Here is a 115,343-nt window from a genome sequence, read left to right on the forward strand (position 1 = left end):
CCAAGAAGGACGATACCAAGTGAGCGACGCCCAACACGACCAGGCGGGGGATCCGCCCCTGTTCTATGACCGCCACGTTTTTTTCTGCACCAACGAACGCCCGGCGGGTCACCCCCGGGGAAGCTGCGCCGCCAAGGGGTCGGTGAAGCTGCGCGATTATATGAAGGCGCGGGCCAAGGAACTGGGCATCAAGGGGGTGCGGGTGAATTCGGCGGGCTGCCTCGACCGCTGCGAATTGGGCCCGACCCTGGTCATCTATCCGGAAGGCGTGTGGTACCGCTGCGCCACGCGGGAAGACGTTGACCGGGTCTTGGAAGCCCATGTGCGGGACGGTGGCCGGGTGCCTGATCTGATGCTGCGGCCCGGCGACGATCCGGAAAAAGCCAAGTAGGGGGCCCCGGCGAAGCCGCCGAGGGGGGCCGGTGAGCGACCACAGCATTTTCGCATTGGCAAGCGGCGGCGCCCGGGCGGGCGTCGCGGTCGTGCGCCTGTCCGGCCCTGGGGTGGCGGATGCCCTGGCGGCGCTGACGCCGGGCAAGGCGGTGCCCGCGGCGCGGCGGGCGGCGCTGCGCGACCTTCACGACCCGGCGGGCGGCGAAATCCTCGACCGGGCCCTGGTTCTGTTGTTTCCCGGCCCCGGCAGTTTCACCGGCGAGGATGTCGTGGAATTGCACCTGCACGGCGGCCCGGCCGTGGTCGAGGGGGTGCTGGGCGCGCTCGGCCGTCTGCCCGGCCTGCGCCCGGCGGAGGCGGGGGAGTTCACCCGCCGCGCCTTCCTCAACGGCAAATTGGACCTGACCCAGGCGGAAGCCGTCGCCGACCTGGTCGCGGCGGAAACGTCCGAACAGCGGCGCCAGGCCCTGGACCAGGCGGCGGGGGCGCTCGGACAAATCTACGAAGGCTGGCGGGCGCGGCTGATCGCGGCCATCGCCCATGTCGAGGCGGGCATCGATTTCGCGGACGAGGACCTGCCGGCGGACATCGACCGCGCGGCCCGGGATGCCCTGGCCGCGCTGGCGGACGAGATCGTGGCTCATCTCGACGACGGCCGGCGGGGCGAGCGGCTTCGCGCCGGGGTGCATCTGGCCCTGCTGGGGCGGCCCAACGCGGGCAAATCGACGCTGCTGAACCTGCTGGCCGGGCGTGACGCGGCCATCGTGTCGGAGACGGCCGGCACGACCCGGGACGTGATCGAGGTGCATCTGGACCTGGGCGGCGTGCCGGTCATCGTCGCCGACACGGCGGGCCTGCGCGACAGCATGGACGCGGTCGAACAGGAGGGCGTGCGCCGGGCCGCGGCGCGGGCCGATTGGGCGGACCTGAAACTGATCGTGCTCGACCGCGCCGACTGGCCGGACGTGCCGGATGACCTGCGCGCCCTGGCGGCGGACGGCCGGGCCTTGGTGTTGGTGAACAAGTCGGACCTGGGCGCCGTCGACGGCCCCGGGGAGTTGGATTTGCACGGCGTGCCCGTATTGGCGCTCTCGGCCCGGACCGGGGCGGGGGTGGATGGGTTCCTTGCCCGGTTGACGGAGAGGGTCCGGGGCCTCGCCCTGGCCGGGGCGGGGGCGGCGCCGGGCCCGACGCGGGCGCGGCATCGCCACGCGCTGGAAGAAGCACGGGCGGCTCTGGCCCAGGCCCTCGACGGCTGGTCGACCCGGGGGCCGGAACTGGTCGCCGAGGACCTGCGCCTCGCCGCGCGGGCCATCGGGCGCATCACCGGGCGGGTCGATGTGGAGGATTTGCTCGATGTCATCTTCGCCGACTTCTGCATCGGTAAGTGATCATTCTTTCCAGCCTATTTAAATCCATACAACATGTAGTGGGTTTATTTTGATTAGGCATACCTTCAATGCTGATTGGTGATTTTTAAATCTGTTAAATGATTTCTGAATTTTCTTTCAGGCGGCGATCACGGGTTGGTGGGCTAACGGACGGGGTCGTGGCGGGACAGAATGTTTCACGTGAAACATTTCTCTCCCTGAGTGTTTTTCAGGGGTGGCGGCGAAAGCTCCCGGCGGGGCCGCGAGGGTGCAAATTCCGGCCCGGGCGGCGGCGGGCCGCGCGAACGGCGATCTGCGAAGGCATTTGACTCGGATCGGCGGGGTTCCTACATTCCGGCCTGTGTTTCCGCGCCATCGGCGGGGCGGAGGCGGGATTCCCGAGGCAGAATCAGGTGGGCGGTCCATGGACCGGACTTTCGACGTCATTGTGGTGGGCGGCGGGCACGCCGGAACCGAGGCGGCCGCGGCGGCGGCGCGCCAGGGGGCCGCGACGCTGCTGCTGACCCATAAGGCCGCGACCATCGGCGAGATGTCCTGCAATCCGGCCATCGGCGGCCTGGCCAAGGGTCAGCTGGTGCGCGAGATCGACGCCCTTGACGGTGTCATGGGCCGGGCCATCGACCGCGGCGGTATTCAATTCCGCATGCTCAACAGGTCCAAGGGGCCGGCGGTCTGGGGGCCGCGGGCCCAGGCCGACCGCAAGCTGTACCGCCAGGCGGTGCAGGACATCCTGACCGAAACCGAGAATTTGACCATTATCGAGGCCGGGGCCGATGACCTGATGTTCGGCGCCGACGGTCGTCTGACCGGGGTGCGGGCCATGGATGGCCGGGAATTCCGGGCCGCCGCCGTGGTCATCACCACGGGCACCTTCCTGCGCGGGCTGATCCATATCGGCGAAACCCGGATTCCCGCCGGGCGGGTGGGGGACAAGCCGGCGATCGGCCTCAGCTATACCTTCCGGCGCCTGGGCTTCGACCTGGGCCGCCTCAAGACCGGCACGCCCGCCCGCCTGGACGGCCGCACCATCGACTGGGCCGGGCTCGACGAACAGCTGGGCGATACGCCGCCGGTGCCCTTTTCCTATCTGACGGACAGCATCACCACGCGGCAGATCGCCTGCGGCATCACCGAAACCACCCCGGCGACTCATGATCTGATTCGCGCCAACATCCACCGCTCGCCCATGTATTCCGGGCAGATCGAAAGCAAGGGCCCGCGTTATTGTCCGTCCATCGAGGACAAGGTGGTGCGCTTCGCCGAGCGCGAGCGCCATCAGATCTTCCTCGAGCCAGAGGGCCTGGACGACCCCACGGTCTATCCCAACGGCATCTCGACCTCGCTGCCGAAGGACGTGCAGCTGGCGATGCTGAAAACCATCCCGGGTCTGGAAAAGGCCGTGATGATCCGCCCCGGTTATGCCATCGAATACGATTTCGTCGACCCCCGCCAATTGACGCCGACCCTGGAGACCCACCGGGTGCCGGGCCTGTTTCTGGCCGGGCAGATCAATGGCACCACCGGATACGAGGAGGCGGGCGCCCAGGGCCTGATCGCCGGGATCAACGCGGCGATCCGCGCGGGTGCCGGTGGTGGGGCAGGGGCCGTCCGGGATTTCGTGCTCGACCGTGCCGACGCCTACATCGGCGTGATGATCGACGATCTAGTGACCCTCGGCACCCGCGAGCCTTACCGCATGTTCACCTCGCGCGCCGAATACCGCCTCAAGCTGCGCGCCGACAACGCGGACCAGCGGTTGACGCCGCTCGGCATGGGTGTCGGCTGCGTCGGCGCCGACCGGGCCCGCGCCTTCGCCCGCAAGCAGACGGCTCTGACCCTGGGCCGCCGCCTGCTGGAGCGCCTGGAGGCCAGCCCCAACACGCTGGCCAAGGCCGGCTTCGCCGTGAACCAGGATGGGGCGCGGCGCAGCGCCTGGACCCTGTTGTCCTATCCGGGAGTGACGGCGGAGGTCATCGCGGCCCATTGGCCGGAGATTGCCGAGCTGCGGCCGGAGATTCTCGGCCAACTGACCATCGAGGCGGGGTACAGCCAGTATCTGGTGCGTCAGGACGCCGACATCCGCGCCTTCCGCCGGGACGAGGGCCTGACCCTGCCGGGCGCGCTCGATTACGACGCCGTGTCCGGTCTGTCCAACGAGGTCCGGGAAAAACTCAAGCAGGCCCGTCCGGCGACCCTGGGCGCGGCGGCCCGCCTGCCCGGCGTGACCCCGGCGGCGCTGACCATCCTGCTCGCCCATGTCAAGCGCCGGGACGCCCGTCTCAGCGCCTGACCCAACCGTCCAATGGGCCAAACAGGCCCCCAACCGAACAGAGACTGTTTCACGTGAAACAATCGAGCCCCGACCCCACGCCTCAGATGCCCGTGGACGTCGCCCGTGCCCTCGGGCTCGACGGCGCGGACGGGGCCGTGCCGCGAGCGCGCCTGGAAACCTATGTCGCGGCCTTGGTCAAATGGCAGCGCCGCATCAACCTGATCGGCCCGGCCACGGTGGCCGATCTGTGGCGCCGCCATATCCTCGATTGCGGCCAGCTCGCGGCCCTGATCCCGGCGGGACCGCAGCGGGTCTGCGATCTCGGCTCGGGGGCGGGCCTGCCGGGCCTGGTGCTCGCGGCGCTCGGGATCGGCGCCGGGGAGGGGGCGTGTCTCGACCTGGTCGAGAGCGACAGCCGCAAGGCCGCCTTCCTGCGCGAGGCCAACCGGCTGATGGGCACCCACGCGCGGATCGAGAACCGGCGCATCGAAGAAATGGCGGAAACCGGGGCCGCCGGCTACGACATCGTCACCGCGCGGGCCCTGGCCCCTTTGCCCAAATTGTTGGAAATGTCGAACAACCTGTTGAAAACCAGTGGAAAACTTTTGTTTTTAAAAGGCAAAGCCACGGATGCGGAATTGACCGAATCGGAAAAAGCCTGGAAGATGCGCGTCACGAAAATGCCCAGCGCGAGTGATTCCGAGGGCGTTATTCTCCTGATCGAGGACCTTGAACGACGCCATGGCTGAGCCCCTTTACGACGGCCTGAACGGCCCCGTGGTGCCGGATATCCCGGCCCCGCCGCGCATCATCGCCGTCGCCAATCAAAAGGGCGGGGTCGGCAAGACGACGACCGCCATCAACCTGGGCACGGCGCTGGCCGCCGTCGGCAACCGGGTGCTGATCATCGATCTCGATCCTCAGGGCAACGCCTCGACGGGTCTCGGCATTCCCCGGGCGCAGCGGGCGGTGAATTCCTATCATCTGCTGATCCATGCCGAGCCCCTGGCGGCGGCGGCCCAGGCGACGGAAATCCCCAATCTGGACATCGTGCCCTCGGGCATCGACCTGTCGGGGATCGAGGTCGAGCTGGTTGACGAGGACGGCCGCGAATATTTCCTGAAGCAAAGCCTGGAGGCGGCGATCTCCGCGGCCGGCCCGGCCTACGATTTCGTGCTCATCGACTGCCCGCCGGCGCTCGGCCTGCTGACCGTCAACTCCCTGGTCGCGGCCCAGGCGGTTCTGGTGCCTTTGCAGTGCGAATTCTTCGCCCTCGAGGGCGTCAGCCAGTTGATGCAGACCATCGAGCGCGTGCGCGCCGCCTTCAACGCGGGCCTGGAAATCCAGGGCATCGTCCTGACCATGTTCGATCAGCGCAACAATCTGTCGGGCATGGTCGAAACGGATGTCCGCGACCATTTCGGCGACAAGGTCTACGAGACCGTGATTCCCCGCAACGTGCGGATTTCCGAGGCGCCGTCCCACGGCCGCCCGGTGCTGATCTACGACACCGCCTGCGCCGGGTCGCGGGCTTATCTCAACCTGGCCAGCGAGGTCATCAGCCGCGAACGCCAGACGCAACATCGCCAGGCCCTGGCGCGCCAGGGCGGCGGCCAGCCGATGGGGGCATCATGATGGCGGAAAAACGCAGAAACCTGGGGCGCGGCCTGTCGGCTCTTCTGGGTGAGGACACGTCGCCGGCGCAGGCCGGCGGGGCGCGCCAGATCGCCATCGAAAAGCTCCATCCCGGCCGCTATCAGCCGCGCCGCACCATGGGCGAGGCGGAATTGCAGGACCTGGCCCAGTCGATCCGCGAACTGGGCGTGTTGCAGCCGATCCTGGTGCGTGAGGATCCCGACCGTCCCGGCAATTACGAGATCATCGCCGGCGAACGGCGTTGGCGGGCCGCGCAATTGGCCCAGCTCCATGAAGTGCCCGTGCTGGTCAAGGTGCTGTCGAACAAGGAAACGCTCGAAGTTGCGTTGGTCGAAAACCTGCAACGGGAAGACCTGTCGCCCCTGGAAGAGGCCGTCGGTCTGCAACGCCTGATGGACGAATTCGGCCATACCCAAGAGGCGCTCGCCAAGGCTGTCGGCAAAAGCCGCTCCCACGTCGCCAACATGCTGCGCCTGTTGGGCCTGCCCGACGCGGTCAAGGCCATGGTCGACAAGGGCGACTTGAGCGCCGGGCACGCCCGGGCGCTGTTGTCGGCGGCGGCGCCGGAAGCCCTGGCCCGTCAGGTCGTCGACCAGGGGCTCAGCGTGCGCCAGACGGAACAGCTCGTGCAGCGCGCCGCGACGGCGAAAAGCAGCGGCACCAGACGCGGGCCCAAGGAAAAGGATGCGGATACCCGCGCCCTGGAAACGGACCTGTCCGATCTGCTCGGCCTGCGTGTCGCCATCGCGGCCAAGGGCCGGGAGGGCTCGGTCACGCTCTATTACAAATCCCTCGACCAGCTCGACGGCCTGCTGCAACGCCTGAGCGGCCAAGCCGCGGGCGAATAACGGCCCGGTTCTTGGGTCAGCCTGATGAGCCTAAATATCGGTTGAGAATGAACCCGGCGAGTCGTTCGTAGGGTTTGGGCCTAGCGCGCGAGGCGGGCCAAGCGGATGAAGGCCCGCTCGCAAATCACCTCGTCGGGCCCCAGGCCGCTTTTGCAGGCCCGCTCGGCCTCGGTCAGGACGTCCAGGGCGGTTCCCAGGCGGCTCGGCGTCCATGACCGTAATGCGCTGATAAATAAGGGTTTTTCTTTGAAAAAGACAGGCGGGCGCAGGTTGTCGACGGCCTGCTCGGGGCGCGTGCCGCGGGCCACGTCGCCGGCCGCCAGATGCAGGCGCTGGAACATCCTTTGCGCCGCGCGCAGCATGCCGACGGCGGTCTCGCCCAGGTCCTGGGCGCTGGCATAGGCGCTGAGCAGGCCCGCGACGTCGCCGCCGGCCAGGGCCTGGGTCACGGCCTCGGTGCCGCGCCCGGCGTTGTCGCCGACGCAGGCCTGGGCGTCGGCCAGGGTTACCTCGGGTCCGGCGCCCTGCATGTAGAGCACCAGCTTTTCCAACTCACGCCGGGAAATCAGCCGATCGTTGCCCAGATTGGCGGCCAGATGGGCCTGGGCCTCCCGTCCGATGGTCAGACCGGCGGCAGACAGGGTGTCGCGGATGACCTGTTCCATGGCGCGGGCGTCGTCGGCATAGCAGGGGATGGCGGCGGCATTAGGCGCGGTCTCGCAGATTTTGCGCAGCTTCGCCCGGGGGGTGAGGTCGCCGGCGACGATGATGACCAGCCCGTCGCCTTCAGCCGTGAGGGCGCGCTCGACCGCCGGCGCCAGACGGTCGCCGCCATCGGCGCGGACCGCGCGCCGGCCGCCGCCGAAGGCCATGGCGGACCGTTCGGCGGCCAGCCGCTCGGTGTCGTCGGCCACGTCCTGTTCGGTGACGGAGGCGGTTCGGAAGGGGTCGTCGGTCGATCCGGCGACGGCGCGCATGACGCGGTCGGCGCGCTCACGCACCAAGCCCTGGTCGGGACCATAGATCAGCACCGCCGCGACCGCATTCCCGGGATCGTCGAGGAAGCTGTCGATCTGGCGGCCGGAGAGTTTCATGACGGGACCTTGGATGTCCGGGGTCGTGCCGGCGCCGGGCTCACGGCTTGTCGGGGTTGGTTTTCAGGAAAATCGCGATCTTGAGCCGAATATCGTCGCCCAACTGGCGGACGGCCCGGTCACGGGCGCCTTTTTCGGCCATCAGCGTGGCGAATTCCGAATTGAGGATGTTGAAGCTCGACACGGCCCGGCTGTTGCCCGAGTAAAGATGCTGCCCGGTGCGCAGATCCAACAGGACGAACGAACTGGTCAGGGACAGATCGGCGCGGGTGGCATCGGCGCTTTTCTGCACGGCCAGCGAGGAAATGCCTTCATTCAACGTAACGTCCAGACGATAGATCTGTTCGCCGCGCGGCCCCCGGGGGGACAGTCCATCCAGCAGCGCGTTGTGCAGTTGCTGGCCGACGCGGGCAACGTCGCGTCCGTCCGTGGTCGTGTTGCGAACCGGGCCGATCTCGACCAGGGACAAGGTCTCGCTTAGGTCGGCGCCGGCCCCCGACCGGCCGTAGAGTGGGCGGAAACCGCAGCCGCCGAGGCCGCCAACCGCCAACGCGCCGGCGATCCCGGCTAGGATATTCCTACGCGACCACATTGACGATCCTGTTCGGCACGACGATGACCTTCCGGGGCGGTTTGCCTTCCAGCACGGATTGTACCTTATCCAGGGCCAGGGCCGCATCCTCCGCGGCATCCTTCGCGCAATCCTTGGGCAGTTCGATGGTGCCGCGCAGCTTGCCGTTGACCTGCACCGCGATGGTCACCAGGTCGTCGACCAGATAGGCGGGGTCGGCCACGGGCCAGGGCGTATCGGCGACCAGGGTATCGCCATGGCCCAGTTCAAGCCACAGGGCTTCGGCGAGGTGGGGTGTCATGGGGGCGATGAGAAGGCTCAAGGTTTCCAGCGCGAAGCGGCGCACCCAATCCGCGTCCGGTGCCGTGTCCTTCAGGCTCTCGACGGCGTTGGTCAGTTCGCGGATGCGCGCCACGGCCTTGTTGAAGTGGAACTTTTCCAGGTCCGCGGACACGCCGTCGATGGTCTTGTGCGTGGCCTTCAGAACCTCTTCCGCGGCCGGTCCCATTGTTGCGGGCCGGGCGGCATCGGCGGCGGCGAGGGGGGCGGGATTTTCCGTGACCAGGCGCCACAGCCGGTTGAGGTAGCGCCAGGCCCCGTCGACGCCGGCGTCGGTCCATTCCAGGTCGCGGTCGGGCGGGCTGTCCGACAGCATGAACAGCCGCGCCGTATCGGCACCGTAGGCGCCGATGATGGCTTCCGGGTCGACCACGTTTTTCTTGGACTTGCTCATCTTCTCGGACCGTCCAAGGGTCACCGGCTGGCCCGTCTCGGCATGTTTGGCGGCGTCGCCGTCAAACACCACCTGGGACGGCAGCAGCCATTTGCCGGCCGCGTCCTTGAAGGTCTGATGACATACCATGCCCTGGGTCAGCAGCCCGGCGAAAGGTTCCTCGACAGACAGATAACCGCATTTCTTCAAGGCCCGCGTGAAGAAGCGGCTGTACAGCAGGTGAAGGACGGCATGCTCGATGCCGCCGATATACTGATCCACGGGCAGCCAGTAATCCACGGCGGCGCGGTCGAGGGGGGCGTCGGACGCCGGATTGCAGAACCGGGCGAAATACCAGGACGATTCGAAGAACGTGTCGAAGGTGTCCGTCTCGCGCTCCGCCGGCTTGCCGCAGGTCGGGCAGGCGACCTGCTTCCACGTGGGGTGGCGGGCCAGGGGATTGCCGGTGCCGGTAAAGTCGACTTCGGCGGGTAGTTCGACCGGCAGGTCCCGTTCCGGGACCGGAACGGCACCGCAATCACCGCAATGGATGATCGGGATCGGGCAGCCCCAGTAGCGCTGGCGCGACACGCCCCAGTCACGCAGCCGGTAGTTCACGGCCCGGGTGCCGATGCCCATGTTTTCCAGGCGGTCGATGACCTTGGATTTGGCGTCGGGCACGGCAAGGCCGTCGAGGAAATCGGAATTGATCAGCAGGCCGTCGTCCGTGAAGGCCTCGTCGCCGATCGTGAACGTCGCGGCGTCCGCACCCTTGGGCGCCACCACGGGCAGCACCGGCAGGCCGTACTTGCGGGCGAAATCCAAATCGCGCTGGTCATGCGCGGGGCAGCCGAAGATCGCCCCCGTGCCGTAATCCATGAGCACGAAATTGGCGACATAAACGGGCAGGGTATGGCCTTCGATGAACGGATGCAGCACTTTAACGCCCGTGTCGAAGCCCATCTTCTCGGCCGTTTCGATGGCTGCTTCGCTGGTGCCCATGCGGTTGCACTCGGCGATGAAGGCGGCCAGGTTCGGGTTGCCCTGGGCCAATTCCTGAGCCAAGGGGTGGTTGGCGGCGACGGCGCAGAAGGATGCGCCGAACAGGGTGTCGGGGCGCGTGGTGTAGATGTCGAGCCGGTCGTCGCGGCCGTCGAACCGGAAACGCACATGCGCCCCTTCGGACCGGCCGATCCAGTTTTCCTGCATCAGGCGAACCCGGTCGGGCCAGCGGTCCAGGGTCTCGAGGCCTTTGAGAAGCTCCTCGGCGTAGTCGGTGATCTTGAGGAACCATTGGCTCAGCTGGCGCTTTTCGACCAGGGCGCCGGAGCGCCAGCCGCAGCCGTCGATGACCTGTTCGTTGGCCAGCACGGTGTTCTCCACGGGATCCCAGTTGACCCAGGATTCCTTGCGATAGACCAGGCCGGCCGCCAGAAAGTCGAGAAACATCTTTTGTTCGTGACGATAGTAGCCGGGTTCGCAGGTCGCCAGTTCCCGGTCCCAGTCATAGGACAGGCCCATGGTTTTCAGCTGGCGGCGCATGGTCGCGATGTTTTCGCGGGTCCATTGTGCCGGCGGCACCTTGTTCTCGATCGCGGCGTTTTCCGCCGGCAGGCCGAAGGCGTCCCAACCCATCGGATGCAACACGTTGAACCCGCGCGCCTTCTTGTAGCGCGCGACGACGTCGCCCAGGGTGTAGTTGCGGACGTGTCCCATGTGGATGCGCCCTGACGGATAGGGAAACATCTCAAGCACGTAATACTTCGGCCGGCCGCTGTCCTCACGGACCTGGAAACAACCCTTGGCGTCCCAGGCGGCCTGCCATTTCTGTTCGTTTTCCTTGACGTTGTAGCGCGCCATTCAAGTCCCCAGAAGGTTCGGGCGGGAAGGTGTCGCCGGGCGAAGGGGGCCGGGCGAGGGTGGATGGAATGCCGATGCCGGGGCGGGGCCCGGCGCGGCGAAGCGGTCTATGAGGCTCCGGTCTGTTGCGCCGCGCCGTCTACTTGGTGCTGATGGTCTGCCGGCGGAGCTGGCGGGCGCGGGTCAGGATCGCGTCCTCGATCTTGGTGCCGGTCTGTTCCGGCACCGCCGTGTCGCGCCACTGGCCGCCCTGGTCCTTGGTCTGGCTGAATACGGCGACCCGGATTCCGTCGGCGCGCAGCGTGCGGCCCAGGATGTAGACGTTCAACTTGAAGCGCTCGTTGGGCGCTTCCTCGGTCGAATGCCAGTCGGTCAGGATCACGCCGCCGAACGGGTCCGCCGTGGACACGGGCATGAAGGCGATGGTGTCCAGGGTCGCGCGCCACAGAAAGCTGTTGACGCCCAGCGCGCCGCCGCCGCTGTCGCTGTTGTCGCTGTCGCCCCACAGGCTGACGCCGCCGGCCCCCCAGATGGTGTCGCGGTTGGCCCCGTCATCCGTCTGGTCGGCCGTTGTCGCTTGGATATCGGCCGGCGAAAAATCGGCGCAGGCCGCCATGCCGGCGATCAGGACCGCCGCGCCCATCAGCGTCAGTATCCGTTTTCCGCTGCCAAGACTCATTGCTGCCGCTTCCTTCTTTCCGCCGTCGCCGGTGAATGACGCCCCTTCTTAAACCATATCGCGGCCATGCGCCAAGCGCCGTGACCGCACCGTGCGCGGGCGTGCCGCCCGCAGACCGAAGGGGTCCCGGGAAAGATGGGGCAGGGCGCCGATTCCCGCAACCCCCGCGGCCCCCGCGGCCAGCACCCGGCCGAGCGTCGCCGGCGCAACCCCGCCGAGCGCCAGGACGGGGACGCCGGTCCCATGACACAGCGCCGCCAGCCGGCGCACGCCCAGGGCCGGGCGTCCGGGGTGGCTGGCCGTGGGAAACACGGGCGACAGCAGGATCAGGTCGACGCCGGCCCGCACGGCCCGCCTGAGGCCCGGTCCGTCATGGGCGGCGGCGGAGACGGGCCAGGGGTCGCCCTGCGGCGCGAACCGGCCGCGCCGCCGCACCATGCCGTCCGGCAGGTGCAGGCCGTCGGCGCGCAGGCGATGGGCCAGCCGCCGGTCTCCGGCCACGACGAAGATCAACCCAAGCCGGCGGGCCAGGGCGGCCAGGCGGCGGCCCAGGACCGCGCGGTCGGGGGCGTCGTAATGGCGAAAAATCACCATCGTGCCGGGGGACAGCAGGCCCAGGGCCCTGGCCGGATCGGGCGTGCGGCCGGCATCGGTCATGAAGGCAAACAGCGGCGGGCCGTGCCGGCGCGGCTTTTTCCCGCGCCCGCCCCATGCTAGGGTTGCCCCCCCTCGTTTCCTCATTCCTGGCCCCGATCCACCCATGATGCCATCCGACACCGCCCCTCATAGCGCGGACCCTGATATTGCCGCAAACCTTGCCGAGGTCCAGGCCAGGGTTGCCGAGGCCGCCCGGGCCGCCGGCCGCGACCCTGCCGCCGTCACCCTGGTCGCCGTCGGCAAGACCTTTCCCGCCGGCCGCATGCTGCCGGCGCTCGCCGCCGGGCAACGCGCCTTCGGGGAAAACCGGGTGCAGGAGGCGGAAGAAAAATGGCCCGCCTTGCGCGCCCGCTTCCCCGACATCCGCCTGCACCTGATCGGCCCGCTGCAATCGAACAAGGTGCGCAAGGCCGTCGAGGTCTTCGACGTCATCGAAACCGTCGACCGGCCCAAGCTGGCCCGCGCGCTGTCGGGCGTCATGGCCGAAACGGGGAAACGCCCGGACTGCTTCATCCAGGTCAACACGGGGGCCGAGGATCAGAAGGCCGGTGTCTTGCCGCAAGACGCCGACGCCTTCATCGCCCAATGCCGCGACGATTTCGCCCTGCCGGTCACGGGCCTGATGTGCATCCCGCCCGTGGACGAGGAGCCGTCCCTGCATTTCCAGCTGCTGGCGGACATCGCCCGGCGGAACGGCCTGGCCCAGCTGAGCATGGGGATGAGCGCCGATTACGAGATCGCCGTCGCGTTCGGCGCGACCCACGTGCGGGTCGGGTCGGCCATTTTCGGGACGCGCCCGAAACCCGCCTGAAGCTGGGGGCTCAACCCCTGACGGTCATCACGTCGCCGGGCGAGGCGGCCCGCAGCAGGTCGACCAGATCCGCATCGGCCAGGGCGACGCAGCCCTCGGTCGGGGCGAAGTCCGATGTCGCCAGATGCAGGAAGATGGCGCTGCCGGCGCCCGGGTGCGGCGGCGCGTCGTTATGGCCCAGAACCACGATCAGATCATAGACGCCGTCCGCGCGGGCCAGTTCCTCGTGGCGCCAGGGACAGGGCAGGCGGACCAGCCGGTTGTAGGCGGGGCTCAGGGGGTCGTCGCACCAGCCCAGGTTGGGCGTGATGGGGGTTGCCGGCAGGGCCGTTTCCGGCCGGGTCCGCCGGTCGGCGCGGTAGAACAGGCGGCGCAGGGCGAACCGGCCCATCGGCGTGGCGCCGTCGCCTTCCTTTTTGACGGGGGCGATGCCCGCGCGGCCGAGCGCGCAGGGGACGCGCGTTCGCTTCCAGCTCAGACGCCCGCGGGCAAGGTCGTCCGTCGGCTCAACCAGAATCTCCATGACCGCCAGTCTAACCCTTTCGTGGCGCTAGATCATGCCGGGCGATGGGGGTCAGCGCCCGCCCGCCGCCACGTTCAGGTCCGGGCGGAAGCCGGGTTCGGCCAGGCGCTGGGCGGCCTGATAGCGGGTCCAACCGTCGACCATGTTGTCGCGGAACCAGCCGCCGCCCTCGGCGATGGCGCCGGACGGATCCTGATCGTCGCGGCCGTTGTCCTCGCGGCGCGGGGCCGCGCGGTCACGTGGCGCGGCCTCGGGCAGGGCGGCGACCTCCTTGGCGCGGTCGCCCATGACCCAAGCCAGCTGGTCGCGGGCCCAGGTCGAAACGTCGCCGTCGATGCCCGCGGGGTCGATCCCGGCGCGACTGGTCCCGGCGCGATTGGTCCCGGCGGGGGCCGCCTGCGCGGTCTGGACGGCCTGTGCCCGTGGTGCGGCCGGGCGGGCGGGGCCCGTTTCGGCGCCGGCGCGGTAATAGGCGGTTTGCCGCTGGGCCCAGGCGGCGACGGGATCGGTCGCGGCCGTGGGTTGGGCGCCGCCGTCCTGATAATAGGCGACCTGCCGGGCTGCCCAGGCGGTCACGTCCGCGCCGTCGGCGGCGGCGGCCGGGGCCGGGGCTGCCGTGCCTTTATAATAAGCGGTCTGTTGGGCGGCCCAGGCGGTGACGTCGACGCCGTCCGTGCCGGCGGCCACGGGGGCGGCCTCCGGGGTCATCGCGGCCATCTGGGCGTCGCCGCTCGGCGCGGCGTTCCGGTAGAAGGCATGCTGTTCGGATGCCCATTGGCCGACCGGATCGGCGGCGTCCGCGCCGCTTTGGTAGAACGCCGTCTGCTCGGCGGCCCATTGGGTGACCGGATCGGTGCCGTCCGTGCCCGCGGCGGCGGGGGGCGCCGCGGCGGTCGTGGTCGACAGCGGCTGCGCGTCATCGCGGAAATAGGCCAGCACGTGGCCGCCCACGTCCCTGCCCGTGTTGTGCTCGACCATCACGTTGGCGACCGAGGCGACCAGGCCGATCGGACCCATGAACAGGGTGCCGCCCATGACGCGCGGGGCCGGGTCCAGGGTGTCGTCGGTCAGGTCGCGGTAGAGGGTCGAGACGACGGGGATGTGCTGCAACGGATTGACCACGTCGACCAGGTCCCAGAAGGTGAGACCGTCGTCGCCGAAAGCCTTGAATTCCTTGCCGCCGTCGGCGGTCTTCCCGCTCGCGTCGAGGGCATCGCCCTTGCCGAGCTTGAGGTCCGGCAAGTTGGCGGGGGTGTGTTTGGCTGGAAGGGCGCCGGTCCCGCCAGGGGCGGGGGCCACGCGCCAGGGATTGATCCCTTCGGAGGGCAGTGTCATCGATTTTTTCCCGTTCTCTTCGCGCCCTGTTTTCGGGCGTTAATTTTATGGAACGGGTGTCGCAAGACTCGGGCCAGAATCAAGCCGTTGTTTTTAAACGATTTTGACTCGTCTGCTCTGGGTACAAAATGCCCGGGGCGGCAAATGCTGCCGGGCGGCGCGGGACTCCGGCGGGCGGGCGTTTCAATGGTTAACAGGGACGGTGCTTGGCGCAGCGGGGAGTTTAAAAAAGATGCCCGGCGCGGCTCGCCTTGGTGCGCAGATAGCTTTCGTTGTGTTCGTTGGACGGGAACGCATGGGGGACGCGCTCGGCCACGGTGATGCCGCCGCGTTCCAGGGCCGCGACCTTTTCCGGATTGTTGGTCAGCAGCCGCACCGCGTCGAAGCCCAGCAGGCGCAGCATCTGCGCCGCCGGCAGATACACCCGCTCGTCCGCATCGAAGCCGAGCTGTTCGTTGGCGTCGATGGTGTCGAATCCGCGGTCCTGCAACTCGTAGGCGCGCAGCTTGTTGACCAGGCCGATGCCGCGGCCTTCCTGCGCCAGATACAGCAGAATGCCGCCGCCGGCGGCGGCGATCTCGGCAATGGCGCCCTTCAGCTGGTCGCCGCAATCGCAGCGCAGGCTGCCCAGCAGGTCCCCGGTGAAGCATTCGGAATGCACCCGGGTCAGCACGGGGGCCCCGGGTTTCGGCGCGCCGATGACGATGGCGAGATGTTCCAGCGCCCCGTCGGCGGGGCGGAAGGCGTGAACCTTGGCCTCGACGCCCGGTTCCTGGGCGACGGCAAGCGGGATGCGCGCGGCGCCGACCTCGGTCAGCGTGCGGGCCTCGTCCAGGCGTTGACGGAACACGTCGCCGGCGTCGACGAACATCAGATCATGGCGCTTGGCCCAGTTTTCCAGGTCGCCGTCGAACTGGATGACCCCGGTCAGGGCGGCCGGCAGCAGGCGGGCGATCTTGGTCAGGGTGACCGCCGCCGACCAGGCGTCGAAGCGCTGCGCCGCGCGGGGGGCGAGATCGGGCAGGGGGCCGCCCGCGCCGCCGTCGAACAAGGGATCGGCCAGGCGCGTCACCAGGTCCGGGTCCAGGCCGCCGGGGCGGGACAGCACGACGACGTTACTTGGCGGTGCCGGCAGGCCGAGCACGGCGGCGCGCCGGGCGGTGACCGCCAGTTCCGCATCGCCGCCGGTCAGGCTTTTCAGTTCGGCGAGACGGCGGGCGTCCGCATGTTCCGCGCCCAGCAGGACCAGCCGGCGGCCGTCACCGTCGCCGGTGACCACCGGGCGGCCCCGGCGCAGTTCGCCGGCCGCCCGGTCGACGGCCTTCTGGGCGCGCGGCTCCCGCGTCGCTGGGGCGGCGCGGCGGTCCAGGTCCAGGGTGCGCGAAGGCGCGGAGGGTGAATTTCGCTCGGTCATGTCATAAGCGGCCGTCGTTACATGAGATCGTGCCATAATTACGCCGCGGTTGCCGGGCACTCAGGCGCACAATATTGTGGACCCAATATGGTGAATTTTCCGTTCCTTGTCATTGACCGGATGACGCAGGCACGGAAAATCGCCGGAAATTCCCGAATTTCAAGGGGGGATCGATCACCGTCATGACCAACGGCAAACAAATCCTGATCGTCGATGACGACAGCGAGTTCCTGGAAACGCTGTGCGAACAATTGCAGCTTCACGAGGAATTCAAAAGCGTGACCTGCACCAGCGGAGCCGAGGCGTTGAAAACGGCCAAGGAAGACCGTTTCGACGTCATCATTCTGGACGTCGGGCTGCCCGACATGGACGGCCGCGAGGTCTGCCGCCTGATGCGGCGCAACGGCGTGACGTCGCCGATCATCATGCTGACCGGCGCCGACACGGACGCCGACACCATCCTGGGCCTTGACGCCGGCGCCAACGATTATGTTACCAAGCCGTTCCGGCTGGGGGTTTTGCTGGCCCGGCTGCGCGCCCATATCCGCCAGCACGAACGGTCGGACGACGCCGTGTTCGTGATCGGACAGTATTCGTTCCAGCCCGCGAACAAAATGCTGGTGGAGACGGCCACGGACAAGAAGGTGCGTCTGACCGACAAGGAAACGGCGATTCTCAAATACCTCTATCGCGCCGGCGACAAGGTCGTGGGCCGGGATATTCTGCTTGGCGAGGTCTGGGGCTATAACGCCGGGGTCACCACCCACACCCTGGAAACCCACGTCTACCGCCTGCGTCAGAAGATCGAAAGCGATCCGTCGAACGCCCGCCTTCTGGTCACCGAGCCGGGGGGTTACCGGCTCGTTCCATAACCGCAATAAAACCGAAGCCTATCAGCCCTGGGCGGCCTCGGTGCGTTCCTCGAAGAACCGGCGCCATTCGTGGGCATCGATGTCGAAATCCGTGTAACACACGATCTTGTCCACGGTTTCACCGTCCGACGACAGGGGCAGGCGGATGCTGGGCGCGTGCAGGCTGCGCCGATCCAGGCCGCCCTGGGCCCGATAGACGAGGGCAAGGCAGGTCTTTTGCGACACGACGCGCTGGAATTCTTCAAGCGCCGTCAGGGTGCGCGGGCTGTCGATCTCGGACAGACGCACGCCCGTGCGGTCGAGGGCATGCACCGCGCCCAGACCCGTGCCCCAGAACCGATATTTGAAGTCGCGGCCGCCGTCGATGACGTCGGCGACGCGCATGTAGGGAATGATATGGGCCGCCAGGTCGATCAGGCGGAAGTCGCCCCAGGCCGGTGCGAAGCGGGCCCCGCGCCGGCCATCCCAGTAACGGTGAACCAGACCGCAGCCTGTCTCCTGCACGTCGTTGATCGGCACTTCGCGGCTTGTAAAATCCTGAGCCATGTCCCTGCCTTTGCCAGTTAACAGGCCCCACCATCGGCGATCATCCCAGAGATCGGGAAGGCGACCAAGGGCTAGTTTTCCGGCGGCTCCGGGGGCGGTGGGAACCGCACGGTCACGGCCGTTCCTTCACCCAGGACGCTGTCGATGTCGAGATCGCCGTCGTGGGCGTCGATCAGGGACTTGACGATGGCCAGGCCCAGGCCCTTGCCGTCACGCGCGAGATGGGGGTTGGCGATGACCTGGGAAAACGGCTCGGCGATCGTCGGCAGCTTTTCCGGGGGGATGCCGATGCCGTTGTCGCGCACGGTCACGGCCGTGCCGCCGCCGGGCGCCGGTGCCGCGGCAAGCGCGACCGTTCCGCCCCGCCCCGTGTACTTGATGGCGTTGGCCACCAGGTTGGACATGATCTGGATGGCGCAGACCTGATCGGCGTAAAGCGGCAAGGCGTCGTCGGCGATGTCGAGGGCGAGCGTGATGCTTTTTTCTTCCGCCTGCGGCCGGAACGATTTCAGGCAGACGTCGACCAATGGTTTCAGGGCGATTTCGGCGCGGTGGATCGGCCGCTTGCCGGCCTCGATCTCGGCGATGTCGAGGATATCGTTGACCAGGGCGAGCATGATGGCGCCGCTTTGATGGATGTCGTCGATGTATTCCGCGTACTTGGGCACGCCCAGCGGGCCCAGATACTGGGCCCGCAGAATATCGGAAAACCCGAGGATGGCGTTCAGGGGCGTGCGGAACTCGTGGCTCATGGTCGCCAGGAACTCGGTTTTCGCCTGGCTTGCCTGCTCGGCCCCCTCCAGGGCTTTCCGTAATTCCGCCTCGGCCCGCCGGCGTTCCCGGTTTTCCGCGTCCAGCGACGCGGACAGGACGCGGGTCAGCCAGAACACCAGCGCCCCGGTCACCAGGACATAGAACCAGCCCTTCACCGTCTGCAGGCGGTTTTCCACTTCCGGGTCGTTGACCAGGGCGTGCAGGGTGGCGTCGGAAAACAGGATCCACAAGGATCCGAACAGGATGTAGATGATGGTTATGCGGGCAGGGGTCAGCAGCGTCGCCTCCAGAGACAGGGCCACCGGACCCTTGGCGACGCTGCCCGGCCCGACGGCCATTCCCCGCCGCCCCCCCCTTTGGGGGCGGGTCGGTTTTCCATCCGTGAATGATTAAAGGCACGACGGGACCGCCTGTCCATAGTCTCGTGCCATGATCTCGTGATGGTCGTGCCGCGGCGGCGCCGGTCAGGGAATTTCGAATACCGCGCGCAGGGGGGCGTGGTCCGACGGCTCATCCCAGTCGCGGGCCGCGTCGTGGACGGCGGCGAAGCTGAGCGCCGGCGCCAGGGCCGCGTTGACCCAGATATGGTCGAGGCGGCGGCCCCGGTCGGCGGCGCGCCAGTCGGCGGCGCGGTAGCTCCACCAGGTGAAGACCTTTTCGTCCGGCGGCACGAACCGGCGCAATGCGTCGGTCCAGCCGCCGTCGGCCAACATGTCCTTCAGTTTATCGCGCTCCACCGGGGTGTGGGTGATGACCCGCTTCAGCCGTTCGTGGGACCACACGTCCGTTTCCAGGGGGGCGACGTTGAGGTCGCCGGTCAGCACCACGGGCAGGCCGTCCGCCGCCCGGTCCGCGAGAAAGGGGGCGAGGGCGTCGAGGAACGCCAGCTTGTGGGCGAATTTGGGGTTGGCTTCCGGGTCCGGGTCGTCGCCGCCGGCGGGCACGTAGAGGCTATGGACCTCGACCGGCCCGATGCCGGTCTCGACCTTGGCGTGGATATGGCGGCAGTCGTCGCGGCCCAGCCAGGATTCGATGCCGACGTCGCTCAAGGGCCGGCGCGACAGGATGGCGACGCCGTTATAGCCCTTCATGCCGGCGATGGCCTGATGGGGAAAGCCCATGTCGGCGATCGCTTCGACCGGAAACAGGTCGTTGACCACCTTGGTTTCCTGCAGGCACAGCACGTCGATCGCCGTGTCGGCGGCCAGGCGCGCGATCTGGTCCAGGCGCTTGCGCACGGAATTCACGTTCCAGGTGGCGACGGTGAGGGGCATGGACCCTGTTAACGGGGAAGGCGCTGGGGCTCAAGCGGCGTTAACGTCCTGCGCAAAAAAGAGGCGCCCGGCGGGGGATCGCAAATCCCGAGGGACCCGAAGGGGACCGACGACGATTTGCGTCGACAAGGCCCCTCCCTTTCATTGGCCCGGATAAAAAAACCGGATAAAAAAAGAAGCGCCCGGCGGGGGAGGGGCCGGGCGCTTCAACTCCATCTTAGGGAGCAGCCGGGCTGGCGAGGGGGGCGCGCCGCCCGGCGGCGCGGCATCATTGGCCGCGCTATGTAATTCCATATGGGATCGATTCGCGGGCCGTACCAGGATCAATTTTTGCCATCAGACATGCATTTTACGCATATCTGGCGCGGACCCCTTGCTAATCGCCGCTGCGGGTCTGCTCGAACGTGGGCACCGTGAACAGCTTGGGGTCGATCTGGCCGCCGTAGAAGGGGTCGGTCAACACGATGTCGGTGATCGTGCCCTGGGCATCGACCACGGACCATTTGCGTAAGGAAAGCGGATTGGTGCGGAAGATCAGGGTCAGGCGCCCGGCGAAGGGGTCGGCGCGTTCGCCCACGGTCAGGAACACGGCGCCGTCTTCCTCGACCGCCTCGTAAAAGGCGACGCGCTTGGGATCGAAGCGGATGTGTTTGTTCAACAGGAAAGCCGCCGGCGTGTCCTCGACCGGGATATGGGTGACGTTCTTCAGCTCCTTGTCGATGTAGCTGAGGAAATCGCCGGTGGCGACGATGAGGATCGGGTTGGGCGCCTTGTACTCGATGCGCATCTTGCCAGGCCGCGAGAGAAAGATCTGACCCTCGGCGAATTCATTGGTCGAGGCCTGCTGAAAGAACGTGGATTGCAGGGTGGTGATGCCGTTGAGGTAGGTCTCGACCCGGCGCACCAGGGCGTCCTGCTTGGCCGACAGGGTGATCTCGCGCGCGTCGCCCTCGGCCTTGGCCGTGGCGGGACCGGCGGAAAAACACAGAACCAGGGCAAACGCGGCGGCCAGCGCGGCGCGGGTGAAATGGATGACCATGGGGGTTATGTAGGCGTGCCGGCGGGCCGGGTAAAGCGCCATGACGACGATTTAATGATTGCCGACCAGAACCTCGCGGCGGCCGACGCGGTCGGCGGGGCTGACGACGCCCTGTTCTTCCATGCGTTCGATCAGGCGCGCGGCGCGGTTGTAGCCGATCTGTAGGTGGCGCTGCACGAAGCTGGTCGACGCCTTGCCTTCGCGGGCGACCAGCGCGACCGCCTGATCGTACAGCGCGTCGCCGGAATCGTTGCCGCCGCTGTCGCCGAAGGTGCCGGTCTCGTCGTCGCGGGTCACGTCCTCGATGTATTCGGGGGTGCCCTGGGATTTCAGGTGGCTGACGACCTGCTCGACTTCCTCGTCGGACACGAAGGGTCCGTGCACGCGGGTGATGCGCCCGCCGCCGGCCATGTACAGCATGTCGCCGCGGCCCAGAAGCTGTTCCGCCCCCTGTTCGCCCAGGATGGTGCGGCTGTCGATCTTCGACGTGACCTGGAAGGAAATGCGGGTCGGGAAGTTGGCCTTGATGGTGCCGGTGATGACGTCGACGGACGGCCGCTGGGTCGCCATCATGATATGGATGCCGGCGGCCCGCGCCATCTGCGCCAGACGCTGGATCGAGGCCTCGACGTCCTTGCCGGCGACCAGCATGAGGTCGGCCATTTCGTCGACCACGACGACGATGAAGGGCAGGGGATCGGTGCCCAGCGCCTGATCCTCGAACACGGGCCGGCCCTCGGCGTCGAACCCGGTCTGCACCCGGCGCGACAGCACCTCGCCCTTTTTCTTGGCCTCGGCGATGCGGGCGTTGTAGCCCTCGATGTTGCGCACGCCCAACTGCGACATGGCGCGGTAGCGTTCTTCCATCTCGCGCACGGTCCACTTCAGGGCCACGACCGCTTTTTTCGGGTCCGTAACGACCGGCGTCAACAGGTGCGGAATGCCTTCGTAGACCGACAGTTCCAGCATCTTGGGGTCGATCATGATGAAGCGGCATTGTTCGGGCGACAGGCGATAGAGCAGCGACAGCACCATGGCGTTCATGCCGACGGACTTGCCCGATCCGGTGGTGCCCGCGATCAGAAGGTGCGGCATGGTCGCCAGGTCGGCGATGATCGGCCCGCCGCCGATGTCCTTGCCGAGCGTCAGCGGCAGTTTGGCCTTGGTGCGCTCGAAGGTCTGGGAGGCCAGCAGTTCGCGCAGGTAGACCGATTCCCGGTCGGCGTTGGGCAGCTCGATCCCGATCACGCTGCGCCCCGGGACCACGGCGATGCGCACGCTGATCGCCGACATGGAGCGCGCGATGTCGTCGGACAGGCCGACCACGCGCGACGTCTTGGTGCCCGGCGCCGGTTCCAGTTCGTACAGGGTGACCACGGGGCCCGGGCGGACCTTGACGATCTCGCCCTTGACGCCGAAATCCTCAAGCACCGAGGCCAGATACTGCGCGTTCTGGGCCAGCTTGTCGGGGTCGTGGGCCGGGCCCTGGATGACGTCGGGGCCGCCCAGCAGGTCGAGGGTCGGCGCCCGGTAGGTGCCGTCGCCGCCCAGGTCGAGCGAGCGCTGGCGGTTGGCGGTCTTGGATTCCTTGGGTTTGGCGGCAGGCGGTTCGATCAGCGCCTTTTTCGATTTCGCGGCCTTGCGGTCGCGGGCGCGGGCGATCAGGCCCTTCTTGCCGTCCTTGGCCGTGCTATCGACCGCGGCGCGTTCGCGCCGGACGGGCATTTCGGCCGGCGCGACGGTCTCGGCGTCGTCCAGGACGTCGGCGGCGATCGGACCGTCGAGGTCGAGGGGGTCGGCGCTGCGCACGCGGCGGGCGGTGTCGAGGGTCCAGGCCGCGCCGGCGCGCAGTCCGGTGAAGGTGCCGGTAACGGCGCCGGCCAGAGCGCCGAGGCCGGTCAGCCAGTCGCGCCGGGAAAACCCGAGGGCGCAGATGAAGGCGAGGGTGCCGATGACGGCGGCGGCGCTGCCCAGCCATTCGCTGTGGAGGGTCACGGGCACCTGGGCGAGCAGCCGGGCCAGGCCGTCGAAGGCGAGGCCGCCGACGATCCCGCCGAGCCCCGTGGCGAGCGGCCAGGTATCCGGCCGGTCGAGCGGCGCCATGGCCAGGGTCAGGGTGACCAGGGCGATGAGAAGAAACAGCAGGCGCAGCGCCAGGCCCGAAAGCGCGCGCTGACGCAGCAGGGTCCAGCCCCAGGCCAGGGCGACCAGCGGCAACAGCACGGCGACCACGCCGAAGATCTGCAAGCCCAGGTCGGCGGTGACGGCGCCGGGGCGGCCCAACATGTTCTGGACCGGGGCCGCCGTGGCCGTGTTCAGCGACGGATCGCCCGCGTGAAAGGTGAACAGCGCAACCCCCGCGGCCGCGCCGGCGGCGATCAGGGCCATGCCGGCGGCCTCGGCCAAGCGGCGGCGCACGAACGCCCCGGTCCCTTGCGGGAACAGGTTGACCAGGCCGGAGGTTTGCTGTGACGCTGCCATACGCGCCTTCTAGGTTATTAAGGTTTACAAGACCTTAACAAGACGTCTTAAGGCAGTCTCTATGGTTTTCGCGTCATGCACCAGGGCGACCCGGATATGGGCGTCGCCGGGGGTCCCGCCGCCGGGCAGCGGCGTGCTCATATAGGCTCCGGGCAGGACCCTTATTGCCGCGTCTTTCCAAAGAGTTAGCGCCGCTTCTTCACCGTTTCCCACATCCAGCCAGAGGAAAAATCCCCCGGCCGGACGGCGGAATCCGAAGCGTCCGCCGAGGATCTCTTCGGCCGTGTTGATCAGGCCCTGATAGGCGCTGCGGTAACGAAAAGCGTCCGAATCGTCGGCCCACAACCGGGCCGAGGCATAGAGCGCGGGATGCGGCATCTGCGCGCCCAGATAATTGCGCAGCATGCGGTAACGCTTGATCAGCTCCGGGTCGCCGGCGACGAAGCCCGACCGCATGCCGGGGGCGCTTGAGCGTTTGGACAGGGAATGGAACACCAGCACGTTGGTGAATTTGCCGTCGAGCCCGGCCGAGGCCTCCAGCGCCCCCGCCGGCGGGAAGGCGTCATAGATTTCCGCGTAGCATTCGTCGACGACCAGCACGAAGTTATGACGCCGGGCCAGGATGATGGCGTCCATCAGCAGGCTCATGGAGGCGACGCCGCCCTGGGGATTGCCCGGCGAGCACAGATAGAACAGCGCCGTGCGCGCCCAATCGGCCTCGGTCATCCGGGTCAGGTCGGGCATGAAGCCGGTTTCCGCCGTCGCGGGCAGGTGGCGGGGCTCGGCGCCGGAAAACACGGCGGCCGCCATGTAGGTATGGAAACAGGGGTTGGGCATGACCACCAGCGGCGTCTGGCCGGCCTTTTGCGGCGGCACCACCAGATTGGCGACCAGGGCCAGGCCCTCGCGGGTGCCGACCACGGGCAGGACATGGCGTTCGGGGTCGAGCACGTCGGGGCCCAGACCGTAGCGGCGTTCCAGGAACCCGGCGACGGCCTTGCGGAAATCCGGGTTGCCGTCGGTCTGCGGATAGCGGCCCCAAAGGCCGGCCCTGTCGGCCATGGTCTCGGCGATGGCGGCCGGCGGCTCGAAGGTCGGATCGCCCACGGCGAGAGAGATCGGATCCAGCCCCGCCGCCGGGGCGTGGGGGTCCAGGAGATTGCGCAGACGGTCGAAGGGATAGACCGGCAGGGTGTCGTATCGCGGGTTCAGCATGGCCGGAGTCTATATCCCGCCCCCCTGCGAACAAAGGCCGGTGATGCGGGAGCGGATAAAAAAAGAGGGCCGGAAGACGTGAGTCTTCCGGCCCCATAGGGAGTTGTGGAGGAGGAGTTAGATGGTTTGCGATCCGCGGAACTCGGGATAGGCCTCCAGGCCGCATTCGGCCATGTCGAGACCCTGTTCCTCTTCTTCCGGCGACACCCGGACCCCACCCATGACCATCTTCAGGACGAACCAGATGATGGCGGAGGTGACGATCACGAAGATGCCGATGGAACCGACGCCCACGGCCTGCTTGTAGAAGGACGCGTCGGCGTTGGACAGCGGCACCGCCATGGTGCCCCAGATGCCGGCCACGAGGTGGACCGGAATGGCGCCGACCACGTCGTCGATCTTCAGCTTGTCGAGCAGCGGCACGACCACCACCACGATCACGCCACCAACGGCGCCGATGATCGCGGCCAGACCCAGGGAGGGCGTGTCCGGACCGGCGGTGATCGACACCAGGCCGGCCAGGGCGCCGTTCAGCGCCATGGTCAGGTCGACCTTCTTGTAGATCAGCTGGGTCAGGACGATGGCGGCCAGGACCCCGCCGGCGGCGGCGATGTTGGTGTTGATGTAGATGTTGGAGATCGCGATGGCGTCAGCCGCCGAGCCCATGGCGAGCTGCGAGCCGCCGTTGAACCCGAACCAGCCGAGCCACAGGATGAAGGTGCCCAGCGTGGCGAGCGGCAGGTTGGCGCCCGGCATCGGCCGCACGGTGCCGTCGGCGCCGTACTTGCCCTTGCGGGCCCCGATGATGATGGCGCCGGTCAAGGCCGCCCAGCCGCCCACGGAGTGGACCAGGGTGGAGCCGGCGAAATCGGCGAAGCCCATTTCGGACAGCCAGCCGCCGCCCCACTGCCAGGACCCCTGGATCGGGTAGATGATGCCCGTCAGGATGACCGTGAAGATGAGGAAGGCCCACAGCTTGACGCGCTCGGCCACGGTCCCGGAAACGATCGAGGCCGCGGTCGCGACGAACACCAACTGGAAGAAGAAGTCGGAGGCCGCGGAATAACCGACGGCGCCGTCACCGACGAACTTGCCGGCCGCCGCCGCGCTGTCGTCCTGGCCCCACAGGGAGAAAGAGCCCATGAAGCCGCCGTCCACACCCGAATACATCAGGTTGTAGCCGATCAGGTAGTACATGACCGAGGCGATGGAGAACAAGGCGACGTTCTTCAGGCACTGCATGGCGGTGTTCTTGGTCCGCACCAGGCCTGCTTCGAGCATGGCGAAGCCCGCGGCCATCCACATGACCAGGAAACCGTGCACCAGGAACGAAAAGGTGTTGAAGACAAACTGGGATTCGCCGGGAACTTCGGCATGGGCCGCGCCGGACATAACCAGCAGCAGCATCGCCGCTCCGACCACGCCGGCCAACCGCGCGACGCCTTTCGAAAGCGTGTGTTTCAGATTTTCAATAAGCATTTGGAAAACCTCCTAAAGGGCGTCCGCGCCGGATTCGCCCGTGCGGATGCGCACGGCCTGTTCAAGCGAGTAGACGAAAACCTTGCCGTCGCCGATCTTGCCGGTTTGGGCGGTTTTCTGAATGGTTTCGACGATGGAAGCGACGAGGTCGTCCTTCACGGCGATCTCGAGCTTCACTTTCGGCAGGAAGTTCACCATGTACTCGGCGCCGCGGTAGATTTCCGCCTGCCCCTTCTGGCGTCCGAAGCCCTTGACCTCGCTGACGGTCATACCTTCGACGCCTAAGGGCGTCAGGGCCTCTCGAACCTCCTCCAACTTAAACGGCTTGATAACGGCCATGATCAGCTTCATTTCGGTAATCCTTTCCGCTTTTTGGCCACGTCCCGGACGGGCGACCGAAAACCCCAGCGCCCGTCGATGGTAATGTGCCGGACCCCATGGCCCGATTTCGCAGCGCACAATTTCAAGAACCGTGCCGGAATCCATACAAGTTATTTTTGTGTTTTATATCAGTGACTTAAGGGATCGCGCCCGGCCGGCGGGACAAATTTAGGTGCGCATTTTTTGTTCAAAAAACCTAATTTGCTCATTTATTAAACAATTATGGCGTCTGGACATTCCGCGCCGGCGGAGTGATTCTTGGCCGCAAGGCAGGCGGACGCTTTCCGGCTTTCAGCGGCAGCGGCAAAGGCGCATTTCATGATCCGAAAAGAGCAGGCAACGGGCGGCGGGGCGACGGACGGCGGAACGGCCGACCTGTCGGCCGATGTGGCGGTTGTCGGCGGGGGCCTGGTCGGCGGCACCCTCGCCGTGCTGCTGGCGAACGCCGGGTTTTCCGTCATCCTGGTCGACCGCGCCGATCCGGCGGCCGGACTCGACGCCGGGTTCGACGGCCGCGCCTCGGCCATCGCGCTGGCGACTCACCGGGTGCTGGCGGCGGCGGGTCTGTGGGAGTATCTGGGGCCCCGGTCGTCGCCGATCCGGGACATCCGGGTCGCCGACGCGGGCTCGTTGCTGTTCCTGCATTACGACCACAGCCTGGTCGGCGACGCCCCCTTCGGCCACATGATCGAAAACCGCCATCTGCGCCGCGCGCTGCATGACGCGCAGCGGGCGGCCCGTAACCTGACCGTCCTGGCCCCCGCCGGGATTACCGGCATGGACCTGGATTCCGCCGGCGCCCGGCTGACCCTCGCCGACGGGCGGACCCTGGGGGCCGGCCTGATCGTCGGCGCCGACGGCCGCGCGTCGCGCACCCGCGCCTGGGCCGGCATCCGCGCCACGGGCTGGAATTACGGCCAGACGGGCATCGTCTGCACGGTCGACCACGAACGGCCCCACGGCTTCGTCGCGCATGAGCATTTCCTTGCCGCCGGGCCTTTCGCGATCCTGCCGATCAAGGGGGGGCCGGACCGCGAACAGCACCAGTCGTCCCTGGTGTGGACGGAACGGGACGCCCTGGCCCCGGCCCTCATGGCGCTCGATGACGACGATTTCCTGGCCGAACTGGCGCTGCGTTTCGGCGACTTTCTGGGCTCGCTCGCCCTGGTCGGCCCGCGCTGGAGCTATCCGCTCTCCCTGCTGGTCGCCGAACGGGCGACGGCGCCGCGCTTCGTGCTGGCGGGCGACGCGCTGCACGGCATGCATCCGATTGCCGGCCAGGGCCTGAACATGGGCCTGCGCGACGTCGCGGTCCTGGCCGAGGTCCTGGCCGACGCCAAGGCGCTCGGTCTCGACCTGGGATCGTCCGCCGTGCTCGAAGATTACGAACGCGGCCGCCGCTTCGACAATTCCCTGATGCTGGGCATGACCGACGCCCTCAACCGTCTGTTCTCCAACGCCGTGCCGCCGCTGCGCCTGGCCCGGGACCTGGGCCTGGGCGCGGTCAACGCCCTGCCCGAACTGAAAAAGCTGTTCATGCGTCACGCCATGGGCGAGGTCGGTGAGCTGCCCCGCCTGATGCGCGGCGGAACCCTGTCGCCGCCCTCTTGATCCAGATCACCGCGCCCCGGCGGCGCATGGCCTATGAAGGCTGTGGATTTGGGCCCGGACGCAACGTTTGACGGGCCCCGCGGAAGCATTTAACAGGAGAGCCCGGCCCGACGCGGGACCGGCAACGACGATGATGGACGGCACCATGACCACTCCCTCCGCCAATACGGCGCGGCTTCAGGCCAGCCTGGACAATTGCGAGACGCGGACCACGCCGTTCGCCCATTGGCTGCTCGACGACGTGTTCACGGATGAGGCGGTCGACGCCCTGCGCGCCCTGCCGTTCGACGCGCCCCGGGTCGAGTACACTAAGGGGGCGCGCGCCGCCAACAACGACAGCCGCAGCTATTTCGATCCGGGCCGGCGCGCCGAATTCGCCGTTTGCGAGGACATCGCTCAGGGTTTTCAGGACCCGGCCACGGTCAAGCGCATCGAAAAGATGTGCGGCATCGACCTCGCCGGCAGTTTCCTGCGCCTGGAATACGCCCAGGACCGCGACGGCTTCTGGCTGCATCCGCACAAGGACATCTCGGTCAAGAAGCTGAGCCTCCTGGTCTATCTGTCCCAAGCGCCCGAGGGCGAGGACTGGGGCACCGACATCTTTTCCGGACCCAAGGAAGAGGATTATTTCGGCCCGACCCCGCATCGCCAGAACCGCGCCCTGGTGTTCGTGCCGGGATCGGATACCTGGCACGGTTTCCGCCGCAAGCCGATCACCGGCGTGCGCCAGACCCTGATCGTCAATTTCGTCGGCGACGACTGGAACAACACCCACGAACTGGCCTTTCCGGGCCAGCCGGTCTAGGGACCGGCGGGCGCCCCTCCCCCGATTAAATTCGCCGTCGTCAGGCAGACGTCAGGTTCATTCTCCATAAGACAGGCGAACTCGGATTAAGGGTGTTCGTCTGTTGTCTGCCCGAAAGAATATCATTGTATTTTCACGGACCCGCCGTTGCCGGTGGCGTTCCCGGCTGGCCCCGGCGGGGCTTGGCGCGGCGCTGCTTGCCGCCGCGGCCGGACCGGCCGCCGCGGCCGCGTGCGACCCCTTCCCCAGCGACCCCTACGTCGGCGCCGTCAGCCATGAACGGGTCATCAATTATGTCGACCGGCAATTCGCCGGGGACTGGTCGCTCTACATCCAGTTGCAGGCCGAACGCATCCGCCGGATCGACGCCCTGGCCCAGGCGGGCAAGGCGCTGCCGGTGCGGCACGGTGGCGGCCGGGTCGATCTCACGGGAAGCGATCTGGACCGTTACGTCGCCCTGGCGCGCAAACGCCTGCGGGTGCTGCGTTGTCTCAGCCATCGGTCCGATGCGGTGATCGAAGCCTCGGCGGCGCATCTCAACGACTTCGCGACGGCGGCCGGCGGGACCCAGGTCGCGGTGGTGCCGAAAACCGCGCCCGCCGCCGCGCCCACACCCAAGGCCCCGGAAACACCGCCGGCGCCGCAGCAGGCCCGCCTGCAACTTCGCAGCCTGGTCGCCAATCCGCCGGCGCCGCCGCACGATCTGATCATCACGGCGTCCTGCGACGGGACCGGGGCGCTGATCAAGGTCGCCAACCTGGGCGCGGCGTTCCCGGCGCCCGGGAACATCACCGTGTTTCGCCTGGATGCGGACAATCAGGTCGTGAAGACCCGGCGCGTGCAGCTTAGCGCCAGGCAGGTCTCGTCCTTCAAGGTCAAGGGGCAGCCCGGCGTGACGGAACGCTATGGCGTGTTCGTCGACCCGTCCTGGTATTTCCGCGGCCGAACGGTCGACGCCGCCCTGACCTGCGGCTGAGCATCCAGCCGACGCCCAACGGCCCATTCCCCGCGCCGCGCGCGGGGAATTTCCTTGCCATCACCACCCCCGATCGCGTTGAAATGAATCCGGGGGGCGACGGACGGCTGGGAGGCAAAGCCCGTGACGATCGATGTTGAATGGCGCGACTACGACGTGGTCGTGGTCGGCTCGGGCGGCGCCGGCAGTGCCGCGGCGGACGCGGCGGCGGCCGAGGGTGCCCGTGTGCTGGTCGTGTCCAAGGACCCCATCGCCTGTTCCGACACCAAAATTTCCGAAGGCAACGCGACCGTGCGCGGGTCGGTCAGCGACGCGGATACGGAGCGCGCATTGTCCGACAACCTGCGCGTATCGGGCGCGGACCTGCCGCTGCCGGCCCTGACCGACGCCTATGCCAGGGATAGCCGTCCCGCCTATGACTGGTACCGGACCCACGGCCTGCGGCCCAAGATCAACCCGACGCGCCAGGGTCCCTTTGCCCGGCCCCTGGCCAAGGGCGGGCATACGGTGGCGCGTTCCGTCGGGCATAAGAACGCCGGCGTCGCCTTCAGCCACGCGGCCTGGGACGCGGTGATCGACAGCGCGCGGATCGATTATCTGGAAGACGCCTGGTTCCTCGACCTCGCCGTCGCGGGGGCCGAAGACGGCGCCGCCGGCCGTGTCGTGGGCGGTCTGGTCTATCATGCCGCGGCGGGCACCCTGGTCGCCGTGCGCGCCCCCGCCGTGGTGATGGCGTCCGGCGGGCTCAACACGCTCTATTTTCCCAAGACCGACACCATGCGCGGCAACACGGGCGACGGTTACGCCGCCGCCGCCCGCGCCGGCGCGGATCTGGTCGATATGGAACAAGTGCAGTTCCTGCCGTTCTGCCTGACCGCACCCGCGTCCTACGAAGGATTGCTGGTGGGCGAGCCGTCGACGGCGAGTTTCCTGGGCGTGCTGCGCGACCGCCACGGCACGGTCATCCTGGACGGCGTCTATCTGCGCACCCGCGCGGAATGTTCCGCCGCCATCATGCGCGCCGTCGCCGACGGCCGCGGCACGGACGGCGGCGGGGCTTATCTGGACCTCACGGCGAACGCCCGCCTGCCCCGTTCGGGCAAGGGCTTCATGCGCTATCTGGAAACCTCCATGCCCTCGGCCTACCGCACGGCCCGTCAGGCCCTCAGCAAGCCGGCGGTGCGCTGCGAGGAACCCTGGGAAGTGCGCCCCGCCGCCCATTACACCATGGGCGGCATCCGCGTCGACGCCACGGGGGCGTCCGCCGGCGGCCCCGGCGACGGCACCGCCGCCGCCGGGTTGGCCGGGCTGTTCGCCGCCGGTCAGGCCATGGGCGGCGTGTTCGGCGCCAACCGCCTGGGCTCCACCGCCTTGACGGAAAACGCCGTGTTCGGCCTGCGCGCCGGGCGCGCGGCGGCGGGTCATGCGCGGACTGGCCCCCGCCCCGCCGGCGATGAGGCCTTCCGCCCGTTGATCGCCGCCGCCGTGGCCCGGTTCGGGTACGGCGGCGACCAGGCGCCGGCGCATCTCAAGCTCGAATTGCAGCGCGCGGCCTGGGACTGCATCGGCCCGGCGCGCACGGCCGACAGCCTGGACCGCATGGACGCCGTGATCGACGACCTGGCCGCCCGCGCCGGGCGCGCGGCGATCCCTGATTACGGCCTGTGGAACCAGGCCTTCATCGAATGGGCGGAATTGCGCAACCTGCTCGACGTCGCCCGCGCGGTGACGGCGGCCGCCCGCGAACGGGACGCCAGCGTCGGCGGCCACGTGCGCCTGGACCGGCCCCAGGTGTCGATCCTGGCCCAGCCCTATTCGACCGTGGTGCGGGGCCGGGCCGGGAACGGCGGCGTGTTGCGCTTTCATGCGGTCCGCGCCCACCGGCCGCGCACGCCGGCGGGGCGTCTTCTCGTCATGCGGCTGAAGGATGCCTGGCGCAAGGCCCAGGCCAAGGCGCTCTGCCTGCTGCCGCCGGGCCTGCTCGACCCCATTCTCGACCGCCGCTATCGGGCCATCCTGGGCCCGGCGGACGCCGCACCCGCTGTCTCACCCGGCGGACCCCGCGCCGCCGTCGCCGACGCCGCCGACTAGAAAGCCCAGCCCATGAAGATTGATATCGTCACCACCCGCAACGGCGTCCGTAAGGTCGTCGCCTATGACTACCGCCCGCGCCAGGAAGGCGAGCGGCCGATGATCCTGGATGTTTTGCTACAGGCCCAGGCGACGGTAATGCCGGATCTCGCCTTCCGCTACGGCTGCCGGGCACGCAATTGCGGGGTCTGCACGGTCGACGTCAACGGCCGCCCGCGCATCGCCTGCCGTGCGCGCGTGCGCGACGGCGACCGCATCGAGCCCATGGCGACCCTGCCCGTGCTGGCCGACCTGGTGGTGCGCCGCGACGGCATCGCCCGCCAGTTGCAGGGCCGCGCGGCGGCGGATCACCGCGACCCGGATATCAACGCCGAGGCGCCCGAGGCCTACCATGACCTGACCGCCTGCATCGAATGCTATGCCTGCCTGGACGGCTGTCCCATGCATGCCCGCAATTTCGCGGACGGCGCCGACGATGCGGCCGCGCCCGACCCGGCGGCGGGATACCGTTGGGGCAATCCCTTTTCCCTGCTGAAGCTGCAACGCCTGCGCCTTGACCCCTGCGTGACCGAGGACGGCCGCCGGGCGGCGCTGGATGCGGCGATCGATCTGGGCCTCGACGCCTGCGTCGGCTGCAAGGGCTGCAAATGCGGCGTCGGCATCGACCTCAAGGGCGGGGTCGTCGGCGAACTGCTGGCCGCCGCCGGCGACCGGCTGCCGGCCCAGACGGCCCCCGCCGACTGATTGTCCCCCGCTCGCTCAGGCGGCGTCGCGGCAGGCGTGACCGATGCAGGCGACGTGGCGATGGTCCGTGCCGCAGCAGCCGCCCAGCACCGTGAAATGCGGAAACGCGGCCCGCAGGGCGCGGTATTGGCCGCCCAGTTCCTGGGGGTTGCCTTCGTCCAGGTCCACCGCGTTGTCAAGCTCCGCATGGCTTTTGGTCGAGGCGTTGGCGCGCAGGCCCCTGATCCGCCGGGCCCAGTCCGCGCCCGCGTCCAGGGCGTCCTCGAAATGGGTCGGATGGGCGCAGTTGATCATGTAATAGGCGACGGCGCCGCCGGTCGCGTCATCGACGGCCGCGATGGCGTCGGCCAGGGGCCGCCCCTCGGGCAGGCGGCCGTCGGTTTCCGTGGTGAAGGCAATGACCACGGGCATGGCGGCCTTCGCGGCGGCGCGGGCGATGCCGACGGCCTCGCCCACATGGGTGATGGTCATGGCCGTCACCAGGTCGGCATCGGTTTCGGCAAAGACCGCGACCTGCGCCATGTGATAGGCCTCGGCCGCATCGGGGGTCAGCAGGTCCGCCGGGTTGTAGCCGTCGCCGCGCGGGCCGATGTTGCCGCTGATGACCATGGGGTTTTGCGGGGTTTCATGACGCGTGCGGATGTCGGCCATCAGGGCCACGGCCTCGACGTTGATGCGCGCCAGGTCGGCGGGGCCGTAGCCCAGTTTGGCGCCCCAGTCCGCATTGGCCCGCCAGGTCGGGGTCTCCAGGACGAAGCCCGCCCCCTGGGCCAGCGCGGCCAGGATGTAGGGCGTCATATAGGCCGTGATCTCGGCCCGACCCGTGGCGTCGTCGAGCAAGGGGAACGATGCGAATTCCGGCAGGCCGATGCCCCGCTGAAAACAGAGATAGGTCTCCATTCCGCCGTCGGTGAGAAAAAGTCCGCCGTCCAGTTGCGGCAGTCGGGTGCGGTATGTCGCCATGGTTTGTCTCCTTTTCAATGATGGGCGGTCGGATTAAAGAAGGGCGGCATGGATAGCGGCTGGACCCGGCCCGCGACAGGCGACCCGTGGTCCTGCCGGGGCATTTTCTTTTTTGATTTAATATCAATCGGTTGAGAGAGGCTTTCGAGGGGCCGCGAGAAGGCCTTGGCAATCCTCGCGAAAAAACTGTACCTACGGTGCAGCTTCGGAGGGCACGGCGGATGGTTTCAGGCATGAACGCGCCCGCATCACGCAAAGGCGCCGCGACCCGGAATCAGATTCTCGACGCCGCGGAAACGGCGGTTCTGGCGAAGGGCTTCGCCGGCACGTCGATCGACGAGCTGATCGCCGCCGTCGGCATCACCAAAAGCGGCTTCTTCTATCATTTCAAGGACAAGGGGGCCTTGGCCAAGGCGTTGCTTGAACGCTACATCGCGCGGGAGGACGCCCTGTTCGATGACCTGTTCCGCCGCGCGGACGAGTTGAACGAGGACCCTCTTCACGGCTTCCTGGTCGGCCTCAAGATGCTGTCGGAACTGTTGGCGGACCTGCCCGGCGGGCACCCCGGCTGCCTGATCGCGGCCTATTGCTATCAGGACCGCCTGTTCGACCGCGAGGTCCGTGACCTCAACACCCGGGCGATCCTCGGCTGGCGCAAGCGGTTCCGCGCCCGGCTCGACCGGATCGCCGCGCGTTATCCGCCCCGCGCCGACGTTAACCTGGACGACGTGGCCGACATGCTGTCGGTGGTCGCCGACGGCGGCATCATCCTGTCGAAGGCGGTCGGCGACACATCGGTCCTGGCCCGTCAGATCCTGTTGTACCGGGATTATCTGCGCCACTTGTTCCAGGCGTGACCCGCCCGGCGGCGGCTCAGGGGTCGCGCTTCAGGCCCTTGGCCTCGAGGGCCTCGAGATAGCGGGCCCACAGTTCATCCTGCCGCATGCCCATGTCGTAGAGGAACTCCCACGAAAAGATGCCGGTGTCGTGCAGGTCGTCGAATTTCAGGCGCACGGCGTAATTGCCCACGGGCTCGACGCCGATGATGTTCACATGGCGGCGGCCGGCGATCACGGTCTTCTGCCCGGGGCCGTGGCCCTGGACCTCGGCCGAGGGGCTTTCCACGCGCAGCAGTTCCGCCGGGATTCGGAAACTCGTTCCGTTATCGAAATCGACCTCCAGGACCTTGTCGTCCTTCTTGACGCGCAGTTCGACGGGCGTGTGGCGGCTGCCGTGGTTGCCGGTCGCGGTCTGCGATTGAAACGTCTTTCCGGTCGTCATGGTTGGGCGCTCCCGCCGTCGGCTTTGATCTGACGCGCCTCGTCCGGCAGCATGATGGGGATGCCGTCGCGGATGGGATAGGCCAGGCCCGCCTGGCGGCTGATCAATTCGCCCTTGGCCGGGTCGTAATCCAGCGGCCCCTTGGTCACGGGACAGACCAGAATCTCCAGCAGTTTCGGATCCACTTGGGCGTTGTTCATCAATGCCGTCTCCTTGGGTTGTCCCGGTGCTTTCCCCCCGGGCGGGCGTTCCGTCAGTGGGACGCGGCGCCCGGGTCGGGCGTCATGCCCCGGGCCGACATCTCAAGCAAATCGATCAACAGCGCCGCCCGCGCCGTCAGGCCGTCACATTCCAAAAGCGCCTGTTTTTCGCGCAGGTCGAACGGACAGACCATGGCCAGCGACGTCACCAGCAGGGTGTCGGGCGCGTCCTCGATGGACGACCAGTCGGCATCGAGCCCGCGGGCGTCGAAAAACCCGGCCGCCGCCGTGATCAGGCGGTCCCGGTCATAGGCGATGGCGGCGTCCGCGTCCAGATCGCCCGTGAAGTCGCCGAAGTCCGGGCGCACCCGGCGGTAGCCGTTGCGGGGCGTCAGTTCCTCGGCCACGCGGAATCGGGTTTGGCCCAACAGGGTGATCCGAAACCGCCCGTCGCCGGTTTCGGAAAAGCTGACGATGCGCCCCAGGCAGCCGACGGGATAGATCGCGGCGTCATCGCGCAGGTCCGGGTCGCGGGGGGCTTCGCCCTGAACCGGGATCGGCTGGATCATGCCGATCACGCGGCCGGCCGCCATGGCGTCCAGGATCATGTTCAGATAACGCGGCTCGAAAATGTTCAACGGCAACTGCCCGCCCGGCAGCAACAGGGCCCCCGGCAGCGGGAAGATGGGCAGCACGTCCGGCAGTTTGTCCGTGTCCGGATAATGCGCGCCGTAGGCCATGACGATTCCCGATCTCCGGGGTTGTTAGGAAAACAGAACCGACGACAGGCGCCGGCGGCCTGAAACCGTCAGTTCATGGGCCCCGCCCAGGGTGTCGAAGATCTTCACCAGCTGCTTGCGCGCGGCCTCGTCGTTCCACGCCCGGTCGCGGCGCACCAGTTCCAGCAATTCGTCGATGGCGCCTTCGGCGTCGTTGCGCGCGAACAGCGCCAGCGCCAGGTCGAAGCGCGCCTGATGGTCCTTCGGATTGGCGTCAAGGCGGGCGCGCAGCTCCGCCGGGTCGCCGGTCTGGCCGATCTCCTTGGCCAGTTCCAGGGCCGAGGCGGCGGCCTCGATATCGGCCTTCACGCGCAGATTGGCGGGCAGGGAGGTCAGGATTTCCTCGGCCTCGGTCAGCATGCCGAGGGCGACCTGGGCGCGCAGAATGCCGGACAGGGCGGCCTCGTTGGCCGGATCCTGGGCCTGAATTTCCTTGAAGATCTCAAGCGCCAGGTCGTTTTCGCCGGCGGCCAGCGCCGCCTGGCCCTGTTCCAGCGCCAGATCGAGCGGCGCCTTGGCGCCGTCCGTCAGCTTTTCGATGAAGGCCTTGACCTGGCTTTCCGGCAGCGCCCCCATGAAGGCGTCGACGGGCTGGCCGCCCTTGAAGGCATAGACCGTGGGCAGGGACTGCACGCGCAGTTGCTGGCACAGGTCCTGGTTTTCGTCGGCGTTGACCTTGACCAGCTTGACCAGGCCGCCGGCTTGCAGGACCAGTTTCTCCAGCACGGGGGTCAATTGCTTGCAGGGTCCGCACCAGGAGGCCCAGAAATCGACCAGGACGGGGACGTCTTTGGAGGCTTCGATCACATCCTGCATGAAGGTGCGGATGTCCGAATCCTTGATCAGGGCGCCGTCGGCGCCCGCGGGCGGCGTGGCGCCGCCGTCGGGGGCCTGGCCGTCGGGTTTCGGGGTGGTCGTGCCGTCGGGATTGAGAATGAAAGCCATGCCAGTGTTCCGTCGTGTTTCCGTTAAAGGTGCCCGCCCGCCTGCCGGGGCCGCGATCTGCCCCAAAGATGGCTGTTTGTCCCGCCCGCTGCAAGGCTTGCGGGTGGATTAGGCGGCCGGATGCGGTTTCCCGCGCCGGGCCGCCGCCGCCGGGGGGTGCCGAGGGGCGGCCCGAATGGACATTAGTTTATTTTAGGGCCTTGCATTCGCCCCGCCTTCCCGTATATATCCCTCCCTCGCTTACAGCGACGCGGGCGTAGCTCAGGGGTAGAGCGCAACCTTGCCAAGGTTGAAGTCGTGAGTTCGAATCTCATCGCCCGCTCCAATTTCTCTCCCCATTCCTCCATGTTGATCGGCCCCTCCGGGGCTTTCACTCCGCACGCGCGGCAATACGTGTGCGCAGCCATGTTGCGGCGCGCTCGACCCAGGGCGTGATAAGGGCCAGACCGATCACCGTGACGAAGGGCGTCGCCGTGGCGAGATAGCGATCTTCGAGATAGACCAGGGCATAGACCGCGGGCCAGGCCAGCGCGAACAGCCAGAGGGCGCCGAGCGCCAGCGGGCGTGCGTCCAGGGCCGACGGCCGCCAGGCGCCGCGGGCAAGGGAGCGGATCACCACGACCGGCACGCCGATCAGGAAGGCCGCCGTCAACACGGTGGAAATCAGGCGCGCCAGGGTTCTGGTGGCAAGCAGCAAGGCCTGATCGATGCGACCGTGCTCAAGCAGGTTACGCCGGATTTCACCCGGCCCGGGAAAGGGGGTGGTCCCGCCTGCCCATAGGCTGAGCCGCTCCGGGCCGCTCAGCGGCATGAACGCGAGATAGGCGTAACGGGGATCCATGCGTCCCAGGTAGATGGAAGCGCGGTCCAGGGGGTGGCGCCGCCAATGGTCGTAGAACAAGGTTTCGGCATGGCGGGCGACGGCCAGGGCGCTCATGCCGTGCGCCGCCTTCAGGTGCCGGTTGATCGCCGTGAAGGTAACCCCGGGGATCGGGTGGAGCGGCAACAGGCCATGGGCATCGGCCAGCAAGGGGTCTTCGGCGAACACCGGCAGGCCGCGCCGGGCCAGGTCGAGTGCCGGATGGTACATGGCCGTCTGGGCGACCGTGGTGATGAATCGCTCCCCACTGCGCATCTGGTTCCATGACTTGTAGGCCTGGATGCCGAGTGCTAGCGGCAACAGGAAAACGACGAGCACGATGCCCGCGCGGCGCAGGCCGCTACCCGTCTTCAGGCACCAGGCCAGGATCAGCGGCCAAAGCGCCAGATGCATGACCGCCCCCGCCTCACGCAGCAGGAAGGCGGCAAGCAGAATCAGACCGAGGCCCAAGGCCTCAACCATACCTGGCGCCCGCTTGTCGAGCAGGCCGAGCGCCATATGCGCCGCCAGCAGGGTCAGCAGGGCGGCGTGCAGGCTGTCGGTGAGAACGCATTGGTCGAGCACGAAGGCGAGGCCCAGGCCCTGGGCCGCCGCCGCCACGGCGGCGGGCCATATTCGCCCCGTCAGGCGCAGTGTCAGGCGCCAGATCATGGCCGTCGCGCCGAGCGACAGGACCATCTGCAGGGCGATCAGCAGCCAATCCCAGGCGCCGCCGAACAGCACCTTGAACAGGGCGATCAAGGCCGGATAACCGATGACCCGAAATGCCGTCAGGGGAAACAGCTCGGCATGCAGGTCAAGCGACCGGGTCCAGCCGCCCCCGTCCAGGATGGCGTTGGCGAACAACACGTAGTCGCCGCTGTCGGGCAGGAAGACCGGGCCCAGGACGGCGAGGAGGCCCGCCTTTACGGCGGCCAGCACGGCAAGCGTCGCCCATAGGGCCCTGGTTTGCGTTGCGGCGATCATTGGCCCCCCTCTCGGTCCGTCGGCCTTGGCGATCTTATGGGCGATTTTCGCCCACCCGAAAAGGCCAAGCGACGGCGGGTGTCCGCTAAACCGGCCATCAAACTTTAGCTTTTCATAACAAGCCTTTGTTTATAGGCTGTTATCCGTTGACCCGACGGGCCCGGCGGAATTGTGGCCGCGGGCGGGTCGGCCACCACGGCGGGTCGCCGCGCCGCCCCTGATAAAAACCGAGGGGCCGTGCTTTCTGGGAGGGGTCTATGCCAGTCAAACGGGATTTGAAGACCGACGCGTTGCTGAAGCAGGTGTCGAAGCTGATGCGGGCGGGCGCCAAGGGCGCCAAGGCGACGGCCCTGGTCCATTACGCCGACCAGTATTTCGCGCATATGCCGCCCATGGATATTCACGCCCGCGACGCGGCGACCCTGGCCGGCATCGCCAAAAGCCATTGGAAGACCGCCGCCCTGCACAAGCCGGGCAAGCCTTCGGTGCGCGCCTATAAGCCCGACGCCAAGAAGGACGGCTGGACCGCCAACCGCACCGTCGTTGAGATCGTCACCGAGGACATGCCCTTCCTGGTCGATTCCGTGTCGTCGGAAATGAACCGGCGGGGTCTGACCGTGCATCTGGTGGTGCACCCGATCCTCAAGATCAAGCGCGACACCCAGGGCCGCCTGCAACGCGTGCTCGATCCCGGCGAGCCCGAGGACGGCGCGCGCCTGGAATCCTGGATGCATATCGAGGTCGACGAGGAAACGCCCGACGGCCAGCGTGAGATCGAAAAGGGTGTGCTCAAGGTTCTCGAGGACGTGCGCCTGGCGGTTCAGGACTGGCGGCCCATGCGCGAACGCATGGCGCGGATCATCGACGACTTCCGCCATACCTCGGGCCCGGCGCCGCAGGAGGAAGCCAACGAGGTGCGCGAGTTCCTGCGCTGGATCCACGACAACAACTTCACCTTCCTGGGTTCCCGCGACTACAAGATTTCCGGCTCTGGCCCCAAGACCTCGGTCACCATCGACAAGAAATCGGCGCTCGGCATCCTGCGCGACTTCGACATGTCGGTGCTGACCTATGCGGCGGACATGTCCAAAATTCCGCCCGAAGTGCGCGCCTTCATCTCCGACCCCGGGTTGATCGTGGTCACCAAGTCGAACCAGCGCTCCACCGTGCACCGGCCCGTGCACATGGACGCCATCGGCATCAAAAGCTTCGACAAGACGGGCAAGGTCACGGGGCTGCGCATCTTCGTCGGCCTGTTCACCTCCGCCGCCTACAACCGCAGCCCGCGTGATATCCCGCTGCTGCGCCGCCGCCTGCAACAGGTGCTCGACCGCGCCGGCCTGCAGCCCGGCAGCCACGACGGCAAGGCGATGACCAACATCCTGGAAACCTATCCGCGCGACGAGCTGTTCCAGATTTCCGAGGAACAATTGCTGGACACCGCCATGGGCATCCTGCACTTGCAGGACCGCCAGCGCGTCGCCCTGTTCATGCGCCAGGACAATTTCGGGCGCTTCGTGTCCTGCATGATCTACGTGCCGCGCGACCGCTACACCATGAACATGCGCGAACGCATGCAGGACATCCTGTGCGAGGCGCTCAATGGCCGGGTCTCCAACTTCTCGACCGCCCTGGGCGACGCGCCCTTGGCGCGGGTCTATCTGATCATCGCGACGGAGCCGGGCAAGCTTCCGGCCTATTACGCCAAGGGTCTGGAAAGCAAGCTGACCCGCGCCGCCCGGACCTGGGCCGACGATCTCGCCGAGGCATTGGCCAAGGCCTATGGGGAGAAGGAAGGCCTGCGCCTGACCCGCCGCTTCCAGAACGCCTTCGGCCCCGGCTACACCGCCCAGTACTCGGCCGAGGACGCGGTCAACGACATCGAGGTGATCGAGGAATCCCTGACCGCCGACCGTATCGGCCTGCACCTCTATCGGCCCGAAGGGGCGCCCGGCAACCAGGTGCGCTTCAAGGTCTATCATCCCGATTCCGCCGTGCCCCTGTCGGACGCCCTGCCCGTGTTCGAACACATGGGCTTCCGGGTGATCGACGAGAACCCCCACGACGTGTCCTGCGACGATGGCAACGGCGGCGGCGTCAAGATGCTGATGATCCACGACTTCGGTCTGGAAACCCGCGACGGCGGCGACGTCGACATCCCCGCCATCAAGGAAAAGTTCGAAGACGCCTTTGGCCGGGTGTGGCGCGGCGAGATCGAAAGCGACGGCTTCAACGCCCTGGTTGCGCGCGGCGGCCTGGGCTGGCGCGAGGTTCTGATCCTGCGCGCCTACTGCCGCTGCCTGCGCCAGATGGGCATCCCCTATTCCCAGGCCTACATGGAACAGACGATGGCCAAGCACCTGGGCCTGGCCAACATGATCGTGCAGCTGTTCATGGTCCGCATGGCGATATCGAAACAGACGGCGGCGGAACGGGACAAGAAGGCCGCGGCCCTGCACGCCAAGATGCGCGACGCGCTCGAGGCCGTGACAAGCGCCGACGAGGACCGCATCCTGACCCGCTTCATCAATCTGGTCGACGCGACGCTGCGCACCAATTTCTTCCAGCCCGCCGCCGACGGCGGCCACAAGGCTTATGTCTCGTTCAAGTTCAATTCGCGGCTGATCGACGACCTGCCCAAGCCCCGGCCGCTGCGCGAAATTTTCGTCTACAGCCCGCGCGTCGAGGGCGTGCACCTGCGGTTCGGCTTCGTCGCCCGGGGTGGGCTGCGCTGGTCCGACCGGCCCGAGGACTTCCGCACGGAAATCCTGGGATTGGTCAAGGCGCAGCAGGTCAAGAACGCGGTCATCGTGCCGGTCGGCTCCAAGGGCGGCTTCGTGGTCAAGCGCCCGCCCACCGAAGGGGGGCGCGACGCCTTCATGGCCGAAGGCATCGAATGCTACAAGACGCTGATCCGGGGGCTGTTGGACATTACCGACAACCTGAAGGGCCCCCGCGTGGTGCCGCCGAAAAGCGTGTTCCGTTGGGACGACGACGACCCCTACCTGGTGGTCGCGGCGGACAAGGGCACGGCGACGTTTTCCGACATCGCCAACGGCGTGTCGATGGATTACGGCCATTGGCTGGGCGACGCCTTCGCCTCCGGCGGTTCGGTCGGCTACGACCACAAGGGCATGGGCATCACCGCCAAGGGGGCCTGGGAATCGGTCAAGCGTCATTTCCGCGAAATGGGCACGGACATCCAGAACGAGGACTTCACCGTGGTCGGCGTCGGCGACATGTCGGGCGACGTGTTCGGCAACGGCATGATGCTGTCCAAGCACATCAAATTGCAGGGTGCGTTCAACCACATGCACATCTTCGTCGACCCCAACCCGGACCCGGCCAAGAGCTTCGCCGAGCGCGTGCGCCTGTTCAACCTGGGGCGCTCGAGCTGGTCCGACTACGACGTCAAGACGATCTCCAAGGGCGGCGGCATTTACGAGCGCAGCGCCAAGGCCATCAAACTCTCGCCGGAGGCGCGCGCCTGTTTCGGCCTGACCAAGGACGCGGTGTCGCCCAACGAACTGATCCAGGCGATGTTGCGGGCCCCCGTCGATCTGCTGTGGTTCGGCGGCATCGGCACCTACATCAAGGCGCAGACGGAATCCAGCGCCGACGTGGGCGACCGCGCCAACGACGCCATCCGCATCAACGGCCAGGAGATTCAGGCCAAGGTCGTCGGCGAGGGCGCCAACCTGGGGGCGACGCAAAAGGGCCGCATCGAATACGCCATGAAGGGGGGGCGGCTGAACACGGATTCCATCGATAACTCGGCCGGCGTCGACTGTTCGGACCACGAGGTCAACATCAAGATCCTCTTGGGCGCCGTGATGGCCAAGGGTGGGCTGACCGAGCCCCAGCGCAACAAGCTGCTGGCCAAGATGACCGACGAGGTCGGAAGCCTGGTCCTGCGGCACAACTACAACCAGACCCAGGCGATCTCCTCGATCCAGGCCAAGGGGGCGCATACCCTGGACAACCAGATCCGCCTCATGCGCCTGTTGGAAAAGCGCGGGCTGTTGGAGCGCGCCGTCGAATTCCTGCCTGACGACGAACAGTTGTCTGAGCGCGCGGCCCAGCACAAGGGCCTGTTCCGCCCCGAACTCTCGGTGCTGATCGCCTATGCCAAGAACTGGCTCTATGACGAGCTGTTGAAAAGCGACCTGCCGGACGACCCCTTCCTGCTCGACGAGATCGTGCAGTATTTCCCCTCGGACCTGCGCCAGAAATACCTGCCGGAAATGAAGACCCACCGCCTGAAGCGCGAAATCATCGCCACCCGGGTCACCAACTCCATGGTCAACCGGGTCGGCGATACCTTCGTCACCGAGTTCATGGAAAAGACCGGCCGCCAGCCGGCGGAAATCGCCCGCGCCTATACCATCGCCCGCGAGGTTCTGCGCGCGCGCCTGATCTGGGCCGAGATCGAGGCCCTCGACAACAAGGTGCCGACCCGCGCCCAGACCTCCATGCTGGCCGATCTCAACCGGCTTCTGGAATGGGTGACCCTGTGGTTCCTCAGAAACGGCAAGAAGGGGCTCGACATCGGCGCCCATGCCGGCGAATTCGCCGCCGGCATGGCGGACCTGGCCGACCATATCTCGGCCGTGGTGCCCAAGCATTACATCGAGGACATGAAAAACCGCGCCAAGCCCTATCTGGACGATGGCGTGCCGCCGGCACTGGCGCACAAGGTCGCGCATCTGGTGAACCTGTATTCGGCGCCGGACATCGTCGGCCTCGCCAACCGGCGCAAGATGGACGTGCGCGAGGTCGCCAAGGTCTATTTCGCGCTGGGCACCCGGTTCCGCCTGGGCCGTCTGCGCGCCGCCGCCTCCAACCTGGAATCGGAGGACCACTGGCAGCAATTGGCCGTCGCCGCCCTGGTCGAGGAGGTCTACTCCCACCAACTGGCGCTGGCGTCCAACGCCCTCGACCATCTCGGCAAGGTCGGCAAGGACACGGACAAGGCGATCGCCGCCTGGGTCGTGCGCAATCAGGCCGCCGTCGACCAGACCGAGGTGCTGTTGAACGAGCTGTGGACGACCGAGGTCAACGACCTGTCCATGGTCGCCGTCGCCTCGCGGCAACTGCGCGCCCTGGCGGACGCCCAGGCGTAGAAGAAACGCCCGGGATTTAAGGGATAATCAGATCAAGACGTGTTTCTTGATCTTATATCCCTGGCGCGTCGTGGCATTTTCGCCGTTGAAATTCCGCCCTTATTAGGGGACAGTCCCGCATGACTTTCCCCGACGAAAAATTCACCGACATGGGCGCCTTCGCCGAGGCCTATTTCCAGGCCTCCCAGGTTGCCCAGGCCTCCGTCGATCGCGTGGCGCTGGCCAAGGCCGGGGCCCTGCTGGCCGGCGCCTATGCGGCGCGCAAGACCATCTATGTCTGCGGCAACGGCGGCTCGGCGGCGATCTCCAACCATCTGGTCTGCGACCATCTGAAATGCATCCAGACGGACACCGACCTGCGCCCCCGGGTTGTGTCCCTGGCGGCGACCATTGAGACCATCACCGCCATCGCCAACGACATTTCCTATGACGAAGTCTTCGTCTATCAGCTGCGCACCCTGGCCGATCCGGGCGACGTGCTGATCTCGGTCTCGTCGTCGGGCGATTCGGAAAACGTGGTGCGGGCCTGCGCATGGGCCAAGGACAACGACCTCGCGGTGATCGCCATGACCGGCTTCGCGGGCGGGCGCACACAAGGGCTGGCGGACGTCAACTTGCATGTGACGGGCGACAACTACGGCGTCGTCGAGGACACCCATCAGGCGCTCATGCATATCCTGGCCCAGTTCATCCGCCAGGACCACATGACAGCCGACCTCATCAAAGACCGCAAGTTCTGACCCCAAGCCCTTGGGGCAAAAGAAAAGGGCCGCTTTCGCGGCCCTAATTGTTTTGCGCAAAACAACTTTCGCGGACCCATGGTCCGCTCTGGTTTTGCGACAGGCTGTCCCTGGATGGATTAGTGGCGGAAGTGGCGCATGCCTGTGAACACCATGGCCAGGCCGCGTTCGTCGGCGGCGGCGATGACCTCGTCGTCGCGCACGCTGCCGCCGGGTTGGATGATCGCCGTGGCCCCCGCGTCCGCCGCCGCCATCAGGCCGTCGGCGAAGGGGAAGAAGGCGTCCGACGCAACGACGGAGCCAATCGCCCAGCTGTCGGCGTCGCCCGCCACCCGGGCCGCGTCCTGGGCCTTCCAGGCGGCGATGCGCGATGAATTGACGCGGCTCATCTGCCCCGCACCGACGCCCACGGTCGCCCCGCCCTTGGCGTAGACGATGGCGTTGGACTTCACATGCTTGGCGACGGTGAAGGCGAAGGTCAGATCGGCCATCTCGGCGGTGGTCGGCGCGCGTTTGGTGACGACCTTGAGATCGCCGACCAATCCCGCGTCGCGGCCTTGCAGCAGATAGCCGCCGGCCAGCGAGCGCACGGTCATGCCGGGGGCCTGCGGGTCCGGCAGGGCGCCGGTGACCAGCACGCGCAGGTTCTTCTTGGCCGCCAGCACGGCCCGGGCAGCGTCGTCGATGGCCGGCGCGATGACGACCTCGGCGAACAGTTCGGCCACGGCCTCGGCGGTTTTGGCGTCGAGCGCGCGGTTGACGGCGATGATGCCGCCGAAGGCACTTTCCGTGTCGCAGGCGAGGGCCCGCTGATAGGCGGCGAACAGGTCGTCACCCAAGGCCACGCCGCAGGGGTTGGCGTGCTTGACGATGACGCAGGCGGGTTTGTCGGAAAATTCGGCGACCAGCTCGAACGCCGCGTCCGTGTCGTTCAGATTGTTGAAGCTGAGCTCCTTGCCTTGCAGCTGTTCCGCCGTGGCGATGCCGGGCCGGGCCGGGCCGCCGGCATAGAACGCCGCCGTCTGGTGCGGGTTCTCGCCATAGCGCAGAACCTGGCGCCGTTCCCCGGCGAAGGTCAGGCGGGTCGGGAAGGTGTCGCCCAGTTGGCCCGCGAACCAGCTGGAAATGGCCGCGTCATAGGCCGCCGTGCGGGCGTAGGCCGTGGCCGCGAGGTGCTTGCGGAAGCCGGGCGTGGTGGCGCCCGCGTTGGCGGTCATCTCGTCCATCAGCTTGCCGTAGTCGGCGGTGTCGACCACCACGGTGACGTCGCCGTGGTTCTTGGCGGCGGCGCGGATCAGGGCCGGGCCGCCGATGTCGATGTTTTCGATGCAGTCGTCGAATTCAGCACCCTTGGCCACCGTCGCCTCGAACGGATACAGGTTCACGACCAGAAGGTCGATGGGCTGGATGCCGTGATCGGCCATGGCCTTCTGGTGGTCCGCATTGGCGCGCACGGCCAGCAGGCCGCCGTGGATCATGGGTTGCAGGGTCTTGACCCGGCCGTCCATGATTTCGGGAAAGCCGGTGAAGTCGGACACCTCGATGACCGGCACGCCGGCGTCCTGCAACAATTTGGCGGAGCCGCCCGTGGACAGAATTTCGACTCCCTGGGCGGCCAGGAAGGCGCCCAGATCGGCTAGGCCGGTTTTGTCGGAAACGGATATCAGGGCGCGGCGGATCGGCTCGGTCATGCTTGTTCGGCCTTCTTTTCCTGGGGGGGAGGGGTGGCGATGGTGCCGGTGAACTCGGGCACCAGGGCGGCGACGATCGCGGCGGCGGCGGCAAGGTCGCCCCGGCGGCAGGCGTCGGCGAGGCGGCGGAAGGCGGCCTCGACCTCGTCCAGGGTGACCAGGCGCGGGGTCGCCAGCAGCACACCCGGCTGCATCGTCGGCACCGGCGCCTCGTCGCCGTGAAAGATTTCCTCGTACAGTTTCTCGCCCGGGCGGATGCCGGTGAATTCGATCTTCACGTCCTGGTCGGGGATCAGCCCGGCCAGACGGATCATCTGGCGCGCCAGATCGACGATCTTCACCGGCTTGCCCATGTCGAGCACGAAAATGCGGCCGTCGGCGTCGCTTTTGACACCCAGCGCCGAGGCGGACAGGACCAGTTCCACCGCCTCGCGGATGGTCATGAAGTAGCGCGTCATCTCGGGGTCGGTGACGGTCAGGGGGCCGCCCTCGGCCAGTTGTTTCTGGAACAGCGGCACGACCGACCCGGTGGAGCCCAGCACGTTGCCGAACCGCACGGTGACGAAGCGGGTGCCGCGGCCCGAGGCCTTTTGGCGGCTTTCCACATCCATGGCCTGACAGACGATTTCCGCCAGCCGCTTGCTGGCGCCCATGACGCTGGTCGGGTTGACGGCCTTGTCCGTGGAAATCATGACCATGGCCTTCGCCCCGGCGTCGCGCGCGGCGCGGGCGACGCAGAACGTGCCGATGGCGTTGGTGTCCAGGCCCTCGGCCATGTTGTCCTCGACCAGGGGCACGTGCTTGCGCGCCGCCGCGTGGAACACCAGTTCCGGGGCGACGTCGGCGAACACGCGGGCCATCTGGTCCGTATTGCGCACGTCGGCCATCACGGCGCGGCGCGGGATGGCGGGAAAGCTGCGCGCAAGCTCCATGTCGATCTCGTACAGCGCGAACTCAGACAGATCCAACAGCACGATGCCTTGTGGCGAAAACTGGCAGATCTGGCGCGCCAGTTCGGCCCCGATGGAGCCCCCGGCGCCGGTGATCAGGACCTCGCGGCCGCCGATCAGGGCGGCCATGGCGGCGCGGTCCAAAGGCGTCTGCGGCCGGCCCAAAAGGTCTTCGATGGCGACCGGGCGCAGGTCCAGCTTGTCGGTAATGCCGTCCTTGAAATCGGTCATCTTGGGCAGGCGGGCGAGGCTCAAACCCAGCCGGTCGGCTTCGGACAGCAGGTCACGCACGACCGAGCCGTCCATGGACGGCCGGGTCAGCACGACCCGGCGCGGCTGGTCCGGCGTGCCGGCGAAGCGGGCCGTGGCGGCGGCCAGATCATGCACCGTGCCGACGACCTCGATCCCCCGGATGTATTGGCCGACGCGGCCCGGCCGCTCGGACAGCAGGCCGACGACCCGATATTCTGGATGATCCGTCGCGGCCAGCGCGCGGATGAACAACTCGGCCTCGTCGCCGGCGCCCGCCAGAAGCACGGGGATCCGCCCTTCGTTGGCGCCCTCGGACGGAACCGACGCGGCCCTGTCCTTGAGGATGCGGTGGACGAAGCGGGGACCGCCCAGCATGCCGATCAGCAAAATCCATTGGATGGCGAACACCGAGCGGGGAAAATCTTCCAGCCGAACCCAGATGAACATGGCGAGCAGGAAGATCAGAACCGCGAGGCTGACCGCCTTGGTGATCGTCAACAGGTCGTTGATGGAGGCATAGCGCCAGACCCCGCGGTAGAGGCCCGCGACATAGAAAACAACGGCCGCCGCAAGGGTGAAGAAGCCACCGGCGATCATCATCACGTCCACCGGCAATGTCCAGACGGCGTCGCCCAGACGCAGGTAAAGGGCGAGCGGAAAGGACAGTCCGGCCATGAAGATGTCATGGCCGTAGACGATCCACCCTCTCGGCGGAATGCGGCGGTTGGGCAATTTGAACAAGGCTAAATCCGTTGCCTGTGGTGATGCCGGCGCCGGGCGCGGTCCGGCATGACGTCTTTCGCCCCTGCTTTTACCATCACTGCCCGGAACCTCAAGGGTTCGCGGCACCACCCGGATATCGGAACAGGGCCAGCAGGCCGCCCGTCGCCCCCGCGGCGAGGGCCAGGGCGGGCCACGGGCCGGCCCAGGAAACCAGGGCCGCCGCCGCGATCAGCAGGGCGTTGAGGCCTAAAATCAGCAACGACACCCGGGCATGGCTGCGCCCGCCCTTGGTGGCCTGCTGGTAGAAATGGTCGCGATGGGCCCGCCAGGGCGCCTCGCCCCGCAAGATTCGCCGCGCCAGGGTCAACGTCGCGTCGGCCAGATAATAGGCCGGCAGGATGACCGCCGCCGCCCAGGCGCCGGCGGCGGCCATTTCCAACAACAGCCAGCCGATGAGAAAGCCGAGCGGCACGCTGCCGACATCGCCCATGAAAACCTTGGCCGGATGCCAGTTCCAGATCAGAAATGCCCCGGCGGCGGCGGCCAGGCAAAGCCCGAAGGGCGCGAGGGCGGTCGCGGCACCGCCCAGGGCGGTGACCGCAACGACGCCGAGCCCGATCCCCAGGCATTCGACGCCGGTGATGCCGTCGATGCCGTCCATGAAATTGAACAGATTGATGAACCAGACCCAGCCCAGGCCGACGCCGATCAGCGCCACGGGTCCCGGAACGGCGTCCGGCAGCCAGCCTGCCAGGGCGGGGTTCAGGGACAGGACCCAGGCGACGGCGGCGACATGGCCGGCGAACCGCAGCCCCGTCGGCACGCGGCGGAAATCGTCGACCAGGGAAATCGCGGCCAGGCCCAGGCCCGCCAGGGCAAGGGGAAACAGCGCAGCACCGCCCAGCCACAGCCAGGCCGGGACCAGGGCGGCCACGATCAACAGGCCGCCGCCCACGGGGGTCGGCCGGTGATGGCTGCTGCGTTCGTTGGGATGGTCGAGCAGCTGAAACCGGCGCAGCAGGGAGATCAGCGGCCCCGTGCCCAAGGCGACGCCGCCGAACACCAGGGCGGCCGTCAAAAGTGTGTCGGTTGTCCAGGTCATGGCGGGCCTTATGCTCCCGTGTCGTTCATGAGACGCCGGTAAAGCGTCCGCACCGCATCGGCGATCCGCTCCTGCGACAGCCGCGCCTCGACATCCGCCCGCGCCGCCGCCCCGAAGGCGCGGCGCAGGGCGCCGTCGGCGGCCAGGCGGTCGATGGCGTCGGCCAGGGCGGCCGGGTCCCGGGGCGGCACCAGCAGGCCGTTTTCGCCGTCGCGGACCAGGGCGCGGCAGCCCGGCACGTCGGCCGCGACCAGGGGGCGGGCGCAGGCGGCGGCTTCCAGCAGGCTTTTCGGCAGGCCTTCGCGGTAGGACGGCAGCACGGCGATATGGGCCGAGGCCCAGACGGCGGCGATGTCGTCCCGCTCGCCGGTCCACTCGACCAGACCTTCCGCCACCCAAGCGTCGATTTGTTCCCGGGTCACGGTCGTCGGGTTGCCGGGGTCGGGGGCGCCGATCAGGACCATGCGGATGTCGCGTCCGCGATCCTTCAATATCCTGGCGGCCTGGACGAAGTCCTCGACCCCCTTGGTTTTCAGCAGCCGGCCCACCAGGACGGCGCGCAGGGGCGTTGATCGGGGTTCGGGCGTCACCGGAAACTGGGCCAGGTCGACCCCGGAACCCGGAATAAGGTGCATATGGCCGTCCCGGCCGATGCCCCGCGCCGTCAGGAAATCGCGGTCGTCCGCGTTCTGCACCAGCATGTGAACCTGTGTGTGCCCGCACAGGCGGCGAAGCATTGCCATCAGCACCCCGCCCAGGACGCGGCTTTTCAAGGACCGCCCGCCGTCGCCGTCGGTGAACAGGATGCCGAGCCCGGTAAAGGCATTGAGGACAGCGGCTCCCCGGGCGGCGATGCGGGCCGCCAAGGTGCCGTACAGGATCGGCTTGGCGGCGACGTTGTGAATCAGGTGGGGGCGGAAGCGGCGCAAGGTGCAGATCAGCGCGGCGAGGTAGCGCAGATCGCCGATGGGCGACAGGCCGGCGCGCTCGACCGGCGTGTGGAACACCGTGATCCCGAGGGCGCGGATGGCGTCCGCATGGCCGGAAACCCGCGTCGCCACGGCGACCTCGAAACCCATGTCCATCGCGGCCCGCGCCATGGGCAGGCGGTGGCGCAGAAACGCCCAGTCCTCGGTCACGATGAACAGCAGCCGCGGGCGCTGGGGCCGCATGTCCGGCATGGCGATCAGCCGGCCCCGCCCGCCGTCACAGCCGCCACAGTTCGATCGTGGACGGACCGCCGTCCCGCGCCAGCCGTGCGCGGACATCGACGACCAGACCGTCATCGTCGGCGAGAAGTCCGGCGATCCAATCCCAGCCCCGCGCCAGGTAGGCCTCATGCGGGACGGCCAGAATCACCGCGTCGGCCCGGCCAAGGGCATCATCCGCCGCCAATTCCACGCCGAACTCGTGTTTGACTTCGGCCCGGTCGGCCATCGGATCGTGCAGCGTCACCTCGGCGCCGAAGCGTTCCAATTCGTGCGCGATGTCGATCACCTTGGTGTTGCGCACGTCGGGCACGTTCTCTTTGAACGTCAGGCCCAGGATGGTCACGCGAAACGACTTGATGCCGCCCCTCTTGGACAGGCGGCGCATGGTTTCGCGGGCGATGAAGGGGCCCATCTCGTCGTTGATGCGGCGCCCGGCCAGGATGACCTCGGGCCGGTAGCCGGCCATTTCGGCGCGGTGGGTCAGGTAGTAGGGGTCGACCCCGATGCAATGCCCGCCGACCAGGCCCGGCGTGAACGGCAGGAAATTCCATTTCGTGCCGGCGGCGGCAAGAACATCGGACGTGTCGATGCCCAGGCGGTCGAAGATCAGGGCCAGCTCGTTCATCAGCGCGATGTTCAGGTCGCGCTGGGTGTTCTCGATCACCTTGGCGGCCTCGGCGGTCTTGATGGTTGGCGCCATATGGACGCCCGCCGTGACGACGGCGCCGTAGGTGTCGGCGACGATGCGGGCGGTCTGGGCGTCGCACCCGGACACCACCTTCTTGATGGTCTCGAACCGGTGTTCGCGGTCACCCGGGTTGATGCGTTCCGGAGAATAGCCGACGAAGAAATCGCGGCCGTAGGCAAGGCCCGAACGGTCCGCCAGGATCGGCACGCATTCCTCTTCCGTCGCCCCGGGGTAGACGGTCGATTCATAGACGACGATGTCGCCTTTTTTAAGCACGGCGCCGAGCGTTTCCGTCGCGGCCGTCAGCGGCCCCAGGTCCGGCCGCCGAAGGCCGTCGATCGGCGTCGGCACGGTGACGATGTGAAAATCCGCCTTGGCCAGATCCGCCGGATTGTCGGTGAAAGTCAGGTTGGCGGCGGCCAGGTCCGCGGCCTCGACCTCGTGGGTGCGGTCGTGGCCGGCGCGGAGCTCATCCAGCCGCGGGGCCGAGATGTCGAAGGCGACGACGGAAAAGCCGGCGCGCCCGAAGGCGACGGCGACGGGCAGGCCGACGTAGCCCAGGCCGATCACGGAAATGCTGCGTTGAACTGTCATATCTTGGCTCTTAGCCTAATCCGGGCGGTTATAACAACTAGGTTCCGCATTGCGCGGCTAGCGCATAAGATCGCCGCGCACCGCCGACCGCCCACCACGAACGACCGGACCTTGAATATGCCCAACGGTTCCAAGACCGCGATTGTCATTTCTTCGGACGCCAATTACTTCGATCTGCTCATGGGAACGGTGCGTTCCCTGTGCGACCGGGCGCCGGAATTGGATGCCGATCTGTGCATTCTCGACGTCGGGCTGGCGGCGGATCAGGTCGCGGCTCTGAAGGACGTGGCGGCCTCGGTGGTGACCGTCGGCTGGGATTTCGATTTTCCCGGCCGCGACCGCACGCCGGGATATTTCAAGGCGATGGTGTCCAGGCCTTATCTGCCGGCCCATTTCCCCGGCTACGATACCTATATGTGGATCGATTCCGACGCCTGGGTGCAGGATGCGTCGGTCATATCGCTGTTTCTGGATGCCGCCGCCGATGGTTCACTCGCCATCGTGCCGGAAATCGACCGCGGATATGTCGCCCATTACAAGCGGCCCCGGCCCTATTGGCGGCGGCCCAGCCACCGCATGTACCGCTGGGCCTATGGCTGGGCGGTGGCCGACCGTCTGGGCCGCAATCCGATCCTTAATTCCGGGGCCTTCGCGCTGCGCGGCGACGCGCCCCATTGGCGGTTGTGGCAGACGGCGCTGAAGGCCGCCCTGTGCCGCTGGCGTCTGCGGCCCGGTATCCGCGATCTCTATGGCCGGATTTCCGAGCAGACGGCGCTCAACTACGTGGTATTCGGCGACAAGGCGCCGGCGACCTTCCTGCCGGCCTACTGCAACTGGCTGTGCGGCCATGGCGCGCTGAAGTTCGATCCCGTCCGCCGCCTGTTCGTGGAACCGCACGCGCCGCACCAGCCGCTCGGCATTGTTCATCTGGCGGGCGATGGCGTGCAGAATCGGACGTTCGAGATCGCCAAGCTGGGTGGTGGGACCGTTTCCACGGGCCTGAAGTATTCGGACGCCGCGCCGCTGATCGCACCGGCCGGTTAGACTCCCCGCCGCCGCCAGGCGGTCCACAAGACCAGCGTGGCGACAAGGGTCGTCCCGGTAATCAGCCCGAAGCCTGATTGCAGGACGGCATAAGGGTCCGCGTAGAGCAGCCGGAACGGCAGATAGAACAGCCAAGCCGCCCGCAGGGCCTGACCCAGCCATCCGGTGCTCTCCGTCAACCATCCGTCGAACAGCGCCAGCAGCGCGCCGAAGGCGGCGAAGGTAATCAGGACCCCCAGGGTTCCCAGGCTGTAATACCCGAATGAAAAGAGATCGACCGGAATCCACGGCAGCAGCTTCACATGCAGGCTCAGGATCATCGGCGGCAGGGTTTCGACGCCTGAGAAGTTGGGCAGCATGTAGGCCAGGCCCAGGGGAACGTCGATGAAATGGCGGAAGGCGATGGGGTCGGGCACCACGGTCAGGGTATGGGCGGCGGCGATATGGGGAAAACCGAAATCCGCGATGATGAACAGGATATGGTTGATGAGATCCGTGCCCATCTGATGGATCATCGCCGCGCCGATGCCAAAGGGGTCGCGCGAGAAGGTGTGGGGCAGGTTGGCGATGAAAACGCCGACCACCGCGACGCATAGCATGATCAGGATCGCAGCGGTCTTCGAGCGCATGAGGAACACCGCCGCGAGCAACGGCGTGATCAGAAAAGCGCAGAGTTCAAGCCGCCCCCCGACATGGATCACGCGGAGAAAGCCCGCATACCAAACGGCGGCGGCCAGCAACAGAACGACAAGACGCATGCGGCCCGGCATCCGAATGGCCGCGCCGATCAAAATTAGGAATGCAGGAAAGGCAACCTGCGACAGGACCTGCAGGTATCCCCATTTCGCGGGAAAATTGCCCGTCCGCACGTGAATGCCCATGTCGATGAGTTCACGAATTCCAGTGTACTGGGACGTATAAACCGTCATGGCCACAAGGGCGATTGCCCCCAGTGCGGCGCCGGAGAACGCCAAAAGGCCGGTTGGTATGCCCTCGCTGGAAAAGGCCCGAACCGGCAGGGCGCGCGTCGCGCTGTAGCCGGCAAGAAGGGCTCCGTAAGCGCCAATCAGGATAATCCCCGTGGTGATATAGGCGCCTTCGGGGAGTCCCAGGTGATCGGCAAGATCAAGAAGGTACAGGCGGATACCCCATGGGTTGGGGTCCACCGCGCCGCGCGGACCCGTCGCCCAGGAGGTGTCGGGCAGAAGCGCAATCAGGAACGGCGGCAGGCAATAGCCGACCGCGATCAGCGCATGCACTGCGGTCAGGAAAGTGATGCGCCGCGTCCGCCGAAAATTCAGGCCCTCGACAACCGTTATCAGGACGATCAGGCCCCCGCTCAAGATCAGGATCGGTGTCATTGTCGTGCTGCATCCATGTCGGCGGCGCGTGCCCAGGGAAGCAGCCCCGTGCGCCGGTAAATAATGGCGCTCGATATGCCCGCGCGGATGACCATCGCGACGCCGGTCGCCGCCGCGGCGCCCTCAATCCCGAAGCGCGGGATCAGGATCAGGTTGAGGATCAGATTGACCCCCAATGTCAGCGCGGACACAACGGCGTTCATGCGCTCGAAAGGACCGACCAGAAAGAACATCTCGACGGCGCCCATCAGGGAATAGGCAAGGTATGCCAAGGCGAGGATGGCAACGACGTCGCCGCCTGGTAGGAAATCCGGACCGAACAGGCCAAGAATCAGAGAGCGTCCGGGCAGGATCGCCGCCAGCATCGCGGTACAGGCCGCGATCGACAGCAACGTCGCCACGTTCATGCGGTTTTGAAGTTCGGCGGTCTTGCCCTCGGCGAACAGTTTGGCGGCCATAGGGCCGAACCGGGCGCGCACGGCGACCACCGGAAAGATCGCGAGCAGTGCGACCTTGGCGGCGGGGGCATACAGTCCCGCCTGTTCCGTGCCCAGGATATGGCCGATCATCAGGATGTCCATTTGCGTCAGCAGGATGGTCAGGCCGGTGATCGCGACATATGGAAGGCTGATCCTTAACCAGTTCCGCCAAGATGGCACGGGGCGGTCATCGGCTGCCGGCTCGGCCAATATGCTGGACCGCGCATAGGCCATGAGCACGATCAGCACACCCAGACTGACGCCCAGGTTCACGATCATCACTACGGCCGCGTCGAGCGCGGTGATCTGTGCAAAGGCAAAAACGGCGGCCAGTAAAGCGAGAGGACGGGCAATCTCGAACACCAGTGTCGATTGAACCACGCGCTCAAGCCCCTGCAACACGGCCGCCCGTTGCTGGATCAAGGCCATCACCACGGTCAACGCCAGGGCGCCGTATAGGGTGCCGCGCATTTCTTCGGCCGATTGCGGCAGCGTCCAGGTAACGGCGGCCCATCCGACGACCACGATGAATGCCCCTAAAATGAGGACGACCCGGTTGGAGAATCCGACGACCGCCATCATGGCCGCGCGATTGCCTTGGGCGCGGTATTCGGCGATGAAGCGGACCATGGACAGGTTCAATCCGGCCTGCATGACGATGAACAGGATGCTCAGCCAGGACAGGGCGAAGACGTAGGTGCCGTAGGATGCGACGCCGAGCCAACGGGCGAACAGCACGTGCGACACAAAGGCCAAGCCGGCGCCGGCCACATTGACGGCGAGGATTTTCGCGCCGTCGATGAACAGAAGGTCGTTCGTCACGGCGCGGATTGCCGAGGCCAGACGCATTAGATTCCGGATGTCCGGTCGGTCAGGCGCATCAAAACGTCCTGGGTGGCGCCCGCGCGGATGTCCCAGGAATGGGCGGCGGCGATGGCGTCGCGGCCTCGCGCCCCCATGGCCTTGACGCGCGCCGGGTCGACGGCCAGTTCGGCGACGGCGCGGGCCAGTGCCTCGGGATCTTCGGCCGGCACGGCCAGGCCGCAATCGTTGTCGCGCACCAGATCGGCCTGGCCTGGAAAGTCGGACACCACGGCGGGCACGCCGCAGGCGAGCGTTTCGAACACCTTGAGCGGATAAAGCCCGGTGCCCGTGCGGTCGCCCAGGTTGTTCTTCGGCACCAGGCCGCAGATGCTTTTGGCGACGATGCCCGGCAGCACGCGATAGGGCTGGCGGCCCAGATCGATGATGCCGGGGTCGGCGGCGGCCGCCGCCTCGACCGCCGGGCGTTCGGGCCCGTCGCCGACGATCACCAGATCGACGCCGCGCGGCCAGTCCGTCGATGCCTTGGCGGCCAGCAGCGTCGGGATGCCCTGCCAGCGGGCCAGCCCGCCGAAGAACACGGCGTAGCGTGCCGGCAGGTCGACGTCGCAGGTCGCGTTCGGATGGAACAGCTCCGTATTGGCGCCGTTGGGCACCACGTCGACCGGCGTGGCCACGCCCTGGCCGCGCACCCAGTCGGCGAGCTGCGGCGTCACGGTGATCAGCCGTCCGGCCCATTGGAACTGTTTGCGCCACATCCATTTGATGATGCCGGCGAGCGGCCGCGCCCAGGCATAGGCGATGGCGACGTCTTCATAAGGGCCGTTGATTTCGTGCACGATGGGCGCCCCCCTGAGCCGCGCCCAGAGCGATGCCGGAAAGGCCAGGAAGTGGGAGCGCACGTAAACCGCCTGGCCGTCCTCGAACGCCCGCATCACCCGCCATTGCAGGCACAGGTATTCCATCATTCGACGAGCAAGGCCGGGCCGCTTCCAGTTGCCCGAATAGGACGGCACGAACAGATCGACGGTCCAGCCTCGACGTTGCAGCCCGCCCACGATCTCGTGGATATGGGCATAGGACGCCTGCCCCTCGCGGGGCGCTTCCAGCGCGAGATAGAGAAGGTGCCTGCGCGCACTCACGCCGCGCCGCCGTCCTGGGTGAGGTAGGCCGCGACCGCCTGGGCGATGCGCCCGGCCGCGTTGCCGTCGCCATAGGCGTCGATGTCGCGGCGCGGGGCCGCGGTCTCCGGCGACTGCCACAGGCGGTTCCATCCGGCGTCGACCGTCTCGGTCCATTCCGTCTCGTCGCGCAGCGTGATGCAGGGCACGCGGTGGAAATAGGCTTCCTTCTGCAGGCCGCCGGAATCGGTCAGCACCCCGGCGCTCGCCTTCACCAGATGGGTCATCTCCAGATAGCCGAGCGGGTCCGTCACGGTGAGGCCGTCAAGCGTGAGCCCGGCCCGCGCCAACGCCGCCTTGGTCCGGGGATGCAACGGCAGGACGACCGCGCCCGGCCGCGCCTTCAGGAAATCGACGACCTTGGCCAACTGGGCGTCGTCGTCCGTGTTCTCGGCCCGATGCACGGTCGCGACCTCGTATTGGCCGGGGGTCAGGTCCAGGCGCGCAACGACGTCCGATCCCTCGGGCCGTTCGGCGGCGGCGAGCGCCGCATCGAACATCACGTCGCCGACCAGCATGACGCCGGCGGAGATGCCTTCCTTGGCCAGATGCGAGACCGCCTGCGGCGTCGGGCAGAACAGCAGCGCCGACAGGTGATCCGCGACGCGGCGGTTGATCTCCTCCGGCTGGGCGCGGCGGAACGAGCGCAGCCCGGCCTCGACATGGAACACGGGAATGTCGAGCTTGGCCGCGACAAGGGCGGCCGCCAGGGTCGAATTGGTGTCGCCGTAGATCAGCAGCCCGTCGGGCCGGTCCTGAAGCAGCACCGGCTCCAGCGCGATCAGCATGCGCCCGGTCATGTCGCCATGACCGCCGCCGCTGATGCCCAGGTTGTGATCGGGCGCGGCGAGACCCAGTTCGCGGAAGAACACGTCCGACATGCCGTCGTCGAAATGCTGGCCCGTGTGGATCAGCACCTCGTCGATGCCCGCGTCCCTGAACGCGCGGCTGACGGGCCCGGCCTTGATGAACTGGGGGCGCGCGCCGACGACGGTTGCGATGCGGGTCACGCCGCGACCGCTTCCTTCAACGCGGCCAGGATGCGGTCCTGGGTTGCGGCGTCGAGATAGGGATGCATGGGCAGGCTCAGGACGTCATGGGCCAGGGCCTGCGATACCGGCGTGCCGTTGCCGGCGCGGGGATAATGGGCATAGGCGGGCTGATCCGACAGGGCGACGGGGTAATAGACCGCCGTCGGCACGCCCTTCTCCTTCAGCGCCGCCGCGACGGCGTCGCGGTCGGCCACGCGGATCGTGTACTGGGCCCAGGCGCTGATCGCGCCGTCCACCACCGCGGGCGGCGTGGCGATGCCGGCAAGGCCTTCGGCGTAGCGGGCGGCCACGTCCTGGCGCAGATTGATTTCGTCTTCGAAGATGTCGAGCTTGGCGAGCAGAATTGCGGCCTGGAGGGTGTCGAGCCGCGCGTTCAGGCCGACCGCCACGTTGTCGTACTTGTTGGTGCCCTGGCCGTGCACGCGCAGGCTCCGCATGCGCGCCGCCAGATCGCCGTCGTCGGTCAGCACGGCCCCGCCGTCACCGTAACAGCCCAAGGGCTTGGCCGGGAAGAAGCTGACCGAGGTCGCGTCGCCCCAGGACCCGACCGGCTTGCCGCCGAGCGCCCCGCCGTAGCTTTGCGCCGAATCCGCCATCACCTTCAGGCCGTGGGCGTCGGCGATCTTCTGAATCGCCGGATAGTCGGCGGGCTGGCCGAACAAATCGACCGGGATGATCGCCTTCAGGGTCAGGCCGTTGTCCTTGGCGACGGCGATGGCGCCTTCGACGCTCGCCGGGTCCATGTTGAAGGTGTCGGGCAGGACGTCGCAGAACACGGGCGTGGCGCCGGTCAGCGCCACCACTTCGGCGGTCGAGGCGAAGGTCATGGCCGGCACGATGACCGCGTCGCCCGGCCCGATGTCCCAGGCCATGAGGACCAGCAGCAGCGAATCCGTGCCGCTCGAACAGCTTACGCAATGCTTGGCGCCGCCCATCTCGGCCAGGCGGGTTTCCAGTTCGGCGACCTCGGGCCCCATGATGAAACGGCCGTGGTCGAGAACCTTGGCGATGGCCCGGTCGACGGTATCGCCCAGACGGGCGCGCTGGGCCTGAAGGTCGATGAAGGCGATGGGAGAGGCGCTCATGAGGTGATTTCTTTCAATGTGCCGGTATCGGTGACTTTATATTTACGGCCTTCGCGCGGACAGGTCAGGTCGTCGCCCAAACGCTCGCCCGCGTGGCTGACCCAGCCGATACGCCGGGCCGGCACGCCGGCCATCAGGGCGTGGGCGGGCACGTCGGAGGTCACGACGGCGCCCGCCGCGATCATGCAGTAATCGCCGAGCGCATGGCCGCAGACGATGGTCGCGTTGGCGCCGATGGTCGCCCCCTCGCCGACCGGGGTTTCCCGGAAGTCGTCCTTGCGGTCGACCTCGGCGCGCGGCGTCAGGACGTTGGTGAACACGCAGCTCGGCCCGCAGAACACGCCCCGCCCCAGGGTCACGCCCTTGTAGACGCTGACGTTGTTCTGGATCTTGCAGTTGTCGCCGATGGTCACGTCGGGCCCGATCGAGGCGTTCTGTCCGACCACCACGCCGGTGCCGATCTTCGTTCCCGGCAGCACATGCGAGAAATGCCAGATCTTGGTGCCGCTGCCGATGGCCACGCCGTCGTCGACGACCGCCGTCTGGTGAATCTTGGCGCCGGGAAACCGGCCCGTGCCGATTGCGTCGCGTGTCGCGCTCATGTCCGTCTCCGCCCGTTCCAATATGCTCAATACCCGCATGCCTTCGGCGCCGTCCGTGCGGGGTGTTTCGCCCGTGGCGATGCATTCCAGGAAATGGCCGCACTCCATCGCCAAGGGTTCGCCCTCGTCCAGGGCGACGGGCATGGCCTCGGCCTTTTCCGGCGTCGGCACGCCGTCGCGCCAGTCGATGCGGTGGGGGTAGAGCAGCAGCTTGCGTTCCCACGGCTCGCCGTCGTTGAACACGGCCATGGCCTTGTCGCTGACGACGACAAGCTTCTGTTCCTTGAAGGGATGCAGCCAGGACACGAAGACATGAGCCTGCACGCCGCCGGGGAAGGTCAGATGCGTGGTCGTCACGTCGGCGATGACATCATGCAGGTAGCTGCCGCCTTCGGCGCGCACGGCCGTCGGCTCATCGCCGACCAGGGCCAGGATCATGGAAATGTCGTGCGGCGCGAAGGACCACAGGGCGTTTTCCTCGCGCCGAATCTTTCCCAGGTTCAGGCGGTTGGAATAGAGGTATTGCAGATTGCCCAGATCGCCCGCGCGGACCATCTCGGTCAATTTCATGAACGCCGGATGGTATTGCAGCAGGTGGCCGACCATGAGGATGCGACCGGCCGTCTCGGCGGCGGCCAGTACGCCCTCGGCCTCGGCGACGGTCAGCGCCAGGGGTTTCTCGACGAACACGTGCTTGCCGGCTTCCAGGGCCTGGATGGCGAGCGCCGCATGGGCCTCGGCCGGGGCGGCGATGACGACGCCCGCGATGCCGGGGTCGGCCAGGATGGCGGCATAATCGCGGGCCGGAACATCGTAGGTTTCCGACATCGCGGCGGCCAAATCCGGATTGGCGTCGGCCACGGCGGCCAGCGCCCCCAGCGCATGGAAGTTGCGTACGTGGTTCTTGCCCCAATGGCCGCAGCCGATGACGGCGACGGAAGGTGTTTTTGTGATCATTTAAATCGGTTCGTTGGCTGATAAGGGGTCAAACGGACTTATTTTCGTCGCCATCTTCGGAAGCCCCGACGGTAAGGGAAATAAAGACGCTATTGGTGCCGGGACAAATGGAAAACTCGTTGATTTGACCAGTGCTCAACAATAAATCCTTGAGATCCGTTTCGGTGAAATAGTTGAAGTGCAGCTTGTCTAGCGAAACGCCCTTTTCCAGATTACGTTCCCGGATCGCAAGATCGCGGGATACTCGAGGCCAAGTGAACAGGGAATAGAACAGAAACGATAAGGTTCGCGAAATCGCGTTGTGATTCTCGCGGCACAGACGGTCGGTCATATCGGCGACGCCGATACGCGCGATCAGGGGCGAATCGTGCAGGCCTGACCAAATCAGGACATGCCCGCCCCTGGTGATCTGACCGGCCAGCTCGATCGCTTTCTTGGCGTCCTCGAAATGGTCGAGAGATGTCGCGAATACGGCCATATCGAACTTGCGGTCAAGGTTCGCTTCTTTCAGGTCTTCCAGGCGACCGCACACGAAGGCGTAGTCACGGTCCAGATTTTCCGCGATGGGGTCGAGCCCGGCATAGTGAAGACGGCTTTCCAGAATACGGGCATAAGGCGGTACGTGATCGCCGATCCCGCATCCAAGGTCGATCAGGTTTTTCGCATCCCAGATCAGGGACCATTTGGCGATGAAGCCCCCGAACATGGCCATGATCGCCTTGGTTGAATCGGGGTAACCATCGAAGAGATGATGAACCCGGTATTCTTCAAGCGAGGCTTCGGTGATGTTGCGCCATGCGACGCTGCCGCCTTCTCCAAGGCGAAGGGTCTGCCGGTTGTTCAGAAATTCTTCTAGATTGATCATCTTCTTCATGTCCCGTTCGATGCGGGATCCTGTTTACTGGGAGAGTTGCAACTTTTTGATGATGTCGCAGGAACAATCTGTGGAGCGAACGAATGACCGCAGGAAAATACTCTCTGCCTACCTGATATACTTATTACAATCGCGGGGTGAAGATAATTATCCACCGTCGAAAGAGACGTCGAAAATCTCACTCCACCGGGTGAGGTTCGCCACCCGCCATATGTGCTGGGGCATGGGGCCGTCGCCGTCAACCAGGTCCGCCACACTGCGTGACAGGACGGCGTGGTTAAGGGCCGGGATGGATCGGGCGGCGTCCTTGTTGACGAGGGACGACAGCCTCCCTTCTGCTTCTCTCAACCAATCATCTTGCGGCGTGATGAAGCCGATCTTGTCACGCCTGTCCAGGATCGCGTTGGGGACAAGGCCGCGCATGGCCGCGCGGAATACGGATTTGGTTTCGCCCCGGTCGGAGATCAGAAAACGTTCGGGCAGGGAAAAGGCGAAATCGACAATCTCGGGGATCAGAAAAGGTACGCGGCTTTCGACGGCGTAGGACATGGAATTGCGATCCTGATAGCGCAACAGGGCGGGCAGGACTCGACTTTCCAGACTTTCCGCCAATTCATCCATGAGCACGCGGCCTTGGCGCGGCTGTTGGGGGGCATCCGGAATAACATTATTGTCGGCAAGCCAGCGTGCGTTCATCCAGCCGGGGACGAGATCTTCGCCGACCAGTTTGCGGGTGAGGCCTTGAAGGCTCGTCGGCAGTATGAACCGGGCGGCGCGGGCCAACATGCCGGCGGGGCCGGCCTGATCCCGGGCGCGACAGAGAAACCGCGCGGCCGATGCAAATTCGCCTTGCCGCAACATGCCCGCCAGTCGGGCGGCGAGAAAGGGAACATACCCCCCCAGAATTTCGTCCGCGCCCTGGCCGTCGAGCGTGACCTTAATCCCGGCGTCGCGAACCAGGGCGTAGACTTGGTTCTGAGCGAAAATGCTGGTCGATCCAAAGGGCTCGCCCTGGAGGCGGATGAGATTGTCGAGCTCCGCGGCCAGGGCGGAGCCGGTCGATGCCGTCTTGTGCATTGTCGCACGGGTCGCCTGTCCGGCGATATCGGCCCAATGTTCCTCGTCGTGGCGGCTGCCGGGTGCCGTGAAGGAAAAGGTGTGAAGGTCAAGCGCATCGCCCGCCTGCTTTCGCATGGCGCAGACGACGGCGGATGAATCGATGCCGCCGGACAGCGCCGCGCCGACCGGAACGTCGGCGCGCAGGTGAAGGGCCACGGACTTTTTGAACAGTCGACCGAGCTCGCTTGCCGCTTCATCGAATGAAAGATCGCAGGAGCCGATTGTTTTCGCCCGCCAGTAAGTGATCGGTTCGGGTGCGGCGGGCCGAGTCAAATCGACTACGGCAAAGGTCGCCGGCGGCAGGTGGTGTATGTCACGGAACAGGGTGCGGTCGCCGCGATCGGTCAGGCCGAAGCGAAGGTAGTCGAACAGCGCCTGCGGATCGACGGCGCGGTTCAGGCCGTCGAGTTCAAGAAGGGCTCCGGGCTCCGACGCGAAGGCCAGGTCGCCGCCGCGCATGGTCCACAACAGCGGCTTGATGCCGAAGGGGTCGCGGGCCAGCGTGACCCGGCGGTTGTCGATGTCCAAGAAGGCGAAGGCGAACATCCCGACCAGTCGGGGCAGAGTCCGCTCGACCCCCCATCGGATGATCGCGCTCAGAAGGACTTCGGTATCCGATTGACTTGTGAAGACGGCGCCTTCGGATTCCAGTTCGCGGCGAAGTTCAAGGTAGTTGTAGATTTCGCCGTTGGTGATCAGGGCATGACGGCCATCGGGCGCGACCATCGGCTGATGGCCGCCCGGCCCCGTGTCGATGATCGACAGGCGACGGTGGGCGAAGCCGACCCGCGCCCCTTTCGGCAGGCTGGCGCATTCCGCCGTCACGGTCAGGCCGCGGTCCGGCGACCAGCCGGCCGCACCCTGGTCGTCGGGACCGCGATGGGCGATGGCCTGACTGACGCGCGCAAGCTCCTGAGGGTCGACGCTGCGCCCAGGTCCGGCAAGGATGCCCGCAATCCCGCACATGGCTCAGTCGGCCTTCATCAATTGCATGAAACGGCCTTCGACGCGGTCGACGTTCTCGCGAAAGTTCGCGCCGGTGGTGACCTTGCGGTGCGCTGCTTCGGCGCGGCGTGCGGATGTGGTGGGATCGGACAGGGCCGCGACGATGGTCCGGGCGATCGCAGAAATGCTGAGCTCGGTGTAGAGAACGTCCACGTCCGGTGCGAAGAACGAATGCAGGCGCGCAAGATTGGACAGAACCATCGGCCGGCCACAGGCGGCGGCTTCGAGAACCGCTTGCGGAAAGCCGTCCGACGGCGGAATGCTGACGATCAGCTCGGACCCCGAGTACGCGCCGGCCATGGCCGCCGTCGGGCGCGCGGAGGCAAAGACGACGGCATGTGCCACGCCCAGAGCCTCGGCGCGCCGTTGCAAGTGCTCCCGGTAGGCCGTGGCGCCGCCGAACGTGCTGATCACCAAAACCGCCTGCGGGACCAGGCAAAGGACCTCGGGCCAGGCATCGACGAGCAGATCGATGTTGTAGAACGGATGCATGATGCGCGGGCTGAACACGATCGCCCGATCAGGGCCGATGCCGATCTCCCGCCGGAAAGCTTGTCCCGCGGTTTCGTCGAACCGATGGATGTCGAGGTCGACCCCCCAGATCACGATCTCGATGTTCGCGCGAGGCACCCCGAAACCGGCAACGACGTCGGCTAGGTCCGGCGTCTTGACCGTGATCAGGTCGGCACCGAGAAGGGCGCGCCGGGTCAACCAGCGGCCCAGCGGACCCAACGATCCCTGCTCGTCGAACAACACGTCACCGCCCATCACCGAGATCACCAGCGGCCGGCGGCCGAGCAGCCAGGCTAACCAGGTTCCAACCTCGGCGGCATAATGGGCGTGAAAAACATCGGCCCGCTGTCGCAGCAGGCTGGTCGCCGTCCACCACAGCAGGCGCAGCTTGCCGAGAAGCCCGCGGGTGCCGGATCGGGGAAAGTCGACAGGAATAACGTCGGAATGCCCCGAAACGGGGCTGAGCAGGCGCACGTCATATCCGCGCGCCGCGAAGGCCTCCGCGCGGGTCAGGACGTGGGGGCTACTTGCGGCGCCGAGCACGCAGATCGTTTTTGTTTGCGTTGTCACGCCCGAGGCTGCCAGGTTCGTCGCCAGGCCTGAAACATTAGCACGCTCCACAGTTCGGTCGTCCGGTTGCGCGTGCCGGCCAGGTGTTCGTCCCAGGCATGGCGGACCGGCGCCGGGTCAAGCAGGCCGCCCTCGGCCAACGCCGCCGGCGACAACAGATCCTCGGCCCAGTCGCGCAGCGGGCCCTTGATCCAACGGTCGACGGGAATGCCGAACCCCATCTTCGGCCGCTCGGTGAGCGCCGGCGGAACGTAGCGGTCGAGCACCCGGCGCAATATCCATTTTCCCTGGCCGTCGCGCACGCGCAGGCGGCGCGGCAGGGACCAGGCGAATTCGACGACCCGGTGATCGAGCAGCGGCACGCGGGCTTCCAGGCTGACGGCCATGGAGGCGCGGTCGACCTTGGTCAGGATGTCGTCGGGCAAATACATCAGGCTGTCCAGCAACTGCATGCGTTCCATGAACCGGGGCACGTCTTCCCGCACGCCGTCGTCCCAGGCGACGGTCGGTGTTTCAGTGGCCCCCGGGACCACGGCCGCCGGATCGCGCCAGGCCGTGATCAGGCGGCGGAAAAGCGCCATGTCGTCCGGCAGGGCCAGAACGTCGGCCAGCTTGTGCGCCTTCTGTCCGGGATGGCTGAGGTGCTTGGCGACGGGCAGGTGTTTCAGCAGCCGGTCCCAACTGTCTTCGCTCAGGCAATGCAGCATCCGCGCCGCACCCGCGCGCAGGGGGCGGGGAATGCGGCCCGTGCGACGGCGCAGCAGGTCGCCCCAGGCATAGCGGGTATATCCCGCGAACACCTCGTCGCCGCCGTCGCCGGAAAGCGCGACGGTGACGTGTCGGCGGGTCAGGGCCGCTACGAGGTAGGTCGGAATCTGGGACGAGTCGGCGAAGGGTTCGTCATAGAATTCAGGCAGTCGCGGAATGACGTCGAGCGCCTGGCCGGGGTCGACGTAAAGTTCCGTATGGTCGGTGCCCAAGTGCTTGGCGACGGCGGCGGCGTGCGGTGCTTCGTCATATCCATCCGCGTCGAAACCGATGGAAAAGGTCTTCACGGGCACGTCGCTTTGCGCCTGCATCAGAGCCGCGACGGTCGAGGAATCGATGCCGCCCGACAGGAACGCGCCCAACGGCACATCCGCCACCATGCGCCGTTTGACCGCGTCGCCGATCAGGGCGTCGGCTTCGTCGATGGCATCACGGTCGCTCAGGTCGCGGGGCGCGGACTGGCCGTCGTGGGCGATGCGCCGCAGGTCCCAATAACGCTCGACGCGGGCGGGCTCGTCGGCGCGCTTGAACAGCAGGCAGCCCGGCTCCAGCTTGAAGACGTCTTTGTATATGGACGCGGGCGCCGGCACGTAGTTGTAGCGCATGTAGGCGGCGAGGGCGGCCCGGTCGATCTCGGGCCGGAACCTTGGGTGGGCGTGGAACGATTTCAGCTCCGACGCGAACAGGAACAGGCCGTCGGCCTCGCCCCAATACAGCGGCTTGATGCCCAGGCGGTCGCGGGCCAGCACCAGGCATCGTTCCCGGCGGTCCCACAGCGCGAAGGCGAACATGCCGATCAGCTTGTCCATGGTGGCGCGCACGCCCCAATGGGTGAAGGCGGCGAGCATCACTTCCGTGTCCGAATGCCCGCGGTAGTCCGGCGTGGCCCCCGCCGCGGCCAAATCGCGGCGCAGATCCTCGGCGTTATAGACCTCGCCGTTGTAGACGATGACGTAGCGCCCGCAGGCCGAATTCATCGGTTGCGCGCCGGCGGGGCTCAGGTCGATGATCGACAGGCGGCGATGGCCGAGGGCGATGCCGGTGTCGTCATCGGTCCACACGCCGTCCGCGTCGGGACCGCGATGGACGAGGCGGTCGGTCATCGCCTGCACCGCGCTCGCCATCGGAACGCGGCCGCGCGGGTCGAGAATGCCGGTCAGTCCGCACATGTTGCGGCTAGGGGGCCTTGGAGAGGGGGCGCCGGGCGGTTCCGGCGACACCGTTTGAGCCCAGGCGGATGACGATGTCCTCCAACCCGGCTTTCTGATGCCAGCGCCGGAAAGTCGACGGCGTTTGCGGTGCGTCGAACCGCGGAGAGAGCATATCGAAGGTATCGAGATAGGCCCATTCGCGCAGCGTCTGGTCGGTGGCATTGGGCATTTTGCCTGAATAGTCGGCGATCAGAAGGCGCCAGATGATGGCTTGGCCGAAGGGGATGCGGCGCAACAGGCGGACCAGTGGCCACATGAAATCGATGTAGGCCTTGCACCAGCGATAAAGGCGTTCCGGATCCATGTTGCGCGTGAACGGGCGCACAAGGTAGCGGGTATTCAGAAGCCAGAATTTGATCGACTTCAGATAGATGTCGGTCGCCAGATGGCCGCCGGGTTTGAGCGCCGGCACCAGAGAGAGAAATGTCTTTTCCGGATCGGGTGTGTGCTGGAGCACGCCGAAGCACAGGATGCGGTCGAACGCAGCGCGGTTGAACGGCATGTGATAGGCATCGCCCTGGACAAGCAGCAGATTCGGATGCTCGCCGTTGGATTTGTAATTGGCGTCGACGGCATCCGAGAAGTCGAACGAGATGACGGTCGCTCCGGTGCCCAGCATCTGTTCGGTAAACCGGCCTGATCCCGATCCAGCCTCGAGAATCACCTCGCCTTCGAGGTTCCGTGGCCAGCCTGTAAATTCGAAGAATCGATCCTCGGTCATGGTGTGGCCGGACACGTGGTCGTACTGGGTCCGCGCGTGCAGGTTCCATTCAAACCCGAAATTCGTGGCGTAGTTTTCCGACGATACGAAACGGGGAATGAATTCGATGATGGGATACTCGGTGATCGCTCCGTCCGCTTTGGAATACAGGCGTCCTGTGCGCACCCGGCCATCGACCATCTCTTCAATTTTCAAATCAAGAGGGGCGTAGGTGCTTGGGCAGCGAAGGTGTTTTAGATGCTCAGGGCGCATATGCTCACTCGGTAATGGGGGGCAAATTTTTTAGCGGGTGCGAAACAGCATGTTTCGCAGAGCCAGTCCACAGACGGGAAACAACTGATCGGGCGTTTTAATCATGGCTAGCCCCAGCCACACAAGGGCATCGATGGGATGGAATTGGCGGATTGACAGTACGGTCAGCCGCAATGCCGTCAGCGCCAAATAGCGGCGCAGGTTACGGCGGGCGGGATCGGAAAGCTCGGGATAGGACAGGATTTCCTGGAACGCCGCCGCGGCCTCCTGCTCGCGGCGCAGACGCCAAGCCGGTAATGATGTGATCTGCGCTGGGTGGGCGCGGATCGCGACCAACGGTTCGGGCAGCGCCGCAAGCCGATGACGGCGCGCAAGCCGAAAATACAGAAGATAGTCCATGCAATAGGTGTAGTCCGCCGGATAGCCACCGATATCCTGCGCCTCGCGGCGTCGGAACATGATCGATGAATGGGCGAGAACGCTGGTGCGCGCCAACTCGGTCATCAGTTGGTCGTGGTCCTTGGGCGGAATGGGGCTCGGGACGCCCGGCAGCGGCGTGCCGTTGCCGAAATCGGTGGCCGCACTGGCGACCAGGGCGACATCGGGATGGCCGTCGAGGTGCCGCACCTGCTTGTCCAGGCGATCCGCAAAGGCGACGTCATCGGCGTCCAGGCGGGCGACGTACGTACCTTGCGCGATCTCCAATCCCTTGTTGAGGGATTGCGTCAACGTCAGGACGCTGTCGTTTCGGATGCAGCGGATTCGCGCGTCGTCATAGGACGCGATGATGGCCGTGGTGCCGTCGGTCGAGGCGTTGTCGATGATCAGAAACTCGAAGTCCGTGAAGGTCTGCGCGAGGATGCTGTCGATAGCCTCGCGGAGATAATCCTCTCCGTTGAGGACCGACATCAGAACGGTCACTTTTGGCTGGGTCATGACGGAGCGCCGCTCATCGAGGGCTGGATAAGGTCTTCACGGAGCGCCCTGTCGAGGGCGCGCGGCGTCCAGCTGAGCATGCGCCGCGCCTTCGTGTTGTCGCCGAACGAGATCGGGGGTTCGCCCGGCCGCATGGGCCGCGCCCCGAACCGGAGCAAGCGATCGTCCGCCCTCAGGGCATCGGCGACGGCAAGCAGCAGGGCGCGCAGTTCGGTCGCCTCGCCAGAACATATGTTGAAGATGTCAAAGCCGCCGCGTCCAAGATCATGGGCCATTGCGAGCCAGCCGTCACAAACGTCCGCCACGCCGATGAAGTCACGGCGTTGGGTGCAGGGCGAAAGGTCGACCGGCGTGCCGGCCCGAAGCCCGGCGATCACCTGGGCCAATAGCTTGGCCGGGTGATCGAGCATACCGAAAGGGATGTAGAGCCGGCCGATTCGTGTCGGCACGCCGGTCCGTGCGGCAAGGGTGCGGGCCCGTTCCGTCTCGGCCCGTTTGGACAGGCCATAAGGTGTTTCCGGTTCGCCGCTGTCGTCCTCGTGGTTGGCGTCGCCGCTGGGCGGGTACTCGGCCGATGACCCGGTGATGATCACGCCGCCGCCTGTTTCCGCCATTGCGGCGAAGATCGCCTCCAGCGGCTGCACGTTCACGGTCCGGCCCATCGCCGCATCATAATCGGGTGAGGCGTAATCGGCGGCATGCCCCGCATGGTGGACCCAGACCGTCGGACGCACCCGGCCCGTGAGCGCCCTGACGGCGGTTCCGTCGGTCACGTCAAGTTGCGCCAGGCCGGCACTTTGCGCGGCGAAATCCAGGCGTTGGGCGCGGATGCCGTCGTAGGCGTCGCGCGGCCTGCTATGGGTTGCCGTCACGGCGTAACCCGCGTCGGCGAAGGCGCGCGCCAGATGCGCGCCGACGAAGCTGGACGTGCCGGTGATGATGGCGGTTTGGGTCATTGCGCGGGCAGGGCCCAGGAATAGGGAATGCGGTCCGTGTCGGCGGGCAGGGTGTCGGCTTCCGCCGGGTCGTGCGGGATGCTGGCGCAGTTGGCCAGGATCGCCGGCGCCGCGCCCATGCAGGTGAACCCGGTCCACAATCCCGGCGGCACGGTGACCAGGGCATAGGTTTCGGGCCGATCGGGGCCGATCGTGATCTCGCGGATCATCCCGGCATCCACGTCCGCGACGACCAATCGGATCGCCCCCGACACGCAGCACAAGCTCAAGGTCATCTCGCGGTGCCGCTTCCAGGCTTTCACGGCGCCCGGATTGACGATGGAAAAATAGATCTCGCCGAAACCGGCAAACTGAGGCGCGTCGGCGCGCAGCATGTGCATCACCGCGCCCCGTGCATCGGCGATGATCCTCAGCGGCGTCACGATGACGCCGCCGCTCATCCGTCGGCCTTTTCGTACTCGGCGGTCTGTGCCCGGGTGACCTCGATCGGGTCGGCGCCGCCGTCCACGGCCTTGTACCATTCCACCGTGCGCGTGATGCCGGTCGCAAAATCCCAGCGCGGATACCAGCCAAGCCCGTCCTTTGCCTTGGTGCTGTCGAGCATCAGAAGTGTCGCTTCGTGCGGTGCGTTCGGGTCCTGCTCGACGCGGACGTCACCAGATCCCCAGACATCGACGGCGGTCTCGGCGAGATCCTGGACGGGACGCACGTTCTCGGCGTCGGGGCCGAAGTTCCATGCTCCTGCCGCCGCATCGTCGCCGGTGAACTGGCGGGCAGCGAGGGCGAGATATCCGGAAAGGGGCTCCAGCACATGCTGCCATGGCCGGGTCGCCATGGGATTGCGCAGGATCACCGGATCGCCGGCGCGAAGGGCGCGGATGCAGTCGGGAACGATGCGGTCCATCGACATGTCGCCGCCACCGATCACATTGCCGGCGCGTGCCGTTGCGGCGACCAGACCGGCCCGCGCGCGGAAGAATGATTCCTGATAACCGCTGAAGACCAGTTCGACCGCCCCCTTGGAGGCGGAGTAAGGGTCGGGGCCGCCCAGAAGGTCGTCCTCGTGATAGCCGCGCTCCCACTCCATGTTGCGGTAGCATTTGTCGGACGTGATGAAGACAAGAGAGCGCACGGAAGGTGTGTGGCGCACGGCCTCCAGCAGGTTGATGCCGCCCGTGACGTTGGTATGGAACGTCTCGAGCGGTTCCGCATAGCTCCGCCGCACCAGCGCCTGGGCCGCGAGATGGATGATGATCTCCGGCTTGGATTGATCCAACAGTTCGGCGACGGGATCAAAATGCCGGATGTCGATGAAATGCTGGTCAATACGTTCGGCCAGGCGGAGTTGGTCGAACAGCGGCGCATCCGGTGCCGGCGGCAAGGCCAGGCCCGTGACGCTGGCGCCCAGGTCGGCCAACCAGGCGGACAGCCAGCTACCCTTGAACCCGGTCGAGCCGGTGATCAGAATCCGGCGATTCTTGAAAACGGAGAAATCTGTCATCGGATCAGGTACCGCTCAGCCATGGCGCTTTTCCTGTTTCATACAGCTCATTGAGCAGCGCGTAGTCGCGGAAGGTGTCCATGCACTGCCAGAAACCGTCATGCCGGTACATCATCATCTCTCCGGCGGCGGCGAGCCGGCGCATGGGCTCGGTTTCCAGCACCACGTCGTCACGTCCGCCGTCCAAATAATCGAACAGGCGGCGGTCGCACACGAAAAACCCGCCGGAAATCCGCCCGCCCGTGGCTTGCGGCTTTTCGTTGAATTCGATGACGGCGCCCGTCTCGTCGTGTTCCATCTCGCCGAAGCGGCCCGGCGGGCGCACACCGCATACGGTCATCACCTTGCCATGGGATTTATGGAAGGCGGCCAATTCGGCGATGTCGACATCCGAGACCCCGTCGCCGTAGGTCAGCATGAAGGTCTCGTCGTCGCCGATATAGCGCTCGATGCGCTTGACCCGTGATCCGGTCAAGGTTTCCTCGCCGGTCTCCGCCATGGTCACGCGCCAATCGATGGCGTTCTCGGCACCATGAAATTCCAAGGCCCGCTCGCGCGCGAAGTCGATGGTGAAGTCGGCGACGCGGGTCCGGTAATTGAGGAAGAAATCCTTGATCGCACCGCTTTTGTGGCCGAGGCAGAGGACGAAGTCCTTGTGCCCGGCGGCGGCGTACCCCCGCATGATATGCCACAGAATCGGGTAAGGACCGATGGGGATCATGGGTTTGGGCAGATCGTCGGCCACGCCGCGGATGCGCGTACCCTTGCCACCGCAGAGAACTACCACTTTCATCGTTCCATCACCTTGTCTGTTGCGGGAGGTGCGAGAGAGCCGCGCGCGGCGCCCAGATCCAAAGCCGACAGAACCTCGGATACGTCGGCTGAGCTAAAGCAGTCAGCCAACGCGGCGTCGATCGCATCCGTCGAGGGCCACGCGGCCTCGTCCGCGAGGTCGTCCAGCGCGGCGCGAATTTCCGTGACGGTATAGAGCCGCCGGGACAGCCCATCGGGCAGTTTGTCGAAGGACAAGGCATGGTCGCGCTCGACATTGATCGCCCGTGCCCCGCTGGATACCGCTTCGAAGGCTGCGTTGGTATCGGTGTAGAGGATCGCGTCGGCCCCGCTCTTGAGAAGGTCTGCGATGGACTGTTCCGTGAACGTGACATGCGCTCCGGCCAGGCCCCGCATGTCGAGGAATCGGCGGATGTCGTCACGGAACGGCGGTTGGGTCGCAGGATGGAAGTTGACCAGCAAGGACCATTCGCCGCCGGCCGCCGCGGCCGCCGCCTTGGCGACCAGTTCGCAGCATTCCTGAAAATCCACGCCGGTGGCGGCGATCAGTCTGCCGTGCGTGCCCGTGCCCGGCACGCGCTGAAGGATGAACGAGCCCTCGCGCCACAGTCCCGCATCGATGACGCGCGTCTGTGGCGCACCTGTCGATGCCAGTTGTCGGCGGCTGCGCGCACCATGGGTGAAAACGACGTCGGGCCAGCGGCCATCCGCAATTTCCGTCCGCGACGGCAGCATGTTGAGATACATCTTGGAAAACGGCGATTGGTGGAACCCGGCGATCCGCGTCTGCGGCAGGGCGTGGCGCAATCCGGACCGCAGTCCTTTTTCCCAGGTTTGATTCTCGTATACATGGCAGACCGCTTTCGGGCGGCAGCCGTGTCGGGCGAGGAAGGGGCCGACCTCGACCAGCAGGCGCGCATTCACGGCGCGCCAATCGAATCGTTCGCGGTTCAGCACCATGTCGGCGACCGCGGCAAGCCGATGTCCGGCGACGGCCATGTCCGGTTTGGCGCGGGCGCGGCCCCGCATCCCCGTCACGGCGGCGCGCCACAGCGCGCCCAAGGTCACGGCATCGTCGGCCAGCATCACGGCCTCGTTGTTGGCGGCCGCATCATTTTGAATCGTGTCCCCGTCGTAAACCCAATCGAGCGGCAGGGCGACATAGCCGACCTTCAGGCCTGCGTCGCGAAGCCGGCGGGGGAGTGCGCCCATGTAATGGGCGGTGTCGCGCGTGCCCTGGCGCGGGAAATCGCCGGGCGCGGTCCATGCGGCCAACAGCACGTCGCAGGCGGCCAGTCTTTTCAGGTCGAGCGGATGACGCCGCCTGAGGGCCTGCAGCCGACGCAGCCGCCCGGCCCGGCGCAAGGCGGTCCGGGCAAACCGAAGGGCGGCGATGCCCTGGCGGCCGATATGCCCGATGCCGCGCGACAGGGCCCTCGGGCCGACCCAGGAAACGGCCGCACCCCGGCGCGTACCCTCGTCAACCAGCAGGCGGGCGAGGTCGCATGCCTCGACCATGAATAGATGAATGCCGCCGTCTTCCAGGCATTCGCCGAACAGCACCATGCGGCAGCATTCGACCGTGAAGGTAGATGACAGGGGACCCCGTTCCGCCATGTTGCGGCTTTCCCACCACTCCCAATCGTCGATGCGGAACTGGTCGGCAAGATTGACGAAGGCATCGGTGTTGCGTTCGGCGATCTCGTTCAGGCGCTGGCCGGTGTTTCCCCAGACGACCGTCGTGGGCAGCCGGTCACGCAGTGCGCAGTAGCGTGCGTGATCGTCGCCGAAGTACCACGCGGTTGCCGCCGAGATATCGCCCGCCGCGGACGGGTTGTCGGCAAGCCGTCGGGCGTCGGCAATGATAATCTTTGCGCTTATGGCGTTTGTCCCCGGGCCACGGCGATCGGATCGCCCGCGTTGTCCAGCCCGTCGATGGCGGCCATGCCCATGGCCAGGATGGCTTCTTCCGTGCTGCCGCCGATGTGCGGCGTGGCGAGGAAGTTGTCGAGGCCGATCAGCGGATTGTCGGTCGGCGGTTCGGCGGCGAACACGTCGAAGGCGCCGGCGCCCAGGCGGCCGGACCGAAGCTCCGACGCCAGCGCCGCTTCGTCGACGATGGACCCGCGCGCGGTGTTGATCAGGATCGCACCCGCCGGCATGCGGGCCAGTTCGGCAGCGCCGATCAAGCCGCGTGTGCTGTCATCGAGGGGCAGGTGGATGGAGACGACGGCGCTTCTTTCCAAAAGATCTTCGAGGCTTGTCATTTCGACACCGACCTGCGCGCAGAAACCCTTATCGGTGACGATGTCGTGGGCCAGGACGCGGCAGTCGAACGCGCGCAGTAGGGTCGCCAGATCTTTGCCGACATGGCCGAGCCCGATGATGCCGACCGTGCGCCCGCTCAGCTGGCGCCCGGACACCTGCCGCCATCCGCCGCCGGTCACCAGGGCGAGGGATTCCGGCACGCGGCGGATCAGGGAAAGGGCGAAACCGAGCGCCAGTTCAGCGACGGCGCGGCGGTTGACTCCGGCGGTCCAGCCCAGTTTCACGCCGTGCGCCTGCATGGCGGAAAGGTCGATCATGTCGAGCCCGACGCCGTACTTGCCGATGACGCGCAGTTCCGGCACGGCGTCGAACACGGCGGCATCGAGCGGCTCCAGCGCGGTGATCGCTTTTTCATGACCCTTCAGGAACCGGATCAGGGCGTCGCCGCGCAGGCTCGCGCCCGTGTCGTTGAAGGTCGTGTTCGGATAGCGCGCCAGGAGTGCCTGGCGCAGCTCCGGGTGCTTGGAAAACGACCGGGAGGTGACGGCGACGGGGATGCTGTTGGGGGTCATGCGGCGCGGACGTCTTCCAGAAATGTCCGGCAGGCCGTTTTGAATTCATCGTCCGCCGCGTGAGTCACCTTGGCGACGCGGCCGTCGGGGCCCGGCAGGATCATGGTGACGGACCCCGATCCGGTGTTCTTCTTATCCTTCAAGATTGCGTCGAGGAACGGATCGAAGGGCACCCGGTGGGATTGGAAGCCGTCGTAATTCGCCGCCAGGGTCGGGTGCAGGCGGCGGAAGTGATCTTCCGTGCCGTCGCCGATGCGCGACGACACGAAATTCGCCATGTCCATACCGATGGTCACGGCGATGCCGTGGGGGATGGCGAAATCCGTCGCCGCCTCGATGGCGTGACCGAAGGTGTGGCCGTAATTGAAGATGTTGCGGGGACCGCGGTCGAATTCGTCGTCTTCGATGTAGGCTTTCTTGATTTCCAACGCCCGGCGGACGTAGCGCAACATCAGGTCCGGCTCGCTGAACAGGCGGTCGTAATCGGTGGCCAGGGCGGCGAAACTGTCGGGCCCGTCGATGGCGTGCACCTTCAATATCTCGCCGATGCCGGAGCGCACGTCGCGCGGGTCGAGCGTGTCCTGAAACGCCACGTCGAGATAGATCGTCCGAGGCGGGGTGAATGTGCCGAGGATGTTCTTGGCCGACGCCGAATTGATCGAGCTTTTCGAGCCGATGCAACTGTCCGCCTGGGCCAGCAGTGTCGTCGGGCAGAACGCCCAGTCGACGCCGCGCAGCATGGTCGCGGCGAGAAAGCAGGTGGTGTCCTGAATGATCCCGCCGCCGATGGCGACCAGCAGATGGTCGCGCCGGATGCCCTTGCCGACCAGATGGTCGACGTAGGCGGGAAATTTTTCCAGCGACTTGTTGGTCTCGGTGGCTTCCAGGCGCAGGACCGACGGCCCGGCCAGGAGCGGCGCCAGCCGGTCTGTGTGCAGCGCCGCGACCCGTTCGTCGACGATCACATGCAGCGGCCGGCCGCCGGCCGCAAGGGCGGTCAATCCGCTGCGGGCATCATCCCCGAACAGAACGTCGTAAGGGCCCTTGTGGGATTGGATCGTGAGCGTGTCAGACATTGGTGAAGCCGCCGTCGATGATGATGGATTGACCACTTATATAGGTGTTGTCCGGCCCGGCCAGCCAGGCGACCAGGGCGGCGATTTCCTCGGGCTTTCCGACGCGCTTCATGGGCACCTGGGCGGCGAGGTCCGCCATCCCCTGTTCACCCAGAACGGTGCGCGTCATCTCCGTGTCGATGAAGCCGGGAGCGACGCAGTTGGCGAGGATGCCGTCGGCCGCGACTTCCGCCGCCAGCGCCTTGGTCATGCCGTCGATCGCGAACTTGCTTGCCGAATAGGACGCGCGCTCCGCCTTCGAAATCGCGCCCCAGATTGACGCGATGTTGACGATGCGGCCGCCGCCCCGCGCGCGCATGCCGGGAATGACGGCCCGGCACAACATCATCGGCGCGGTCACATTGACCTGCTGGATGGCGGCGAAGTCGGCGGGATCGATCTCGGCGAAGGGGGCGATCTTGTTGATGCCGGCGTTGTTGATCAGGATATCGAGGTCCAGCGCCGTGACCGTATCCGCGAAGGCGGCCGTCGCCGCGGCATCCAGGAAATCGCAAGCGAGATAGGCCGTGCCCGGCGGCGGCGTGCCGCCGGATTTGGTCCCGGTCACCGTCACATCCGCACCGTCGGCGGCAAGGCGTTCGGCGATGGCGCGGCCGATGCCGCGCGTGCCGCCGGTGACCAGGGCCTTACGTCCGGTAAGAGGTTGGGGCACGTTCAGGCTCCTTCCGTGCGGATCAATAGGTGCCCCATAGCGGATCTTCCTTCATCGCCGCTTCGACGCGGGCGGCGTCTTCGCGGGAGTCGACGGAATAGGATTTGCGCCACGGATAATGAGCGACCTTCTGGATGTAGCCGTTGTCCATGATGCGATTGCTGTCGCAGGCCTCGACCAGTTCCAGGGGTGATTCCGGCAAGTTCGTGAAGGTCTGCAGGAAGTGCCAGCGGAAGGCGAAGATGCCGTAGATGCGCACAGCACCCAGTTCCGGCGAGAATTCCTTGCAATAGGGGATCGGCGTGCGCGAGGTGTAGAGCACGTCGCCGCGCAGGTTCCACACCACCTTCAGGGCGTTCGGATCGCGATAGGTTTCTTCGTCCCGAATCGCCATCGCCAGCAAGGTACAATCAGCCTTGGGGTCATCCAGCAGCGGCCGGTAGGACGCTTCGATCATGTCCGGCTGCATCATCGGTTCGTCGCCCTGGACGTTGATGACGATGTCGTCGGGCGCCAGGTCGATGCCGCAGTTCGCGGCTGCCTCCGCCACGCGGTCGAGCGCGCGGGTATGGGTGTCGGCGGTCATGATGACGGGCGCGCCGAAATCCTTGGCGGCATCGGCGATTTCCTGGTCGCAGGTGGCCAGGAACAGGCCGTCGAACTTGTCGAATTTCTTGGCGCGCTGATAAACGTGCTCAACAAGGGGACGGCCCAGAATCTTGAACAAGGGTTTTCCGGGAAACCGCGACGCCTTCATGCGCGCGGGTACGATGCCGATGATTTTTGGCATGAATGTCTCCGTTCTGGTCAATTCTTAATCGTCATGCCGCGCCCGGCGCGGGGGTGCGATACAGGTCCGCGACCGGGTCGCCGGTGCGGCCCAGGCGGATGGATTCCTCGCCCGGCGACACCCAGTCACCCTTTTCGTCCGATACGTAAAAGGCGTGCAGCAGCGCCAGCGTTTTCGCCGTCTCTTCCGCACCCATGGGGTACGGCGCGCCGCCGTTCAGATCGGTCACCATGTCTTCGTACAGTCGGTAGTGTCCGTTGCCGTAGACACAGTCGGAAAAGTCTTCGCTGTGTTCGGTGCAGGCGTCGGGGTCCGGCGTGAAGATTTGCAGTTCGTTGACGGCGATACCGCCGATCTGGGCGCAGCCCTCGCTGCCCAGGACGGAAATCGACGCCTCGTAGTCGATCGGCCGCGCCGCGGTCGTGACCTCGACCGTGCCGACGGCGCCGGATTCGAACTCGATGACGGCGGTCACGGTGTCCTCGACCTCGATGTCGGCGCCCAATGTGCGCATCTGCGCGTTGACCCGTTTCACCTCTCCGCCCAAGTGGCGCAGCAGGTCCATATGGTGGATGCCCTGATTGGTCAGCGCGCCACCGTCGAGCGCGTAAGTGCCCCGCCACGGCGCCAGATCGTAATAGCGTTGCGGGCGGCACCAGCGCACGCGCACGGTGATGACCCGTGGATCGCCCAGCTCGCCCGCCTTGATCGCCTGGCGTGTGCGGACGACGGCCTTGTTGTAGCGGTTCTGATAGACCGGAAACACACGGCGTCCCTTTGCGCGCGCCATCTCGTCCAGGCGGTGCAGGTCGGAAAACCGCAGGACCGTCGGTTTTTCCAAAATCAGGTGCTTGCCATATCCCTCGATAATCTCCGCACCGTGTTCCGCGTGCATGCCCGAAGGCGTGATAACCGCGACGATATCAATCTCCGGGAGGGTGTTCAGCATGTCGTGGTAGTTGGTGAACACGGGAATGTCGTCGCCTTCGATCCACTGTTCGGCGGCTTCGGGCTTGAGGTCGCAGAGGGCGGCCAGGCGCAGACCCGGCGTTGCCCGGATGGCCCGGCAATGGTGTCCGGCGATGCGGCCGCATCCGACCAGGGCGACATTGTAGGTCTGATCGCTCATCGTTGCTTATGTTCCCGTTGTTCGACGGCGGCGCGGATCGGTCCCGCCACCTGTTCCATGATTTCCTTGGGTGCCGTGGAAAACCGGCTGTAACCGGCCAGCACCGAATTGGGAAAATCCTGCCGGTAGAGCACCCGGTCGGCCAACGCGGCATGGATTGCCGGACCGTCCTCGCCGAAGGCGACATGCATGAAATTGCCGTGTCCCGACAGAACCTCATAGCCCATGGCGCGCAATTCGCCAATGAACCAATCCTTCCCGTCGAGGATCCGGGCGACGCTCGCCTGCACGGCGTCCGCGTGGTCGAGCATGTTCTCCAGCACGTTGGCCGACAGCGCGCCGATTTCATACATGGGGCGAACCTTGTGCAGGATGCGCGCCATGTCCGGATGAGCGACCGCCAGGCCGACCCGGCATCCGGCTAGGCCCCACGCCTTGCCGAAGGAGCGGGTAACGATCAGGTGCGGGTGCTCGGTCACCCAGGGGACGGCCGTTTCCGGGTGGAAGGGGAAATAGGCCTCGTCGATCAGCATCACCGCGCCGGCCGCGCCGGCGGCATGGATCACGCGCGTCAGGGTGGCGGCGTCCAGCACGGTGCCCGTCGGGCTATCCGGGTTGGGCAGGCAGACGAGACGCGGCGACGCTGTTTCGATCTCGTGGATCAGGCGTTCCGTGTCGAGCGCCGGTCCGGTGAATGAGGTTTCATACAACGCGGGGCGCGCGTCGGCGGCGTACATGCGCGCATAAACGGAATACATGGCGAAGGTCGGGGCCGTGTGAATGACGACGTCGCCGGGTGACACGAAGGCTTCGAAGGTTGCGCGGATGGCACCATCCGACCCCGCGGCGAGGACATGCTGGTCCACACCGCCGGTGCCGAGCGTGCGCGCCAGCTTGGCGTAAAGTCCACCCAGATCGGGGTAGGTGTAAAGAGCGCGGGCGTCGAGGCCGCGCAGAACTCCCTTGGTGATCTCGGCCAGATCGGGGTCGATGTTTTCGTTGCGGTCGAGCCACAGGGTGCCCTCGGGCCGGGCGCTCTGCGTCGACCAGTCGGGTCGGACCAAAGCTTCGTCGCGCACGCCGACGCGGGGGGCGGGGAAAGAGGCGGTCATCTGTTCATATCACCTTTCATCAGCGGCCCGGCGAACACCGCCGCTGGCAGATGGCATTCCAGCCGCGTGTCCTGGTTGAGGCTGTCGGTCTTGCCACGGGTGATGGACATCACGGCGAAGGCCAGGCGGCTGTAAGGCGTCGTCGCGGTTTTTGACGGCGCCCCCCAATAACCGTAGGCAAGGATGTCGGTCGGCGCGGGATCCAGGCCGAGAAACATGCCGAGGGCTTCCGATCCGTTGAGAACGACATAAGGCGCGGTTTCGACTGCGCTCCCGTCCGGGAGAGCGAAGTCCTCGGATGGGACGATCGGCTGAAAACTGATGTTCGGATCACGGGTTCCGGCGCGATCGGTCAGACGCAGGGAAATCACCAGCCGTCCGCCCGGCGCGACCTTGCGCCAGCAGGCGGCGATGATGGCGTCGGTCTCCACGTTCCAGTCGGCGACGGACAGGGAGGCAACGGTGTCGAATGCGTTGTCGGCGATCTCTTCGGCGGTGACGATGTCGCCGCACTCAAAGCGCGCGGGTGCCGTCAGCGCCGGCAACTCTTTCGCCGCATCGATGGCGGCAGCATTGATGTCGAGTCCGGCATAGGAGGTGATCGGAAATTTCTCTTCAAGGGCGCGGCCCAGGCCGCCGACCGCGCAACCGACGTCGAGCAGGCGTCCGAACCCGCCGGGCGCTGCGCCGATGCGTTCGAATACCCAGCGTTCGGACGGATAGAATTCGTCCCAGCAGCGCCGGTGGGCCGCAAAGTATGCGGCCAAGTGGGGCGTTTGATAATGGATGTTGGTCAACGGCGTCAGTCCAGGTTCCAGCGTTCCCGCCATTCGGGGTCGGCGGCATAGATGCGGTAGACGAGATCCATGGTGCGCAAGGCATCGTCGGACGATCCCTCGGTAATTTTTCGGCCCGTCTCGATTGCATCGGCGAAGTCGGCGATCTCGTCGGCCCAGGAAGGGTCCGTGTTGTAGCGCGTCACCTGTTCCTTGGGATCGCCGAGGTCGTCGTCGCCGGCATGAACCACGGTCAGGGTCTCGGCGCCATAGCTTTTCGATCCGGACAGGATGCCGCTGAGGATCAGCGCCCCTTTCTCCAACGTGATGTCGAGCGAGAACCGGTGGCGCCATTGGGTGGCGCTGGAATGCAGCATGCCGACGACCCCGGCGTCGGTGCGCATCAGGGCATAGGCGTTGTCTTCCACATCGTGGCGCCAGTAGTCGTTGGATACGAAGCTGTGGACCTGGGTGAATTCGCCGGCGAACAGGCGCATCAGATCGACCATGTGGATGCCTTGATCCAGAAGAATACCGCCGCCGGCGATGGCCCGTTCCGTGCGCCAGTCGGAATGCTGGCCGTAACTGATGAACTGCGATTTCCCGTATACGCCGCGCAGGTTGATGATGCGGCCCAGGTCGCCGCTGCGCGCGATGGCGAGGGCCTCGCGGACGGATTCGTGATAGCGGTGATTGAATCCGTACTTCAGAATCTGCTTCGGATGTTTTGCCTCGGTCTCGATCACGCGGCGGATGTCGGCGACCGTCCGCCCCGGCGGCTTTTCGCAGAACACATGCACGCCCTTTTCCAGGCCGGCGATCGTCACGTCGGGGGCGATATCGTTGGTCATGCAGACGAACAGAGCGTCGAAATCCTGGCGCAGCAACTCGGCCGGAGTTTGGAAGTAAGCGACGCCGTCATCCAATCGCCCATTGCCGTCGAAGGCCCTGTCGCAAACGGCGACGGTTTTCAGCCCCGGATGTGTGTCGATGAATTCCCGTCGGCGTTTGCCGACGACGCCGTAGCCGGCGATGGCGACGCGAAGAGGTTGGTTGTCCGCGGTCATGTCTGCGAGGCTCCGCTCGCGGCGGGGCGCCGAAACAGATAGTTGTAGATATTACCGAACGGCGTGCCGTCCAGTTCCGCCGACCGGCGTTTGCTGATCAAAGTCAGGCCCGCGGCCTCGATATCGCGGACGACGGCATCCGTATAGTCGGGCCGCGCCGCGTCCAGTTCGATGGACAGGGATTTCACACGCAGGTCGGAAAGGGTCCGCCGCGCGCCTGTCACGATCTTGTCCTCGATGCCGTCGACGTCGATCTTAATGTGATCTGGGAAAGGGGGCGCGAACGTCTCTATGAAGCCGTCCAGGGTCATGCCGATCATGCCTTGTTCGAAGCTTGCGGCAAAGGGCTGACCATTGTGATCGATGGCTTCCGCAAAACTCGACAGGGCCGATCCGAAACCAGTATCCCGCACGTGAAATTTGTCCAGCCCGTCGGTGTCGTTGAGGGCAAGGCAATAGGCGCTCACCGTGTCCGACAGCCGGTTCTCTTCGATGTTGCGGTTGAGAAGAAAATAGTTGGCGGCCAGAGGCTCGAACGCCAGAACGCGGACCTTGCGATTGATCGCGGCATAGATCGTATAGACGCCGACATTGGCGCCGATGTCATAGAGGACGGCGCCGTCTTCGATGGTGTCGATCCACTCGATCGTTTCCGGCTCCTTGGTCAGCAGCGTCTTGGCCCGCCACAAAGGAAGATCCCCCAGGCAGTAAAACCGTACCGTTCCACGCGCAGTCGGAATTTCCTCGATGACCTCATCGAACCCGACGGTCTTCATTCCCTGGCGAAGGATGCGCAGCAGGCGGCGGCGGCCGCCCGTGCCGAGTGGCCAGGTCAGCAACCGGGTCAGCCCAACGAGAATGCACTTGATGATCTGTCGCATGAGGTCTTTCTTCAGTTCAGTCCCGGGGACCCGAGACCAGGTCCCAGGAAATCGGCGTTCCGCGCGGGATGTCGCGGGCGGCCCGGCGGCCCAAGACGGTGTCGAGATGTTTCGGTGCCAGGCCGTGGCCCGGGCGGATGGAGCGTACGTTCTCTTTCGTCAGCTTCGCCCCGGCGAGGATATCGGCCACCGCGTAGAGCGACCGTCGAAACACGATGCTCGGCTCGGCCGCACTCTGCTTTCCAATGTGGGCTTCGCCCAGCGCCGCCCAGGCGTTGCGGCAATCGGTCACGAGGGCGCCCAGTTCGGATGGTTCCAGGGAAAATGCGCTGTCCACGCCACCGTCGGCACGGGCCAGGCAGACATGTTTTTCGATGACGGCCGCGCCGAGAGCGACGGCGGCGACGGCGACGGACGTGCCCGGGGTGTGGTCCGATAGTCCGATGACCGCATCATAACGGGCCGCGAGTTCCGGGATCGAGCGGATGTTCGACGCCTCGATGGGTGCGGGGTAGGCGCTCACGCAATGCAGAAGCGCAACCTGATCGGCGCCGATATCGGACAACATGGCCATCAACTCATCGATCTCGTCGGGAGTGACCATGCCGGTCGAGACGATCAGCGGCTTGCCCGTCGCCGCCGCCTTTCGGATGAGTGGCAGATCCATCGCCTCGAACGAGGCGATCTTGTAGGCCGGGCAGTCGAGGGTTTCGAGAAAATCGACGGCGGTCTCGTCGAAGGGCGATGAAAACACGGTGACGCCGCGTTCCCGGCCGCGCGCGAACAGGGCCGCGTGCCAGTCCCAGGGCGTATGTGCCTCTTGGTACAGATCGTAGAGAGTCCGCCCATCCCATAGCCCGCCTTGGACCGTGAAACCGGGGCCGTCATGGTTGATGGTGATCGTATCGGCCGTGTAGGTTTGCAGCTTGAGCGCGTCGGCGCCATGGTCCGCCGCCATGTCAATCAGGGACAGGGCACGGTCTATGTCGCCGTTGTGGTTGCCGGACATCTCGGCGATCACGTAGGGCGGATGGCCGTTGCCGATGGCGCGGCCGGCGATCTCAATCTGTTGCTTCCGGTCGGACAAGGTCATGATGCGGGGTGGCTCACAAAATGGTCGCCTTCCAGAACGTATCCAGCAGCCGAAAATATCTTGTGGGATGGAAGGTTTTCTTGATGGACAAACGCGAGAAATGTTCCTTCTGGTACGAGGCGCCGCACTGCGGCGAGAGACGCTGCTCCGACGCCCTCGCCTCGCATGGCCGGCGAAATCAGAATCGAGATTTCATAGGCGTCGGACGCACTCGGGTCGGCATCAAGGCGCACGAATCCGGCAGGTGTCCCGTTCATGAGCATCATTTCGAATAATCCGGGATTGGGCGCCAACCGCCGCAACATCCAGGCACGATGTTCGGCGTAGGTAGGTGGGTTCGGATTGCGGCTGTAGTTGCGGCTTCCCGGTGCGCACTGCCAACGAAATATCGTGTCGGTGTCCGATGTGGTCACGGGCCTGCAAGAAATCCCCCCGCCTGCCTTCGTGGCCTCGGGTGACACGGACAGAAACGTCCGCGCCGCGCCTCTTCCGTCACATACGCCGAACGCGGCGGCCGACATTCTTCTTACGGCATCGATGTCGCCCGCCACTTGGTTCAGGGCGAATGAGAGATCGGATGCACTGATGTCCGCATCGAGCAGCTCAATGGCTCCGATATCGGCCAGGGCACGCCCGTTGTGATTCTGATTGTCCGCCACCGGCACGGTTATCGTTGGCAACCCAAGGCAGCATCTTTCAAGAGATGAGACCCCGGGTGCGCCAATTGCGAGATCTGCTCCGTTAATCAGGTCAGCAAGATTTTTGGGATTGCGATGAACGATGACGCGGCTTCCCGTGGTGTCGGCGAACCGGGATACTTCGTTCAAGTGGGGAGCTTCCTCACCCAGAACCACGTCGACAATGAGGTCAAGCCCAGAGTACCGAACAGCCTCCAATGCGGTCAGGGTCATGTTCCTGGCGTCGGTCAGGCCAAAGGAAATGAGGATGCGATCAACGGACCGAATGGCTGCCCGGCGACCCAGGGCGTTGGCACGACCCAGAGCAAATTCCTGGCGAATCAGCGCAAACGCCGGGCCTGCCAGGATCTTGCAGGCCGGAGGGACGAGCCCGGCGTAGGCAGATTCGCTGCGACGCGGAGAGGCGTCGAGGAGATATCCGCAATCATGAGACCTGTCAGCAAGGTCGTCGACTACCAGAATGTTCTCAGCCCAGCCGCTCAAGGCGGCCTCGAAGGTAGAGTCGAGCGTGTAGTCATCAACGACAAGAACGCGGCATTGAGTGTCGACTCGATCCATCAGCGTTTCAGCGGACCGGCTTCGGTCATGCGGTAGCGAGACGACGGTATAATCGAAGGGTTTATTTCGTGACAAAGTGGGACCGGCTGTTTCATCGACCGCGATGGATATGCGCCAACCTTGATTGTGCATTGCTTGGGCCAGCGTAAGACATCGCATCAGGTGTCCCCCGCCGATTTCGGGCGACCAGGCCGGCCTGAAGACCGCGTGAGGCGCGGAATCAGGCGTTCGGCTCATGAAGGATCGGTTTGCCAGATGAGCCCGTCGCACTGCAGGGGAGGGTGCTGGCAATTCGCGCGAGGGCCAGATGGAGGGAGCTCTCGCTGGACCCGGATTGCTGCTGTCTGCCGACACCGTAGTTATGCAGGCGCATGTAGGCGAACTGCTCCGGGTTCAAGTAGCGGTCGTGATACAGGGTGTCAGTGAAGCGCTGCTGAAGTTCTTGAAAACTGAAGGTCAAGATCGGATGGGGGGCGTAATCGTGCCAAGCCGAAATCAAACGCCCGCCGTTGGGAAGGGGGTCATGAATCAGGACCGGGATGCCCTCGGCGAGACATTGGTCGCACAAGGAAGTGTACCGCGCGACGACGACGTCCGCCATCGCGGCGAGTGCGTATGACCGGTCGTAGACGTCGTAGCGATTGTCGATGAATACATTGTCGAGGCCGGCAAATCGATCCTTTGCCGGCGCCATCTCCGCCAGTTTGAGCCAGCATGAATCCTTCCCCCGGATGACGAAAGCGCAATCGCTATTGAGTTCCGCCAAGTCGGCGATATGGGAAAAATAGAGCAGGTTGCTCTGTGCGTCGGTCCAAAAATGAAAGGGGTCGGCGAGTGAATCGGGGTTGGTGTGAAAATCAAGGACGAGGCAAACGGCGCGAAATTCTCGAAATCGCTCGCGCCGTTCGGCCGCCGCGTCCTTTCGGTGTTGGGCGATCCGCCCGCGTCTCGGGTCTCCTGTTACGATGACCTTGTCAATTGCTTGGTAAGGGTCCTGGTTGATGCGCTCTGCGATTGCCTGCCCGTGGACGAAATAGGTATTCAGGATCAAGGCGCTGGTGCCGTAAAACGGATTGATGAAACGCTCCTGCAGAGCGGCGACATGGATACCGAACGACTGCAGCGCGAGCGCCGCCATCGAAGGAATCAGAACATCGTAACCGAAAACGGCGATGCGGGCGTCTCGACAGGGCGCCATGGCCGCTCTGTAGTTTTCGAAGCGCAGTGCCGCAATGGCAAGAATGGCTGCTTTTGCCAAACGATGTTTCCCCGACACCTTGGCGAGAAACCGTGTCAGGTGTTCAAGCCAGGCGGAAGCATTTCGTTGCCCGTCGAGTTCTAGGAAGTGCGGTTGGATGTTGTGCAGGCGGTACTCAGACTCAACGAGTTTCTGCTCGCCTGCCGACATCGTCCAGGCAAGTTCGATATGGGCGATATTTGACTTGTGAAACGGGCTGGCGGAATCCTCTGAATAATATTGATCCTTCACGAACAGTCCGCCGTAGGTGATGCCCTTGTGAGGAAAGTAGAGTACTTCCTTGCCGAAGGTGTCAGGGCCAGAGGTCCGAGACCCGGGGTCGGCGGAAATCGGGTCCGTGGGAGATTGGAGCATCCGCGCGGCGCATTGGAGGGCTCGTTTGATCGGCAGCATAACGGCCGGAAAGCGGTCGAGGGCTCGGACAAACCATATCGGAGCCCCGGGATACAGGTTCCTTACCGCTGTCGGAAGAAGGGGAGAGATCAGCGAGTCAATTCCTGAAGTCCTTTGGAAAACATCGGCGCGAATGCCATGGCTCCGGAAGTATTCCGCCAAGGCATAGGCTTCGGAAAATCGCAGAAGCCGATTGAAGACGAGATCGAACATCAGCGCTCTTGCCCGCGTGGCGGTCAGCGGGGCCGCGGGGATTTCGGCCTGCAAGGCATCGAAATCGCTGTCCGTGAAGGCTGCATCGAGAACGGCACGGGTATATCGCGCGGTGACCCGCAGGTCCTCGCTCAAAGACAGGCCGGCGTAGCTGTGGAAATCAGCCAGCTCAATCCCCGCCCGCGCCAAGCGGTCGAGCCAGGGCGTGGCGCGCAGGCGCCCGACGGGCTTGATGAAAACGACGCGCCGGCCGAGGAGACGGAAGGCGGCTGCGACGACTAGGTTGCCTGCCGAAAGTTGATGGAACACGACCACTTTGCCGCGTCCCGGGCCATTGGAAACGTGCGCTGAAACCATTATGTCTCGAGCCATTTGTGTGGCACGTCCCGGTTGATCTCCAGTAGGCCGGGATGGCGTGCGAGAAACGCCAGGATGTCGCTCAGGGAAAACTTGGGATTGTCGGCGTACAGGCCTTCGTAAATGGCAACAATCAGCCTCAGGTCCTCGTCTGTATCCAATGTCAGGCGAAGATGTGGATGACGTTCGCCATCGCGTGCGGCCACATTGTGCAAACGGAACTGTTCCGGATGCCGGTAGATGAAGGGCGTGACGTGTTCCCGTTCGTCGCTTCGTGCGGCCTCGGCACCGGCCCGGTCGAGCGCAGCACGGGAAAATGCTTCGACATCCATGCCGATCGGATAGGTGCGTTCCAGGGTATTGGAAGCGTAGTCAGCCCCGGTTTCGAACAACGCGCCAACAACCCGGTCGATGATCGCGGGGTCTGCGAGCGGGCAATCGCCGGTCAGCCGAACAACATGAGTCGCCGTCGTCATAGCGGCCGCGCCTATGTAGCGAGACAGGACATCGTCCTCACTGCCCCGGTGAAATGGCACCCCCATCGCCGTGGCGATGTCACATACAGGGTTATCCGTGGCGTGAATTGTCGTGGCGATGACGATGCCATCGAGCATCTTGGCCCGCCGCACTCGCTCGACCTGCAACTGCAGAGCTGGGATGCCACAGATCGGACGCAGTACTTTTCCCGGCAGGCGGGTCGATGTCATGCGGGTTTGTAATATCGCGACGGTGTTCACGGTTGCCACAAATGTAAATACTTCCGCAGGAACGAAGCGCCGACATTCCCCATGAATTCGTGACCGGCCAGATGAGAGAGGAAATGCTTCTTAAAATTGGCCTGAAGTAAATCGTCCTCTTGGAAGCTGGTGTCGGATTTCCCTTTGTCCCGCCCAAGTCGCTCGACACAGAGATCGCGTATCTCCTCCGCGTCGTTCTCCAGGACCTTTAGGCCATGGTCTCGGTAAAATGATCCGTGTGAAGCGGCGCTATTGGGATCGAAGAGGCCAATGTCATACGACTCTTGGAATGTCAGTAGCCGATCGGCTTTTTCATCCCAAAGTAGTTTGGGAATGAACAGGTCGTCTGTGGCGTAAGTGGCAATGCTAAAGGGAACAAGATTTGCGAGCGCGACCGGTCGGTTGAACAGATGGGCGACGGTGTAAAGACCGGAGGTCGACCCAAGAAACAGGCTGCATTGAGCGATCAGCCCGATCTCCAGATGCTGACTGCCGTTCTGCACGGAGAAATCGATAATCTGCGGGGAGCGCGTGTCAGGTAGCGGGACCGCCGTCTGACGCCCCATGCGAAAAACGTATCCGCCGGATTGCACGACATGCTCCGCCGCCTGTAGGTACGAATCGATGCTACAGTCTCGGTAATCATGATACGACCAGTCGCGATGCGGGAACGCGCTCTTCAGGTAATGGTCGTCCCTGTTGTGGATGCAAATGAACCAAGACCCTTGGGGGATGCCCAAGTCGTCGAAGTATCGCTCGACCGCCTCTTCCGCGCGGCGGCCTGGGTCGATTCGATTGGCCCGTATGTTGTGGGCCGCCGGGTAGATGCTGGGGCCTGGCTTTAGAACGTTCTTGTGTGACCGAAACGCTGCGCAGTTGTCGAATACCCTCATGAGCGAAGCATGAAGCGGCGCCGATTCCAGAACCCGGATATGATCCTTGATAACGTCAATCAGGGCGCGATTGCAGACATCGCCGACGATGCAGGCGTGTCGAATTCCGTCGCCAGAATGCTCCTGGTGATAAACCGTATCTGCTTCTGGGGCCAGGGCTCCGATGCGGTCACCCCACAGCGGGACGAGGCGAAAACGCAGGCCGAATGCCTCAAGGGCCGCCATCGCGCAGACGACGATCCACCACAAGCCCATCTCGAGCGGACGAAAGATGGAAGCCAGCCCCCGCCGCATGGCCCTGAAAAACCCCATAAAGAGCGATAGTTCCGGCTTAGACCTTCAGGGTCTGTTCCCAGGCATAGCAGCCGACACAGGGCTTCAGCGAATTTCGACCGAGCTGGCCGTGGGCCTCCCTGACGGACCGGGATTTTTCATTTCGCCAGATGTCAGCGATGCTCGCCGTCATTACATTGCCCAGTTCGGACTCGGCGTTGAAATCCACGCAGCATAACGGCACGCGCCCGTCCGTGAAGATGTTCAAAATAATCCACGGCGAAATGCAGGTGAGAGTGTTGAGCGTCTCGTCCTCGAGCGTTTCTGGTGCCATCAGCCTGTCGTCCCAGTTGCCCCAGTTGTGAAGGAGCTTTCCATAAACAACGTCCTGTGGGCCCAAGCGCTTTGACCAGAAATCCTTGAACGCCTGCAATTCTCCTATGTTTGCTTCCGTTACGGTCATCCGGACACGAATGCGCAGATCGGGCTTTAACTCATTTCGCACCTCAATGAATGACTCGATATTCTCAACGCATTTCTCGAAATTCAGCCGCTTGCGAATAGCTTCGAATGTTTCCTTCGTCGCCCCGTCGATCGAATAGTCGATCGCGTCCAGGCCCGCGTTGATCAAGGACGCCGCCCGGGCGCGTGTCATTAACGACGCGTTCGAAGTCAGGTCGACTAACTTGATCCCGATGCCTTTGAGGGCCTGAATCTTGTCTTCGAGCTTTTTGTCGATCAACGGTTCGCCGATAATGGGCAATGTCACCCGTTCAAGCCAGGATGCGTAGGGCTTCAAGTCCTCCAATATCTTGTCAAAGATAAGCTGCGGCATAAGCAGGTGGTCGCGCTCCCATTCCTCGACAGGACACATGTAGCACCGCGCGTTGCACGACGACGTCGGCTCGATGGAAATTTGCTTCGGGAAGAAGTGAAAATCCTCAATTGACCTCAGGCCGAACCGCCCGACAAATTCATTGAGAATTCTTTCGTTGTGCGCGGGCAACTTCGTACTGTCGGCAGACACAGGATTCTCGAGCGTGTGTTCCATTATCCCTCCGGTTTATTGATTGCAGCGCGTCGGCACGGCGTAGATCACGGTCTCGACGCTTCCACCGTCCTGCTGGCGAAGATAAAGATCATATGCGCTGTCGATTTCCAGGATCGTTTGGGGCACCTGCCAAAGATGCGCCGGTGCATGATATGCGGAAATCGCAAGCGTCGGTTTGTGTGTTCGTATCGAATGGGCAGCACCATGCAGGGCTTTGAGTTCCGCGCCCTCGATGTTCATCTTAATGAAGGTCACGGGATCACCTTTTAAAATCTCGTCAATGCTTGTGACTGGCACTTCGATCTCTCCATCATAGTGAATCAAAGACGCGCGCGACGCCGAGTTCGAGAAACGAAGCACGTCCTTCCTGTCGAACATTCCGAACTTGATCGGCTCGATACGTCGGTCGTTCGCGAAGTTGTCACGCAGCCGGTCAAAGGTGTTGGGGTCAGGTTCGAAGGCGATGATCCGAGCGAACCGATTCCTTGCATGCTCGACATACATGCGTACAGTGTCGCCGTCGTACGCGCCCCCGTCGATGTAGACGCCGTCGTCTGGGTAGGAGATCAAGTTGTCAGAATGCCAGACGTCTAAATCCAGCACAGGGATCAACGAAGTCACGTCGAGGCTCTGGCGGTATTGTAGAATGGCATCGAGTGTTCGCACAGACTTCTGATCGCGGAGCAACTGGGCGAGGGATTCGTACTCCTCGCGCGATTCGAAGAGATCCTCGAGCCATCCGTCGTAGAACATGTGCGGCGTAAACGTGCCGGGATACAGAATCTGCATCAGCGCTAGTTGGGCTACTGACGTGAACCCCAGTTTTCGACAGTGAACGACCGAATTGAGACCCTTGTGTGAAGCGACGATGACCGGCGTGCCGCGATCGAGTCCTGACAGGAATTCCAGTGAGCGGACAATTTGACCGTGAAACGAACTGCCAACCTTTTCGGGGCTCTGGTCGCAGACTGCGGCGATCTCAATCCCTGATGCCGTGCATTGTTCCAGGAACCGCCCTCCTTCAGGGGCGGCACCGACAAGGACGCAAGAACTCAAGGCGTCGATGGCAAACGCTGGATAGCTATGCAGAAGGTCACGACGTATGTCATCCGCGGTATGGTACGCTTTCAGCCTCCGTAGGGACGGCGTGTCAACGATGGCGGAGTGCGAGGCATCATTCATTCGATTCATGTTGGTAATCTTTACTGTGGGCGGCGTCAAATTGTCTCGGTCCGCGAGCGCCCATATTGACGGGTGTTTAGCGCAAGATGAGGGGTTTGGGGGCTAGGTTCAAGGATAGCCTTTGGCATTTAGTAATGAAGGAGGCCTGGACACACGGATTTCTTGTGGTTATCAGATGCTCGCATCACCTGTGTGGGCTGGCGGCGGCCATCTATCGTCGGCTACGTGAAGAACTTCTGAAGGAAGAAATCGGGTTGTCGCCGAAGCATTTCTGAACCAAGATCCAAGGCATCGCAGGCGCGAAATGCTGTTATTTCGACACCACCCAGAACGTGCCTGGCTAGCAGTCCTCTCTCGTCCAGTGCGGCGCTGACCACTTGGTAGCGGCGTGGAATTTTGAGATGTCGCCTGACGTGGACGATTTGAGGCGCGCCGTGTTCGTCCTTACAGGAGAAGGACTCGCGCAGGCTGCTCGGTTGCAGATAGCAGTCAGGGGCAATGGTCTCCTCGACGTGGTGCATGAGGGTGCAGCACTCCATGCCAACCCCGAAGAGAACGACCGTCGCATTCAGGTTTGGCAACATGCCGAACGGGCTTTTCGCAGATACCGGTGTCTCATCTTCGTGATGGCGGGATAGAATCTCGGCGACGTCGTCACCACGTCCGGCCACGGAGTGAGTCGGATGAAGGCTGCGCTTCTGCGCGTGCTGGGTCCGGAAGATGTCGGTCAGAATGCCGACGTTCGACGGAGTCTCGCGGACATCAAACACATCGATGCCCGCCCTAACCAGCCGCCAGGACATCGTAGGCATCAGCAAAGTTCCCGAGGCCTTGTAGTCGCAGAACGCTCTGACGACGGCTGCCGCCTCCAACCCACTGCCGTCTGCGATGCGCTTGAAAGCCGTATGGATTAGTGTGGCCCCGGATCGGGGTATGGATAAGGCCTCAAACAGACCGAAGATTGCTATTTCTGCATTCGTCATCCGTCGTTGCGCCTTGCGACAATTCAGACTGCGAAGTGGGCCTCCACCTTTTCGATCGCTGCCACCGTGTCTGAGGCCTCCTGAGGTCCGTACTTTTCGTTAAGGTAGAGATTAAAGCTGCTCGCAAGGACGTCGCGTGCGTTCGGGCAATCGAAATTGTCGGACAGGTGGGGGCGTAGCCATGGCCAGTCAGCCGCGAGGTATTTGTAGTCGGCATTCAAGTCAATCCCTTCAGCTCGGACAGCCTCTGCGAACTCGGTCTTGCTGCAGGTGATCCCTTGAAGATTGACTATCACCGGATAGAAGAACGGCGAATCCGCGCCCGACTGCGGATAGGGCACGCAAACAGAACAGCGCTCCGTGAGTCCAGCGGCGATGGCCGACACAAACGCTTGCCGCTGCCTGATGGTGGCGTCAATCCGCGCAAGCGAGGCCAAGCCAATGCCACAGGAGATTTCGTCGGAATGGAAGTTCATTGCCGGGAACAGGTATCCGTTGGGATCGCGGTCGTCGAAGTCGTCCGCCCAGCGCGGTTTGCCGCGATCGGCGTGGGCAAGGACAAGATGATACAGGTCCTCGTTCCGGGTGAAGACCAAGCCGCCGCGCGGCCCGGTGATGTGCGCCTTGCGGTACATGGTTGAGAAAGCCGCGATGTCGCCGAATGTACCGACCGGCTTGCCGGCGCAGGTGGCGAAATGGGACTGCGAACAGTCCTCAATGACCTTGATCCCCCGTGCGCGGGCTTCGGCCGAAATCAGATCTGCCGCCGCCGCTTGTCCCGCGGCGTGCACAATCATTATTGCCGAAGTTTCTGGAGTGATTCGCCTGACGACCTGTTCGGTCCCGATGTTGTAGCTGCTTGGCATGCTATCGATGAGCCGAGGAACGAGGCCGTTCATGATGATGGCGCTCAGGCTGCCGGGATCCGTGATGGGCGAAACAAGTACTTCTGACCCTTTGGGAAGGTCGAGGGCGGCGATGGCGACGAACAGCGACGCTGTTCCGGTCGCGACTGCATCCGCGTACCCGCCCCCCATTTTGTCGGCGAAGGCACGGCAATACCTCTCTTCGAACTTACCCTGGTATCCCGGGTCCAGGTTGCGTTCGCGGTAGTAAGCCATGACCTCAAGGACTTTGGCTTCCTCCGCTTCGGAGATTGCCAGCCTCGGTGGCATCGGTACTGACCGGACCCGCGCGCCGCCGTGCATGGCCAGTGGTTTCGGGGTTTGAAATGGTCGTTTGTTCATATTGTTGCCGGTTTTTCGATTCATAGGTTGTCGGTGATGGCGCCTGCTTCTAGCCCGTGCCGGGCGAGAAGCTCTTCATAGCTGCCGTAGAAATGGATGAATTCGTCCTTGAGGGTGACGCTCTTGACGCTGTTGGTGACGCCGTTGTCCCAAGCGATTTCCTTGACCCGCGAGGCCAGGCCGCCGTGGGGCACGTGCTCCTCGATCACCACGGTGCGGGCGTGCGCATTCAGCGCCGCCAGCACGCCCGCTTCGTCGAGCGGCTTGATGGTGTGGACGGAGACGATGGATGGCCTTTTGCCAGTCTTGGCGCGCACGCGGTCGGCCACGTCGAACGCCATCTTCATGGTGATGCCGTAGGTCAGAATGCACAAGTCGCCCTCTCCGCGGACGATGTAACGTAGCTTGCCGACCTCGAACGGGTCGACGGCACCGGACGTCAGGTCCGGCTCGCCAGCCTTGCCCAGACGCATGTACACGGGTCCCGTGCTTTCCGTCGCGCACCAGGTGGTGGCGAGCCGCATTTCCTCCGGGTCACAGGGCGCGAGCACGGTCATGTTGGGGATGGCCGAGGCGACGGCGATGTCTTCCATGGTGTGATGGGTGCCGCCGAGAGTCGAATAAATGACGCCGGCCCCCATCCCGATTACCGTCACCGGCAGGTTCTGGTAGGCGAGATCGTCACGCACCATTTCGAACGGCCGGTAGAGCGAGAACGTGGCGATGGTGTAGCAGAATGGCCGCATGCCCTTCAGCGCCATCCCGGCGGCGATGCCGATCATCGCCTGTTCGGCGACGCCGCAGTTGATGAAGCGTTTGGGAAACTCCTCGCGGAACTTGACCATGGAACCGGCCGGTGAAATATCGGCGACCAGGGCGCAGATACGGGGATTGGTTTTGCTGATCTCGTAGATCGCGTCTGCGAACTTGTTTCTCATGACGAGATCTCCGTCAACTCGGCGAGCGCCTGCGCGTACTCTTCCGGATTGGGCGAACGGTAATGCCAGATGGCGCCGCCTTCCATGTAGGAAACGCCGCGGCCCTTCACCGTGTTGCCGATTAACATGAACGGCCTGTCGCCTTTGCGCCGGGTGACGGCGTCGAAGATGGCGGCGGCGTCGTGGCCATTGACCTCGGCCGTCTCCCAATTGAAGGCCTCGAGCTTTTCACGAATGGGATAGAACCGGGGATGAGTCTCGACGGTGTTGCCGAAGGACTGCATGCCGTTGTGGTCAAGGAAGCAGATCAGGTTGTCGACCTCCAGGTTGGCCGCCATCATCATGCATTCCCAGGTCGACCCTTCCTGTAGCTCGCCGTCGCTCAGCACCGTGAAGATGAGGCCGTCTCCCTTGTTCACGTGGCGCTCCGTGTAGGCCATGCCGGTGGCCAGGCCCATGCCGTGGCCGAGGGACCCGGTCGAAGCCTCGATGCCCGGCACGCCGTAGTCGGGATGGCAGCCGAGCCGCCCCTCGGGCTTGCAGTAAAGGTCAAGGTCGCGGCGCGAGAGGATGCCGAGGTCCTCGAGGATCACGTATTGCGCCATGCAGCCATGGCCCTTCGACATCATGAAGGTGTCTAGGCTGTTGCCGGCGGCGCCGCGCATCAGGCCGTTGTAGATCACGTCCACCATCTCCAGGCAGGAGAAGGCGCCGGCGGCGTGCAAGGCCTGCACCTGCTGGGAGATTTCCAGGATGCGTCGGCGGTAGGACATGCAGCGCTTGCGCGCGATCAAGGGGTCGAATGCTTTCAGAGTCACGTGGAAGGCTCCGGTTCGTTCAATGCGAAAGCTCGGCGAGGCAGCGGCCGAAAGCGCGTTAGCTGTGGATGCCCAGGCGTTTCAGGATGCGTCGTTTGAGTTCTGTCAAAAGAGCGCGGCCTGAAACGGTTTGGATGGACTGTTGAGATTTGGTGAGTCGGTAGACGTCGACGCCGGACATCAGGCGCCCGTCAATGGCGTAATTGTAGCGCGCTAGGTTCGATTCCGCCTGCGCTTCTTCGTAGCCCGCCTGGAATGGTATGCAGTAGTCCGCTTCGTCCCCCTTCCGCATCAGGCACCACAGGCTGATGCCGTTCGCAGGATCCATCGGTGGTTTCATGTGGGCCGCCATTTCGGTGCTCCACGGGATCAATGCGGCGGTGCCCACCGGATTGATCCAAAGTCCGAGCATCTCATAAGAATTGAAACGAGCAAGCGCCCAGAACAGGTTCGGGTTATAATTGAAAAAGCCGTGATCGATGGAGCCCAGGAACGGCAGGGCGTGGAGCATTAAGCCGCTTGGCCGGGTCAGTTGATGGATGATCCGGAAGGCATTGTTCTGATCGATCAAGTGCTCGGTGGTGCCGGCATTGACGCACAGACAGAAGGCACCGCGGTCGGCATCGCTAACATCGTCCAGATTCAGGTCGAACGGTTCGCCGTACCACCCGTCTGCATCAAGTGCCTTATACTCGATGTCGAGCAAGTCGAAGAACGCCTTGGCCGGGCTTCGATTGGACAGAACATCAAGCTCCGCTTCGGAAACTTCCGGTCCGCCCATGACCTGCAGCGTTTGCGCGATGATCTTTCGATACGGGTGGCTGAAGACGTCCTGCTTTGCGAAATGTAGTTCTTGAGATCCAAGATCGACGACACGTCGCACGTCTTTGAACAGCCCCTGGCCATGCATTGATTGGAACAGGGCCATTGTCTCTGCGCTGTAACCCATGATTTCGTTCACCTCGCCGTCGGTATGGTTAGCCGATGATGGTCCAATACCAGTCGCCGGTGTAACCGGCTTCATCGAACACCACGACCCAGCCGTCAGGATAGTCGTGAAATCTGGCGGTCAGCACCCAACTTTCGAATATCTCCTTCTGCGCTGCCGTCATGTAGCTGTCGACCTGTACGAACCCCTTGCCGGGGGCTAGGCGTTCGATTTCGCGCAGGGCCCGGACACAGCCGTCACGGTCCAGGTTGTGGATCGTGTTGATCGCGAGTACCGAATCGAAGCTTCCATCCGGAAATGGCAGGTCGTCGCAGCTGCCGATCTGCAGGCGGCCGACGACTTCCGGCTCGCAATGCATCAAGGCGTATTTGGAGACATCGATGCCATACGCGTCGATGCCCTCAGCCACCAGATCCTTCACCAGGAACCCCTTGGCGCAGCCGACGTCAAGCACCCGGTCGCCCGGCTTCAATCCGAAATGGGCGATGATGTCCCTGGCGACCGGCTGCCAGCGGCCGTCATAGCGGTATCCGCCATAGCCGTATTCGCGGGGGCCGTCGAAGTACATCTCGCCGTACTCGCGGGAAATGCGGATATGGTCTTCGGTCTTGGCGGTCTCCCGCGCCTGGACGTTGCGTTTGCCCTGGGGCAGGGCGCGCAGCAGGTTCACTTCGGCCATCAGAGAAGCTCCCCCATCTCGTTTTGCGCGCGGGCCAAGCCGTCCGCCAGGGGGGTATATCGGAATTCCGGAAAAGCCGCCAGGGTGGCGGACGGGTCGAAGGCGCGATATCCGTTGTGAGGCATGGGCCCTTGGCGCGGCGAGCCTTTGAGGGCAATTTTCTTTTCGGAAAGGGCGATAACCAGCTCGGCGATTTCGCGGAACGACGTCACGGTCCCCGTCGCTGCATTGAGCACGCCGGCCGAACGGTACCAAGCGATCAAACGGATCAGTTCGGCGACGTCCCGGACGTCGACATGATCGCGGCGTTCCTCGCCCTCGCCGAACAGGACGATGTCTTCACCGGCCGCGGCCAGGCGGCGGTAACGGTTGGGACCATAGCCGTTGTGCGGGTCGGCGGCACCGTAGATCAAGGTCGGGCGCAGGATCGCGAGAGGGCCTTTGGTGGCCTCCTTGAGCATCAGTTCACGGGCCAGATGCATGACGCCGTGGAGCGAACCGGGCTCGGCGCAGGACGCTTCCGTCAGTGGCGCCGCGCTGTCCGCGTAAACGGCGTCCGAGCTGACATAGATGACATGGGCAGGCTGAACCTTGGCAAGGGCGTCGGTTACGGCGCGCATCATGCGGATGTTGCGCTCCAGCATCGCGCCGTCCTTGCAGGGAGCTTCCGCGGACACCACGACGAAGGTGTCGTCGGCGCGCAGTTGCGCGGCAAGGGTATCGGCGGCGGTTGCCGACAGAAGATCGACCTCGGCCCGGCCGAGCGCCAGAACGGGCGTGCCTTCGCCGGCGAAGGCCGCCGCGGCGGTGCTGCCGACAAAGCCGGCGGCGCCCAGGATCACGACCCGTGTCGGCTGCTGGGGATGTGGGTTCGAATGATCAAGCATGGCGGGCCTCGGCTGTGGCGGCGGCCCGCTTAGGCGCGCGGCCAAGAATGAAATGGTCGAGCCCGGCGGCGGTCACCGCCGTTTCGGACAAAAGACCGTAGGGGTCGATCAGCGCGCGGCCGCGCATACGGCGGGCCAGTTCCGTGGGATCGATCTCGCGGTACAGGGGCCAGGGCGTGATGATCACCACCGCATCGGCGCCGTCGCAGGCGTCGAGGGGCGTTTCCGATTGATGCAAGCCGGGCAAAACCTCGGCGGCACGAACCTGTGGGTCATGGGCGGTCACCCGCCGCGTATCCAGATGTGACAGCAGCGCCAATGACGCCGCGTTCTTGGTGCTGTGGGTGTTCTCTTTGTAGGCCAGCCCGAGCAGGCCGATGGTGGCATCGGGCTTCGCGTCGAGCACCGCCTGCTTCAAGGTGCGGTAGCACCAGTCCTTGCGGTGCCGGCTGTTGGCCAGCCAGGCATGGACGATCCCGGCATCTGTGGCGTGCCGGTCGGCGAGCCCGATCACGGTGGCGAGGTCGCGTTCCAGATTGCCGCCGGCCAGACCCAGGCCCGGCGCGATATAGCTTTTCGGGCCGATGCGCGCATCCAGACGCAGGGCCGGGATGATTTCCGACCAGTCGGCGCCGACATGCTCGCAGACCTCGGCCATGGTGTTGGCGACGCCGACGGAGGCGACCAGACACATGTTGATGGAGATCTTCGCCAGTTCGGCGCTTTCGTAGCGCATGGGAAGAACAGGGCAGCCGAAGGCACCGAGATAATTTTCGAAGCGGGGATCGATCGCCGCATCCGGTTTCGCGCAGCCGACGATGAACCGTTCCGGATGCATGGCGCGTTCCACGGCGCGGCCGAAGATCAGGGTTTCGACCTGATAATACAGCCGGGCGGGATCGCGGCTCAGGGTGCGGGTGAAGCCTGGCGGCACCTGGCACAGAACGACCAGAAGCGCATCGCCGCTCATGGCGCGTTCGGCCGTCGCGATGATGTCGGTAATGGGGGCCAGATCGCTTTGGCCGTTGTCGTCGGTCGGCACATCGACGGAGATATAGACGATGTCGCAATCGGCAAGCTTGGTGTCGTCGCTGGTAAAGGTCAGGCGTTCACGGTTGCGGGCGATCATGTCGTCCAGGTCCGGTTCGGCGACGGGAAGGTGCCCGGCGTTGATGGCGTCGACGACTGCGGGGTCGCCATGATAGCCCACGACCTTGAATCCGCGCGCCGCCGATGCCGCCGCCATGTTGAGGCCAAGATGCGTCAGGCCGGCGAAACCGATGACGGGGGCCGTCATGCGCCCGCCCCTTCGCGCACCATGTCGTGCACGCCGGCCTGGGCGGCCAGGTCGCGCAGGGTGCGATTGATCCACAGGTCATTGGCCAGACCATTGGTGCCCGGTGCCTCGGCGCATAGCTTTTTGAAATGCGCGTATTCCAGGTCCCAGGTCGGGTCGGCCTGCACCAGCGTCACGGCCTCTTCCGGCGGGCGGCCGCTGGGCAGGACGCGGGTCCGATGGGTAAAGGTCGACGGCCCCCATTTGCACAGGCTTTCGATATGCGCGCTGCCGTGTTCGGCGAAGATGTCGGTGGTGTGGTGGTTGCGCCAGCTCAACATCGTCATCTCAAGCTGAATGGCCAGGCCATCGGCGGTGTCGATGACGACATGATCAAAGGACCGGTTCTCGTGACGGTAAGCCCCCCGCACACGGAAGCGCGCGTCGAAATCCTGACCAAGCCAAAAGCGCAGGGTGTCGAGCAGGTGGCTGCCGAGGTCGGGCAGAACGCCGGCCCCTTGATCGCGCCAGGCGCTGTCGCGCACCAGGCGCGCCGTCCCGTTGCCGTAGAACATGCGCAGAGAATAGATCTTGCCCAGGCGGCCGCTTTTGATCAGGTCGGCCATGCGCACGAAATGAGGCTCGAAACGATGGTTGTAGGCGGTGTAGCAGGCGGCGCCGGTTTTCTCGGCAAGGGCGGCCAGGCGGATCAGGTCGTCGTCATCGACGGACAGCACCGGCTTCTCCACCAGAACGTGCTTTCCCGCGGCCAGCAGGTAATCCAGCAGCTCGATCTTCGCCTCGTCGGGAATGCACAGCAGCGCGGCGTCGTAGTCCGTCAACGGGACGTCGCGAACGTCACGAAAATCGACCGCGTCCTTGACCGGGTCGATCGTGGCGACCGCGTCGGCACCCGCGGCGGAAAGCCGCTTGGCGCCCTGCACCCCCATTCCGGCGACGATAACCCGCATCCGCGTCAGCCGCCGTACCCGGCAGCTTTTTCGACCTGGTCGATGCGGGCGAGCACGTCACCCGGACGGATCGGCACGTTGCCGTCAATCTCGCATTCGCAGGCCGCGGCCATGGAGCCGAGGATTCCGGCGATGACCTCGTTGCCGGTCGCCAGCATGGCCATGGTTGCGTAGGACAGCAGCGCATCGCCCGCGCCGACAGCATCTGCGATGTTGTGGGCGAAACTGTCGACGGAGAAATAGTTGCCCTCATCCTCTGTGCCGGCCTTGGGCCGGGAAACGAACGCGCCGCGGTCGCCGAGTTTGAGAATTAGGAGTTTACATGCGTTGGCGGAAACCAGGGCGCTGGCCAGCGCGCCGACGGTGGAATCCTGATCGCCCAGCGCAAACCGAGCTTCCCGTTCATTGGGCGTGACCAGATCGAAGTTCTTGAACTCGGTAATGTTGCCCCAACGGCTGGCGACCTGGCTGTCGGCCACGCGATAGACATCGTGCGGAATGGCACTGGTTAACTGCGGCACGGTCCAGTGATTGAAGATGCCGTGCCGGAAATCGCTGAACACGACGGCGTCGGTTTCCGTGCCCGTGATCTTCGAGGTCAGTTGTTCGAGAATGCCTTCGGAAATCGAACGATTGTCCAGGGTATCGACCTTCAACAGCCGGTATCCGCCGGCGATGATGGCGTTCTTGTTGGTCGTCGGGCGGGTCTCATCGGTGATGGCGTTGACCTTGATGCCGGCCGCTTTTAGGCCGTCGATCACAAAATCGGCGAGTGCGTCCTTCCCGAGGACGGTCGAAAAGGTGACGTCCGCGCCGGCCGCGTTCAGGTGCTGCGCGACGATGCCGGCGCCGCCGATGTAATCGTCCTTGCCCTGGTAAAGCACGCTGAAGGTCGGCGTCTTGGTCTGGCCGCCGATCAGCGAGGTGCGGGTATAGCTGTCGACGATGGTGTCGCCGACGACATGGACGCGGAAGCCGCGCATCTTGTCCAGCGTCGCCCGCAGGTCGGCGAACCCCAGGTTATGGGTGTGGAGAAGCGTCAGCAGCTTTTCCATCTGGATGTTCGGCGGGGCCAGTTCGATCAGGCGCGACGATGAATAGACGATGTCGCCTGGCGTGAAGATCATGCCGCCGCCATAGCTTTCGACGATGTCGGCTTCTTCCTGCGTCGCCGCCGGAAGGCCGCCCGAGGTGTACTCGAACCCCTTGGCGAAGAAATCAGGCTGCAACGCCTGAAGGTTCTCAAGCGGCTTCGCATTCTCGTCGATCATCACGTAGTCGACCATCTCGAACGCGGCGAGGTTGAGGGCGCGCAGGCGTTCGGGGACGTGCGGTCTGTAGGTGCCCTTCTTGATGTGCCTGTCGGCGGTGATCGAGGCGATGAGAATATCGGCCTTGGTTTTGGCATAAGCCAGATGCCGGACGTGTCCAGGGTGCACGACGTCGAACACGCCGTGACACATGATCACCTTGTTCTCGCGCGGGAACGAACCAATCAGGCCGCGCAGTTCCGCGGCGGTCTTCAGCTTGAATTGGTACTTTTCAAAAAACTCAGCGGTCATGTCTTGTCCGTCGGGGCCATGTATTGGAACCAGGTTTTGGTCGCCTGTTCGATGCTTGCCGGATCCCACAACGGGGCATCGCGCCAGTTCTCGATCTCGGCGGTCATGCGGCCGACGCCGTCTTCGAATGACACCTGGGGCGCCCAGCCCAGTTCACTTGTTATCTTGCTGATGTCGGCCCAGGTGCAGTCCGGCTCACCCGGGCGTTTGGGGATATAGACGACCTCGCCGCCCAAAAGCTCGACCAGGCGATTGACCGTCTGCGGATTGCCCGCGCCAAGGTTGTAGATCTCGCCCGTGCGTTCCGTTTCCGCCGCCGCCAGGAACGCGCGGGCGACGTCGGTGACATAAAGAAAGTCACGGCCCTGGGTGCCGTCGCCGACCACGGTGAAGGGCTTGCCGGCCAGTTTTTGTTTGAAGAACACGCCGAACACGGCGCCGTACGCACCCGTGGTGCGGACGCGGGTGCCGTAGGCGTTGAAGATGCGGACCGAATTGACCGGCAGGCCGTAGACCTTGTGCCAGTGCAGCGCCGCCTGTTCGCCCTGGTACTTGCTCAGCGCATAGGGGTATTTGGGGTCGATGGGATGGTCTTCGCGGGTCGGCACGTCGGCCAGGCCGTAACAGGACGAGGACGCCGCATAGACCAGCTTTTCGACGCCGGCCGCGCGCGCGCACTCCAGAACCTTCACCGTTCCCTGGACGTTGATGTCCATGTAGTCGATGGGCTTTTCGATGGACGGCACGATGTCGCCGATGCCGGCGAAATGGAACACGAAGCGGGCATCTTCGAACAGCGCCGACCCCGGCGTGAGGCCGCGGATATCGGCATGTTCGACGGCGAGGTCGGGATTGCCCGCGAGATGCGCCAGGTTGCGTTCGTGACCGCCGGAGAAGTCGTCGATCACGCGCACGGCGTAACCGCGTTCCAGCAGCACGTCGACCATATGGCTGCCGATGAACCCGGCGCCCCCGGTGACAACGGCGGTGGGTTTGGGCGTCATGCTGCGTTGAGCGCCTTCATGCGGCGGACGTTGAAGTACTTGTCGTCGTCCATGCTGTTGGGCAGGTCGCCGTTGCGGAAGGCCCGGCACAGGCCGCGCACCGCGTCTTCGATGTTGTATTTCGGCGAGAAGCCGAGCATGCGGGTGATCTTGTCCGAATTGACGTGGTAGGAGCGGATGTCGTCGGTCGGCGTGGTGACGATGTCGATATCGCCCTTTTCGGGAAACTCTTCCTGGACGACCTTTTTCACGATTTCGGCCAGTTGCATGATGCTCATGTTCTGGAAGGCGACGTTGAAGGTCTCGCCGGCGATCTTGCCGTCGGGCAGGTCGAGCAGCATTTCATAGCAATCGCACATGTCCTGGACATGCAGGTTCGGGCGCATCTGCGATCCGCCGAACACGGTGATCTTGCCGTTGGTCACGGCATGGTTGGTCAGGATGTTGACCGACACGTCCAGGCGCTGGCGCGGCGCGTACCCACACAGGGTCGCCGGGCGGATGGTGACGCAGACGAAGTCGTCGGACTGATGCTTGAACAACAGCGGCTCGCACATGCCCTTGTACTTGTTGTAGAGGGTCAGCGGCACCAGGGGGTGGTCCTCGGTCACGTCCGGGGAGTCAGACACGCCGTAGACGGATGAGGACGAGGCGAAGATGAAGCGCTTCACCCCCGCCTCCTTGGCGGCGATCACCATGGGCTCGAAGGCGTCCAGGTTGACCGAGGTCGACAGGTTTTCGTCCAGTTCGAAGCTGGCGTCGTTGGAAATGCAGGCCAGGCTGATGACGGCGTCGACACCGTCGAGCGCGGCCCTGAGCGCCGCCGTGTCGCGGATGTCGCCTTTGACGATGCGGAGGTTGGGGTTGTCCTTGGGCAGGAAGTCGTCGCCGTAATACATGATGTCGAACACGGTGACCTTGTATCCCCGGGCGAGCAACTGCGGCGCCAGAAGGCTGCCGACGTATCCGGCGCCGCCGGTGATCAGGACGTGGTTGAAGGCGTTGGGCATGTCTCGAAACTCCGTTGGTTATTCGGCGGCCGCGTCGGCGGGCGTGGCGATGGTGTAGCCGGCGGCGGTGGCGTCGCCGTAGAACATTTGGACGGTTTCTCGGCTGAAGACCTCCAGGTCCTTGCCGATGCCGCCGAGCTTGCCGAGAAGGTCATTGGTCGCGGTGATGATGTGGCAGCCGACCTGATCTGCCTGGATGACGTTCAGCAATTCACGGGGGCTGGCCCACAGGAGTTCCGCCTTGGGCTTGGCGGCCATGATCTTCAGCGCCTCGGCCATTAACGGCATGGGGTCGAGACCCGTGTCGGCGATCCGTCCGGCGAAAACGGAGATGATGGCCGGGGCCTCCGTATCCAGGGCATCCGTGATGGCGCGCACCTGGTTCAGCGAGAACACGGCGGTAACGTTCAACTGCACACCTTCGGCCGACAGTTTCTCAATGATCGGGCCGGTGAATTCGCCCTTGGTTGTGGTGACGGGAATTTTGACGTTCACGTTGTCGCCCCAGGCGGCGATGACCCGCGCCTGCGCGGCCATGGTCGGCAGGTCGTCGGCGAATACTTCGAAGCTGACCGGGCGGTCCGGAATGGCCTTTAGCACCTCGCGGGCGAAGGCTTCATAGTCTTCTACCCCTGCCTTGCGCATCAAAGTCGGGTTGGTGGTGAAGCCTTTGATCAGCGGGTTGGCGTACATCTTGATCATGCCGTCCAGATCGGCGCCGTCGGCGAAAAGCTTGATGGTCAGGTCATTGACGTCCGGCATGGCGAGGTTCCTTTAAGCTTCCTCGGTGGATCAGGGGTGGGCGGCGGTGCGGATCAGGTCTGCGGCTTCGCCCATGGATGCAGCGGTGAAATCCTGGGTCTCCGGGCGCCTTTCACCGTAGCCGCGATCGATGAACACAGTCCGACAGCCGGCGGCGCGGCCGGCGTCGATATCACTCCAGCGGTCGCCGACCATGAAGCTGGCGGCGAGATCGATGCCGAGTTCATCTGCCGCATCCAGCAGCATGCCCGGCTTTGGTTTGCGGCACGCGCAGCCTTCCGCCTGACCATGATAGCAGACCTTGACCGAATCGATCGGCAACGCGCCGGTGAGGCGCGCGTTCATGCGTTCGACGACAGCGCGGTCGACAAGGCCGTTGCCGACGTCGGGCTGGTTGGTCACGACGATCAACGTGTATCCGTCCTGCTTGAGGTTGCGCAGCGCGCCCGGCGCGTCCGGCAGCATCTCGAAGTCCTCGAGTCGGGCCGGCGCATAAGGCTTGCCGCCACGTACGTCGGAGCGGGACAGCACGCCGTCGCGGTCGAGGAACACGGCCTTGTTGGTTGTTTCAACGGGGGGCATGGCGTGGGATCAAGGTGTTGTCGTGGAACAGGAGAAGGCGCGACAAATGGCTTTTGGCCACGCTACCGCAGTTCGGGTGAAGCGGGGGCCCGAACTCTGAAGGGGCCCTTGCCGGACCGATGGCGTAGGAACGCTCGATGTCTTGTGTTCATACGGTGAACAATTGGCGTCTGAATGTCGCACAACTTGGAGGGACGCGCAACACAAAAGCGGCAGATTTCCGCCATTTTCATGGCCTCTTCTCAAGGGCTTCAGGAGACAGTTTAGGGTCGTTGGTGGCAGCCGAGCAGGGCGCGCGCAGGTCGATAGCCATCTCGCTAAGCTGCCTGATGCTGGACACGGGTCCTGTGAATGAAAACTGAATCCCGTTGGCGTCGAGAGACGCCTTTGCGCCGACCACTTCTGCGTCAGAAAATGCCACGATGACCATGGGTTTGCGACCCGGGCGCGCTTCGACAAGTTCGTAGGCAAGTGGTTCATCGGCGCCGTAGACGATCTTGTTGTCCGTCCAATAAATCGGGCCGGAAAACACGCGCGGCCGGCCTCCATAGCCGTGCCCCCGATCCCTAATTCCTCTTGCACCCCTGGTATGAACGATGACGTGCGCCGCATGGAGTCCGTTATCACTCAAATATAAGGCCATTGTCGCGGACAAGTCGTTCAAGGTCTGTAGATAGTGAACGCCGCGATACTTTCCCTGCACGAAAAGCAGTTCTGGGGAAAGCCTGAGCAGAACGGCGGACTGGCGGGGACGGCATGTCAGTGCTGCGGACAAGGTGTCTGCCAGAAACTTGAATCGGGCCTGACGGTAGGTATCAATGTCGTCCCCATACGTCAGGGGGTCCGGTGCTGTGACGAACTTTCCCGTACCGCCGTCGACATGCGCCTTCGCGGCGATTGCCATGCGAAGGCCGTCCGCTTGTGCGGTCAGGCTTACAGACGCGACGGCGAACAGCAGGCCAGCGACCGGCAGCATTGCCCAGCGCCCGAGTTTTGGGACGTGAGCGCGCATCATCTCGGTTATCCAGAGGAATGCTACGGCGATGTAGCCCGCAACGGCGAACATGCCGCAAAAAATCCGGTATGGCGAAATGGTGGCGCTCGCGCCGTACTGTTGTGAAAAGACGGTCAGCCCTATTGTCAGCAAGAACAGGACGTGCAGAGCAAGGTATGGCGTGACCGTTGGTGAGATTGTCCGGAAGCTGCGCCGTATTGAAACGCCAATGCCGATAATCAAGAAGGGCGCATGCCAAAGGTTCAGGATGGCCGTGCGTTGCCCCGACAACAGGGCCTCAATTCCCACCGAGCGTTCCCCGGATAGCTGAAGAAAGGGGAACAACATCTCAAGCAGCAGAGGAAGGTTTCCGATTATGGTGGGAAGCAGCTTGTCGGGAACCATCTCGACTTCCGTGCCGTACCTTGGAAAGAAAATGTTCCAAGGGTCTCTGAAGGCCAGAATGTTTCGGAAGTCGACGAGGCAGATCAGCACAAGAGACAGCGAAACGATAGCGATTGCCGCGATGAGATCTTGCTTCAGATAGTCGTGAAAGGGGCGTCCTCCCGGAAGATGGCGCCATGCCAGATAAATGCGCTGCCCGAAATAGAAAAACATCCAACCGGCGGCGAAAAAGCGCCCCATGCCGTAGTGGATCAACAGCAAAGCGATGAGGATTGCGATCATCACCTTGGGGGCCGTCGCGTTCGGGGTCTCGCCCAGCTTTTGAAATCGCTCGACTAGCAGGACGCAAAGAAACAAGGTCGGGAGCATCACCAACGCCTGGTTGGTGAAAACCAGGTAACCGGTGCTTAGAACCGCGAGCGTCACGCCAAAAAGCGCAGCAGGAATACCGAACCAGCGCGAGAACACCAGAACCATGGCGGCATAGGTCCCCAGTGAATAGGCAAAAACAACGCTTCGAAAATTCACGAGGGACCATCCGAGCGCGTTGGTCAGATGGAGGCCCACGTCAAGCAGGGGATAGCCTTGGCCTCCGATGTTTGCGCGGGGGGCGATGGCAAAAGATAAATGAGGCGTCACAGGCCCGAAGCTGTAGAAAAAACGCAAGTGCTCCCAATAGCCGAGGATCGGCACGTAACGATGCCATCCGAAGGCCAGGGCAAACGCCGCAAGCGCCGCAGTGGATGCGGCAATCAGCGCAGCCGCGCAAACCGACTTCGGCAAAGAAACCAGCGGACGTGATGTCATGGCCTCGCGGCTCCGGAAACCGATCAATTCCTGTTCTGACCGCCGCCGCCAAGCAAAATCTGAAACAACGGCCGCAGCTCCTCTGCCGCCGGCAACAAGCGTTCATTCAGGCGGCGTGCGCGCTCACGGAGTTTCTCGGAAGCGCCTTCATCGTTCATCATCGACCCGTCGACTGTCCGCCGGATCATGGTCAACTCCGCGACGATACTGTTTCGAAATAATGCCGCTTCCGCTCTGATGTCTGCGCGAACCAAAAAATAGGCACCGGCGAAAACAAGGCCGAGGAAAGCAGCGCGAATCCCATATTCAAAAAAAAGTCTTTGGAGGGTATGGCCGCCATTTTCAAAAAGGTACGTATTTGGGTCTCGCGGGGTCTTCAATATGCCTGTCGCCAGCTTGCTTTCGATCGTTTCGGCATTTTCAATTGCGACAGCGAGGGCCTTCTCCGCCGTTTCGCCTTCCCCGAAAACGAGCAAACTTTGGATGACTGCAGTCCATTTGCCGTCCTCTTCGTACAGATCAACATCATATCTTTTCATCATTGCCACCCTATATGTGTGCGGCGGGCCACTCTTTCGGCGTATAGATCGGGCACCCGCAGCAAAGTGGATTTACAGGATTCCTGCCTAGGCAAAATCGCACGCGTGAGGCGATACTAGGTCGCCTGATAGAACAAGTGCCGATAGCGGTGCTGATTGTTCCGATACCAATCCACGATCTGCGGCAGGGCATCCTCCAGCGTGATTGTGGGTGCCCAGCCGAGTGCGCCTATCTTTGACGTGTCTACGGAATACCGCCGGTCGTTGAACGGCCTGTCGTCGATGAATGAAACGACCGATTTCGGATCGACGCCGAACTGACTGCAGAGCATCGCGGCGACTTCCAGGTTGGTCAATTCATGTGTCGTCCCAATGTTATAGATCTCTCCGGTCCTGCCGCTTTCGATCAATGTCAGAAGTGCCCGCGCGAAATCCTGGGCGGCGAGATAATGGCGCGTGTTCATGCCATTTCCGTGGACCGTCAGGTTCTGGCCGGACAGCAACTGCATGGTGAACTTGGGCACGATCTTTTCGGGGTACTGACGGGCGCCGAAGATATTGTTCGCGCGGGCGGTGATGATCGGCATGGAAAAGGAGTATTGATAGCTCCGAACGATCATCTCCGCACCGGCTTTTGAGGCCGAGTAGGGATTGCTAGGGTCCAGGGAGTCGCTCTCCCGAGACTTGCCTTCCAGAACCTCGCCGTAAACCTCGTCCGTACTGACATGAACGAGCAGGGGAGTCTGGTTGATGCGGGCGGCTTCAAGCAGAGTGTGAGTGCCCAGCGTGTTGGACAACGTGAATTCGATTGAGTTGCCGAAGGAATTGTCGACATGGCTTTCCGCCGCGGCATGGATCACGCAATCCACATCGCGGGTAAGGCGCGTGCATAACTGTAGATCCGTGACGTTTCCGACGACCAGCGTCCGCTTCTCGCGATCGAGCAGATGGGAGATGTTCTCGAAGTCGGCCGCATAGGTCATGCGGTCGAGTACCGTGATCACAGCGTCTGGATAGGCGTCGACAAGCAGGTCGAGCACATGTGAGCCGATGAATCCGGCCCCTCCGGTCAATAGAATATTACGCATGTCTTAGCCCCCGTCCCGCCTCTATCGCCGCCCCTTTGATCCGGCCGGGCGACGTCACGTCGCCGACTATCTTCGCCAGCCGCGCTATATCAAGGCAAAATTCATCCTTGCGTCGGTCACCTGTTGTCGTGACGCGGCCTGATCCGTATCCCGCGACGAACCAGTCAGCCATGTCGCCAACACGCGTCGGTACGCCCGATCCAACATTGAGGATGCCTCCGGGGGGCTGCGCCGCGATCATTACGAGAATCCGGGCGAAATCACCGACGGGGAGGAAGTCGCGACGGGTATCGGGTGAAATGTCGAGCACGACTTGCCCCGCTCTTCTCAGGGAGGCCAAAGCCTGTCCTGAGAACGTCCTGCGGCCCTGCTCCTGTCCGAACACATTGGCGAGGCGCAGGATCGAGACGGTAAGGCTGGGATCGTCGAGCAGTCGCCGCTCCGTCTCGGACTTGTTACGGGCGTAGGGCGATTGGGGGTCGGTCATACTGGTTTCTGAAATGCAGAGGCGCTCTGTCCGTCCGTATACAACGCGCGAACTCAGCATGACATAGTGTCCGATTCGCCCACGCAGGCCGTCCGCGAGAATGCGGTCGAGGTCGACGGCGGCGGCGTACTCGTTGGTGTAATAGCCGGGTTCGCAGGCGAAGTTGACCGCGACGTCGAAAGTCGCGTCACCGAGGGATGTCGTGTCGATGCGGTCGATGCCGGTAACCGACAATCGGTCGCTGGCGGCGGCAATGAAATGGCGCGCGAGAAAGCTGGATTGGCCGGCGACCAGAACGGCGGGCTTCCGCATCGGCATCTTGAACTCCCCGCGAACGAGCGCTTAGCGCCCGTCGTCCTGCGCGCCCGTGCGTCCGGCCACAATGTATAGAGGCCTGTTCTTGGCCTGTTCGAAGGTGCGGCCGACGTACTCGCCGATCAGGCCCAGGAAAAGAAGATTGAGGCCGCCAAGGAACAGAACCGTCGCCATTAGGCTGATCCATCCCGGTGCTTCGACCTGGCTGAACAGCCATAGATAGATCAGAAAAACGATCGCGGCCCCCCCAAGCGCGATGATGAGAATTCCCAATTGCGAGGCCAACCGCAGCGGCTTGTCTGAGAACCCGACGATGGCGTCGATCGCAAAGCTGATAAGGCGGCGGAAATTGTATCCCGTCACGCCAACGGCGCGGGGATCCCGGTCATAAAGGATAGGAACCTGACGGAACCCAACCCAGCTGACCATGCCGCGGATGTAGCGGTGCCGTTCGGGCATCTGCATGAGAGCGTCCATGACGCGGCGGCTCATCAGACGAAAATCGCCTGTATCCGCAGGAATGTGGAAGTCCGACAACGCATTCAGTATCCGGTAGAAGGCGGCCGCCGCCAGCTTCCGTGCGATCGAATCCCCAGGTCGGTTGCGCCGCCTGCCGTACACGACGTCCGCGCCTTCTTCGCCGAGCTTCAGCATGTCGGAGAGAAGTTCGGGCGGGTCCTGAAGATCGGCGTCGATGACGAAGACCCAGTCGCCGGTGCACGCGTCGAGCCCCGCGCTCAACGCGATCTGGTGTCCAAAATTCCGCGACAAGGAAATCCCCCGGATATGACGGTTGCGTCCCGATTTCTCCTGGATCATACGCCAGGTCGAATCGCGGGATCCGTCGTCGACTAGGATGATCTCGAAGTCGTCACCGACCGCCGCCGTGCAGGCAGCCATCACACGCGCCTCAAGGGCGTCGAGATTGCCCTCTTCGTTGTAGCATGGCGCGACGACCGACAGCCTGGGCGGGCGTCCGGCTGCCGCCTCCGGCGATTTTCTATTGGATTCGGGCGCGGTCATGTCTACTGGTGTCTGCTTTCATAACAATGGTACGTTTCGGCTGCCTGCGCCACGCCGAACCCTGGGAAAGGAGTTGTCGGTGCCGAAGACCGATGAGTTCGACCACCACGCACATGAATACGCGGATTCGATCAATCAGAGCATCGAGTTTTCCGGCTGCGACCATGCGTTCTTCACGGCCCTCAAGGCAACCGAAATTTCCAATCTCCTGGACGCCGCGGGCATGGCAGCGGCACCCTGCGTGCTGGATATTGGATGCGGCGTCGGAGCCATTCATCCGCACCTGCGCGCTGTCCGTCGGGACATCGACCTAGTCGGGGTCGACGTTTCCCAGGCGTCCATCGATTTGGCGTTGCAGCGCTGCCCGGACAGCCGGTTCCTGCGGTACGACGGGCGGCGTCTTCCATTCGACGATGGCACGTTCGACGCCGCATATGCGATCTGCGTCCTGCACCACGTGCCGCCAGCTGACCGCTCGGCATTCACCGCCGAGTTAAGTAGGGTGGTCCGACCCGATGGACTGGGCATCGTCATCGAGCACAATCCGCTCAATCCCGTGACCCGCCATGTCGTTAACACCTGCGACATGGACCGCAACGCGATCTTGCTTCGATCAGGGGAATGCACGGGCCTTCTGGAAGGCGCGGGTTTCGCTGGCGTCGACACTCGCTTTATTGCGTTTCTTCCCTTCAAGTCCACCTGGGCGCGGAGCGTGGAGCGCCTGATGGCTCGCGTCCCCCTGGGCGCCCAGTTCATCACCCATGGCCGAAAAACAGAGGCTGACTGACATGCCGAACGACTATCAACCTCAATCCGCACGGGCAGTACCCGCGCACGTCGAGCCACAGGGTTACCCCACGGCATGCCGAGGCCGTCATGTTCCGCGCTGACCGTGACGCGGAAATCGCCGCGCGCAGGCAGCGCCTTGCACGTGTCGCCGATCTGCTGGCCTGTCCGACATGTGGAACAGGGATTAATGTAACCGATCACAATTGTCACTGTCCGGCCTGTCCGGCTGATTATCCTGTGCGGGATGGGCGCATCTATTTCGTCGAGCCGCAGAGCGCCGGCGACGATTTCGACGACATAAAAAGCCGGTTGCGCAACGTCATTGGGCGCCATTACCGGACCGTCGTGGATATCGTCGCGCCCGACTTTCCCGTGCGCCGCCGACGCGAGCTTCGGAAGGCCTTCGACGTCACGGACCACATCGTCATCGACTGCGGATCGGGAAGCCAGCGGATCGATCCGAACGTGATAACGCTCGATTTCTCCGATTACGCGGCCGTTGATATCGTCTGCGACATCTGCGCGCGCCTGCCGTTCAGGGACGGCTCGCTCGATGGGGCGACGTCGTGGGGCGTGATCGAACATCTTGCCGCGCCGGACAGCCTTGTGTCAGAACTCGCGCGATGCATCAAGCGGGGCGGAAAGACGGTTCATATGGTGCCGTTTCTCTATCATTTCCATTCATCGCCCCATGATTACCATCGGTACACGAACCAAGGTCTGGCGGTTCTGTTCAGGGATTTTCGGGTGCTCGAAACGCGAAACGTCTCGGGTCCGGTATCTTACTTTCTGCTCGGCCTTGTCGAATTCGGCTCGATCGTCCTGAGTTTCGGCAATGATCGAATCAAGAGCGGCGCCTATTTGCTTTTGTGCGCGCTCACCTTTCCGGTCAAGATTCTCGACTGGCCATTTATCAATCGCAAGGCATTCGAAGGTATGGCCCCGTGCCTTCTGGTCGTCGCGGAAAAAGATCGCGCGTGATCTGCGGGTTCAGGGTTTCGCTTTTGAATGAAAGACCCAGGCCTTCTGAAGAAGAAAGCTCCAGCCTGCGACGATCAGAAGCGCGCCGACCTGCACGGGCAGAATCGGGTAGTTCTGCAGATCAACACAGATGTGAAGAATGGTTGAATTCAACAATATACCGCCCGCGTGCGTCATCAGATAACGGGGCAGGGCCTCTCTGTGGCGGCGCGTGCTTCGGAAGGTCCAGACGCGCTGCATCAAGTAGTTCACTGACATGGCCGCGACGTATGCCGCCGCCGCCGCTGTATGGGCCGCCGTCTGGTGAAGAAGTAGTGCCAGCACCATGGCATAGACCCCGGCCGAGACGCCGCCGGTCGCCGCGAAACGCATGAGCTCCCTCATGTCCATCCGGCGCACTCGAAGGACAGCACTGATGAAGCGGTAGTCGAACGCGCCGTCACGTTCGGCCGTTGCCGGGTTGGTAGAGGATGCCGACACTGCCGCCTTCTTGAAGGGTGATGATCCGTCCATCGGCCTGGGCAAAATACGGCCTTATGGACCCGGCGAACCAGCCCCGATCCATCTGTTCGATTTGGAAACCCTCTCTGTCGGCGACGATGGCCGGACCGTCGATGATCAGCAGCGACTTTCGCGCGACCCGGACGAGGTCCGTGATGATCCGCTGCCGTAGGCTTCGGGTCTCTTCAAGTCCGTCTCCTAGGATGACAGAGAGCACATGAGAGATGACGACGTGGTCATAGGCGCCATCGCCGAGGTCGGCGAACGAGGCCGGGTCCGAGAGATCGACCGTGCCGGTCGTGACGAGCGGCGAAGCGACCGCGAGGCCGATGACGCTGACCGCTTCGGCGCTGATGTCCTTGGCCAGGACCGGCGAGTTCGGAAACAGCTCGCGCAGGACCTTGACGTTCTGGCCCCGTCCGCATCCGGCGTCGAAGAAACTGTCACCGTCGCGGTAGCCAAGCAGATCCGGAAAGGTCTCGATGAATCTGCGGATGCGCCCGTCGGGTTGACCGTAGAGGGCCGCCTTGTCCTTGTCCGACAAGCCATCGTAGGAAAAGTACCCGCGCCCTTCCTTGCCGTAATGACGTTTCACGAAGCGTGAGTAGCGGCGCAGCGCGTAGTCGTCGAACGCACGCCGATAGGTGCGGGCGAGATGGGTGCACCCGCGGGCACAGAAGATCAAAAGTGCGGCAAAAGGCGACGGTGGAAGCGCGTCGTTCGCAAGTCGGTGGAGGAACAACTGATCTTTTACAAAACGCATGACGGGAAACGTGACGGGAAGCAGTAATCGCTCGATCACGATGCGCATGATTCCGGTCAACAATTTCTTGCTTGTGGGCATTGAGCGAAGACGACTTTACATTCAGGACGTCAATTGATCCGGGGACGGCGTTTCGCCGACCGGCTTCAGGAGCCCCTGGTCTTTCAGGGAATCGGCTACCAGGACGAGATCGTGGAACGGTAGACCGGTGAGTTCGGCGAGAGCTAAAAGGTCTATTGTGCCGTCGCTGTATCCGACCAAGTGGGAAACGGTGCGCGAGAAGTTGTCGAGTGTTTTGCCGTCCTTCAGCGGCATGCGCAGCCCGCGTGGACTCAGCCAAGGTTCGCACAGTACCGTCGTTACCAAGGTCTCGTTGCGTTCGATGATCTCGATGGCGCGATATGTCGCAATGAACCCGCCCCACAAGCCGGCAGGCGATAGCACGGACATGTCGTCCAGCGATGTGTGGTATTCCGGATAGGCGCCGTACTTGCTGCGCATGATCGAGACGACAGGCAGGTTTATTCCCGGCGCACAGTACTGGCGTTCGTCGGACCCGCGGTCAAGATAGGAATAGGCCGTGTAGGGGACGCCCAAAATCTTCTCGAGCGCATATCGGGCCGCGCGCTCCGTCAGGCACCCCGCCCGTCGCGCCGGCAGAAGCGACCATGCACGATCGTCGCCAACGCAGGTCATGACGAACCCAGCGATCACGGACCGCCGCAACGCTTCCAGGTTGCGGCTTATGTAGGCGACGGCCCCGATGGTTTCCGGTGCATAGACGATACGATAGCTGTATCGGCGATCCGGCATGTCCTCGATCGCCCGTGCGAGGTAGGCGGTCACTGCCATCCCGGAGGTTTCGTTGTTTCCCATCGCGGGATGGCAGGTGTAGGTATGGATCAGAATTTCGTCTTTGAGTCGGCCGGGAATCAGTAATTCACCGTAGGTCAGCGCACCAGGCGCGAGTGTGGATTTGACCACGACGCGATACCGGTCGTCCGTCAGTGTCTGCTTCTGGCGCTCTGTCAGGCAGAATATCCAGGTGCGGTCAAAGTATGTCGTCACGTAGGGAATGGCATCCGGCATATCCGGCAGACTGCGGAGATGCGTTTCCAGGCCCGCGCGGGTCACCACGTCGTCGACAGCCACCGAATAATTGGCGAGGTGCAGGTTGTTGTCCTGAATATCGAGTACACGTCGCCCGTCCATGTCTGCGATATATGCTTCAGTGGCGTTCCATTCGTCGGGAAGCGTCCAGTCGAAGCATTTGGTGCCGCTCGGGATCTCGTGGCTGACAAGCCCGGGGATTACCTTGCGGATGATGTCATGGGTCCGACGAACGCCGTTGCCGGTGATGGAACGGTGGATGGGAAACAGCTCTTCCGCAAGCGCGTAGATATCAGCGCCGGTGAAGGAAAACTCGATGGTCACTTTTGCGCCTACTCCGACGAAATGAGTTTGAGCTCGAACTTTGCGTGAGAACTGGCGCTGGGCCCATCGGCCGAAATGGATTCCTGAATCTCCATGACGACGCGCCGATTGGTGAACGCCCATGGATCGGACTGCAGCATTCCGTAACCGACACGATCAACATTCTTCACGTCGACAGCAGAACTGGTTTTTCCATTCCAATCGGTCTCAAGCAGAGCCCCGTCGTCACGAAGCGCAGCTTCGAACCGAACGAGATCGATGTCGAGGTCGACACTTCGAAATCGGAGGTAGGCAAGCCAGGTTCCCTCGATCTGAATCCCGTTCTGAAATACGGCTGTATCCAGGACTTTGTGAAACCGGTGCGGAGACCCGAAGCATTGCTCTAAATGATGAACGTAGGTCGCAGACGTCCGAAACGGGGTCCCCAAGGTGATGATCCGGACGTCGTGTTCGGAAAATCGTTGCCAAGGACTGTTCTGGCCGAAGGCCGCGGGACCCGCGTTTTCAGTGAGCGTTGCCGCCAGGGCGCCGATTGCGGCGATAGAGAAAATTGGATGCAAGGACCGGTAGGCGCCTGCTTGGCATCTGACGAACTCGGAAAGCGGGCCGACCTCCGATGGGGTGGATTCAAGGTGAAAGGCGTTGCCTGGCGCGCTTGTTGAATAGGTGAACGTGGGGACGACCAGCGTTCCGGAGTCCCCCAACCTTTCGATCAGTGCATCATATACGAACCGGCACAGTTGATCTCTTTGTTGGCGCAGTCCGGACGGCGTGAGCGGCGCGGTGATTTTCGGCAGGGGAACTCCGCTCATGTCCGAATGAAGCATGATTGCCTGCCCGGCCCCGATATTCAAATGGTCCAGAATAGCGTCGAGCGCGGAACGGGCGTCAGCTTCCTGCATCATTTCTCTCTACGGTGAAAAGGTCGGAATCGAATTTATGACCTTCTTTCAGGTCTCGAAGATTGCAACGCGTTACGCCGTCTTCCGTCGAAAAGGCGGGATCGTCAATGAACATCGAGAATGGCGTATTGCGTTCGGTCTCCGCGAAGTCGAACTCAATTTCGT

At 64.6% G+C, this 115,343-nt stretch carries 104 protein-coding genes and 1 tRNA gene (2 of these 105 only partly in view); 21 read left to right on the forward strand and 84 right to left on the reverse strand.

The genetic code is table 11. The annotated features are described in order from the left end of the window. From RJ527_07480 to RJ527_07510, 7 genes are all read left to right on the forward strand, one after another. On the forward strand, positions 1 to 23 hold the 3' portion of the coding sequence (locus RJ527_07480; GenBank protein WND77573.1) for a DUF6489 family protein. The gene continues 256 nt to the left of window position 1, outside the view; 23 of the gene's 279 nt are visible here — the last part of the coding sequence; the start codon falls outside the window, past its left edge; the stop codon is at positions 21 to 23. After that, complete coding sequence (locus RJ527_07485) at positions 20 to 391, forward strand: (2Fe-2S) ferredoxin domain-containing protein (protein WND77574.1); 372 nt, start codon at positions 20 to 22, stop codon at positions 389 to 391. Before RJ527_07480 ends, RJ527_07485 begins: the two co-directional genes overlap by 4 nt. A 31-nt stretch (positions 392 to 422) precedes the next feature. Beyond that, on the forward strand, positions 423 to 1,784 hold the full coding sequence (mnmE, locus tag RJ527_07490; protein WND77575.1) for a tRNA uridine-5-carboxymethylaminomethyl(34) synthesis GTPase MnmE: 1,362 nt from the start codon (positions 423 to 425) through the stop codon (positions 1,782 to 1,784). Positions 1,785 to 2,187: 403 nt separating this feature from the next. Continuing rightward, positions 2,188 to 4,074, forward strand: a complete 1,887-nt coding sequence (mnmG, locus tag RJ527_07495; protein WND77576.1) for a tRNA uridine-5-carboxymethylaminomethyl(34) synthesis enzyme MnmG — start codon at positions 2,188 to 2,190, stop codon at positions 4,072 to 4,074. Positions 4,075 to 4,127: 53 nt separating this feature from the next. Beyond that, on the forward strand, positions 4,128 to 4,805 hold the full coding sequence (rsmG, locus tag RJ527_07500; GenBank protein WND77577.1) for a 16S rRNA (guanine(527)-N(7))-methyltransferase RsmG: 678 nt from the start codon (positions 4,128 to 4,130) through the stop codon (positions 4,803 to 4,805). After that, positions 4,798 to 5,691, forward strand: a complete 894-nt coding sequence (locus RJ527_07505) for a ParA family protein (protein WND77578.1) — start codon at positions 4,798 to 4,800, stop codon at positions 5,689 to 5,691. The genes rsmG and RJ527_07505 overlap by 8 nt, the downstream gene beginning before the upstream one ends. Further along, a complete protein-coding gene (locus RJ527_07510) occupies positions 5,688 to 6,560 on the forward strand; it encodes a ParB/RepB/Spo0J family partition protein (protein WND77579.1) in 873 nt (290 codons plus the stop codon). Before RJ527_07505 ends, RJ527_07510 begins: the two co-directional genes overlap by 4 nt. Positions 6,561 to 6,640: 80 nt before the next feature. Here RJ527_07510 and holA read toward each other — a convergent pair whose 3' ends face one another. The 5 genes from holA to RJ527_07535 form a co-directional block, all read right to left on the reverse strand. Next, a complete protein-coding gene (holA, locus tag RJ527_07515; GenBank protein WND77580.1) occupies positions 6,641 to 7,654 on the reverse strand; it encodes a DNA polymerase III subunit delta in 1,014 nt (337 codons plus the stop codon). Between the two features lie 40 nt (positions 7,655 to 7,694). Continuing rightward, complete coding sequence (lptE, locus tag RJ527_07520) at positions 7,695 to 8,246, reverse strand: LPS assembly lipoprotein LptE (GenBank protein ID WND77581.1); 552 nt, start codon at positions 8,244 to 8,246, stop codon at positions 7,695 to 7,697. Further along, positions 8,233 to 10,797 carry a leucine--tRNA ligase gene (leuS, locus tag RJ527_07525; protein WND77582.1) on the reverse strand — a complete coding sequence of 855 codons (2,565 nt, stop codon included), beginning with the start codon at positions 10,795 to 10,797 and terminating at the stop codon, positions 8,233 to 8,235. Before leuS ends, lptE begins: the two co-directional genes overlap by 14 nt. A 139-nt stretch (positions 10,798 to 10,936) precedes the next feature. Next, complete coding sequence (locus RJ527_07530) at positions 10,937 to 11,476, reverse strand: DUF3576 domain-containing protein (protein WND77583.1); 540 nt, start codon at positions 11,474 to 11,476, stop codon at positions 10,937 to 10,939. 48 nt (positions 11,477 to 11,524) lie between these two features. After that, positions 11,525 to 12,133: a thiamine phosphate synthase gene (locus RJ527_07535; protein WND77584.1), complete on the reverse strand. Its 609-nt coding sequence runs from the start codon at positions 12,131 to 12,133 to the stop codon at positions 11,525 to 11,527. 106 nt (positions 12,134 to 12,239) lie between these two features. Here RJ527_07535 and RJ527_07540 point away from each other — a divergent pair, with 106 nt between their 5' ends. Continuing rightward, a complete protein-coding gene (locus RJ527_07540; GenBank protein WND78037.1) occupies positions 12,240 to 12,944 on the forward strand; it encodes a YggS family pyridoxal phosphate-dependent enzyme in 705 nt (234 codons plus the stop codon). 10 nt (positions 12,945 to 12,954) lie between these two features. On the opposite strand, the gene RJ527_07545 is transcribed toward RJ527_07540, so the two are convergent. The 3 genes from RJ527_07545 to ribA form a co-directional block, all read right to left on the reverse strand. Continuing rightward, positions 12,955 to 13,467 (reverse strand): L,D-transpeptidase family protein, encoded by a 513-nt coding sequence (locus RJ527_07545; protein WND77585.1) that lies wholly within the window; start codon positions 13,465 to 13,467, stop codon positions 12,955 to 12,957. Positions 13,468 to 13,518: 51 nt separating this feature from the next. After that, the gene (locus RJ527_07550) at positions 13,519 to 14,802 is read right to left on the reverse strand and encodes a hypothetical protein (GenBank protein ID WND77586.1); all 1,284 of its coding nucleotides are present in this window, start codon (positions 14,800 to 14,802) and stop codon (positions 13,519 to 13,521) included. Positions 14,803 to 15,025: 223 nt separating this feature from the next. Beyond that, positions 15,026 to 16,216, reverse strand: coding sequence for a GTP cyclohydrolase II (ribA, locus tag RJ527_07555; GenBank protein ID WND77587.1), 1,191 nt, complete (start codon positions 16,214 to 16,216; stop codon positions 15,026 to 15,028). Between the two features lie 182 nt (positions 16,217 to 16,398). Between ribA and RJ527_07560 the strand changes: the two genes are divergently transcribed. Beyond that, positions 16,399 to 17,088 carry a response regulator transcription factor gene (locus tag RJ527_07560; GenBank protein WND77588.1) on the forward strand — a complete coding sequence of 230 codons (690 nt, stop codon included), beginning with the start codon at positions 16,399 to 16,401 and terminating at the stop codon, positions 17,086 to 17,088. A 21-nt stretch (positions 17,089 to 17,109) separates the two neighbouring features. On the opposite strand, the gene RJ527_07565 is transcribed toward RJ527_07560, so the two are convergent. The 8 genes from RJ527_07565 to RJ527_07600 all read right to left on the reverse strand — a co-directional run bounded on the left by RJ527_07565 (position 17,110) and on the right by RJ527_07600 (position 26,247). Next, a complete protein-coding gene (locus tag RJ527_07565; protein WND77589.1) occupies positions 17,110 to 17,634 on the reverse strand; it encodes a PAS domain-containing protein in 525 nt (174 codons plus the stop codon). A gap of 71 nt (positions 17,635 to 17,705) precedes the next feature. After that, positions 17,706 to 18,746 carry a HAMP domain-containing sensor histidine kinase gene (locus RJ527_07570; GenBank protein WND77590.1) on the reverse strand — a complete coding sequence of 347 codons (1,041 nt, stop codon included), beginning with the start codon at positions 18,744 to 18,746 and terminating at the stop codon, positions 17,706 to 17,708. Between the two features lie 126 nt (positions 18,747 to 18,872). After that, a complete protein-coding gene (locus RJ527_07575) occupies positions 18,873 to 19,682 on the reverse strand; it encodes an exodeoxyribonuclease III (GenBank protein ID WND77591.1) in 810 nt (269 codons plus the stop codon). A gap of 376 nt (positions 19,683 to 20,058) precedes the next feature. Beyond that, entirely contained in the window at positions 20,059 to 20,763 is a 705-nt protein-coding gene (locus tag RJ527_07580; protein ID WND77592.1) for an outer membrane lipoprotein carrier protein LolA, read from the reverse strand. 9 nt (positions 20,764 to 20,772) lie between these two features. Continuing rightward, entirely contained in the window at positions 20,773 to 23,202 is a 2,430-nt protein-coding gene (locus RJ527_07585) for a DNA translocase FtsK 4TM domain-containing protein (protein ID WND77593.1), read from the reverse strand. 24 nt (positions 23,203 to 23,226) lie between these two features. After that, positions 23,227 to 24,417: an aminotransferase class I/II-fold pyridoxal phosphate-dependent enzyme gene (locus RJ527_07590; GenBank protein WND77594.1), complete on the reverse strand. Its 1,191-nt coding sequence runs from the start codon at positions 24,415 to 24,417 to the stop codon at positions 23,227 to 23,229. A 117-nt stretch (positions 24,418 to 24,534) separates the two neighbouring features. Then, on the reverse strand, positions 24,535 to 25,896 hold the full coding sequence (locus RJ527_07595; GenBank protein WND77595.1) for an ammonium transporter: 1,362 nt from the start codon (positions 25,894 to 25,896) through the stop codon (positions 24,535 to 24,537). A 12-nt stretch (positions 25,897 to 25,908) separates the two neighbouring features. Then, positions 25,909 to 26,247 (reverse strand): P-II family nitrogen regulator, encoded by a 339-nt coding sequence (locus RJ527_07600; protein WND77596.1) that lies wholly within the window; start codon positions 26,245 to 26,247, stop codon positions 25,909 to 25,911. A gap of 348 nt (positions 26,248 to 26,595) precedes the next feature. Here RJ527_07600 and RJ527_07605 point away from each other — a divergent pair, with 348 nt between their 5' ends. From RJ527_07605 to RJ527_07625, 5 genes are all read left to right on the forward strand, one after another. After that, complete coding sequence (locus RJ527_07605; GenBank protein WND77597.1) at positions 26,596 to 27,888, forward strand: UbiH/UbiF/VisC/COQ6 family ubiquinone biosynthesis hydroxylase; 1,293 nt, start codon at positions 26,596 to 26,598, stop codon at positions 27,886 to 27,888. 145 nt (positions 27,889 to 28,033) lie between these two features. After that, a complete protein-coding gene (locus RJ527_07610) occupies positions 28,034 to 28,693 on the forward strand; it encodes a 2OG-Fe(II) oxygenase (GenBank protein WND77598.1) in 660 nt (219 codons plus the stop codon). Between the two features lie 103 nt (positions 28,694 to 28,796). Beyond that, positions 28,797 to 29,669, forward strand: a complete 873-nt coding sequence (locus RJ527_07615) for a hypothetical protein (protein ID WND77599.1) — start codon at positions 28,797 to 28,799, stop codon at positions 29,667 to 29,669. Between the two features lie 123 nt (positions 29,670 to 29,792). Beyond that, positions 29,793 to 31,760 (forward strand): FAD-binding protein, encoded by a 1,968-nt coding sequence (locus tag RJ527_07620; protein ID WND77600.1) that lies wholly within the window; start codon positions 29,793 to 29,795, stop codon positions 31,758 to 31,760. Positions 31,761 to 31,772: 12 nt separating this feature from the next. Next, on the forward strand, positions 31,773 to 32,504 hold the full coding sequence (locus RJ527_07625) for a 2Fe-2S iron-sulfur cluster-binding protein (protein ID WND77601.1): 732 nt from the start codon (positions 31,773 to 31,775) through the stop codon (positions 32,502 to 32,504). Between the two features lie 15 nt (positions 32,505 to 32,519). On the opposite strand, the gene RJ527_07630 is transcribed toward RJ527_07625, so the two are convergent. Continuing rightward, positions 32,520 to 33,467 (reverse strand): homocysteine S-methyltransferase family protein, encoded by a 948-nt coding sequence (locus RJ527_07630; protein ID WND77602.1) that lies wholly within the window; start codon positions 33,465 to 33,467, stop codon positions 32,520 to 32,522. A 233-nt stretch (positions 33,468 to 33,700) separates the two neighbouring features. Here RJ527_07630 and RJ527_07635 point away from each other — a divergent pair, with 233 nt between their 5' ends. Beyond that, positions 33,701 to 34,324 (forward strand): TetR/AcrR family transcriptional regulator, encoded by a 624-nt coding sequence (locus RJ527_07635; GenBank protein ID WND77603.1) that lies wholly within the window; start codon positions 33,701 to 33,703, stop codon positions 34,322 to 34,324. Between the two features lie 16 nt (positions 34,325 to 34,340). Here RJ527_07635 and RJ527_07640 read toward each other — a convergent pair whose 3' ends face one another. From RJ527_07640 to trxA, 4 genes are read right to left on the reverse strand one after another with little or no spacing between them, the layout of a single operon-like run. Beyond that, complete coding sequence (locus tag RJ527_07640) at positions 34,341 to 34,748, reverse strand: DUF971 domain-containing protein (protein ID WND77604.1); 408 nt, start codon at positions 34,746 to 34,748, stop codon at positions 34,341 to 34,343. Beyond that, on the reverse strand, positions 34,745 to 34,948 hold the full coding sequence (locus RJ527_07645) for a Trm112 family protein (protein WND77605.1): 204 nt from the start codon (positions 34,946 to 34,948) through the stop codon (positions 34,745 to 34,747). The genes RJ527_07640 and RJ527_07645 overlap by 4 nt, the downstream gene beginning before the upstream one ends. 53 nt (positions 34,949 to 35,001) lie before the next feature. Further along, positions 35,002 to 35,688, reverse strand: a complete 687-nt coding sequence (locus tag RJ527_07650; protein WND77606.1) for an LON peptidase substrate-binding domain-containing protein — start codon at positions 35,686 to 35,688, stop codon at positions 35,002 to 35,004. Between the two features lie 24 nt (positions 35,689 to 35,712). Then, positions 35,713 to 36,672, reverse strand: a complete 960-nt coding sequence (gene trxA / locus RJ527_07655; GenBank protein ID WND77607.1) for a thioredoxin — start codon at positions 36,670 to 36,672, stop codon at positions 35,713 to 35,715. A 250-nt stretch (positions 36,673 to 36,922) separates the two neighbouring features. Here trxA and RJ527_07660 point away from each other — a divergent pair. Beyond that, positions 36,923 to 36,997 (forward strand) — tRNA-Gly (locus tag RJ527_07660). A gap of 45 nt (positions 36,998 to 37,042) precedes the next feature. Here RJ527_07660 and RJ527_07665 read toward each other — a convergent pair. Further along, positions 37,043 to 38,518: a hypothetical protein gene (locus RJ527_07665; protein ID WND77608.1), complete on the reverse strand. Its 1,476-nt coding sequence runs from the start codon at positions 38,516 to 38,518 to the stop codon at positions 37,043 to 37,045. Positions 38,519 to 38,775: 257 nt separating this feature from the next. On the opposite strand from RJ527_07665, the gene RJ527_07670 reads away from it, so the two are divergent. Then, complete coding sequence (locus tag RJ527_07670) at positions 38,776 to 43,641, forward strand: NAD-glutamate dehydrogenase (protein WND77609.1); 4,866 nt, start codon at positions 38,776 to 38,778, stop codon at positions 43,639 to 43,641. Positions 43,642 to 43,760: 119 nt separating this feature from the next. Next, the gene (locus RJ527_07675) at positions 43,761 to 44,381 is read left to right on the forward strand and encodes an SIS domain-containing protein (GenBank protein WND77610.1); all 621 of its coding nucleotides are present in this window, start codon (positions 43,761 to 43,763) and stop codon (positions 44,379 to 44,381) included. Between the two features lie 119 nt (positions 44,382 to 44,500). Here RJ527_07675 and purH read toward each other — a convergent pair whose 3' ends face one another. From purH to RJ527_07700, 5 genes are all read right to left on the reverse strand, one after another. After that, positions 44,501 to 46,072, reverse strand: coding sequence for a bifunctional phosphoribosylaminoimidazolecarboxamide formyltransferase/IMP cyclohydrolase (purH, locus tag RJ527_07680; GenBank protein WND77611.1), 1,572 nt, complete (start codon positions 46,070 to 46,072; stop codon positions 44,501 to 44,503). Next, on the reverse strand, positions 46,069 to 48,015 hold the full coding sequence (locus RJ527_07685; protein WND77612.1) for a nucleoside-diphosphate sugar epimerase/dehydratase: 1,947 nt from the start codon (positions 48,013 to 48,015) through the stop codon (positions 46,069 to 46,071). The genes purH and RJ527_07685 overlap by 4 nt, the downstream gene beginning before the upstream one ends. A 91-nt stretch (positions 48,016 to 48,106) precedes the next feature. Further along, positions 48,107 to 49,099, reverse strand: a complete 993-nt coding sequence (locus RJ527_07690; GenBank protein WND77613.1) for a glycosyltransferase family 4 protein — start codon at positions 49,097 to 49,099, stop codon at positions 48,107 to 48,109. 8 nt (positions 49,100 to 49,107) lie between these two features. Further along, the gene (locus RJ527_07695; GenBank protein ID WND77614.1) at positions 49,108 to 50,280 is read right to left on the reverse strand and encodes a glycosyltransferase family 4 protein; all 1,173 of its coding nucleotides are present in this window, start codon (positions 50,278 to 50,280) and stop codon (positions 49,108 to 49,110) included. Between the two features lie 25 nt (positions 50,281 to 50,305). Next, a complete protein-coding gene (locus RJ527_07700) occupies positions 50,306 to 51,592 on the reverse strand; it encodes a nucleotide sugar dehydrogenase (protein ID WND77615.1) in 1,287 nt (428 codons plus the stop codon). Between the two features lie 117 nt (positions 51,593 to 51,709). On the opposite strand from RJ527_07700, the gene RJ527_07705 reads away from it, so the two are divergent. Then, the gene (locus RJ527_07705; GenBank protein ID WND77616.1) at positions 51,710 to 52,636 is read left to right on the forward strand and encodes a hypothetical protein; all 927 of its coding nucleotides are present in this window, start codon (positions 51,710 to 51,712) and stop codon (positions 52,634 to 52,636) included. Here the strand turns inward: RJ527_07705 and RJ527_07710 are convergent. From RJ527_07710 to RJ527_07965, 52 genes are all read right to left on the reverse strand, one after another. Beyond that, complete coding sequence (locus RJ527_07710; protein WND77617.1) at positions 52,633 to 53,997, reverse strand: hypothetical protein; 1,365 nt, start codon at positions 53,995 to 53,997, stop codon at positions 52,633 to 52,635. The genes RJ527_07705 and RJ527_07710 overlap by 4 nt on opposite strands. Further along, positions 53,994 to 55,298 (reverse strand): oligosaccharide flippase family protein, encoded by a 1,305-nt coding sequence (locus RJ527_07715; protein WND77618.1) that lies wholly within the window; start codon positions 55,296 to 55,298, stop codon positions 53,994 to 53,996. Before RJ527_07715 ends, RJ527_07710 begins: the two co-directional genes overlap by 4 nt. 26 nt (positions 55,299 to 55,324) lie before the next feature. Next, entirely contained in the window at positions 55,325 to 56,440 is a 1,116-nt protein-coding gene (locus tag RJ527_07720) for a glycosyltransferase family 4 protein (protein ID WND77619.1), read from the reverse strand. After that, the gene (gene wecB / locus RJ527_07725) at positions 56,437 to 57,489 is read right to left on the reverse strand and encodes a UDP-N-acetylglucosamine 2-epimerase (non-hydrolyzing) (GenBank protein ID WND77620.1); all 1,053 of its coding nucleotides are present in this window, start codon (positions 57,487 to 57,489) and stop codon (positions 56,437 to 56,439) included. The genes RJ527_07720 and wecB overlap by 4 nt, the downstream gene beginning before the upstream one ends. Then, complete coding sequence (locus RJ527_07730) at positions 57,486 to 58,616, reverse strand: DegT/DnrJ/EryC1/StrS aminotransferase family protein (protein ID WND77621.1); 1,131 nt, start codon at positions 58,614 to 58,616, stop codon at positions 57,486 to 57,488. Before RJ527_07730 ends, wecB begins: the two co-directional genes overlap by 4 nt. Beyond that, a complete protein-coding gene (locus RJ527_07735) occupies positions 58,613 to 60,175 on the reverse strand; it encodes a Gfo/Idh/MocA family oxidoreductase (GenBank protein ID WND77622.1) in 1,563 nt (520 codons plus the stop codon). Before RJ527_07735 ends, RJ527_07730 begins: the two co-directional genes overlap by 4 nt. A gap of 28 nt (positions 60,176 to 60,203) precedes the next feature. Further along, a complete protein-coding gene (locus RJ527_07740) occupies positions 60,204 to 61,049 on the reverse strand; it encodes a methyltransferase domain-containing protein (GenBank protein ID WND77623.1) in 846 nt (281 codons plus the stop codon). 147 nt (positions 61,050 to 61,196) lie between these two features. Continuing rightward, positions 61,197 to 63,134: an asparagine synthase (glutamine-hydrolyzing) gene (asnB, locus tag RJ527_07745; protein ID WND77624.1), complete on the reverse strand. Its 1,938-nt coding sequence runs from the start codon at positions 63,132 to 63,134 to the stop codon at positions 61,197 to 61,199. 3 nt (positions 63,135 to 63,137) lie between these two features. Then, positions 63,138 to 64,256, reverse strand: coding sequence for a glycosyltransferase family 4 protein (locus tag RJ527_07750; GenBank protein ID WND77625.1), 1,119 nt, complete (start codon positions 64,254 to 64,256; stop codon positions 63,138 to 63,140). After that, positions 64,253 to 66,193: an asparagine synthase (glutamine-hydrolyzing) gene (asnB, locus tag RJ527_07755; GenBank protein ID WND77626.1), complete on the reverse strand. Its 1,941-nt coding sequence runs from the start codon at positions 66,191 to 66,193 to the stop codon at positions 64,253 to 64,255. Before asnB (RJ527_07755) ends, RJ527_07750 begins: the two co-directional genes overlap by 4 nt. A 7-nt stretch (positions 66,194 to 66,200) precedes the next feature. Beyond that, the gene (locus RJ527_07760; GenBank protein WND77627.1) at positions 66,201 to 67,136 is read right to left on the reverse strand and encodes a class I SAM-dependent methyltransferase; all 936 of its coding nucleotides are present in this window, start codon (positions 67,134 to 67,136) and stop codon (positions 66,201 to 66,203) included. A 102-nt stretch (positions 67,137 to 67,238) separates the two neighbouring features. Next, the gene (locus RJ527_07765) at positions 67,239 to 68,144 is read right to left on the reverse strand and encodes a glycosyltransferase (GenBank protein ID WND77628.1); all 906 of its coding nucleotides are present in this window, start codon (positions 68,142 to 68,144) and stop codon (positions 67,239 to 67,241) included. Further along, entirely contained in the window at positions 68,141 to 69,100 is a 960-nt protein-coding gene (locus RJ527_07770; GenBank protein ID WND77629.1) for an NAD(P)-dependent oxidoreductase, read from the reverse strand. The genes RJ527_07765 and RJ527_07770 overlap by 4 nt, the downstream gene beginning before the upstream one ends. After that, positions 69,097 to 69,540 carry a dTDP-4-dehydrorhamnose 3,5-epimerase gene (locus tag RJ527_07775; protein ID WND77630.1) on the reverse strand — a complete coding sequence of 148 codons (444 nt, stop codon included), beginning with the start codon at positions 69,538 to 69,540 and terminating at the stop codon, positions 69,097 to 69,099. The genes RJ527_07770 and RJ527_07775 overlap by 4 nt, the downstream gene beginning before the upstream one ends. Beyond that, positions 69,537 to 70,601 carry a CDP-glucose 4,6-dehydratase gene (gene rfbG, locus RJ527_07780; GenBank protein WND77631.1) on the reverse strand — a complete coding sequence of 355 codons (1,065 nt, stop codon included), beginning with the start codon at positions 70,599 to 70,601 and terminating at the stop codon, positions 69,537 to 69,539. The genes RJ527_07775 and rfbG overlap by 4 nt, the downstream gene beginning before the upstream one ends. A 4-nt stretch (positions 70,602 to 70,605) precedes the next feature. Further along, positions 70,606 to 71,394 (reverse strand): glucose-1-phosphate cytidylyltransferase, encoded by a 789-nt coding sequence (locus RJ527_07785; protein ID WND77632.1) that lies wholly within the window; start codon positions 71,392 to 71,394, stop codon positions 70,606 to 70,608. Then, positions 71,391 to 73,010 (reverse strand): hypothetical protein, encoded by a 1,620-nt coding sequence (locus RJ527_07790; protein ID WND77633.1) that lies wholly within the window; start codon positions 73,008 to 73,010, stop codon positions 71,391 to 71,393. Before RJ527_07790 ends, RJ527_07785 begins: the two co-directional genes overlap by 4 nt. 260 nt (positions 73,011 to 73,270) lie before the next feature. Continuing rightward, complete coding sequence (locus RJ527_07795) at positions 73,271 to 74,233, reverse strand: phosphoglycerate dehydrogenase (protein ID WND77634.1); 963 nt, start codon at positions 74,231 to 74,233, stop codon at positions 73,271 to 73,273. Beyond that, the gene (locus tag RJ527_07800) at positions 74,230 to 75,309 is read right to left on the reverse strand and encodes a 3-dehydroquinate synthase (protein WND77635.1); all 1,080 of its coding nucleotides are present in this window, start codon (positions 75,307 to 75,309) and stop codon (positions 74,230 to 74,232) included. Before RJ527_07800 ends, RJ527_07795 begins: the two co-directional genes overlap by 4 nt. Then, positions 75,302 to 76,021: an SDR family NAD(P)-dependent oxidoreductase gene (locus tag RJ527_07805; GenBank protein ID WND77636.1), complete on the reverse strand. Its 720-nt coding sequence runs from the start codon at positions 76,019 to 76,021 to the stop codon at positions 75,302 to 75,304. Before RJ527_07805 ends, RJ527_07800 begins: the two co-directional genes overlap by 8 nt. Positions 76,022 to 76,043: 22 nt before the next feature. Beyond that, positions 76,044 to 76,811, reverse strand: a complete 768-nt coding sequence (locus RJ527_07810) for a 3-deoxy-manno-octulosonate cytidylyltransferase (GenBank protein ID WND77637.1) — start codon at positions 76,809 to 76,811, stop codon at positions 76,044 to 76,046. A gap of 31 nt (positions 76,812 to 76,842) precedes the next feature. Next, complete coding sequence (locus RJ527_07815) at positions 76,843 to 77,940, reverse strand: Gfo/Idh/MocA family oxidoreductase (protein ID WND77638.1); 1,098 nt, start codon at positions 77,938 to 77,940, stop codon at positions 76,843 to 76,845. Next, positions 77,937 to 79,052 (reverse strand): histidinol-phosphate transaminase, encoded by a 1,116-nt coding sequence (locus RJ527_07820; GenBank protein WND77639.1) that lies wholly within the window; start codon positions 79,050 to 79,052, stop codon positions 77,937 to 77,939. The genes RJ527_07815 and RJ527_07820 overlap by 4 nt, the downstream gene beginning before the upstream one ends. Then, on the reverse strand, positions 79,049 to 79,849 hold the full coding sequence (locus RJ527_07825) for a class I SAM-dependent methyltransferase (protein WND77640.1): 801 nt from the start codon (positions 79,847 to 79,849) through the stop codon (positions 79,049 to 79,051). Before RJ527_07825 ends, RJ527_07820 begins: the two co-directional genes overlap by 4 nt. Before the next feature lie 5 nt (positions 79,850 to 79,854). Further along, on the reverse strand, positions 79,855 to 80,895 hold the full coding sequence (locus RJ527_07830) for a Gfo/Idh/MocA family oxidoreductase (GenBank protein WND77641.1): 1,041 nt from the start codon (positions 80,893 to 80,895) through the stop codon (positions 79,855 to 79,857). After that, a complete protein-coding gene (locus RJ527_07835; protein ID WND77642.1) occupies positions 80,892 to 81,776 on the reverse strand; it encodes an FkbM family methyltransferase in 885 nt (294 codons plus the stop codon). Before RJ527_07835 ends, RJ527_07830 begins: the two co-directional genes overlap by 4 nt. A 16-nt stretch (positions 81,777 to 81,792) precedes the next feature. Then, positions 81,793 to 82,869, reverse strand: coding sequence for a pseudaminic acid synthase (gene pseI, locus RJ527_07840; protein ID WND77643.1), 1,077 nt, complete (start codon positions 82,867 to 82,869; stop codon positions 81,793 to 81,795). Continuing rightward, complete coding sequence (gene pseG / locus RJ527_07845) at positions 82,866 to 84,362, reverse strand: UDP-2,4-diacetamido-2,4,6-trideoxy-beta-L-altropyranose hydrolase (GenBank protein WND77644.1); 1,497 nt, start codon at positions 84,360 to 84,362, stop codon at positions 82,866 to 82,868. Before pseG ends, pseI begins: the two co-directional genes overlap by 4 nt. After that, entirely contained in the window at positions 84,346 to 86,298 is a 1,953-nt protein-coding gene (locus RJ527_07850) for a hypothetical protein (GenBank protein WND77645.1), read from the reverse strand. Before RJ527_07850 ends, pseG begins: the two co-directional genes overlap by 17 nt. 47 nt (positions 86,299 to 86,345) lie before the next feature. Then, positions 86,346 to 87,092 carry a glycosyltransferase family protein gene (locus tag RJ527_07855; GenBank protein ID WND77646.1) on the reverse strand — a complete coding sequence of 249 codons (747 nt, stop codon included), beginning with the start codon at positions 87,090 to 87,092 and terminating at the stop codon, positions 86,346 to 86,348. After that, a complete protein-coding gene (locus tag RJ527_07860; protein ID WND77647.1) occupies positions 87,080 to 88,288 on the reverse strand; it encodes a TIGR04372 family glycosyltransferase in 1,209 nt (402 codons plus the stop codon). The genes RJ527_07855 and RJ527_07860 overlap by 13 nt, the downstream gene beginning before the upstream one ends. Positions 88,289 to 88,307: 19 nt before the next feature. Further along, entirely contained in the window at positions 88,308 to 89,300 is a 993-nt protein-coding gene (locus RJ527_07865) for a radical SAM/SPASM domain-containing protein (protein ID WND77648.1), read from the reverse strand. Between the two features lie 12 nt (positions 89,301 to 89,312). Further along, positions 89,313 to 90,482: an FkbM family methyltransferase gene (locus RJ527_07870; GenBank protein WND77649.1), complete on the reverse strand. Its 1,170-nt coding sequence runs from the start codon at positions 90,480 to 90,482 to the stop codon at positions 89,313 to 89,315. 221 nt (positions 90,483 to 90,703) lie between these two features. Next, positions 90,704 to 91,465 carry an AAC(3) family N-acetyltransferase gene (locus tag RJ527_07875; protein ID WND77650.1) on the reverse strand — a complete coding sequence of 254 codons (762 nt, stop codon included), beginning with the start codon at positions 91,463 to 91,465 and terminating at the stop codon, positions 90,704 to 90,706. A gap of 23 nt (positions 91,466 to 91,488) precedes the next feature. Then, positions 91,489 to 92,736 carry a DegT/DnrJ/EryC1/StrS family aminotransferase gene (locus RJ527_07880; GenBank protein WND77651.1) on the reverse strand — a complete coding sequence of 416 codons (1,248 nt, stop codon included), beginning with the start codon at positions 92,734 to 92,736 and terminating at the stop codon, positions 91,489 to 91,491. Further along, entirely contained in the window at positions 92,733 to 93,650 is a 918-nt protein-coding gene (locus tag RJ527_07885; protein ID WND77652.1) for a transketolase C-terminal domain-containing protein, read from the reverse strand. Before RJ527_07885 ends, RJ527_07880 begins: the two co-directional genes overlap by 4 nt. Continuing rightward, a complete protein-coding gene (locus RJ527_07890) occupies positions 93,647 to 94,468 on the reverse strand; it encodes a transketolase (protein ID WND77653.1) in 822 nt (273 codons plus the stop codon). Before RJ527_07890 ends, RJ527_07885 begins: the two co-directional genes overlap by 4 nt. A 58-nt stretch (positions 94,469 to 94,526) precedes the next feature. Further along, the gene (locus tag RJ527_07895; GenBank protein WND77654.1) at positions 94,527 to 95,429 is read right to left on the reverse strand and encodes a hypothetical protein; all 903 of its coding nucleotides are present in this window, start codon (positions 95,427 to 95,429) and stop codon (positions 94,527 to 94,529) included. A 16-nt stretch (positions 95,430 to 95,445) separates the two neighbouring features. Beyond that, positions 95,446 to 96,096 carry a class I SAM-dependent methyltransferase gene (locus RJ527_07900; protein ID WND77655.1) on the reverse strand — a complete coding sequence of 217 codons (651 nt, stop codon included), beginning with the start codon at positions 96,094 to 96,096 and terminating at the stop codon, positions 95,446 to 95,448. Beyond that, positions 96,096 to 96,983, reverse strand: a complete 888-nt coding sequence (locus tag RJ527_07905) for an NAD-dependent epimerase/dehydratase family protein (protein WND77656.1) — start codon at positions 96,981 to 96,983, stop codon at positions 96,096 to 96,098. Before RJ527_07905 ends, RJ527_07900 begins: the two co-directional genes overlap by 1 nt. Continuing rightward, the gene (locus RJ527_07910) at positions 96,976 to 98,280 is read right to left on the reverse strand and encodes a nucleotide sugar dehydrogenase (GenBank protein WND77657.1); all 1,305 of its coding nucleotides are present in this window, start codon (positions 98,278 to 98,280) and stop codon (positions 96,976 to 96,978) included. Before RJ527_07910 ends, RJ527_07905 begins: the two co-directional genes overlap by 8 nt. Next, positions 98,277 to 99,230, reverse strand: a complete 954-nt coding sequence (locus tag RJ527_07915; GenBank protein WND77658.1) for a Gfo/Idh/MocA family oxidoreductase — start codon at positions 99,228 to 99,230, stop codon at positions 98,277 to 98,279. The genes RJ527_07910 and RJ527_07915 overlap by 4 nt, the downstream gene beginning before the upstream one ends. A gap of 5 nt (positions 99,231 to 99,235) precedes the next feature. Next, the gene (locus tag RJ527_07920; protein ID WND77659.1) at positions 99,236 to 100,792 is read right to left on the reverse strand and encodes a PfkB family carbohydrate kinase; all 1,557 of its coding nucleotides are present in this window, start codon (positions 100,790 to 100,792) and stop codon (positions 99,236 to 99,238) included. After that, positions 100,789 to 101,796: a GDP-mannose 4,6-dehydratase gene (locus tag RJ527_07925; protein ID WND77660.1), complete on the reverse strand. Its 1,008-nt coding sequence runs from the start codon at positions 101,794 to 101,796 to the stop codon at positions 100,789 to 100,791. Before RJ527_07925 ends, RJ527_07920 begins: the two co-directional genes overlap by 4 nt. Further along, a complete protein-coding gene (locus RJ527_07930) occupies positions 101,793 to 102,806 on the reverse strand; it encodes an SDR family oxidoreductase (GenBank protein ID WND77661.1) in 1,014 nt (337 codons plus the stop codon). Before RJ527_07930 ends, RJ527_07925 begins: the two co-directional genes overlap by 4 nt. An 18-nt stretch (positions 102,807 to 102,824) precedes the next feature. Then, the gene (locus RJ527_07935) at positions 102,825 to 103,568 is read right to left on the reverse strand and encodes a transaldolase (GenBank protein WND77662.1); all 744 of its coding nucleotides are present in this window, start codon (positions 103,566 to 103,568) and stop codon (positions 102,825 to 102,827) included. A 30-nt stretch (positions 103,569 to 103,598) separates the two neighbouring features. After that, positions 103,599 to 104,150: an HAD family hydrolase gene (locus tag RJ527_07940; GenBank protein ID WND77663.1), complete on the reverse strand. Its 552-nt coding sequence runs from the start codon at positions 104,148 to 104,150 to the stop codon at positions 103,599 to 103,601. A 229-nt stretch (positions 104,151 to 104,379) separates the two neighbouring features. After that, positions 104,380 to 106,356, reverse strand: a complete 1,977-nt coding sequence (locus RJ527_07945) for a hypothetical protein (GenBank protein ID WND77664.1) — start codon at positions 106,354 to 106,356, stop codon at positions 104,380 to 104,382. Positions 106,357 to 106,379: 23 nt separating this feature from the next. Further along, positions 106,380 to 106,898 carry a hypothetical protein gene (locus RJ527_07950; GenBank protein ID WND77665.1) on the reverse strand — a complete coding sequence of 173 codons (519 nt, stop codon included), beginning with the start codon at positions 106,896 to 106,898 and terminating at the stop codon, positions 106,380 to 106,382. Between the two features lie 113 nt (positions 106,899 to 107,011). After that, positions 107,012 to 107,983 (reverse strand): dTDP-glucose 4,6-dehydratase, encoded by a 972-nt coding sequence (locus RJ527_07955; protein ID WND77666.1) that lies wholly within the window; start codon positions 107,981 to 107,983, stop codon positions 107,012 to 107,014. Further along, the gene (locus tag RJ527_07960; protein ID WND77667.1) at positions 107,976 to 108,788 is read right to left on the reverse strand and encodes an SDR family oxidoreductase; all 813 of its coding nucleotides are present in this window, start codon (positions 108,786 to 108,788) and stop codon (positions 107,976 to 107,978) included. Before RJ527_07960 ends, RJ527_07955 begins: the two co-directional genes overlap by 8 nt. Positions 108,789 to 108,812: 24 nt before the next feature. Next, on the reverse strand, positions 108,813 to 109,808 hold the full coding sequence (locus RJ527_07965; protein WND77668.1) for a glycosyltransferase family 2 protein: 996 nt from the start codon (positions 109,806 to 109,808) through the stop codon (positions 108,813 to 108,815). A 79-nt stretch (positions 109,809 to 109,887) separates the two neighbouring features. On the opposite strand from RJ527_07965, the gene RJ527_07970 reads away from it, so the two are divergent. Both RJ527_07970 and RJ527_07975 read left to right on the forward strand, forming a co-directional pair. Then, the gene (locus RJ527_07970) at positions 109,888 to 110,595 is read left to right on the forward strand and encodes a class I SAM-dependent methyltransferase (GenBank protein ID WND77669.1); all 708 of its coding nucleotides are present in this window, start codon (positions 109,888 to 109,890) and stop codon (positions 110,593 to 110,595) included. An 89-nt stretch (positions 110,596 to 110,684) separates the two neighbouring features. Next, complete coding sequence (locus tag RJ527_07975; protein ID WND77670.1) at positions 110,685 to 111,578, forward strand: methyltransferase domain-containing protein; 894 nt, start codon at positions 110,685 to 110,687, stop codon at positions 111,576 to 111,578. A 9-nt stretch (positions 111,579 to 111,587) separates the two neighbouring features. On the opposite strand, the gene RJ527_07980 is transcribed toward RJ527_07975, so the two are convergent. The 5 genes in view from RJ527_07980 to RJ527_08000 are tightly spaced (at most 54 nt apart) and all read right to left on the reverse strand, a layout consistent with a single transcriptional unit that may run on beyond the window. Further along, positions 111,588 to 112,058, reverse strand: coding sequence for a GtrA family protein (locus tag RJ527_07980; GenBank protein WND77671.1), 471 nt, complete (start codon positions 112,056 to 112,058; stop codon positions 111,588 to 111,590). Further along, positions 112,018 to 112,890: a methyltransferase domain-containing protein gene (locus tag RJ527_07985; protein WND77672.1), complete on the reverse strand. Its 873-nt coding sequence runs from the start codon at positions 112,888 to 112,890 to the stop codon at positions 112,018 to 112,020. The genes RJ527_07980 and RJ527_07985 overlap by 41 nt, the downstream gene beginning before the upstream one ends. Before the next feature lie 54 nt (positions 112,891 to 112,944). Beyond that, entirely contained in the window at positions 112,945 to 114,276 is a 1,332-nt protein-coding gene (locus tag RJ527_07990) for a DUF4910 domain-containing protein (GenBank protein ID WND77673.1), read from the reverse strand. An 8-nt stretch (positions 114,277 to 114,284) separates the two neighbouring features. Beyond that, positions 114,285 to 115,181, reverse strand: coding sequence for an AAC(3) family N-acetyltransferase (locus RJ527_07995; protein WND77674.1), 897 nt, complete (start codon positions 115,179 to 115,181; stop codon positions 114,285 to 114,287). Further along, on the reverse strand, positions 115,165 to 115,343 hold the 3' portion of the coding sequence (locus tag RJ527_08000) for an HAD-IIIC family phosphatase (protein ID WND77675.1). 1,462 nt of this gene lie beyond the right edge of the window; only the last 179 of its 1,641 coding nucleotides appear in the window; the start codon falls outside the window, past its right edge; the stop codon is at positions 115,165 to 115,167. The genes RJ527_07995 and RJ527_08000 overlap by 17 nt, the downstream gene beginning before the upstream one ends.

The organism is Thalassospiraceae bacterium LMO-SO8 (assembly GCA_031655335.1).
Classification (GTDB): Bacteria; Pseudomonadota; Alphaproteobacteria; order Rhodospirillales; family Casp-alpha2; genus UBA1479.

Excerpts from the sequence above, each read along its gene's own strand:
- mnmG (WND77576.1), top strand. The coding sequence starts at position 2,188 with ATGGACCGGACTTTCGACGTCATTGTGGTGGGCGGCGGGCACGCCGGA.
- RJ527_07505 (WND77578.1), top strand. The coding sequence starts at position 4,798 with ATGGCTGAGCCCCTTTACGACGGCCTGAACGGCCCCGTGGTGCCGGAT.
- RJ527_07510 (WND77579.1), top strand. The coding sequence starts at position 5,688 with ATGATGGCGGAAAAACGCAGAAACCTGGGGCGCGGCCTGTCGGCTCTT.
- holA (WND77580.1), bottom strand. The coding sequence starts at position 7,654 with ATGAAACTCTCCGGCCGCCAGATCGACAGCTTCCTCGACGATCCCGGG.
- lptE (WND77581.1), bottom strand. The coding sequence starts at position 8,246 with ATGTGGTCGCGTAGGAATATCCTAGCCGGGATCGCCGGCGCGTTGGCG.
- leuS (WND77582.1), bottom strand. The coding sequence starts at position 10,797 with ATGGCGCGCTACAACGTCAAGGAAAACGAACAGAAATGGCAGGCCGCC.
- RJ527_07530 (WND77583.1), bottom strand. The coding sequence starts at position 11,476 with ATGAGTCTTGGCAGCGGAAAACGGATACTGACGCTGATGGGCGCGGCG.
- RJ527_07535 (WND77584.1), bottom strand. The coding sequence starts at position 12,133 with ATGACCGATGCCGGCCGCACGCCCGATCCGGCCAGGGCCCTGGGCCTG.
- RJ527_07540 (WND78037.1), top strand. The coding sequence starts at position 12,240 with ATGCCATCCGACACCGCCCCTCATAGCGCGGACCCTGATATTGCCGCA.
- RJ527_07545 (WND77585.1), bottom strand. The coding sequence starts at position 13,467 with ATGGAGATTCTGGTTGAGCCGACGGACGACCTTGCCCGCGGGCGTCTG.
- RJ527_07550 (WND77586.1), bottom strand. The coding sequence starts at position 14,802 with ATGACACTGCCCTCCGAAGGGATCAATCCCTGGCGCGTGGCCCCCGCC.
- ribA (WND77587.1), bottom strand. The coding sequence starts at position 16,216 with ATGACCGAGCGAAATTCACCCTCCGCGCCTTCGCGCACCCTGGACCTG.
- RJ527_07560 (WND77588.1), top strand. The coding sequence starts at position 16,399 with ATGACCAACGGCAAACAAATCCTGATCGTCGATGACGACAGCGAGTTC.
- RJ527_07565 (WND77589.1), bottom strand. The coding sequence starts at position 17,634 with ATGGCTCAGGATTTTACAAGCCGCGAAGTGCCGATCAACGACGTGCAG.
- RJ527_07570 (WND77590.1), bottom strand. The coding sequence starts at position 18,746 with ATGGCCGTCGGGCCGGGCAGCGTCGCCAAGGGTCCGGTGGCCCTGTCT.
- RJ527_07575 (WND77591.1), bottom strand. The coding sequence starts at position 19,682 with ATGCCCCTCACCGTCGCCACCTGGAACGTGAATTCCGTGCGCAAGCGC.
- RJ527_07580 (WND77592.1), bottom strand. The coding sequence starts at position 20,763 with ATGGCGCTTTACCCGGCCCGCCGGCACGCCTACATAACCCCCATGGTC.
- RJ527_07585 (WND77593.1), bottom strand. The coding sequence starts at position 23,202 with ATGGCAGCGTCACAGCAAACCTCCGGCCTGGTCAACCTGTTCCCGCAA.
- RJ527_07590 (WND77594.1), bottom strand. The coding sequence starts at position 24,417 with ATGCTGAACCCGCGATACGACACCCTGCCGGTCTATCCCTTCGACCGT.
- RJ527_07595 (WND77595.1), bottom strand. The coding sequence starts at position 25,896 with ATGCTTATTGAAAATCTGAAACACACGCTTTCGAAAGGCGTCGCGCGG.
- RJ527_07600 (WND77596.1), bottom strand. The coding sequence starts at position 26,247 with ATGAAGCTGATCATGGCCGTTATCAAGCCGTTTAAGTTGGAGGAGGTT.
- RJ527_07605 (WND77597.1), top strand. The coding sequence starts at position 26,596 with ATGATCCGAAAAGAGCAGGCAACGGGCGGCGGGGCGACGGACGGCGGA.
- RJ527_07610 (WND77598.1), top strand. The coding sequence starts at position 28,034 with ATGACCACTCCCTCCGCCAATACGGCGCGGCTTCAGGCCAGCCTGGAC.
- RJ527_07625 (WND77601.1), top strand. The coding sequence starts at position 31,773 with ATGAAGATTGATATCGTCACCACCCGCAACGGCGTCCGTAAGGTCGTC.
- RJ527_07630 (WND77602.1), bottom strand. The coding sequence starts at position 33,467 with ATGGCGACATACCGCACCCGACTGCCGCAACTGGACGGCGGACTTTTT.
- RJ527_07635 (WND77603.1), top strand. The coding sequence starts at position 33,701 with ATGAACGCGCCCGCATCACGCAAAGGCGCCGCGACCCGGAATCAGATT.
- RJ527_07640 (WND77604.1), bottom strand. The coding sequence starts at position 34,748 with ATGACGACCGGAAAGACGTTTCAATCGCAGACCGCGACCGGCAACCAC.
- RJ527_07645 (WND77605.1), bottom strand. The coding sequence starts at position 34,948 with ATGAACAACGCCCAAGTGGATCCGAAACTGCTGGAGATTCTGGTCTGT.
- RJ527_07650 (WND77606.1), bottom strand. The coding sequence starts at position 35,688 with ATGGCCTACGGCGCGCATTATCCGGACACGGACAAACTGCCGGACGTG.
- trxA (WND77607.1), bottom strand. The coding sequence starts at position 36,672 with ATGGCTTTCATTCTCAATCCCGACGGCACGACCACCCCGAAACCCGAC.
- RJ527_07665 (WND77608.1), bottom strand. The coding sequence starts at position 38,518 with ATGATCGCCGCAACGCAAACCAGGGCCCTATGGGCGACGCTTGCCGTG.
- RJ527_07670 (WND77609.1), top strand. The coding sequence starts at position 38,776 with ATGCCAGTCAAACGGGATTTGAAGACCGACGCGTTGCTGAAGCAGGTG.
- RJ527_07675 (WND77610.1), top strand. The coding sequence starts at position 43,761 with ATGACTTTCCCCGACGAAAAATTCACCGACATGGGCGCCTTCGCCGAG.
- purH (WND77611.1), bottom strand. The coding sequence starts at position 46,072 with ATGACCGAGCCGATCCGCCGCGCCCTGATATCCGTTTCCGACAAAACC.
- RJ527_07690 (WND77613.1), bottom strand. The coding sequence starts at position 49,099 with ATGACCTGGACAACCGACACACTTTTGACGGCCGCCCTGGTGTTCGGC.
- RJ527_07695 (WND77614.1), bottom strand. The coding sequence starts at position 50,280 with ATGCCGGACATGCGGCCCCAGCGCCCGCGGCTGCTGTTCATCGTGACC.
- RJ527_07700 (WND77615.1), bottom strand. The coding sequence starts at position 51,592 with ATGACAGTTCAACGCAGCATTTCCGTGATCGGCCTGGGCTACGTCGGC.
- RJ527_07705 (WND77616.1), top strand. The coding sequence starts at position 51,710 with ATGCCCAACGGTTCCAAGACCGCGATTGTCATTTCTTCGGACGCCAAT.
- RJ527_07710 (WND77617.1), bottom strand. The coding sequence starts at position 53,997 with ATGACACCGATCCTGATCTTGAGCGGGGGCCTGATCGTCCTGATAACG.
- RJ527_07730 (WND77621.1), bottom strand. The coding sequence starts at position 58,616 with ATGAGCGCCTCTCCCATCGCCTTCATCGACCTTCAGGCCCAGCGCGCC.
- RJ527_07735 (WND77622.1), bottom strand. The coding sequence starts at position 60,175 with ATGATCACAAAAACACCTTCCGTCGCCGTCATCGGCTGCGGCCATTGG.
- RJ527_07740 (WND77623.1), bottom strand. The coding sequence starts at position 61,049 with ATGAAGAAGATGATCAATCTAGAAGAATTTCTGAACAACCGGCAGACC.
- asnB (WND77624.1), bottom strand. The coding sequence starts at position 63,134 with ATGTGCGGGATTGCGGGCATCCTTGCCGGACCTGGGCGCAGCGTCGAC.
- asnB (WND77626.1), bottom strand. The coding sequence starts at position 66,193 with ATGTGCGGACTGACCGGCATTCTCGACCCGCGCGGCCGCGTTCCGATG.
- RJ527_07760 (WND77627.1), bottom strand. The coding sequence starts at position 67,136 with ATGGTCGATGGCCGGGTGCGCACAGGACGCCTGTATTCCAAAGCGGAC.
- RJ527_07765 (WND77628.1), bottom strand. The coding sequence starts at position 68,144 with ATGACCCAGCCAAAAGTGACCGTTCTGATGTCGGTCCTCAACGGAGAG.
- RJ527_07770 (WND77629.1), bottom strand. The coding sequence starts at position 69,100 with ATGACCCAAACCGCCATCATCACCGGCACGTCCAGCTTCGTCGGCGCG.
- RJ527_07775 (WND77630.1), bottom strand. The coding sequence starts at position 69,540 with ATGAGCGGCGGCGTCATCGTGACGCCGCTGAGGATCATCGCCGATGCA.
- rfbG (WND77631.1), bottom strand. The coding sequence starts at position 70,601 with ATGACAGATTTCTCCGTTTTCAAGAATCGCCGGATTCTGATCACCGGC.
- RJ527_07785 (WND77632.1), bottom strand. The coding sequence starts at position 71,394 with ATGAAAGTGGTAGTTCTCTGCGGTGGCAAGGGTACGCGCATCCGCGGC.
- RJ527_07790 (WND77633.1), bottom strand. The coding sequence starts at position 73,010 with ATGGCGGAACGGGGTCCCCTGTCATCTACCTTCACGGTCGAATGCTGC.
- RJ527_07795 (WND77634.1), bottom strand. The coding sequence starts at position 74,233 with ATGACCCCCAACAGCATCCCCGTCGCCGTCACCTCCCGGTCGTTTTCC.
- RJ527_07800 (WND77635.1), bottom strand. The coding sequence starts at position 75,309 with ATGTCTGACACGCTCACGATCCAATCCCACAAGGGCCCTTACGACGTT.
- RJ527_07810 (WND77637.1), bottom strand. The coding sequence starts at position 76,811 with ATGCCAAAAATCATCGGCATCGTACCCGCGCGCATGAAGGCGTCGCGG.
- RJ527_07815 (WND77638.1), bottom strand. The coding sequence starts at position 77,940 with ATGAGCGATCAGACCTACAATGTCGCCCTGGTCGGATGCGGCCGCATC.
- RJ527_07820 (WND77639.1), bottom strand. The coding sequence starts at position 79,052 with ATGACCGCCTCTTTCCCCGCCCCCCGCGTCGGCGTGCGCGACGAAGCT.
- RJ527_07830 (WND77641.1), bottom strand. The coding sequence starts at position 80,895 with ATGACCGCGGACAACCAACCTCTTCGCGTCGCCATCGCCGGCTACGGC.
- RJ527_07835 (WND77642.1), bottom strand. The coding sequence starts at position 81,776 with ATGCGACAGATCATCAAGTGCATTCTCGTTGGGCTGACCCGGTTGCTG.
- pseI (WND77643.1), bottom strand. The coding sequence starts at position 82,869 with ATGACCTTGTCCGACCGGAAGCAACAGATTGAGATCGCCGGCCGCGCC.
- pseG (WND77644.1), bottom strand. The coding sequence starts at position 84,362 with ATGAGCCGAACGCCTGATTCCGCGCCTCACGCGGTCTTCAGGCCGGCC.
- RJ527_07860 (WND77647.1), bottom strand. The coding sequence starts at position 88,288 with ATGGGGTTTTTCAGGGCCATGCGGCGGGGGCTGGCTTCCATCTTTCGT.
- RJ527_07865 (WND77648.1), bottom strand. The coding sequence starts at position 89,300 with ATGGAACACACGCTCGAGAATCCTGTGTCTGCCGACAGTACGAAGTTG.
- RJ527_07870 (WND77649.1), bottom strand. The coding sequence starts at position 90,482 with ATGAATGATGCCTCGCACTCCGCCATCGTTGACACGCCGTCCCTACGG.
- RJ527_07875 (WND77650.1), bottom strand. The coding sequence starts at position 91,465 with ATGACGAATGCAGAAATAGCAATCTTCGGTCTGTTTGAGGCCTTATCC.
- RJ527_07880 (WND77651.1), bottom strand. The coding sequence starts at position 92,736 with ATGAATCGAAAAACCGGCAACAATATGAACAAACGACCATTTCAAACC.
- RJ527_07885 (WND77652.1), bottom strand. The coding sequence starts at position 93,650 with ATGAGAAACAAGTTCGCAGACGCGATCTACGAGATCAGCAAAACCAAT.
- RJ527_07900 (WND77655.1), bottom strand. The coding sequence starts at position 96,096 with ATGGCCGAAGTGAACCTGCTGCGCGCCCTGCCCCAGGGCAAACGCAAC.
- RJ527_07905 (WND77656.1), bottom strand. The coding sequence starts at position 96,983 with ATGCTTGATCATTCGAACCCACATCCCCAGCAGCCGACACGGGTCGTG.
- RJ527_07910 (WND77657.1), bottom strand. The coding sequence starts at position 98,280 with ATGACGGCCCCCGTCATCGGTTTCGCCGGCCTGACGCATCTTGGCCTC.
- RJ527_07915 (WND77658.1), bottom strand. The coding sequence starts at position 99,230 with ATGCGGGTTATCGTCGCCGGAATGGGGGTGCAGGGCGCCAAGCGGCTT.
- RJ527_07920 (WND77659.1), bottom strand. The coding sequence starts at position 100,792 with ATGACCGCTGAGTTTTTTGAAAAGTACCAATTCAAGCTGAAGACCGCC.
- RJ527_07925 (WND77660.1), bottom strand. The coding sequence starts at position 101,796 with ATGACGCCCAAACCCACCGCCGTTGTCACCGGGGGCGCCGGGTTCATC.
- RJ527_07930 (WND77661.1), bottom strand. The coding sequence starts at position 102,806 with ATGCCCAACGCCTTCAACCACGTCCTGATCACCGGCGGCGCCGGATAC.
- RJ527_07935 (WND77662.1), bottom strand. The coding sequence starts at position 103,568 with ATGCCGGACGTCAATGACCTGACCATCAAGCTTTTCGCCGACGGCGCC.
- RJ527_07940 (WND77663.1), bottom strand. The coding sequence starts at position 104,150 with ATGCCCCCCGTTGAAACAACCAACAAGGCCGTGTTCCTCGACCGCGAC.
- RJ527_07945 (WND77664.1), bottom strand. The coding sequence starts at position 106,356 with ATGACATCACGTCCGCTGGTTTCTTTGCCGAAGTCGGTTTGCGCGGCT.
- RJ527_07950 (WND77665.1), bottom strand. The coding sequence starts at position 106,898 with ATGATGAAAAGATATGATGTTGATCTGTACGAAGAGGACGGCAAATGG.
- RJ527_07955 (WND77666.1), bottom strand. The coding sequence starts at position 107,983 with ATGCGTAATATTCTATTGACCGGAGGGGCCGGATTCATCGGCTCACAT.
- RJ527_07960 (WND77667.1), bottom strand. The coding sequence starts at position 108,788 with ATGCCGATGCGGAAGCCCGCCGTTCTGGTCGCCGGCCAATCCAGCTTT.
- RJ527_07965 (WND77668.1), bottom strand. The coding sequence starts at position 109,808 with ATGACCGCGCCCGAATCCAATAGAAAATCGCCGGAGGCGGCAGCCGGA.
- RJ527_07975 (WND77670.1), top strand. The coding sequence starts at position 110,685 with ATGTTCCGCGCTGACCGTGACGCGGAAATCGCCGCGCGCAGGCAGCGC.
- RJ527_07985 (WND77672.1), bottom strand. The coding sequence starts at position 112,890 with ATGCGCATCGTGATCGAGCGATTACTGCTTCCCGTCACGTTTCCCGTC.
- RJ527_07995 (WND77674.1), bottom strand. The coding sequence starts at position 115,181 with ATGATGCAGGAAGCTGACGCCCGTTCCGCGCTCGACGCTATTCTGGAC.